We start from the raw sequence: 115,343 nt of genomic DNA, 5'->3' as shown, positions 1-115,343 counted from the left end.
TATTGAGCCAAACATCAGAACCCTGTTTCAGAGATTTGCTCAAAGAGAGCTCATAGCCCGTCAAAACTGCCATGTTTTTGTGATTATTACTTTCCTCAACCAAAGTATTAAAGGTTGAAATTGAAGAATAATCCATTGGGTAAGGTTTTCCTGCCCAGATGATTTGTACCGGATATTTTGGATTGTTTAATAATTTTCTGAACCTGTCTTTGTCATGCAAAAGTAAATCTGCTCTTTTATAACCTGCAAATCTTCGTGCCCAAACAATTGTAAAAATGTTTGGATCAAACAAATTTCCGGTTTGGTCGGCTACTATTTTAAATAATCTTTTCTTTAAAAGCTTTTTGCGATAATCAAAAATGGTATCATTATTTTCGTCTTTTGCGATATAGAGATTTTTATCGCCCCAATATTTGAATTCCTGAGCATTGGTGATTGATTTAATCTCACAAATTCCCGGATATTTACTCCACATTGCCCTGGAAACTACGCCATGAAGCTGAGATACTCCATTTGCAATTCTTGCCATTTTCAAGGCGCAAAGAGAATGATTAAACAATTCACCGTCAGAACCTTCCAGTTTTTTCGCCTCTTCCATGCTTAAACCTGAAAAATACGACATATCGTAGCATAATTTCAGATTGTGTTTTTCATTTCCGGCCTCTTCAGGAGTGTGGGTGGTAAAAACTAATTTCTCTTTTACTTTCTGAAGGTTTCCGTTGTATTTTTTCAGTAAATAAAATGCTGCAGGAAGTCCGTGTGCTTCATTCAGGTGATAAACATCTCTTTCTACATTAAGTTCGTCCAATAGTTTTGCACCACCTTTTCCCAGCAAAATATATTGAGCCAACTTTGTAGATTCGTTGGCATCATAGAGCTTGTGACAGATGGTTTTTGAGATATGATCATTCTCCGGAACATCCGTAGAAAGAAAAAACATCGGTGCCGTATGGAAAATTTCAGGATCTAAATACCAAACCTTTACCCAAACCGGTGCACTGTGTATTTCAATCTGAAATTTTATTCCAGTGTCTTCAAGAAAACTGTACATTTTCTTCGTCCAAGTGGGCTGCAGTGTTTGATCGTGGTTTCTGGCCTGGTCATAATAACCGAATTTCCAAAGAATTCCGATTCCGATAAGGTCCTGTTTAAGATTGTATGCACTTCTCATGTGTGAGCCTGCCAAAAAACCGAGTCCGCCAGAATATATTTTTAAAACCTGCTCAAGGGCAAATTCCATAGAAAAGTAGGCGACTTTTGTAGAATATTTTTCGTTGATGCTGTAAGGTATTTTAAAATTATTAAAATCCATAAAAATTCAATTATTGTGTTTAAAAGAATCAAAGGTATTGATTAAGAAAATAAACTTTACATTAATTAACTAATAATTATTTTTAAATATCTCTGTTGCATAGTTTTTTTAACTACCTTTAAATATAAATTTTTGATAATCAAAAACTTCCAGTTATGAAAAAACTTTTTTCTGATGAAGATTTAATCAAGAATCTGAGTTTATATTATCTAAATCGCCATCTGAAAAAGAAGCCGATGGAGAAATATCACCGTACAATCGACGCATCTCCGCTTCACGACAGAGAAAAATATAAGAAGAAAGCAGAAATTTTGCTGCTGAATTCTTTTATGCACCATTTCCCTGAAGTTACTTTCGAAAATCTTACCTGCGAAAGCCCGGACTTTATCGCAAAATTTAACAACAAAAAGATTGGAATAGAATTAACCGAAGTCATCAATCATCTTGAAATGAAGAAGGTTGAGAGTAATTTGAATAAAATATTCCGTCAGGCAGAAATATTACTAGAACAAGAAGACACCACGAAATATCGTGGTGTTTATTTTTTGTCTTTTCATGCTCATCTGAAATTTGATACTTCTGAGCAGCAGCAGGAAATTATCCTTAGTATTTTTAAAAGTATCAAAAAAAATAAAGCGGTTGGGTGTGTGAAAAGCATCAGGAAATCTTCTCACAGGAGAAACGTTTTTATTACTCATGAATATAATATGAATCTTTTTGATGAGTTGTGTTCTGAAAAAATTTTAGAAATAATTGATAAGAAAAATGAGAAATTTCCATACTATGACAGAACAGTTGACGAATGCTGGCTTGTGATTGTTTCTGATATGAATTCGTTGGCATCACGTTACACTTTTATTCAGGATAGAGAACATTTAAATGAAGTGAAAAGCCCGTTTCATAAAATTTTTCATCTTGAAAATCTCTGTGGCAATTTGACGAGTATTAAGTCGTAAGGTTATTTGATTTCATTAATAATTATTAAAATTTAACAAATTTGTTTTAAGTTATATAGGTTTTGATTGTGATGTTTCAAATAATTGTTTAATTTTGATATGCACCTAATGTATTTAGATATGAAAAAAAATATACTTCTGATTTTCTGTTTATTATCAACCTTATTTCATGCACAGGCAGACTGTTCTACTGCACTTTCTGTCTGTGGTAATTCTACGATTACTTACAGCCCTACTGGAGTTGGAAATGTGAGTGAAACTATTGGTGATTGTATCACTTCCGGAGAACATAATTCCATTTGGTATAAAATTACGATTGCAACAAGTGGAACATTGACATTTAATCTTGTTCCTACCGCTCCAGATGCAGATTATGACTGGGCGATTTTTGGTCCAAATGCAGTCTGTGGAAATTTAGGCTCACCGATTAGATGTAATGCGGCCACAACAATAGGGCCAGGCCCAGCAACCGGCTTGAATATGACCAGTACATTAACAAGTGCCGCGGGTGGATCTTTAACACCCTACTGTCGGTATCTGGATGTTATAGCAGGGGAAACTTATTATCTGTTTTTAGACAACTGGGTAGGTGCTTTGAGTACAACGGTAGCTCCTTTTTCACTCACTTGGGGTGGGACAGCTACTTTGACTACACCATTTACCAATCCTGTATTGCATCCTTATCCTTTTATTGCTCCGGGAACTCCTGCGGCAAATCCGTCAAACCCCAATGAAGTTTTAATTTGTAACAATCCTTCTATCTTTAATTTCAGTGTACTCTCTCCGGGGATTTTAAATAATAATCAAAATTTCATCGTTACTTATCATACAACTCAAAACGATGCCATATCAGGAGCCAATCCTATTACTACACCAATTTCGGTAAATATAACTTCACTTTATTACTACAGCATTCATTATCAGGATCCGGCTAATCCCAATAATCCGATGAATTTCTGTAGGGAGATCGGTATTTTTAAGTTTAAATTAGGATCATTTCCTGCCTACGATGGTAGTTTAGAAGCTTGTGCGCAAGATAATAATGCAAATGTAGCCACGTTTAATCTTAATTTGGCTGATGTCACAACACAGCCCGGTGTCATAAAATCATATTACTCAACACTGGCAGCTGCACAGGCAGGTACAAATCCTATTTCTCCGTCTACAGCATATGTTTCAGGACCGGGAGTTGTATATGTGAAAGTGGCTGATATTGCCGGCTGTTATTCAATTGTGAAAATTACTTTAAAGATAACCTCGCAGGTATATTCTACTGTTTTAAAAGATCAGGTAATTTGTATAGATGGCCTCGCTACTCTTGACGCCGGACCTGGTTTTGCTTCGTACGAGTGGAGTACTGGGGCAACTACACAAGTGGTTTCCGGTTTGTCTGTAGGGAATTACTGGGTGAAACTTCAAACAGGAAACTGTTTCGCAATGCAAAATGTAAAAGTTTTGCCTTACACTCAGCCTATCGTTTCAAGTATAGATATTTCCTTTGCAAAGGTTGTTGTTCATGTAAAAGGAGGAAAAGCGCCCTATAAATATTCTATGGATAATATAAATTGGCAGGATTCTAATATTTTTACCGGTGTGAAAAGAGGCGAACATATGGTTTATATAAAAGACTCTAACAACTGTCACGAAGTGAATGTTGAAATTACTGTTCCTAATATTGTTAATGCCATTACACCAAATGGTGACGGATCAAATGATTACGTAGATTATTCTGCATTGGCAAATAAGCATAATCTTGTATTTACCATTTACGACCGTTATGGAAATATGATGTTTAAAGCAGATCAATTTAAGAATTACAAGTGGGACGGAACAGCAGGAAATAAAAAGATCCTTACCGGGAATTACTGGTTCTCATTTACATGGAATGAGCCTAAGAGAAATAATGCTCCTATCAAATATTCAGGATGGATTTTGGTTAAAAATAGAAATTAATCATTCAGCGTCATACCTAACAGAAGCCATCTTGAAAGAGATGGCTTCTGCTAATTAAAAACTTTTGTATCTTTAAAATAATCGGAGAGATAAAGGATTTTGCCGCATTCCGAAAACTGAATAATAGTACAAATTTCATTTTTATAACTTCCTCGGCCTGACATATTGCCGAGAGAATTGGTTTGGTAAAAATATTTGTTGTTACCTAAATGGAAAATTTCAGAAACACTCCATTCAATTTTTTCATAACGTCTGAAGATCGCTCTGAACAGAGCTAAGATTCTATTTTTTCCTGAAATTTCTTTTGCTGGCGGAATCCAGATTACAGTTTCATCAGTAAACCATTTTTCAAGCTTTTCTATATTCAAGGAATTTAAATCCTGCATAAAATGGCTGATCTTACAATTCATAGGATGCAATTTACATTTATATACGTGAAAAACACTAAATTGGTTTTTATTATCCTATTACAACTGAAATTCATATTTGAATTGATTTAATCGGAAGTAAATTTTAAAAAAAATGAAAAATTTCACAATACATGAGCACGAAGGAGTTGTTTCTGATAAGTTTTGTAGGATAAGCATCAGGGATTTCCATTCTGCCTGCAAATACATTGCAGGATTGCCGTACAAAAGGAATTTCGATAAAAATAATATTCTCTGTATTTTTAATGATTTTGGAGGAACCTGCAGTACAAAACACGCATCGTTGAGAAAATTAGCTTTTGAAAATAATCAACAAGATGTAAAATTATTTCTCGGTATATTTAAGATGGATTCAGAATACACTCAGGAAATTCATAATACGCTCGAAAAATTTGGACTAAGGTATATTCCCGAAGCTCACAATTATTTGAAAATAGACGATGAATATTTTGATTTTACAAAACCAAATTCAAATTATGATCAGTTTAAAAATAAATTATTGATTGAAAAGGAAATAGAATTCAATGAAATCGCTGGTGAGAAAAAATCATTTCATATAGATTTTCTGAAAAAATGGTTAGCTATTGAAAATATTCCATACGCGTTGGACGAAATTTGGGATATCAGAGAACAATGTATCAGAGATCTGCAGAAAAATGATGAGGATGAAATTCAAAATTTCTCTTCCGTTTGTTTTGTAAACAGTCTTGAAGTACGGGATGATTATAAAGTATAGATCGAATTGATTTACGGTTAGTTTTTAAATTATTATCTTTGCACCCACAAAATTCAGAACAATAAATGTCTCACTTTCACAGAACTGCCGCATTCCACACCCTTGGCTGTAAATTAAATTTTGCAGAAACATCTACCATTGCTCGTCAATTGACAGACGCTGGTTACGATAAGGTAAGTTTTGATGAGAAAGCAGATGTGTATGTTATCAATACCTGTTCGGTTACGGAAAACGCTGATCGAGAATGCAAACTTCACGTAAAACGTGCAATGAAAGCCAATCCTGAAGGTTTGGTGGTGGTTGTCGGTTGTTATGCGCAGCTGAAGCCCGAAGAAATTTCACAGATAACAGGAGTAGATTTGGTACTTGGTGCTAAAGAAAAATTCAATATTCTGAGCTATCTGGATGATTTAGAAAAATCTGAAAGCGAAGGAGTGGTACATTCTTGTGAAATTGAAGAAACTGATTTTTTTATCGGAAGTTACTCGATAGGAGACAGAACCAGAGCTTTTCTAAAGGTTCAGGATGGTTGTGATTACAAATGTACTTACTGTACAATTCCATTAGCCAGAGGAATTTCACGCTCAGACACCATCGATAATGTTTTGAAAAATGCAAAGGAAATTGCAGCCCGAGACATCAAAGAAATTGTTTTAACCGGTGTCAACATTGGTGATTACGGAAAAGGTGAGTTTGGAAACAAAAGACATGAGCATACTTTTTTAGATTTGATTAAAGAGTTGGATGAGGTTGAAGGCATCGAAAGAATCCGTATTTCATCGATAGAGCCAAATCTTTTGAAAGACGAAAGCATCGAACTGGTTTCTAAAAGTAAAAGTTTTGTTCCGCATTTCCACATTCCGTTGCAATCGGGAAGCGATGAATTATTGAAAAAAATGAAACGTCGTTATCTCACTAAATTGTACAACAACAGGGTCAATAAAATTCGTGAGGTCATGCCTCATGCAGCGATTGGTGTTGATGTAATTGTTGGTTTTCCGGGGGAGACTGAAGAGTTATTTATGGAAACCTATAATTTCCTGAATGAACTTCCAATAAGTTATCTGCACGTTTTCACTTATTCTGAAAGAGAAAATACAGAGGCGGCCGAAATGGATGGTGCAGTTCCGATTCCTGAAAGGAAAAGACGCAACAAAATGCTCAGAATTCTTTCCGAAAAGAAGAAAATGTCTTTCTATCAGACTCAGCTTGGGCAAACGCTTCCTGTTCTTTGGGAGCATGAAAATAAAGACGGCAAAATGTTCGGCTTCACCGAAAATTATGTAAGGGTGCAAAAAGATTTTGATTCGTCATCTGTCAATCAGATTGAATTTTTAAATTTAGAAAAGATCCTTCCTGATGGCACGGTTTCTGTGCAGTCTTCTTACGAAAGTTTTTTAGCAAAAGCATAGTCTGTTTGCTTTATTTCAACTAAATTTATTCTTTAACGATTTTAAATCTACATTTTTATGAGAGATAAGTTTTTATCTTGGGGTTTGGTGTTGGTCATTGTGACATGGGTTGTGGCCGTACTTATCAAAGCTCATTACTGGATTCCAATATTTTTGACGGCAGTATATGCATTGGGGGTTTATAATACCTATCAAACGAAGCATGCTATTCTTCGAAATTTTCCTGTTTTGGGATATTTTAGATATTTTTTTGAAGATATTTCTCCAGAAATGCAACAGTATTTTATTGAAAGAGAAACCGACGGGAAACCTTTCCCAAGGAATCAGCGTTCAGCGGTGTACAGACGTTCAAAGAATCTGAGTGATACTGTGCCTTTCGGAACTCAATTGGAAGTCAACCATAGGAAATATGAAGGAATTAAACATTCCATTTATGCTAAATCTCCAAAAGAAGAGCTGCCAAGAGTTTTGGTTGGAGGTGAACAGTGTACACAGCCATATAATGCTTCATTATTTAATATTTCTGCGATGAGTTTTGGAGCTTTAAGTGACAGAGCACAGATTTCGTTAAACAGAGGCGCAAAGAAAGGAAATTTTTATCATAATACCGGTGAAGGTGGAATCTCTCCGCATCACATGGAAGGAGGAGATTTATGCTGGCAAATTGGTACTGGATATTTCGGATGCAGAGACGATGAAGGAAAATTTAATCCTGAATTATTTACAAAATATTCAACACTGGCGAATGTAAAAATGATTGAGATAAAATTGTCTCAAGGTGCAAAACCTGGCCACGGTGGAGTTTTACCAGGCGTGAAAAATACTCCGGAAATTGCAAAAATTCGTCATGTACAACCTGGGCTTACAATTGTTTCTCCTCCTTCACATTCGTCTTTTTCGGATGCAGCGGGTTTGCTGAAATTTGTACAGCATTTAAGAGAACTTTCTGGAGGGAAGCCGGTTGGTTTTAAGCTTTGTATCGGTGATACCAAAGAATTTGAAGATATATGCGTTCAGATGAATGTCTTAAAAATTTATCCCGATTTTATTACGGTTGATGGGGCAGAAGGAGGAACTGGAGCAGCACCGCCGGAATTTTCTGATGGAGTAGGGATGCCTTTGGAGCCTGCATTGATTTTTGTAAATAAAACACTTAAAAATTATAATGTAAGGAATAAACTGCGAGTGATTGCCAGCGGAAAAGTTCTGACGAGTTTGGATATTTTACGCGCAGTTGCAATGGGAGCTGATATGTGTAACAATGCGAGAGGATTTATGTTTTCTCTAGGCTGTATTCAAGCTTTGAGATGCAACAATAACAATTGTCCCACTGGAGTTGCTACACAGGATAAAATGCTGATCAAAGGTCTCGATGTGACAGATAAAGCAGAAAGGGTTTATCATTTTCATAAAAATACGTTACATACCTGTAATGAATTGATTGCAGCAGCTGGAAGAGATTCGTATGAAGAAGTAGATGCGTCAATGTTTATGCGGGGTGACGAATTCGAACATTTGTCAGACAATTACTTTCCTGATATTTTGGGAGGTGTAAGGAAATAAAAAAAAATGCTTCGCAAAACGAAGCATTTTTTTTATTTTTTTATTTATTTAATTAGTCTTGAGTAGACATATTTCTTGCTGAACTTTTGTAAACTTGGAGATTGAATATGAAAGTAGTATTTCTAAATGGAGAAGAATACTGAGTTCCAAAAGAAAAATGGGCATCTCTTGCGAAGGCAGCTCTAGAAGGTACAATAATAACCCCTTGCAGATTATAATTTTCAGAATCTGCCAAGTTAAACGCTTTGAACATTTTGATAGCCTCTTGAAAACCTTCCATTTCGTAATAGCTTCTCTGCTTTGCAGCAGTTGCAGATGCAGCATTCAGTGTAGAATTTTTCACATAGTAAAAAATAGGGTCTGAAATGGGACTGCCAGTTTCATCTAGAGGACTGTATCCTGAGAAGTTGGTATTAGTAAGGAAGCTAATATTACCATCACTGCTTCCAGCAAGATATGCTTTTGCTCTCATCATAATTCTCATGACATCTGTGTTACCAATAATAGTTCCAGGGTTAGGCTGTGCATTATTTCGGATAATATAGATAGCTCCAGAAGGAGTTGTCTGTGGATTAAGATTCTTTAATTTTACTTCATTATCATCTGCTGTATCGGTACTACTGAATGCTTTGATGTTTCCTTGCGAGTCGAGATAATTGTTATCTAAGAATTTCTGGATGGCCTCATTGTCATAAGAATTCTGTACATTGATATCTTCAGGCTCTACGTAAGTTTGTACCTCATCATCTTTTTTACAAGCGGAAAAACACAAAGATCCCGCAAGGATATATAAAAATATTTTTTTCATTTCAAAAACTTTAATTACTTTACAAATAATATAACGGCAAAAGTATAAAAAAATATGAGAATAGATAAATTTTTATGGAGTATTCGTTTTTACAAGACCAGAAGTATTGCTACCGACGAGATCAAAAAGAATAGAGTAGCGATAGGAGAGTCTGCAGTAAAGTCTTCTAAAGAGGTAAAAGAGGGTGATGTAATTAAGATCCGTAAAAATCAGATTGATTATAAAATAAAAGTCATACAAATCCCCAAAAGCAGAATTGGAGCAAAATTAGTTTCGCTCCACATTAAAGATGTTACCGACAAAGAGCAGTATGAATTGCTAAAACTGCGCAAAATGTCCCAAAGTTATTACCGCGACAGAGGCGAAGGACGACCTACAAAAAAAGACAGAAGAGAAATCGACGGCTATGTAGAGAATGATGTAGATTCAGATTTTACAGATTGGGATGACTTTTTTGGTGAGAACGATTCAGAAAAAGAAGACGAGAAGGAATCATAAATATAGCTTTTCAATAATTTCATTCATGATCTCCTCCGGTTCTTTAGCATCGGTGGAGATGATGAACTGGGCTTTACTATAAAATTGATTTCTTTCAAACAAATGTTTGGCAATAAACTCAGGGAGGTTTTCGTCTGAAATATTAGCAATCAAAGGTCTTTTTTCTTTTTGTTTTGAAATTCTTTCTATTAAAGTATTGATAGATGTTCTGAGAAATATACTTTTAGAATTATGGTTGATGATTTCCATATTATTGTAATATACAGGCGTTCCTCCTCCTAAGCTCAGGATGATATTTTCTTCTGTAGCTAAAAGCTCTTCTAAAATTTCTCTTTCTTGCTTTCGAAAGTAGATTTCTCCCTTTTTTTCAAAGATTTCGGGGATCGTTAATTTATTTCTCCTAGAAATTTCCCTGTCAAGGTCAATTAATTTAAAATTTATTTTTTCGCTTAAAATTTTGGAAATGTGAGATTTGCCACTTCCCATGTATCCGACTAGTGAAATTATCATGAATTTATTTTAAACAAATTTGCGAAAAAGTTTTGAGATAATGAAAAAAGTCCTATCTTTGCACCACTAAAAACAAGGGACATTACTTAACACTGAAACTTGATAATAAAGTGACCGACTCGGTAGCTCAGCTGGTAGAGCAATACACTTTTAATGTATGGGTCCTGGGTTCGAATCCCAGCCGGGTCACTAGCAAAAATATTATAATTTGTATAATTTTTTTGCCTGCGTGGTGAAATTGGTAGACACGCCATCTTGAGGGGGTGGTTTCCTAAGGATGTGCTGGTTCGAGTCCAGTCGCAGGCACTGCAAAAAAAAGTTTGGTAATTCTAAAATTTATTTTAAATTTATCAAATCTAAAAACAAGACCGACTCGGTAGCTCAGCTGGTAGAGCAATACACTTTTAATGTATGGGTCCTGGGTTCGAATCCCAGCCGGGTCACAAGTTTACTGAAAAGTAAATTTTTTTCATATTAATATTTTGTGATTTGGTGTTCAAAGGCTTCCTTCCGGAAGCCTTTGATTTTTTGTGGAATCGGTTAATCTAAATGTATATTATCGATTAATCTCACTCCGTCTACCATTACTACAATGAATGCTCTGTACGATTTATCTTTATAAAAGAAATCGGTTTCTTTCAGAGTGTTTTCATCCGCAATCATAAAATATTCCATCTGCATTCCAACCTGGTCGTCAAAAATATCTTTTACTCTTTCTTTAATTTCAGGAATAGATAAGGTTCTGAACCAGTCATTCACTTTTACGAGTGTCTCATAAATAACTTTGGAGTCTTCTCTTCTGCTTTCAGAAAGTCTTTGGTTTCTGGAGCTCAGCGCCAATCCGTTTTCTGCTCTGTAGATATCAACTCCGTGAACGTTGATGAGGAGTTTTTTCTTTTCGGTCATCTTTTTAATAATCGCCAATTGCTGAAAATCTTTTTCGCCGAAATAGGCATTATCTGGTTTTACCTGTCTGAAAAGTTCTTCAACTACAGTTCCCACGCCATCGAAATGTCCGGGACGTGATTTTCCTTCCATTTCATTTTCCAGACCGTCAAAATCATAACGCTGGCTTTCTGCTTTTTCAGGATAGATATCTTGTACTTCCGGAATGTAAACGGCGTCAACCAAACCGGATGTTTCGAGAATCTTGATGTCTCGGTCTGTATCTCGGGGGTATTTTTTTAGGTCTTCAGCATTGTTAAACTGTGTAGGATTTACAAATATCGAAGAAATAACCAAGTCATTTTCCGCTCTTGCAGCTTCATATAAAGAGAGGTGACCCTTATGCAGCGCACCCATAGTGGGAGCGAAACCTATTTTCTTACCCATTTCTCTTTGTCTTTCAATAAAATCCTGAAGCGTTTTTTTGTTTTTTATAACTTCCATAGTTTATTTTAATAGTAATTCAAAAATACTAAAATATCTTGTATTAATTTTCACGAATTACTAGTTCAACCGTAGTGATTATCGTAAAAAAATGTTAATTACACTAATGTTGGATGTTTTTTTGTAATTTTGCAACTTATAGCATTATTTAAAATTATATAAAAATTATATGCCCAATCAGAAAATACTGTACATTACCACAGAAATGTACCCTTATCAGGAAGATACCAATTTAGGAACAGTGGTAAACAAAATGGCACTTAAAATGCACCAAGAAGGCAATGATGTAAGAGTTTTTATGCCACGATTTGGACAAATAAGTGAAAGAAAATTTCAGCTTCACGAGGTGATTCGCCTTTCTGGGATGAACATTATTATCAACGATTTAGATCAACCCCTTATTATTAAAGTAGCTTCTCTTCCGGGAGAAAGGCTGCAGGTTTATTTTATTGATAATGAAGAATACTTCAAAAGAAAACAATATTATTTTGATGATGAAGGCGTAGCTTTTCCTGACAATGACGAACGTGCAATCTTCTTTGCAAGAGGCGTTATAGAAACGATTAAAAAGCTAAACTGGGTACCGGATGTTATTCATCTTAATGGATGGATGGCTTCTTTTATTCCTGTCTATTTAAAAACGTTCTACCAGTCTGATACTTATTTTAAGGATGCGAAAATTGTTCTTTCGTTATATAACGAAAAGGACGCCCCTCTGGATAAAGGTATTGCAGAAAAATTGCAGTTTGATAATATTTCAGGATTAGAAGCATTAAATACTCCCAGCTTCCAAAGTTTTGTAATTGAGAGTATGAAGTATGTGGATGAAGTCGTAAAAGGGGACGAGTTTTTGGAAGGAGATTTAGATATTGCCTTTAACGAAACAACAACTTCAAAGTCTGAGTACTTAGATGTAGATTCTATCAATAAACTATATTAAAAGAATATTTTGATGATTTATAATATGAAAAAAACCTTCACTATACTTCTGATGGTGATTTTTGGAGGGATGTTAGTTTACAATTGCGAACCTGAACCGGATTCTCTTGGTGAACAATTATTTCTAGACGGAGCAGCAAATGGTAATGAAGTGTCTTATGATCTTATTGCATACAATCTTGATAATAATGACAGTATCAGAAGTGATGCTTCAAAATTAATAGGAGGTGCTGGAGGTGCTGTTTTAGGTGCTTTTTCTGAAGGTCAGTTTGGAATGCAGAAAGCTGCTTATTTAACACAGGTAAGACTTCCTGTTTACGACCCTGATTTTGGAGCAAATGCTGTGGTTGACTCTGTAGTATTGGTTGTCAAACCTCTTTATGAATCGGCTTCTGATTCTTTGAAAACAACTACAGATGAAAATTATGTCTATCCGGATGGGGCAGTTGCTGCTAAAAAAGTAGTGAATACATATCCTGCTAAAAAATTTGGAAGAACGAAATTCAATGGAGGTAATTTAACAGTTACAGTAAATGAAGTTACTGACTTTTTGAATGGATATAATGATATAGCTTATTCTAATACCCCATATGCAATAGGACAGGTATTAGGCTCTAAAGTATTCAACGGATATGTGAATTCTGTTACCATTACTAAAGATTCAGATAACAGTTCATTATTTTCTTCAGGGGTAGGCTTTAGAATACCCTTGTCTGCAAGTTTCTTTAAAACGAAAATTATTGATAAAAAAGGCCAGCCTGAATTAAAGGATGTTTCAACCTTTATCAGATACTTCAGAGGTCTAAAAATTTCAGTTAATGAATCTAATGGATATTTGGTTGAGTTTTCACCATCAGCTGTTGAGTTAGTAATGTATTATAAATCAGTTGATACAGGTGCCACTACAAGTACTCAAAAGCAATATGCATTTTCAGTTGGAAGCGGAAATGTACATATAGGTAATTATACATACGACAGAAGTAACTCTGCATTATCACAGGCAGGAAATATTGGTAATATAAATACTGGTGATGAAAAGCTTTTCGCTCAGGGAATGGGAGGGAATTCTATTGGAATTAAATTTCCTACGAAAACAATTGATAGTTTGAAAAATTTATATCAAAAGAATAAAGCTGCGATTATCAGTGCTAAAATAAGAATGCACACTGACCGTACGGCTTGGGATAATAAATATCAAAAACCTCAAGATAAAGGGTTTACCATTTTGCAAAAAGATTTCAAAGATGGTAAAGAGACTACAAATTTCACGCAAGATTTACTTTTATTATCTGGCACTCCTAATTTTCTTTATATGAGAGTCTATGATTTAGAAAAAAATCCTGCTTATTATGATTTCACAGTTACACAGTCATTGAAAGATATTGTTGAGTCTGGAACAGATTATACTAAAAAATACTTCAAAATAGATCTAGCAAATTTCTTAGAATCTTCCCAAGGTGGTTTAGCAGGATATAACTATACTTCAAGAGCTTTTTCTACACAAAGAGCAGTTTTTGTAGGATCTGATCCTAATAATCCTGATAAAATTAAATTAAAAGTTACTTACAGTACAAAATAAAAAATAAAAACACTCAATAAATTATGTGCGGAATAGTTGGTTATACAGGTTTTCAGGATGCCTACGATATAGTTATTAATGGGCTTCGAAGACTGGAATATAGAGGTTATGATAGTGCTGGGATTGTTTTGGAAGGTGAGAATAATGCATTCAACGTTGAAAAAACAAAAGGTAAAGTTGATGATTTGGTTAATATTTCCAGCAAATTAAAAGGATTCGCAAAAGTAGGTATGGGACATACACGCTGGGCAACACATGGTGTGCCAAGTGACAGAAACTCTCACCCTCATTTATCAAACAGTGGTAAAATTGCAATCGTTCACAATGGTATCATCGAAAATTATGATACGATTAAAATAATGCTTACCGATAAAGGTTTCACTTTCAAATCTGAAACTGATACTGAAGTTTTGGTGAATCTTATCCAATATTTTATGGATTTGAATGCAGAGACAGATTTTCCTACCGCAGTAAGATATGCTTTAAACGAAGTCTATGGTGCATATGCTATTACAGTAATGCATGAAGATTATCCAGGAGTTCTGGTTGTTGGAAGATTAGGTTCTCCTTTAGCAATTGGAATTGGTGATAAAGAATACTTTATTGCGTCTGATGCATCTCCGTTTGTTGAATTTACCAAGGAAGCTATCTATTTAGAGGAAGGTCATATGGCGATTCTTTCTTTGGAAAAGGGTGTTGACATCAGAACGATAAATGATAATTCTAAAATAGTTCCTGAAATTCAAGAGTTAAAATTGAATTTAGAACAGATAGAAAAAGGTGGATATGAGCATTTTATGCTTAAAGAAATCTTCGAACAGCCAAAATCGATTCATGATACCATGAGAGGGAGACTGCTGGTGGATGAAGGAATCATAAAAATGGCCGGAATCTGGGATCATCTTGAAAGATTCAAGAATGCGAACAGAATTATTATTATCGCTTGTGGAACTTCATGGCATGCAGGACTGATTGGTGAATATTTAATTGAAGAATTTGCGAGAATTCCTGTAGAAGTTGAATATGCATCTGAATTCAGATACAGAAATCCAATTATTACCGATAAGGATGTTGTAATTGCTATTTCTCAGTCAGGAGAAACTGCTGATACAATGGCAGCATTAAAATTAGCAAAAGAAAAGGGAGCTTTCATTTACGGTATTTGTAATGTTGTTGACTCCTCTATTGCGAGAATTACTGATGCTGGATCATATACACATGCAGGCCCAGAAATTGGTGTTGCTTCTACGAAGGCATTTACTGCTCAGCTTACCATCCTTTCTCTTATCGCATTGAAGTTAGGGAATCATAACGGGAATTTAGGAACCGCAGAATTCATGAGCTTAATAACTGAATTAAATGCAATTCCAAAAAAAATAGAAGAAGTTTTAGAAGCTACTCATGAGCTTACACAAAAGATTGCAAAAGATTTTATCAGTACAACTAATTTCCTTTATTTAGGAAGAGGTTACAATTATCCTGCAGCTTTAGAAGGTGCTTTAAAACTAAAAGAAATTTCTTACATCCATGCTGAAGGATATCCGGCAGCAGAAATGAAACACGGGCCTATTGCATTAATTGATGAGAATATGCCTATCGTTATCATAGCTCCTAAGAAGGGTCATTATGATAAGATTGTAAGTAACGTACAGGAAATTAAGGCTAGAAAAGGAAAAGTGATAGCTGTTGTTAATAAAGGCGATACTCAGGTAAAAGCTATGGCAGATTACGTAATTGAGATTCCTGAGACATCAGAGTGTTTTTCACCTATAGTAGCGTCCGTTCCTTTGCAGTTACTAGCTTATTATATAGCAGTTTACCGAGGCGCTAACGTTGACCAGCCGAGAAACCTTGCGAAATCTGTAACTGTAGAGTAAAAATACTTGCAAATAAAATAAATTTAGATTTTTTTCGTTATTCTAAAAAAAATCTTAAAAGTTTCTTAAAAAAATTATATATTTACGGCTTAATTATAAAAATTAACATGAAAAGGATATTTCTTTTATTATTGTCTGCGTCGGTAGCATCGGTATCTTGTTCAGGTGGTGGATCTTCTTCTGTAGGGAAGCCAGGAACAAAAGGGGAATTGATACCTAGAGAAAAAACAAAATCATTTGTTGCAGAAAGACCGTATGGTATGGTTGCCATTCCAGGTGGATCTTTCGTTGCAGGTTTAGCTGATGTGGATTTCACAGACAGTCCTGAAAAAGCAGCTTTGAAAACTGTAACTGTTTCATCTTTCTTTATGGATGAAGCTGAAACTACAAATGCAGAGTACAGAGTGTTCATCAACTATGTTAGAGACTCTATTGCAAGAACTATGCTAGCTGAAGCTGCCGGAGAAGGTGGTGAAGGAGGTGGTAAAGGTACAGGCATCGGAGACTATGCTTACCTTGCAAAAAAAGAAGAGAATCTTACTGCGTATCAGGAATATCTTGAAGGTGCAGGAGGTAGAGATGGTTTTGATGATACAAAAAGATTAGACTGGAAAATTCCATTACATTGGAATACTTCTAAATATCCTGATGTTGAATATGCTGAAGTTTTAGAATCTATGTATTTACCGGCTTCTTCTAGAGTTGGTAGCGAAAGACTTCTAGATGTTAGTAAATTAAAATATAATTACAGATGGGGAGATATGGATGTTGCTCTTGCTGAAAACGAAAGAGGTGTTAACTACCTTAGAAGTGAAAGCATCGCCATCTATCCAGATACTACAGTTTGGGTTAAAGATTTCCATTTCACTTATAATGAACCTTTATTTGAGCAGTATTTCTGGCATAAAGCTTACAAAGATTATCCTGTAGTTGGGGTAACTTGGGATCAGGCAAGAGCTTACTGTAACTTCAGATCAAAATTGAAATCTGATTATAACGAAAGTTTAAAAAGAAAGAAACAAAGACCAATGATCTTCCGTCTTCCAACTGAACTAGAGTGGGAATATGCAGCAAGAGGAGGGAAGCAAAATGCTACTTATCCTTGGGGTGGTCCTTATTTGATGGATGACAGAGGTTGTTATCTTGCAAACTTCAAGCCAAAGAGAGGTAATTACATGGAAGATGAGAAGTTAGGTACTTATACTTATACAGCTCCTGTGAAAAAATTCAAGAAAAACAGTTTCGGATTGTTTGATATGGCAGGAAACGTTTCTGAATGGACCGAATCTGCTTACAACAACTCTTCATACGGTTTCTCTTCTACTTTAAATCCTTCTACAAAAGATAAAGAAGATGCTAAGAGATCTGTAAGAGGTGGTTCTTGGAAAGATGTTGGATATATGTTGATGACTGGTGCTAGAGATTTCGAATTGAAAGACTCTGCAAGAAGTTATATCGGATTCAGAACAGTACAGGATATTCCTGAAGCTGCTGTTAAAGCAAAAAGAGTTAACAGATAAGAATTTTTCAATCAATTATTTTCGGAAACAATTTTATTTAATATTAAAAAAAACTAACTTATATGTTTAAGACTAAAGATGCTTGGATGAATTTCTTCTATTCATTCGGTGCTGCAATTGTAATTCTTGGAGCTTGGCTTAAAATTACTCACATTTCATTTGGCCCAATTAATGGTAACATTGCACTTACAGTAGGGCTTGTTACAGAGGCAATTATCTTTATTATTTTCGCTTTTGACCCTCCAGCAGCTGAAGAGTCTTACCATTGGGAAAATGTTTATCCTGAGTTATTAGATAAGCATGCAAACCCAAACCCATTGCATTCTAATGTTTCTTCTAGAAATACTGTTGATCATTTTGCTGAATTAGAAAACTCTTTATCTGGTAAATTAGATAAGATGCTTCAGGATGCTAAATTAGATGTACAGTTATTCGACAGATTAAGAACAGGAATCGATAAGTTTTCAAGTTCAGTAGATCAGATCAACCAAACTGTTGATGTTTCTGCTTCTACTCATAAATATAACGACCAGTTAAATAAAGCTGCTCAACACATGGAAAGCATGAATGCTCTATATGCAATGCAGTTAGAAAGCGGTCAGAGACAATCTGATTTTGCAAAAAAATATGTTGAAGATATGCAAAAGTCAGCTGAGCATTCTGAGAAATTTAATCAAGAATTACAAGGTTTAACAACAAACTTAAATAGCTTAAACAGAGTTTACGGTGGTATGTTAACTGCAATGAAGTCATAATTCCGAACCATTAATTTAATAAAAAACTAAAGAAAAGAGAATGGCAAAAGGAAAACAGACTCCACGTCAGAAGATGATCAACCTAATGTATTTGGTGTTCATCGCAATGATGGCCCTAAACATTGATGTTGAAATCATCAGATCGTATTACGATTCTACAAGAGCATTAAATGAAACAAGACATTTAACTGAAGATAAAAATCAGGATATTTTTGAGGTTACCTTAGAGGCAAAAGCTCAGCAGGTTCCTGATACTTATGCTCAGCCTTGGGAACAGTACAAAGTTTTAAAAGGCAAAATCGATGGTTTAGTTGGTTCTGCTGAAGAAATCAAGGGGATTTTAAAGAAGAATTCTGAATTCTTTGATAAAGATCCTGAAACTGGAAAAGATATGGATGTCAGTGAGAATTTTTCTGCACTGAATAACAATGAAGCAACTACAGAATATTTCTTTAAGGAAGGTGACGAAAATAGTCCTTCTCCTAAAGCTTTAGAGCTTAAAAAGAAAATGGATGATGTAAGATCTTATATTGTAGCTACTTTTGGAAATAACCCTCAGTTATTGAAATTAGTTGACAGAGCAAACAGATCTATTGTTGCTGAATATCCTCAAGGAAAATCACCAAACGGGAAAACTTGGTTTCAGAATAAGTTTTATCATCAGCCGCTTATCGCTGCGATTTCAAACTTAGAAATTATTCAGAATGATGCAAGAAACGTACAGTCTGATGCATTAGCATTAATGCTTCAGGAAAAAGTAGATGCAAGCATTAAGTTTAACCAGTATGAAGCGATTGTTTCTGCACCTTCAGACATTCAGTCTGGCAAAAAAGCTGAAGCGGTTATTATGTTAGGAACTTATTCTAACAGTAATAAAATCAGCATCAGCGGTGTAAGCAGACAGGAGAATGGTAAAGGATATCTTCCATTAAATACAGGAGGTCTTGGTGAGAGAAAAATCGGTGGTGTAATTACTTTAACGGATGCGACAGGAAAAGCTCAGCAATTCCCTTTCACGCATACTTATAATGTGATTGCAGGTCCACAGCAAGTGAAACTTGAGCAAGGACTTATACTTTCTGCTGATAAGATGAATGTAATGTATAGAGGATTGGAAAACCCTGTTACAGGATCTATTTTGGGTGCGGATAATTCTAAACTATCACTTTCCGCTCCTGGAGCAGTAGTTAAAAATACAGGTAAAGGTAAATGGACTGTGACTCCTTCAGCAGGAAACACAATTAAGTTAACGCTTTCTGGTACAGATCCTAATGGTAGAACTGTTTCTGAGGTATTTGAATACAGAATTAAAGGTATTCCGAAACCACAAGGGCAGATTAGAGGTAAAGCAGTAAACTTTATGCCACTAACTTCAATTCCAAATCAGATTGTAGCTGCTACATTACCTGATTTTGATTTCCCTGTCTCATTTACTGTTAATAGTTTCATACTAAAACTACCGGGAAGAGCTGGAACGATGATTCAAGGTAACTCACTTTCTGCTGCAGAAGGATTACTTAGAAACTTGAGAGCTGGTGATGTTGTTCAGATTTATGATATTCAGGCAACAGCGACAGGTTTAGGAAATCAGAGATTGAAAGAAATTTCTCCTGTGACAATTAATGTTCAATAAGATAATTTGTAAAATCATATTATGAAAAAATATATTAGCAGTCTTTTAGTTTTAGCTTCTGGGTTTGCATTTTCCCAAACTATTCTAAATGCTTCTTCTCCAGAAGAGTTCAGACAAATGAGATCTGAAAATATGAGAAAAGTGGGAGATACTGTTATTAGTAATAAAGTAACACCACTTGAGTACGGATTTGTAGATGATAAAGACATCTTGAAAAGTATGATGGTATGGGAAATAATAGATATGAATGATAAGATCAATCAGCCATTCTATTATGATAATCCTAATGGATTACTTTCCAAAAATACAAGATCTCTATACCAGATTCTTTTAGATGCTGCAATGAATGGTCAGATTGAAGAAGTTTATGATGACGAAAACTTTACAACAAAATTATCTCCTGAAGGTATTCAGAAAAAATTGGAAAGTGTAAGGGTTGATGATGAAGCGATTGAGATTCTCAATTCAGGTAGACAGTTAACTGAAGAGGAAAAAGTGAGACTTACAGACCGTATCAGGACGACTACTGAAAAAGTAAAAGTCTTAAAGATTATGGGAATGTGGTTCATTGACAAAAGAGATGGTCAAATGAAATATAGACCTCTTGGTATAGCTGCGATGGGTCCGGATCCAACTTCTCAAGGAAGACTTGATGCTGAAGGTAAGCCGATGGAAGGTGCGAATGATCTTGTAGATCTATTCTGGGTCTATTATCCAAAAGCTAGAGATATCTTAGCAAACAATTATGTTTTCAACAGAAAGAACTCATCTGCAGAATTATCTTTTGATGATATTATCAATGCTAGAAGATTCTCTTCTGTAATCTATAAATCTTCAAACGGTTTAGGTGATGGCGTTATTAAAGACTACATCCCTAGAAATGCTGAAGAGCAGTTAGAAGAAAGCAATAAAATCAAAGAACAGATTCTTCAAATGGAGAATGATATGTGGAATTACTAAATTTCACTTGATATTTATAAAAAACCTGAGTACTTTTACTCAGGTTTTTTTATTATGAAAAATGTAGACTATATTATTGTTGGAGACGGATACGCGGCTCTTTTTTTCGCCCATCAGCTAACTAAAAATAAAAAGTCATTCGTTATTTTTTCTGAAGGAAGAAAAAGCGCTTCTCAAATATCTGCAGGAATTGTAAATCCTGTGGTACTGAAAAAGTTCACCACTTTTTGGCGGGCTCAGGAACAGTTAGATTTTCTTAAAATTTCGCTTGCAGAAATTGAAAAATATACAGGTGTAAACTATTTAATTGATGCCTCAATTCACCGAATTTTTCATGATGAAAATGAGCAGAGATTATGGTCAAAAAAGGCACAAACCGAAGAACTGTCTAATTTTTTGAATCAAAATTTCAAGAGCGTAGAAGGGGTGAGAAATGATTTTAACACGGGAATAGTAGATCAGTCAGCTAGATTGAATGTAAATGGATTTTTCGGTGATCTACTGACGTTTCACGAGAATAATGCTCAGCTTATCAAAGAGAAATTTTATTATGATGAGTTAAATATTGATGAATCTACTTATCAGAATATCAAATTTAGCAAGATTATTTTCTGCGAGGGAATGGCTGTTAAAAACAATCCATATTTTTCAGATATTCCGGTGATTCCAAATAAAGGACATCACATTAGAATACGTCTTTCTATGCCAATCCACGAAAATATCACCATCAAGAAAAAGCATTTTTTATTTCCACTAAATGATGATTTATATTTTTATGGTGGCACGTACGATAGAGATCAACTGCATGAGCATGTTGATGAATCTGCGGTTGAGCAGTTAAGAAATGGTTTATCTGAGTTTTATCCGAATGATTTTGATATAGAGGAAGTCCATTTTGGTTTCAGACCAACTGTGAAAGATCGCAGGCCCATTGTTGGAAGACATTTCGAGCATCATAATCTCTATGTATTTAACGGTCTTGGAGCAAGAGGAATTCTTAACGGTTGCTACTTCTCTAAGAGTCTGTATGATTTTATAGAAAGTAATGTAGATCTTCCTGAAGAAATTTGTTTAGACAGATTTTAAATCAAAAAAAAAAGACGCTTGGATAAGCGTCTTTTTTTTTTATTGTGAGGCCATTTTAGTATCAGCCTGATTTTTTTTACCGTGAAATAATACCATATCTACATCTTTTTGGAGAAAGGTAACTTCATTTTTGGTATTCGTGAAGAGATATTTGTTATCGTCTGTAGAAAATCCGGTTGATTCTTGATTTTTTTTGAGCTTATAAGTTTTACCGTTAAGGTGTACAGTGACAATTTCTTTGGTATTATTCATGATAATTTCCATTTCATCACCATGACGGTCAGCAATTGTCTCTTTTGTAATTTCGTCTTTAGAAACGGCTTCAGGAGTTACGATTGTGACGTCAGGATCTTTTGCTGAGTGTTTACATGCTGTAAACGTGAGGATTATAAAAAATCCTAAAATTAACTTTTTCATTTTTACTTGTGATTTTAAAAGATTTCATACTTGTTGTGATGGTTTGTCAAAATTACAATTATTTTTCTTTAAAATATGTTAAATTTTAATAATTTAAAGAATTTTGAACTTGTTTTACTATACTATTTTTCAATTAATTGTAAAAATATGGTTCTCTCATTCACTTTTGTAGTTAAATTTAAGGAGAGTTAAATTTTGTTAATACTGAATTATCTATAAAAATCTAGACATACATTTGCAACTTGAAATGAGAAACTATATTGTATATCTTTTGACTGCCCTTTTTCTGCTATTTGTAGTGGAGAGTAAGCTTAATGTCAAAACTTTGTACAATGACTTTTCCGGGCATATTTCTCATAATTATCCTGAAAAAACAAATCAGGCAAATCATTCAGTACATAAATTTTCTACACAGCAGGCATCAGACAGTGCCGACAATTTTTCTTTTGAATTAGCAGAAGAAGACTTTCAATTATCCGATACGGCACAGGCAATCGTATTTTTTGTAAGTGTTTTCGGACTGATTTACTCATTTGGATTATTATTTAAAAAAAGGGTTCAACCTTCTATTTCTCAATTTTCACAGCATTATTATTCTGTAAAAACCTTTATTCTGATTCGTTCAATCAGGATCTAAAATTTTATTTTCCGATTATTTTTCTGTTCTAAATCTAGTCCGGAAAAGATATGCGTTGTGTTCTCTGATTTCACAATGTACTATTTACCTAAATAATTTTTTCAAATTAAACTTTTAACGATTTATACCACTCTAAAATTATGATGAAAAGAGTTGTCTCAGGCGTTGTCTTAAGCGCTGTTCTTTTACTTGCGAACTGCAATGGGAAAAAAGAAGAAAAACAAGAAGATTCTGTGTATCCGGTGACGTCACCAGTAAAAATGGATACGATTATTAACAAAGATTTTGTCGCACAGATTCAGTCGGTGAAAAACATTGAAATTCGTGCACAGGAAAAAGGTTTCCTTGAAAAAATTTACGTTGATGAAGGTCAATATGTAAGAGCTGGGCAAACATTGTTCAGAATTATGCCACAGATTTATCAGGCAGAATTACTCAAAGCAAAGGCTGAAGTAGAACAGGCTTCTATCGAATTGAAAAATGCAAGTACTCTTGCCAACAATAATATTGTTTCTAAAAATGAAAGATCAATGGCTAAAGCTAAGTTAGATGCAGCTAATGCCGAAATGAAATTAGCGCAGATTCATCTTTCCTTTACAGATATTAAAGCTCCGTTTTCAGGAGTTATCGATAGAATTCCTTTGAAGTTGGGGAGTTTGGTGGATGAAGGTGATCTTTTGACAACACTTTCAGACAATACCAATATTTACAGTTATTTCAATGTTTCTGAACCGGAATATCTTAATTATCAGACCCATGTTGCAGATCGTGGCAGCCAAAATGTAAGTTTGATGATGGCAAATGGTGAAATGTTTAACCAGCAAGGTGAAATTCAAACCGTTGAAGGTCAGTTTGACAACGAAACAGGGAATATTGCTTTCAGAGCCAAATTTCCAAATCCTGAGAAGCTTTTGAGAAATGGTGAGACTGGAAAAGTGCGTATGACTTTACCTCTTAAAAATGCTTTAATCATTCCACAGAAAGCGACGTACGAAATTCAGGATCAGAAATATGTCTTCGTGATTGATCAAAATGGCGTTGCCAAATCTAAAAATATCAAAGTTTCCTATGAGCTTCCTGATATTTATGTAGTTTCTTCAGGTATTTCTCCTAATGAAAAAATCCTGTTGGAAGGTGTTCAGAAAGTGAAAGATGATCAGAAAGTAAAAGTGAAATTCCAAGATCCGAAGAAGGTTCTTCAGAATTTAAAATTAAAAGCAGAATAGAGGAATTATGTTTAAGAAATTCATTCGCAGACCTGTTCTGTCAATCGTCATCTCGCTGATTATTGTTTTTATGGGAGTTTTATCATTAATGAAACTTCCTATTACACAATTTCCCGCCATTTCTCCACCGAAAGTTAATATCACCGCCACATATCCAGGAGCGAATAATGAATTGCTCGTAAAAGCCGTAGTGATTCCTCTTGAAAGATCCTTAAATGGTGTCCCCGGAATGAAATACATGACTTCCGACGCCGGAAATGACGGTGAAACTTCCATTCAGGTAGTTTTTGATTTGGGAACTGATCCCAATGTTGCAGCGGTTAACGTTCAGAACCGTGTTTCATCTGCAGTCAATAAACTTCCGCCATTGGTCGTTCGTGAAGGAGTGAAAATTACCCGTGAAGAACCGAATATGTTGATGTACATTAACCTGTACAGTGACGATCCGAAAGCCGACCAGAAATTCCTTTTCAACTATGCAGATATTAACGTAATGTCTGAATTGAGAAGGGTAAGCGGGGTTGGTTTTGCCGATATTTTAGGAACTCGTGAATATGCAATGCGTATTTGGCTGAAACCTGACCGTTTGACAGCTTACAATATTTCAGCAGATGAAGTGATGGAAGCTCTAAACGAACAAAGTTTGGAAGCATCACCAGGAAAAACTGGGGAAAGTTCTGGTAAGCGTTCTCAGTCATTTGAGTATATCTTAAAATATCCAGGACGTTTTAATAATGAAAAAGATTACGGAAATATTATTCTCAAAGCTAAATCTGCTGGGGAATTTGTAAGGTTAAAAGATGTTGCCGATATCGAATTTGGTTCTTCAATGTACGATATTTACTCTACATTAAACGGAAAACCATCTGCCGCAATTACTGTAAAACAATCATACGGATCTAACGCAAGTGATGTTATCAAAAATGTAAAAACGTTGATGGCTGATCTTGAGAAAACCAATTTCCCGAAAGGAATGCATTATGATATCAGTTATGACGTTTCAAGATTCCTCGATGCATCAATTGAAAAGGTAGTTCATACTTTGTTTGAAGCCTTTATTTTGGTAGCGATTGTCGTGTTTTTATTCTTGGGAGATTGGCGTTCAACGTTGATTCCGGCGATTGCCGTTCCAGTTTCATTGGTAGGAACTTTTGCAGTGATGTCAGCTTTTGGAATTACATTAAATATGATTTCGCTTTTCGCTCTGGTAATGGCAATCGGTGTAGTCGTCGATGATGCAATTGTGGTGATTGAAGCCGTTCATGCCAAGATGGAAGAGAAAGGTCTTTCCGCATTAAAGGCGACTGAAGAAGCGATGCATGAAATTAGCGGAGCTATTATCGCAATTACTTTGGTGATGGCCGCTGTATTTATTCCGGTGGCATTTATGTCGGGTCCGGTTGGTGTTTTCTATCGTCAGTTTTCAATTACAATGGCATCGTCGATCATTCTTTCGGGAGTTGTCGCATTGACATTGACTCCGGCTTTATGTGCTTTAATCTTAAAAAACAACCACGGAAAAGCTAAGAAAAGAGGCCCAATTACGATTCTTCTGGATAAATTCAATAACGTATTTACCAAAGGTGCCGGGAAATATGAGAACTTACTGAAGAAAACAGTAACTAAAAAGTTCATCACGCTTCCTTTGTTATTGATTTTCTGTGCCTGTACTTACTTTTTAAGCAACTCACTGCCTTCAGGATTTATTCCGGGTGAAGATCAGGGGATGATTTATGCAATTATTCAGACACCGCCGGGTTCTACGTTAGAAAGAACCAATCAGATTGCCAAAGAACTCTTGAAAGAATCTGAAGATATCGACGGAGTGCAGTCTGTTTCTTCATTGGCCGGCTACGAAATCCTAACGGAAGGAACCGGTTCAAATTCTGGAACGTGCTTGATTAACCTTAAAAGTTGGGAAGATCGTTCAGAATCAGCCGCCGAAATCATCGAAAAGCTTGAAGAAAAAGCCAAAAATATTCCTGGAGCCAATATTGAATTCTTCCAGCCACCTTCTATTCCTGGTTATGGAGCCGCAGGGGGATTTGAATTGAGACTTTTGGATAAAGCAGGAAGCGGTGATTACCAGAAGATGGAGCAGGTAAGTACCGATTTTGTGAAAGAATTGAAAAAACGTCCTGAATTAGGTTCTGCATTTACATTCTATTCTGCAAGTTTCCCTCAATATATGTTGAAAATCGATAATGATCTGGCCGAACAAAAAGGCGTAAGCATTGAAAAAGCAATGGATAATTTATCGACATTAATAGGTTCGAATTACGAGACCAGTTTTATCCGTTTCGACAGACCTTACAAGGTGATTGTTCAGGCGGGTCCGCAATATCGTGCTTTGCCCAGTGATTTGTTGAAGCTCTATGTGAAGAACGATAAAGATCAAATGGTTCCGTATTCAGATTTCATGCATTTGGAAAAAGTATATGGTCTTTCTGAAATCACAAGACATAACATGTACAACTCTTCTGAGGTGAGCGGAACACCGGCTCCGGGTTACAGTTCCGGACAGGCAATTAAAGCCATTCAGGAAGTTGCCGATAAAACTTTACCAAGAGGTTTCGGAATTGACTGGGCAGGAATTTCAAAAGACGAAGTGGGTCGTGGGAACGAAGCAGTTTACATATTCCTGATCTGTTTAGGATTTGTTTATTTAATTCTTTCGGCGCAGTATGAAAGCTTTATTCTTCCTTTACCGGTAATTCTTTCATTACCGACTGGTATTTTCGGAGCATTTTTATGTTTAAAACTATTAGGATTGGAAAACAACATCTATGCACAGGTAGCCATGGTCATGTTAATCGGCCTTTTAGGTAAAAATGCCGTATTGATCATTGAATTTGCCGTTCAGAAAAAAGCAGAAGAAGGAATTCCTGTAGCGCAGGCGGCGATCGAGGGAGCAGCCATCCGTTTCAGACCGATTCTGATGACTTCATTTGCATTCATTGCAGGATTGATTCCTTTGGTCATGGCAACCGGACCGGGAGCTGTTGGAAACAGAACGATTGGTACCGCTGCAGCGGGAGGAATGCTCATCGGAACTGTTTTCGGACTGCTGATTATTCCGGGGTTATACTACATTTTCGGAACCATTGCCGACAAATCCCGACTCGCAAAATATGAAGAGGAAAATCCTTTAACTGAACAAACAGAACCTTACCAACACGATGATAAACATGAAGATTTATAATAAATATATAGCAGCCATTGCCTTATCGCTTGTTTTAGCAAGTTGTAAGGCGCCTATGGCGACCGTTATTCAGGACCAAGTAAAAAATACAATTCCTGAGAATTTTAATCAAAACGAAGAGCAGGATGCAAATACCAACAGCGGAACTACACCGTGGAGACAGTTTTTTACAGATCCCAATTTAGTAAGTTTAATCGAAACTTCCTTGAAAAATAATCAGGGATTGATGATTACGCTTCAGGAAATCGAGATTGCCAAAAGTGGAATAGTTGCCAAAAAAGGAAGATTAAGCCCATCGGTAAGAGCAGGTTTAGGAGCCGGAGTTGAAAAAGTAGGTCGATACACCAGTACGGGAGCCGGAGACGCATCCACTGAAATAGAACCTGGAAGAGAAATGCCGGATCCGCTTGGGAACTTCGAAGGAGGTTTGATGGCCAATTGGGAAATCGACATCTGGAAAAAACTCAGAACTGAAAAGGATGCTGCAGTTGCGCATTATCTTTCAACGGTGGAAGGGAAGAATTTTGTTCTGTCTAATCTGATCGAAGAAGTGGCAGATAATTATTACGAACTATTGGCGTTGGATAATCAGCTGGATATTATTCAACAGTATATTAAATTGCAGACGAGAGCTTTAGAAATTGCAAAAATACAGAAGCAGGCAGCAGCTGCCACCGAATTAGCGGTGAAAAAGTTTGAAGCTGAACTGGCAAAATCAAAAGCAACAGAATACACAATCCGTCAGCAGATTACTGAAAAAGAAAATCAGATCAATGCGCTTTGTGGCCGTTATCCTCAACCGATTGTGAGAACGAAGGAAAGTTTTATGTCGATTATTCCGCAGACAGTTTATACAGGAATTCCATCTCAGTTATTGGCAAACCGTCCGGATATTAAGCAGGCAGAACTGGAATTAAAAGCAGCTAAACTGGATGTTGAAGCTGCAAGAAAAGAGTTTTATCCATCTTTGGAAATCTCAGCAACGTTAGGATTGGAAGCATTTAAACCTTCTTATCTGGTTAAATTGCCCGAGTCAATCGCTACAAGTTTAGTTGGCGAATTGGCAGGACCGCTGATCAATAAAAGTGCGATCAAAGCCAATTTTCAGACAGCAGATGCAAAACAGATTCAGGCTTTGTACGAATATGATAAAACTATTCTGAATGCTTATTTAGATATTTCAAATCTAATGTCGAAAGTGAAAAACATCGATCGGTACTATCAGTTAAAATCTCAGGAAACTCAGGCTTTAGATCAGTCCATCGATATTGCGAATCAACTTTTCAAAAACTCGAGAGCAGATTATTTGGAAGTTTTATTAAACCAAAGAGACGCTTTAGATGCAAAAATGGAGTTGATTGAAGCTAAAGAAAAGCAGTTAAGCACCGTTGTCGACATTTACAAAAGTTTAGGCGGCGGCTGGAAATAAGATAGTTTTTTTTATTAATATATCATTATTTCAATCGTGGAGTCCGGTTCTGTTTTCAGAGCCGGACTTTTTTTAATAAAATTAAATTCCAAAATAAAACACGTCAAGTTTTGTCGCATTACACCTATAGCTTTGCAGTATAAAATATTAAGAGCTATGGAAATCCCGTTTTATTTAAGTTTCAGAGAATTCGAAAATCAATATTATAACAATCTAGAAAAGTGGTTTGAAAACGATCAAAACACCAATGAAACAGATTTTCTGCTTCATCTAAAAGAGATGTACAAGCCGTATCTGTGTTACAACTTTTCTGAGAACAGATTGCAGGCAGATGCAATGATTGAAGTGAAAAACTGCTTTTTTCCATATCATGAAAACTTCGGGATTTCATTCAATATGAATCACACTAACGCAAAAAGCTTCAAAACCGGCATCAACAATGTTTCTGAGCTGAAAACCATCAGTATGATGGAATATGCCCAACATATTTTAGACAGAATTCATTATTACTTTCAGAAGAATAAGATTTCAATGAAAGAAAATGAAACGATTTTGAATTACATCAATCATTATGAAATCATCACGGCAAAAGAGAAAACAGGCTATTGTCCGGATTATAATGTACATCAGAAAAAACTTCCGTTTTTAAAAGCATTTCTGCCTCATTTTGGAAGTACAGTCGATATGGCTTTGTACAGAAATTTCTACTTTTCGGTCGTGAGAATTGCAGATTTTATCGATTACAAACTGAAAGCGGTTGAAGCTTTTGAAAAAAGCATATACAGCGAGCTAAGATCTGAAGCGATGATTAAAATCCACATGAGAAATCAGACCTTCCTTACGGTTTGCAACTGATTTTTTTAGGAGCTCTATCCTGTTTTCCGCTGTATCTTTTTCTGCCATTGCTTTTTTGAAAAGCCAATTCAGAAAAAGGATGTCGCTGCAATCAGGGCTAGGTGAGAAGTCTTTCATTAAAACACCAAACATTCATACATCATTATATTGTCGAAATGCATTTTATCAGAATGTATTTCAAGCATAAAACCAGATCATTCATCTGGTTTTTGTTTTAATGGAATGATGATGTGTGTTTGGGTGAAGAATATCAGAACTCATACGTTATTTGTCATATTTTGGAAATTTTTCAATAAAATTTTGGATATTTAAAACAAAACAACGCTGAAAATCAACGTGTTTTCAGATAGTAAGGCTCTGAAGTGTTGATGGATATGTGTAACCAGGATCTACTTCAAGACGTGGAAAAAGCATAATGCGAAGTGTGGGAGTAAAGAAAAATTCTTATGATAATGCTGTAGCAGAGGGCTTTTTTAAAGTCTAAGAATAGAATTCACAGAATAGAGAATATATGAGTTTGTATTTTTTGTTAAATATTTCATAATATTTTTTTGTATATCTTTAATTTTTAGTTAGATATGATATATAAATTTGTTAAATTTACATTATAACATTTAAATAATGTAGTCTATGAAACAACATCTTTACAACATTACAGATCCTTTTTTCTTTAATTCATCCTAAAGATCAACAACAGGAAATAAACTTTAATCAATAAGAATTTTATAATGTGAAAAAAATCTACTTATTTTTTCTATCCATTTTACTATCAATGCAAAGTTTTGAGTTGCGTTATGATAGTAGTGCTCATTGTACAAGCAATACAATGTTATTTACAAGTGAGAAAACTCCCAATTTCAGACAATGGATATATTCTCCATCTGATTTTGCTGCTGTAGATCTGTCATGAAATATAGTGGCTGTTTATATGAAGGCCTCTAGTTGTTAACCAAATCACCAATTTAACGGTGAAAATGGCAGCAATGGGTTTGAAGATATGTTTAATACTTTAAATTTAAAATCATGGAAAAAATTACACAACAATCAAAGCTTAAGATATGGGGATTAAAAACTAAAGCCTCGTTTTTAATATTATTCGGTGCGATTTTGTATGTTGCTCAAGTGCAGGCACAGACTTTCTCTTATACAGGAACTGTACAATCGGTAACGCTTGCTGCCGGTTCATATCAGATAGAAATGTGGGGAGCTGATGGCGGAGATGCTCTTAAAGGAACAGGCGGTAAAGGTGGATATAGTACAGGAACTTTAGTGGTTGCTGCCTCTACAACTTATTATATTTATGTTGGAGGTAAAGGAAGCACGGTAACGAGCTCAACACCAGGGGGATGGAATGGTGGCGGTGGCTGTTTAGGCTCATTTAGTACCGGTTATAACGGAGGAACTGGCGGTGGTGGAACTGATATCAGAACTACTCAAAATACTACTTATGCGGACAGAATAATTGTTGCTGGCGGCGGTGGCGGCGGTACCGGTTATAGTACTTATACGGGAAATGGAGGAAATGGAGGCGGTGCGACAGGAAGTAATGGAGGAAGCAGTCGCGGAGTAACTTATGCAGGTGGTGGTGGAAGTCAAACCGCAGGAGGTACATCTGCAACTGGAGGGATACCTAGTTATTCTTCTGCTGGAGCATTAGGTACCGGTGGAAATTATACAGGAACTTTGGGCGGTACTGCTGGTGGCGGTGGATATTATGGTGGTGGTAGTGGTCACTGGGGAGGAGCCAGCGGCGGTGGTTCTTCCTACGTTGGCGGTGTAACGGGTGGTGTAACTATACAGTTTGGTCAAACCGGTTTTGTTTCCAATCCTGATACTACAGGTAACGGCAGAGTTACTATTTCTAATTCTCCGTTGTCAACATCTGAGACAAGTATCAAGAATGATATGAATATTTATCCCAACCCAACGACAGATTTCTTAAACATAACAAAAGTCTCAGATAAAGCAACATATAAAATTTATAGCGTTGCAGGGCAGTTAGTAAGTAGGGGAAATGTAAATGTTGGGATAATTAATGTTTCAGCATTAACAAAAGGTACTTATATGATTGTTATTGAAGATAAAGGAAAAGATTTGTTTAAATCTAAATTTATTAAGAATTAGCAAATAATTTAAATTTTGAAGATTCTGTTCTCCGAGATTTGTTAATGGAATGTATGTAATCGATACTCAAGATAGCACAGCTCGGGTCAGCAGAAATTCATCATGGAATAATTATTATTGGATGAATTTTCTTAAATGAATAAGCTCTCAGAAATGAGAGTTTATTTTTTTTAACACTTAAAATATTTTTAAACTAATTATGTTAGAAATACTTAAGATCTAGTTTAGTATACAGCCATTCAGTTTTACAAATCTAAAACTATTAATAGAGATGTTTAAAGTTCGATATGCGAGATTTAAATTTTCATACTAAACGTTACAGTATTTTAAGCCTTGAATACACCAAATTTTATTTTTAATTATGAAAATAAGGGTGTATTAAAAACAAAAAAAGCGTTGAAAATCAACGCTCTTGCAGAGAGGAAGGGATTCGAACCCTCGATACAGTTACCCGCATACTACCTTTCCAGGGTAGCTCCTTCAACCACTCGGACACCTCTCTATGTTTTGAAGACTGCAAAAATAGGCTATTTTATCGAATTAGCAAATTCTTAATCTGCTTATTCACTGATTTCTCCACAAATATTTCTTGAGAAATTATCGGAAAAACTTCCTATATAATTAGGATTATCAATCAAATGCATTGCTTTTGTAATTGCAGATTCAGCCGTCATATCTTTTCCGCTAATGGCTCCGATTCTTGAGAATATATTGCTATTTTCATATTTGCCAAAAGATATTCCTCCTGAAATACACTGACTTACCACCACGATTTCGGTTCCGTTACTCCTGATTTCCTGGAGGGTTTGCAATGTTTTTGCATTGCTGAAAATGGTTCCTGAACCGAAAACCTGCAAAATCAAAACTTTCATTTTCGGAATTTCTTTAAAATGATTCAGTTTCATTCCGGGGAAAATTCTCCAGAACAGAACATCTTCAGAAATATGTTCATCTACATGAAACTCAATTCTGTCATCGCATCGGAAAAGATTATCTTTTTCGATTTTTAAATGAACTCCAGATTGTCCTAGGATAGGGTAGTTCGGACTTGCGTAAGCATCAAAGTACTCCGCAGAATACTTTAAGGTACGGTTTCCTCTCAATAATTTATATTCAAAATAAATCGCAACTTCCTGAATCACGGCTTCATTTTGTTCGTAAAGACTTGCGTAATACAAACTCGTCAGAAGATTTTCTTTTGCGTCCGTTCTTAAATCTCCAATCGGAAGTTGTGAACCTGTAAGAATCACTGGCTTTGTTAAACCTTTTAGCATAAAACTCAATGCAGAAGCGGTGTATGACATGGTGTCTGTCCCGTGGAGAATCAAAAAGCCATCATACTTTTTATAGTTATTGAATATTAAATTTGCAATCATTCTCCATTCTTCAGGTCCCATATCTGAAGAGTCGAGCGGTTTTGCGAAAGGATGAACGAAAACTTCGCACTCCATCAGTTTCATTTCGGGCATTTTCTCAAAAATATTTCCGAAATCAAAGGCACGTAGGCTGCCGGTTTCGTAATCTTTTTCCATACCAATCGTTCCACCGGTATAAATCAGAAGGACTTTTCGCTTCATTTTAAATTTAAATTAAAAGTTTTGAGTTTCTTTTCAGGTTCAGAATTTCAAAATTACGTTAATTTGCAAAGATTAGAAAATAGATGGAAGATTTAGCAAAAACTTACGAGTACCTAAAGCAGTTTTTAACAGATGAACGATTGCAGAAAATTGAACATTTCGCTCCCGAAAGTTCAGATTTTGTACTTCCGGTTTTGGAGGATGTGTATCAGTTTAGAAACGCAGCGGCAATCGTAAGATCTGTAGAAGCTTGTGGTTTTCATAAAGTCGTGGCTTTGCAGGAAGAAAATAATTTCGAGCCCAACCTTAAAGTCACAAAAGGAGCCGATACTTGGGTGGACGTAGAAAAACTTCCCCGAAACATGGAATCTTTCCAGAAAATTAAAGATAAAGGCTATAAAATCGTCGTCGTTTCTTTAGAGAACAACGCAAAAATGCTCCCTGAATATGAAATTACAGAACCGATAGCTTTGGTGTTCGGAACTGAGATGGAAGGGGTTTCTCAGGAGATTTTGGATTTTGCAGACGAAACATTGGCAATTCCCATGTATGGTTTTACGAGAAGTTTTAACGTTTCTGTTGCAGCATCACTTTGTATGTATGAACTGAAGCAAAAACTGATGAAATCTGGTATTGATTATAAACTTAACGAAGAGAAATTATTGAGAATGAAGATTCGTTGGGCGGTAAATTCTGTGAAAAGTGGTAAGCAGATTTTAGAAAAATATCAAAAAGATAATAATTTGAATTTTATTTGATGAAAAATATACTTTCGCTGATTGTTTTGATATTCATTTTTTCTTGCGAAAGGAAAAGCCAACAGGCTGTTTCGAAAAATCATTCAACAGTCATAGCGATTGATTCTACAGCTGTAAACATCGACAGTTCTGATATTAAAACGTTCAATCCAGACGATACAAAGGATTTAGAATGGATTGTTTTTAATGACAAGTATAAAATTCCGCAACAGATTAAAGATTTTTTTCAAGCGGCAGAAAATGGCGAAATCAATATCGCAAATCCTGACGAAGAATTCAATATAACAGACGTTGTTGTCAAACCTAATGTGCCTTTTAGACAATTAAGATTGTTGGAAAAGAAAAATGAACTTTGGCGAATGGTTTACATTCAAGGAGGAATTGGGAGATCGTATCAATTTTACGAATTTAAAATCCAGGGAGACACTATTTCGGATGTTAAAAAAGGATATTCTTTTGAAAATATTGAAACTAATGACTCATTAGAATATTTCATTAAAAATGGAAAAGTAAAATTTGAGAAAATCAAACTTAAATATAACTGGATAGATTAAATCATCTTATTATAATTCCAAGCCGCAACAAAAACTCCTGCAGTTTCCGTTCTTAATCTCTGATTTCCCAACGAAACTGCCTTAATTCCTTTCTCTGCCAAAAACAAAATTTCTTTATCTGAAAAATCACCTTCAGGACCAATCAGAAAAGTGTAGTTTTCGAATTTTCGAATTTTATTTAATTGTATTCTTTCTAAATTTTCATTACAGTGCGCAACAAAAGTAGTTTCTGAATCTACATTTTTAAGAAAATCGGGCAGTTTAATCAAATCATTAATGACGGGAAAATGAAATCTTAAACTTTGCTTTGACGCTGCAATTGCCTGTTTTCTCAGTTTTTCAATATTCAGATTTTTACGCTCTGTTTTTTCGGTTTGAAGAATGGTTATTTCAGAAATCCCCATTTCGACAGCTTTTTCAACAAAAAACTCAATGCGATCAATGTTTTTTGTCGGAGCAATCGCAATATGAAGTTTTGGACTGAAATCTGGAGTTTCACTTTTGATTTCAGCAACGTCAATCCCTGCTTTTTTACCTTCTATCACTAATTTTCCAGAAGCGAGATTTCCTTTTCCATCAGTTACGTGAATTGCTTCACCATCTTTCATTCGAAGTACTTTTACGATGTGCTGCTGTTCTTCATCGTTGATGATTGCTTTTCCGTTATTAATTTCTCCAAAAAAAAGTTTCATAGTTTTTGAATAGGTATTATTATAAAGTTAATAATTTGTTGTTTCAATAATGTCGTAATCCTTCAGGAATTTCACTTTCAGAATTAAACATTTTAATAAAATTCCCGGTGTCTCCATCGTAGTGATATGTGAAAAGTTTTAAAATTTTATTTTCATCGCTGATAAATCTACTAACGGCATAATAGATTTTTTTTGATTCTTCATCCAAAAATATTCTGATTGCAAACAGTGATTGATCATTTAAAATATCAAAATTATGTTCATTTTTTAATCTATCTGCAATCTCCCAAACTGTTTTTTTGGGTCCAGGAATATTTTTGTCGTAATCCATTGTATCATTATTGAATTGACTTAATATTGATCCTTTTTCGTCATATTCCGTTTCTAAACCAACTTGTAACGAGCCCATTCTACTGATTGCAGGATAAATTCTTTTTTTGACTTAATTTTTAAATTTGGATGAAAATTATAAGTTATATAATAATTTCCGAAAGTTTTCACAATATCAGAAGTACCACCTTTATGATATGACATACTTATTATGGAATCATTTCTTTTAAAGTTTATGGAATTTGTGTTACCAAATGTTTCAATTTCACAACCTTCATAACATGATTTTTTAATTAGTTCATAACTCAGTTAAGTTAAAAGATTGAAGCTCCTTGCTCTGAGAGTAGAAACAATTGAATATAATGAGTGATATGACAGTTGATAAAAGTTTCATGCATAATTATTTAAAATGCGCTTAAATTGTCAGAATTAGTTTCGACAAATGTGATTTTTATTACTTGATTTCAGAAGATATAATGCAAATTTTTTAAAACGTAATTTCATTATCACTTAAAAACGCGACTCCGGTTTTTATCGTGGTATAAATGTCGCCTTCACAATCTCTGTAAGAACACATGTAAATCTCTTCGATCCACTTATTATTCATAAAAATTAAATTCAGATATTCGTTTTTCCTTAAATTATTTTTGATGGATAAATAATCTCCTTCTTTCGGTTCGTAAGTAAAACTGAATACATTTTCAGAATTGATTTTCTCTATAATTTCTTCCTTTACATTCTGAACATATCCAATTTCTGAACTTACCATTAAATAATCTTCGTCCTCAGATTTTTCTGTCACTTCATTTTTTCCGGTAATGGTTTCTAAAACCCAGTAATATTTTGAGTTCTTTTTAGAATGTGTTCCCAGTACTTTTTCTTCTAATAATACTTTCATCTGTAGATATTTTATTTAATTCGTTTTTTTAAGGGGTTTTGCAATCTTAAGTTGGGAAGAAGAATTTTCTGTTATAAATCGTATTTTGATATTGCGGTCGTTCTTAAATCAGTAAATTCTCCTCTTTCAAACTTTAGCTGGGCAACCATCGCAATCATTGCGGCATTGTCTGTTGTGTATTCAAATTTTGGAATATAAATATTCCATCCCAATTTTTTGTGATTGTCCTGCATGACTTGTCTTAATGCAGAATTAGCAGAAACTCCACCTGCAATCGCAACTTCTTTTATGTTTAAATCTTTCGCTGCTTTCTCTAATTTATTCATTAAAATTTCGATGATACACTTTTGTACCGAAGCACAGAGGTCATTCATATTGTCTTTAATAAAATCCGGATTTTTCTTCACTTCTTTCTGAATAAAATAAAGAACTGAAGTTTTGATTCCGCTGAAGGAATAATCGTAATTTTCTAATTTCGGCTTGTTGAATTTAAAAGTGTCAGGGTTTCCTTCTTTTGCCAGTCGGTCGATAATGGGCCCCGCAGGATACTCTAAGTCGAAAATTTTTCCGATTTTATCGAATGCCTCACCAGCTGCATCATCAATCGTTTTTCCGATAATTTCCATGTCGAAATAATTTTTCACCAAAACGATCATCGTATGTCCTCCGCTTACCGTGAGACACAAAAATGGAAATTTTGGCGGCACAGGATTTGCATCGTCGATGAAGTGCGCCAAAATATGCGCCTGAAGGTGGTTGACCTCTATCAAAGGGACCTCTAAACTCATAGCCAGAGACTTCGCAAAAGAGGTTCCTACAAGTAGAGAACCCAAAAGTCCTGGGCCGCGGGTAAAGCCTATGGCAGAGATTGCATTTTGTTGTATATTTGCTTTGGTAAAGGATTTTTCTACTACAGGAATAATATTCTGCTGATGAGCTCGTGACGCAAGCTCAGGAACCACACCTCCATATTCTTTATGGATTTCTTGGTTTGCGGCAATATTTGAAAGAATAGAATTTCCTTTGATAATGGCTGCTGAAGTATCGTCACAAGACGATTCGATACCTAAAATTATAGAGTCACTCATAATAATGGCAAAGTTAGAGAATAATAACGAAAATGAGCATAAAAAATCGGTAGCTGAAAACTTAGGTGATCAGGTACAAAAGACGGTTGATAATGTTCAGGAGACTGTGAAAGAGGCTTCTGAGCTCGCTTCTGATGCCATAAACCACCCAATAGATACCGCTCAGGAATTTGGTAAGCAGGCCGCAAAAGACGTGACAAGCTATTCTTGGTGGGCAAAACTTTTACTGATTCTTTTTTGGACTATTCTTGCCATTGTAGTAGGTATTTTAATTGCGATTAATCTTCCGGTAACTAAAAGATGGGCTGCCAATCAGGCTTTGCAAATTGTCAATAGAGATTTTAAAGCAAAAATGTCTACCGAAAGAGTAGAAGTTGATTTCTTCGGAGATGTGACGATCAAAGGTCTGAGAATCAAAGATTATAAAGATTTAGATTTCATAAAAGCGAGAGAATTTAAAGCCAATTCAGATTGGTTTTCCTTGGCTACCAATGTCGGTAAAAACAATTCATTAAGTTTTAATGGTTTAAGGCTGATTGATGCTGACATTAAAGTGATTACTTATAAAGGTGACAGTATTTCGAACTTCATCCGTTTTACAAAACTTTTTGACAGCGGAAAGAAAAAAGACCCGACAAAGCCACCATTTCAGCTAAATTCAAGATTAGAAATATTAGATTCAAAAGTTTCAATTGTGAATCAAAATTCACCGGGAGAGGCTGGCAAATGGCTCACCGCTACCAATGTGAATCTGATAGCTCCCAAACTACAGGTAAACGGAGTCAACATCAATGCTACCATCAATAATTTTACATTTACCACCAAAAGATGGGGGAAAGCACACTTTGTAGATACTTTTTCTACAGACTTTTCGATGACCGAAGATTTTCTTTTTCTTAAAGACTTAACATTAAATACAGATCATTCACTTCTTCAGGGAGATATTAAATTTAATTTAAATAAAGGTTCGTGGGCAGATTTTACCAATAAAGTAAAATGGGAAATGAATCTTAAACTAGGAAGTCAGCTGAGCGGCTATGATATTTCTTATTTTGTAACCAATTGGGATAATTTTATCCCGTTTAACATCAGTGGGAAAATGACCGGTCCGCTGAATAAATTTACATTAGATAATTTTCTGATCAGGAACCCTTCTGTAAATATTGCCACGCAGAAAATGAAAATTACCAACTTGCTGAAAGGTAATTTTTTGATTGAAACCAATCAACTTTCCGCAGATTTTACATACAAAGATCTGAAAGCCATGATGCCGAATTTCATTTCGAAGAAAATGAAAAACTTCGCAGATGATTTTGGCAAATTAAAATACAATGGAGACGTAAAAGTTACTCCCAAACAAGTTTATGTTTCTTCCGCGAATTTGATGACAGGAATCGGACAGGCGAAAATTTCCAACTTTTCTTTAACTGATTTCAGTACCACTATGCCTAAATATAAAGGGTATGCGGAAGTAAGAGATTTAAATACCTCGGTAATTACAAAAAGCAAAACGGTTGGTTTAATTTCAGGAAAATTCAACATTGACGGACGAAGTTTCGACGTTAATACAATGCGCATCACGACAAAATCTCAGATTTCAAGCATTGATATCATGAATAAGGAAATCAATAATCTATATCTAGATGGTTTGCTTGATCACAGAAAATACAATGGTTTGATTACCGTAAATGATGAGCAGGCGAAAGCGACTGTGAAAGGTCTTATTGATTTCAGTACCAAAAGAATTTCAGCCAATATTGATGCAAACGTTACGCATCTGAATATGAATTATTTCACCAATAAACCGGGAAGTCAAATCGTAAGCGGTCAGGTCAACGGAAAGATGTCGATGACGAATCTGAATGATTTAAATCTCGATGTTGAGGCTAATAATATCAGTTTCGCTACAGCAACTCAAAGATATCAGATTCCTAATGCTAAAGTGAAAACGTTTATTGAAGGAGGTAATCGTGTGATTGATGTTAATGCCCCGGGAGCTGTAGATGGTAAAATTTCAGGAAAATATAATCTTGCTGATTTGGCAGGAATGGTTGAAAATGGATTAGGTAAAATTTTAGTAGGCCCGCCACCAAGAAAACTGTATCGTGGCCAGAACTTTACTATTAACTTTGATGTTCAGCAAGGTTTGGTAAGCTATTTTATGCCTGATCTGAAACTTCCTCAGGGGGCAACGGTGGAAGGTGAGTATGATGGAAATTCAAATAATCTGATTTTAAATCTCGATGCCGCTTCTCTGAAATATGTGATGACCAAAAAAGAAGAAATCACTGATGCAGACATGGCGTTAGCAAATGCAAACCCCGAGTATAAAATCAATCCAAGAGAAACCATTACCCGAGACAGTGCGATGGTAGACAGTGTAATGGTAAGGATAAATACAGCGAATCTTGACCAGCAATTGTATGCAAAAATAAAAAGGGTAGAATACAACAAAAATATCCTCAAAGACATTCTGCTTACAGGGAAAAACGAAAATAACTCAACGCTCAGAATTGCGACCAGCTTCAAACACGGAAGCCCGGAAGATGAGCTGGATGATAACTTAAAAAATTACGCAATCAACTTTAACCAGTCAACAAATCCTGCCGGAGACTATATTTTCAGGTTTGAGCCTACTGAAGTTAATTTTAATAATGTAAAGTGGTCAATTGATACCAGTTCAGAACTAGACCATTATATCAGTTATCGTAAGAAAACACAGGATTTTGAGGTGAAGAATCTTAAAATTTATTCGGATAAAAGTTCGCTTTTAATTAATGAATCCATATTCAAATCGGCTAAAGATTTTTATGTGGATGCAGAAGTTCAGGATTTTGCGATTGAAAAAATCTTAGAAATGCAGGCTGGAGGTAATCCTATGGATATTAAAGGTTTAGCGAATGGTAATGTGAAGATCAAGATGGATAAAAATACCCTCCAGCCATTGATTGACTTGACGGTTGATGACATTATGATGAACGGGAATGATATGGGAGATCTTACCATTTCTGCGGTTAATGGATATTCGCTTAATGTTTATGATGTTGATGTAAAAGTGACTTCAGCTGGAGTAATCGGTAATAATAATCTTCACTTAACCGGAACGGTCAATAATAATACAGCCTCTCCCACAATCGATCTGACAGCGGAATTGCGTGAATTTGATCTTGCATTTACCCAGCAGTTTGTACAGACCATTTTTGGAAATTTAAGAGGGAAAGCGACAGGAGATTTAAAGATTAACGGGAATCTGAAAAATTTAGATTATAGTGGAGACATTGGGTTGAAAGAATTTGGTTTAAAGCTTTTATTTACAGGAGTAGATTATTCATTTGATGATACGGTAATACCGCTTTCTAAAGGTCTGGCGATTCTTAACAATATTGGAGTTCATGACGGAAGATCAAACTCAAAAGGAACAATTTCCGGGGCGATACAGTTTGAAACTTTATCATCGATGGGAGTCAACCTGGTAATGAGAGCAGATAATTTGCTGATGCTGAACACCACACAGAAAGAGTATGATCTTTTCTGGGGTAGAGTCTACGGACAAGGAGATTTGTACGTCGACGGTCCTGTTTCTGCTTTAAATTTATCAACTCCAAATATGAAAGCTTTAAATGGAAGTACCTTTACTTTCAATTCTAGTTCTACATCCAATGTTGAGGAATTTAAAATGTTGAGATTCCTGAAAGAAGGAAAAGATGGTCTGGTAACTCTGGAAGAAAAGAAAAAATCCGGGGCTAATATGAATATCGACTTCAGTCTTGACGTAGATAAGGGAACCACAGTAAATGTTTTGGTAGGTGATGACGTTGGTAATATTACGGTGAAAGGAGTTGCAGATGATCTGAGATTCCAGATGGGAAGACAAGGAGCTATTGCAATGAATGGATCTTATATGGTAGACAGCGGAACTTTTGTTTCTAAAGCCATTCTTAACCGAACTTTCCAAATTCAGAAAAACAGCAGTATACGTTGGGATGGTGATGCAATGAAACCTGCTTTAGATATATCTGCAAATTACGTCAGAATGGTTTCGAATGCCGGAGAATATTTAAATATGGGTCAGCTGCAGCCTATCAGTATTTTATTACAGGCAAATATCACCAACACCTTAAACGATCCAAAGATTGCGTTGAATGTTACTGCATTGGATGTGTCCAGCCAGGTAAAAGAAACTTTAGCGGCGAAAATCAACCAGACCGAAGGGGAGAATGTTCTTCAATTCGGATCTATTCTATTGCTGAATATGTTTAATGTAACCAATACCGGAGGTTTAGCTTTCGATGCCGTTGGAGTAGCAGAATCTTCAGGTTACAATATGCTTTTAAAACAACTGGGGTCGGTGCTAAATACGATGAGCAGCGAATTTCAGATTGACTTAAATTATGTTAAAGGGGACCAGTACTCCAATTCGGGAGACAGAGCAAATGCTGGTGTTAGTTTTGATCTTTCTCCGCGAGTAACGGTGAAAACAGGACTTGGTATTCCCCTCAACAAAACTGAAGCAACAGATGCTAATTACCTTTCAGGAGAAGGGTCAATAGAATATGATATTTCCAAAAAGAATGATGGTACACTGGTACTACGAGGTTACTCAAAACCTACCAACATCGGAATGGGTGTGGGTACTGTAGGCACCAACGGCTCTGCGAATCAGGCGTATGGTGGTGGTATCGTATGGAGTAAAAGCTTCAATTCTTTCTTTAAAAAGAAGAGAAAAGATAAAAAACAGACCACAGCCAATACTCAAATAAAAACAGATTCCATAAAATCAGGGGTTAAATAATCTGAATCCTTGAATGATTTTTATCATCCGTGTTAATTATTGTTAATGTTTGATATATTTTTTTTAGTTAATTTATTTTTCTTAATTTTGTAAAAAATTTATCGATTTTTTAGGAAAAATATAATTTCACTAATATGAACTATCAACTGGACGAAATAGACAAGAAAATTCTTGATTTCTTAGTAGAAAACACAAGAATGCCATTTACAGAAATTGCAAAACAGATGGATGTATCTGCGGGAACAATACACGTAAGGGTTAAGAAAATGGAAGATGCAGGTATTATTTTAGGATCATCTCTTAATTTAGATTATGGTAAGTTAGATTACCACTTTACAGCTTTTATCGGAATCCTTTTAACAAAATCAAACCGTACTCAAGAGGTATTGAAAGAGTTAGGAACTATTCCAAACGTAGTAGAAGCAAGCGTTATCTCTGGAAAATATAACATTTTCTGCAAGGTTAAAGCTAAAAATACTGAAGACGCTAAGAAAATCATTTATCAGATCGACGACATCCAAGATGTAATGAGAACTGAGAGTATGATTTCTATGGAAGAATTTTTGAGTGATAAAAACAGATTGATCAACGCAATCTCAATTTAATCAAATTTTAGACGATATAAATACCGAAGAACTTATGAATTTATTCATAAGTTCTTTATTTTTGCAGGATGGAAAAGGAATATAAAGAGTATAGTTATTTTGATGAAGATCCTAAAAAAGGCTTGGGGTTTATTTTAGCACTCGTTGCCTTGCTGCTGTTTACTTTTATGGGAATCGGTCTCGACTTTGATGAATATCTGCAGCACAAAACCCTCAATATTCCTACAGGTTATTTTTATTTCATCTTTTCGATAGATATCTTAATGATTGCAGGTATTGTACTGATGTATTTTTATCGAAAAATAGGGATTTTTCTTTTTCCTATTATGCTTGTTCTGCATTTTTTTATGCACAATTACTATCTGTCTACGTTCTTATATTCTGACGTTACCAATCTTTTCCTTTTTACAGGCTTTGGAATGTTGGCGATTATTCCAAAATGGAAGTTTTTCAGATAAAAAATATAATATCAACAGAAACTGGCTTTAGTTGGTTTTATTTGTCAGATCATTCAAATAGACTTTAGGTAAAATTTTTCTTGAGCTTTTAGTTATTCAATTTCACTAAAATTAACGCAAACTTATTTCTCAAGAGATTTCCTATTAAGTTTAACACACAAAAAAAGCATCCCATTGGGATGCTTTTACTTTTTTTTAAAATGAAATTTATTTGTCTACAATTCTCTTCACAGCTTCAATAACCGCAGCAGAATCGATTTTATATTTTTTCATTAATTCGGCAGGGGTAGCAGATTCTCCGAAAGTATCGTTTACCGCTACAAATTCCTGTCTTGTAGGTCTTTTTCTAGCTAACATTCCTGCAACAGATTCTCCTAAACCACCAAGATAGTTGTGCTCTTCCGCAGTCACAATTTTACCTGTTTTTTCAACTGATTTTAAGATGATTTCTTCGTCCAATGGTTTAATGGTGTGGATGTTAATCACTTCACAAGAAATTCCTTCTTTTTCAAGTTCTTCAGCTGCCAGCAAAGATTCCCAAACAAGGTGACCTGTTGCAACAATCGTTACATCGGTTCCTTCTTGTAAAAGAATACCTTTTCCGATTTCGAACGGCATATCTTCAGGAATAAAAACAGGAACTACCGGTCTTCCGAATCTTAAGTAAACAGGACCTTCAAATTCAGCGATTGCTAAGGTAGCCGCTTTTGTCTGGTTATAGTCACAAGTATTGATTACGGTCATTCCCGGAAGCATTTTCATCATGCCGATGTCTTCCAAAACCTGGTGTGTTGCACCATCTTCACCTAAAGTAAGACCTGCGTGTGAAGCACAGATTTTAACGTTTTTATTAGAATATGCAATAGACTGACGAATTTGGTCATACACTCTTGAAGTAGAGAAGTTGGCAAAAGTTCCAGTGAAAGGAATCTTTCCTGTGATGCTCAAACCTGCAGCTAATCCCATCATATTAGCCTCTGCAATACCCACCTGATAAAATCTTTCAGGAGCTTTTTCGATGAATTTTTCCATTTTCAAAGAACCGATAAGGTCTGCACAAAGCGCTACAACATTAGGGTTTTTATCAGCCAATTCAGCCAATCCGGCACCGAATCCTGAACGTGTATCTTTTTTTTCTGTATATGTATATTTCATTAGGAGTTTTAATTTTTTTATAGAATCATGTAACCTTGCGGTTTCATTTTGTTCTAAATTATTAAAGATTACTTATTACCAATTACTCAATTATTTATAACTAGTAATCTGCAGGAGCTTCTAAGTATAATTGTTTGAAAGCGGTGTCCAATTGCTCGTCATTCGGAGCTTTACCATGCCAAGCGTGAGTTCCCATCATGTAATCAACACCATTACCCATCTGTGTGTGCAGAATGATAGCCACTGGTTTTCCTTTTCCGGTTTCTGTTTTTGCTCTTTCAAGAATAGCAATTACGGCCTCAAGGTCGTTACCGTTTTTCTCTTCCAAAACGATCCATCCGAAAGCTTCTAATTTCGCATGAAGATTTCCTAGTGAAAGTACATTGTCTGTGCTTCCGTCAATCTGTTGTCCGTTATAATCGATTGTAGAGATGATATTATCTACTTTTTTAGCTGCAGCATACATCAAAGCTTCCCAAACCTGACCTTCCTGTAATTCTCCGTCACCATGAAGGGTGTACACCAAAGAGTTGTCAGCATCTAATTTTTTACCCTGAGCAACACCAAGCGCTACAGAAAGTCCCTGACCTAAAGATCCTGAAGCGATTCTGATTCCTTCTAAACCTTCATGAGTGGTTGGATGACCTTGTAATCTTGAATTTAGTTTTCTGAAAGTCTTCAATTCTGCTACCGGAAAGAAATCAAATCTTGCCAACGTAGAATAGAAAACCGGTGAAATATGTCCGTTTGAAAGATAGAAATGATCTTCGTTCTTACCTTCCATTGTAAATGGCAATTTGTAGTTAAGAACTTTACCGTAAAGTGCAGTGAAGTACTCTGTACAGCCTAAACTTCCACCAGGATGCCCTGAATTTACAGCATGAACCATTCTCAAAATGTCTCTTCTGATTTGTGTTGTAAGAGATTTAAGCTCTTCAATACTTTTACTCATATAGTAGGATTTATTATTAGAATTGATATATGCGAATTTACAATTTTTTGTCGGCTTATGGAAATTGAAAAATCCGGAGTAGGGTTCCGGATTTTTATAGATTTCAAGCGAACAATTGTGCCCCTAAATACTTTCAAAATTAAACCAGCTTCAGATAATTCTTATTCTTCACCAACCACAAACCGATAAACGTCAGCAATCCGTTTAAGATAATCAACTCGACACCAATTCTGTAATCGGTGTAAGTGGTCACTAAATAATTAATCAAATACGTAAGAACCGGTGCTAAAAGCGTCACCGCAAGGATGGAGTATTTTTTTGAAATTTTAAATTTGGTAAAAATTCCGAAAGCAAAAAGTCCTAAAAGTGGTCCGTAGGTGTAACCTGCGATTTCCATGATGAGGTAAACAATAGATTTGTCATTCATCGCTTTGAAAACCATAATCAAAATAAAGAAAACCACCGTGAACGTTAAATGGATTTTCATACGAAGGTGCTTCTTTTGTTTTTCTGTTCTGGTTTTATCCTCATTTAAATTTAATAGATCTACACAATACGAGCTCGTCACTGCCGTCAATGCACCATCTGCAGAAGGGAATAAAGCAGAAATCAATCCGATGATGAAAATCACAGAAATCGTCATCGGAAAATATCCGTTAAGCGATAAGGCCGGGAATAAATCATCTCCCATGATATTTTTTACATTTCCGGCAGCATCTTTAAAACCGAAAACATTAGAAACAACTTCTTTCCCGTCTACCATATTTATTACTTCAGAATATCCTGCGCCATTCTGCAAAGCAAAAAGATAAAGCAAACCACCTAAAAACAAGAAGGCAAGATTCACAAAAAGTAATGTTCCTGCGAAAGTCAGCATGTTTTTCTTAGAGTTTTTAAGATTATCAACAGAGATGTTTTTCTGCATCATTTCCTGGTCAAGGCCTGTCATCGCAATGGTAATGAAAATTCCTCCTAAAATGGTTTTCAGGAAAAATGTCTTGGAATTCGGATCGAAATTGATGAAATGTGTATAATTTTTCTGTTCTAGGATTGTGTACGCTTCCCCAAAAGATAGATTTAAATTTGATAAAATATAAACGATGCATGCAATCAAACTGATGATCATAAACGAAGTTTGTAACGTATCCGTGATCACAATAGTTTTCACTCCGCCTTCGAAAGTATATAAAAGAACCATTAATAAAAGTACCAGAGCCGTTACCCAAAATGGAACACCTAAACCTTCGAGTAAGAATATTTGTAAAACGTTGACAACCAAATATAATCTTGCGGTTGCACCGATTGCTCTTGAAACAATAAAAAATACTGAACCGATTTTATGAGCTTCAACATTGAATCTTCTGCCTAAGTAGGTGTAAATTGAGGTCAGATTCATCTTGTAATAGAGTGGAAGAAGTACCGCTGCCACAATAAAATACCCGATGAAAAAACCGATGACCATCATGTAATACTCAAAACCACCGAAAATGTATTCGCTTCCGGTCATTTTCCCCACAGTTCCGGGAACTGAGATGAATGTAACGCCGCTTAAGCTCGTGCCAATCATTCCGAAGGCAACGAGCCACCATTTGCTTTTTTTGTTACCGATGAAAAACGACTGATTGTCTGAATTCCGGCTTGTAAAATAAGAGATTACCAAAAGACCGACGAAGTATACAAAAACAAACAGCAAAAGAACAGTTCCTGGATTCATTCTTAAATATTAAATTTCAGCAAATATAGTTTTTTTTGTTTCTGATAAAAAAGAAAAACCTGCCAGAGAAATTTTCTGAAAGGTTTTATAAGTTTAAGTCTGTCTACAAATGATTAAAGTACGTCTCGCAAATCTTCATTTTTCTGGAATGTAGCCTTGGCAAATGGACACAGCGGAATGATTTTTTTGCTGTTTTCTCTTGCGAATTCAACTGCTTTGATCAGCATTTCTTTTCCAACGCCTTTTCCATTATATTCTTCTTCTACCTCAGTGTGGTCGATGATGAATCTGTCTTCACCTGCCCAGGTATAGGTCATTAATCCCGCTCTTCTTCCGTCTATTACTGCTTCAAAGCTTCCGTGTTTTTCGTCGTTGTTTTGTTTTACTTGTATCATATTATGAAAATTTGGTTTGAATTTCTATTTCGTTAAGTAATATTTTATGTGCCGGACAGGCATCTGCAATAGCATGAAGCCTTTTCAGTTGTTCATCGTTCAGGTGACTTCCTTCAAAATTAATATTTCTTTTAAAAATTGCCAATTTTGTAAGCGGAAAATTTTCCAATTCTACTTCTACATCAATTTTTTCTACGTCCCATTCTTTTCTGTCAATATACATTCGCAATGTTGCTGCAGTACAGCTTGCCAGAGAAGTTGCCAGAATTTCAAACGGATTAAAACCTCTATTCTGCCCACCTTTGTCAATGGGTTCATCGGTGATCAATTGATTTTCACCTGCAATTACTTCTGTGTAGTATTTTGTTTTGCCTAAACTAGCTTTTACGGTTACAGCCATTATTTTTGTTAGATGTTAGATGTTAGATGTTAGATGTTAGATGAAAATCCTACAGATTTCTCAGATTTAAATTCGTTAAATAAGAAAATCTTTGATTTTTAAAACTTTTGGATTTAAGCAATCTCATTTTTAAAATTCTCAATTTTTTCATTTAATTCTTTCAATAATTCAGGATTGATGATACCACTTTCCAAATCAAAGTTCTCATAAAACTTGGATAACGAAAAAGTTTCTTTCACATCAGCTGCAAATTGAGGGAAAAATGTTTTTGCAGTATTCATTACATTTCCTCCACCATATCCTCCGGGAGATGTGCTCATTAAAAGCATGGGTTTGTTTTGGAATACTTTGACATTGATTCTAGAAGCCCAATCGAAAATATTTTTGAACGCTGCGCTGTACGATCGGTTGTGCTCCGCAAGAGAACAGATGATCACATCACATTCTTTAATCTGATTCAGGAAATCGTGTGCCTGGTTCGGAAAGCCTTTTTTCTCAAGATCAACTGAGAAAACAGGCATTGAAAAATCATTCAGATCGATCAGGTTAATCTCGTGTTGCTGGAAACTTTTCAAAACAAATTTTACCAACTCTTTGTTGATGGATGTGGAAGAGGTACTTCCTGCAAATGCTAATATTTTCATTGGTATTTTTATATAAAACTAGTCAAAAAATAATTGAGGTGAATGTCAGAAATAAGCTTGTAGTAGATATTTACTGTGTTGAGATTTATTAATCAATCATTACATTTAATGATACATTCACTCTGGTTAAGGTTTGTGGATATTTGCTGTGATGGAAACAAGTGGCTGTTGATTTTGTATGTTATGCATTGTTTTTATTGAATTATTTTGAGTTAAATTTATTTTTACTTGAATTATTCATAAATTAATTTATATTTGTAATACAGACAAAAATCAAATATTTATGAAAAAAACTATCCTCATGTTGGGTGCTGTTACGCTGATATGCGTTACAGCATGCAAAAAAGAAGATGCTCCAAAAACAGTAACTGCTGTTGCATCAGAAGAAAAAATTGTAAAAGGATCTGGTGTTACCATTGACGGAGTACAAGTCCCGAAATTCAGCAACCCGGAAGTCCAGCAGTTTGCGACTGAATATGCCCATATGGTTTCTGAAATGACAGCAGCTTCAAAAGCAGGTGATGTAGCAAAAAGTCAAGAACTTACCGCAAAATCACAGGAATGGACTGCAAAGAATGCTTCATGGTCATCTAAAATGACTCCTGAAGATTCTAAACTTTGGACAGATTTCATTACAAAACTTTCTGAAGCTGAAAGAGAGAATTAATCTTTTAATTTTTCCTTCAAAAAACTAAGCCACTTGTACAAGAAGTGGCTTTACTTTTTGCATTATTTTCTGTTTAAAATAGCTTTTGGAAGTGGTACATACTCTTCTGTATCTCCCGGTACTAAAGGAAAGGCCTCATAGTTTTGATCATTCCAGTCTACTTTTGCTTGATCAATCAATTCTTTGTCTGAATTCACGAAATTCCAGAAAATGAAGCGTTCTTCATCGAAAGGTTCGCCTCCGAAAAGATAAACTGTCGCATTTTCGCTCATTTCAAACTCACAAAGTTTGGTATTTTTAGCAATCAACAATTGTTTTGAACCATAGCTGCTCTCCTCGATATTCACTGTTCCATCAAGTACATACATTGCAGCTTCTCCATAAAGATCTTGCCCAATGCTGATTTTCTGAGCCGTTTTAGTTTTAATTTCAATGAAAAATAATTTACTGTGCACGGGCACCGGAGATTTTTTATCAAAAGCTTCACCGGCAATTAATTTATAGTGAACCCCATTTTCTTCCCAAACCGGAAGTTCATCTGCTTCGATGTGGCTAAAAGTAGGCTCACTTTGTTCCAAATGTTTAGGTAGTCCCACCCAGATTTGAAAACCGTGAAGTCTCTTGTCGGTTTCTCTTAAATATTCAGGAGTTCTTTCTGAATGTACGACACCTTTTCCGGCAGTCATCCAGTTTACTGCACCTGGTTTTATTTCAAGTGCACTTCCTATGCTGTCTCTGTGGAAAATTGAACCTTCCAGCAAATAAGTTAGCGTTGAAAGTCCAATATGCGGATGTGGCGGAACATCTAAATTCTGATAATCTTTTAATTCTGCAGGTCCCATGTGATCAATAAATACGAATGGTCCGACTGCTCTTTTTTCACGGAAGGGAAGAAGTCGTCCCACCAAAAAATTTCCTATGTCTGCTGATTTTTCTTCTAAAATAAGTCCGATGTTTGACATGATAAATTTGGTTTTTTTGTTTTTGAATAAAGCTAATGTAATCAAATATTTCTAATACTGGTGACAGTTTACGTAAAATTAAATGTTATCGTAACCTTCAAATCTCTCGTCAACAATACGTTTCCACTCTGTATGTTTTTTGATAAATGCAAAAACGTAGGGGCAGAATGGAAGAAGTTTTTTGCCGCTTTCTTCAATGTAAATTAAGGTCTTTTCAACTACAGCTGCAGCAGCACCAGTTCCTGCCAATTCGGGTTCTGCCTCGGTATGAATTAGTGCGATTTGGTGACTCGTCTCTTTATAATCTATAAATGCGAAATGATTGTTGTATTCTATTTCAAATCTCTTTTTTTCTTCGTTTTTTACTAGTGAGATGTTTTCAAATTCTGGTTTCATGATTTTTATATTTAAAAGTTTGGTTTTTACGTCTAATTAATCTTCCAAATACCCAAATTTTCCGGTATTGAAATCTTCAAATGCTTGCATAATTTCTTCTCGGGTATTCATTACAAATGGTCCGTGTGGGAAGATAGGTTCATTGATTGGTTGGCCGCTTAAGATTAAAACAATTGAATCTTCGGTCGCTTCTACAGTAAAGTTTTCGCCTTCATTTTTAAACAAAACAAAATGATTGGTCGGTGCTTGTTCTTCATTATTTACAATGATATTTCCTTCTATAACTAAAGCGGCGGTATTATAATTCGAAGGAAAACTAAATGCTACTTTTCCACCAGATTTTAATTTTGCATTCATCAGATTGATGGGAGTAAATGTTGAGGCAGGCCCCGTATTTTCGTCGTACGATCCGGCGATAATTTCAATGAAACCGTTTTCTCCTAAATCTATTTTCTTCATTTCTGAATGAGCAATCGCCTGATATTTTGGTTTGCTCATTTTATCTTTTGCAGGCAGATTCACCCAAAGCTGAACCATCTGAAAAATTCCGCCTTGTTTTGACCATTGTTTTTCGTGATATTCTTTATGAAGAATTCCACTTGCAGCAGTCATCCACTGTACATCGCCTTCGCCAATGATTCCGCCGCCGCCAGCACTGTCATGATGTTCTACTTTTCCTTGATACGCAATGGTTACGGTTTCAAAACCTCTGTGCGGATGAACACCAACACCTTTTGGAGTTTCTGAAGGATTAAAATGAAATTTTGAATTGTAATCCAACATGATGAATGGATCCATTCTTTTCATATCAAGCTTTTGAACGCTCGGAATAAAATTATGCACCCTAAAGCCATCGCCTACAAAGTGTGCAGGCTTTGGTGGAATTACGATTTCTACTTTTTTAGTTGTCATAATATGTTTGTTTTAATTTTAAACAAATTTAGGACAGTAGAAAGAGATTACCATTGATGTGTGATAAGTTCGGATTTTTGAATGAGAAGGGTTGCAGGTTATTCTTCAGATGATTTCATATTTCTTCCGTCGGAAACGTGAAGTCTTCTGAAAACCAGGCTTGAAAGGATTGTTAGAATTCCGACACTAAGAAACGTATAGCGGAATGCATTGTGGGTTTCATGCTGAATCAGCTCAGGGCTGTTTTCGTAAATTTTTAAAACAATTAAACCAAATGCAATCCCGAAACCAATGGCCAATTGCTGATTTACTGAGATCAGCGAATTTCCGCTGCTGGTCTGGAAGTTTCGTAAATCTGCTATAGAAATGGTGTTCATCGAGGTGAACTGTATTGAATTGAAAAATCCCAAAATCGCAATTACCGGAACAAACCAGTAAATAGAATCATGAATATTAGGAATTGCTAAACAGCAGATTAAGGTTCCAATCACGAGCGTATTGACCATCAAGGTTTTTTTGTACCCGTATTTATTCAAAATTCGGATCACAGAAGATTTTCCGAACATCGCTGTTAAAGCCATCGGAGCAATAATCCATCCTGACACCACGGCCGATTGTCCGTAGGCAATCTGAATCATTAAAGGAAGCAACAAGGGAACGGAACTGATTCCTAATCGTGTGGCAAGATTTCCTACAATTCCTACACGGAACGTACGAACCTGAAATAGATTGAGAGGGAAAATAGGATTTTTTCCTTTTTTTGCATGTGTATAGTAATAGTACAGAAACAGAAACCCTAATATGAAAACGAGTAAAACCGGTGTAATATTCTGCATATCTCCGAATAATTCGAGAGAGATTGAAAGTAGTAGAGAGGCAGCAGCAAAAATCATAAAACCTTTCAAATCAAAATCAGTTTCCCGCGAATTGTAATTGGGCATGAATTTTAAACCTAAAACAATTCCTAAGACTCCAATCGGAATGTTAATGAGGAAAATCCAATGCCATGAAAGATAATCTACAATGTAACCGCCAACCAATGGACCTAAAACTGGGCCAATCAAAGCGGGAACAATGGCAAAATTCATGGCTTTCAGCAATTCGTTTCTGTTGAAAGTTTTGATTAAAGCTAATTTCCCGACCGGTGTCATCAAACTTCCCCCGACTCCCTGAATGACTCTTGAAATCACCAAATGCGTCAGATTTTGTGAAAGCGCACAAAACACCGACCCCAGACTGAAAAGCACCAAAGCAAAGATAAAAACCCTTCTCGTGCCGAACCGGTCTGCCAAAAAACCGCTCGCCGGCATGAAAACCGCTAATGTCAACACATAGCTGATAATGGCATTCTGCATATTGAGCGGAGATTCATTTAAATCTCTGGCAATAGAAGGCAGGGAAGTATTTAAAATCGTAGAATCCAGCATCTGCATAAAAATGGCAGTCGCTAAAATTAAAGGAAGAACTTTTTTTACGGTTTGGCGGGGAGATGTGGTTGTGGGCATGCAATTAAATTATCTTTAAACTTGAATTTTAAGCTTAAATTTTTAATTATTTAAAGTTACAATTTTCGAACCGATATTTTTAATTACACATAACAATATGATAAGTAGTCCTTGTGATTAATCGCAAGCATTTATTAATTCTATTGGATTTTCAAAATTCTGTAAAAATAATCTCTGCTTTTTGTCAAAATTTTCTTTGAATCCTCTGTCGCCAGGATTTCCATCAATACTAATACTGTTCATCCATCCGTCACCGGAAGAATTTTGAAGTCCAAAGATAGAGGAAGGTTGTTTTTTGTAATCTTCCCAAACTTTAGCCCATTTTTCAGAAGAAGTTTTTATCATGTTGTTTGTGCCGTAGTTTCTTTCTGAAATATCATTTGTTTCTTTTGTGATTGACTTCATTTTGTACATAAATTCGTTTTCGGAATCATTGAGTTTTAAAATCAATCCGGGTAATCCATGAAATTTGTACGGTCCATCCTGAACGGGAATTTCTGTCGTAAACCATGCAGTCCATTTTCTACCGCCAAACTCAGTACTAGCTTTTTGAATAGAATAGCCTAAATAAATATCCTTTTCCGAATATATTTTCCAAACAATTGTACATTGGTTTTTTACGATGAAAATTTTGTCATAAAGCTGTTTTTCGAATAGAGTTTCTTTGTTAATATAATTTTTTGAAACAACATCATTGAATTTTGACTGACCATATTTGTAGTCAAACGAAAGACTTCCCAATCCTTTTTTTCTTGAATTCTTTTAGGGCTATTGTTTTCGTTGAGTCATTTTTAAATTTTATATAAGATAAAAATTCTGATGTTTTGTTGTCATGAATCAGTAAAGCAAAATCTTCCTGCAGATATTCAGTCGCTTTTTTCTGTGGTTTCCATTTGAAATCATAAACTGACTTGTAAGATTGTGCTGAAACAAAAGCAAGCAAAAAGAAAAAAATAATACTGAGCTTAATTTTCATAGTAAGGTGATTTTTGATGAAATGAAGATAATAAAAAACCCCGAAAAAATATTTTCTCGGGGTTTTGATGGTAAGTTTTAAATTTATTTTCTAGGCTTTTCTACTCCTATCCACGCTTCGCCTTCTCTTTTTACCTGGCTCAATGTGAAAGTTTTAAAATCGTCTGTTTTGTATTCGATGTTGTCTACGTTCTGCTCAAACGGCATAATGTAGAAGAAGTCTTTATCTGTTTTATCAGCTTTTGTTCCCTTCTTTACCGTAGGCATATATTTTCTGTTGAATTTATATTTTGGCAAGTACTGTTTCAATGAAGCGTAGAATTTCTTGTCTTCCTTTTCGTTAGGAACAATATCGACAATATTAAATTCGTCTTTTTTCTTATCAACCCATAGATAATAGATTGTTTCTTCCATCGTTTTCTTGTTCAAAGAGGCGAATCCGAAGAATTCTTTCGGCACTAATTCTTTAATTTTTTCTGCATCTACTTTAGTAAAGTATTCTCCTTGTGAAGGGTCAACATAAGTTTCCAAATTGTATAACAATACCTGATTGTTTTGGAAATTTTTGTTTTTGAAATATTGATCTAGAGATAATTCTGCTGTTTTTCTTAATTCTTTTCCTCTGTCATCCAGCTTTTTTGTTGGATTCTGAGGATTTACTTTTTTTACAAAGTTATAAAGAACTACAGGTTTAATATCAGCAAGGTGAGGGAAGGTTTTTAACTGTTCAGCTTTTACCAACCAGTAATATTGCTGATAGTAATCATCTTTATCGACAGGTTTTACACTTTTATAGGTAAGAGCCAGCTTTTTAGAATTAAGATATTTTCCATATTTACCTTGTCCAAAAGCGAAGCTTACAGATAGTAAAGCAAATAAAATAGTAATGTTTCTTTTCATGTTACAGCAAAGATTTTTTTTAATTTTTCAAATATAATTATTTATTAGATAATAAGTTTAATACTTAGTTAAATTATCTAAATATTCTTGATTTTATTCAATAAAAAATCCTGTAAGAATACAGGATTAATAAATTTGCCGATTTTTAGTAAGAAGTTTCGTGCACTTTCACGGCTCTTCCACTAGGGTCGTTCATTTTCTTAAAAGCCTCGTCCCATTCTAAAGCGATGGGAGTGGAACATGCCACAGAAGGTACAGAAGGTACAGTAGCAGCTGCAGTTTCACTTGGGAAATGCTCTTCAAAAATAGTTCTGTAACGGTATTCTTCTTTGTTTTGAGGAGTATTTAATGGAAATCTGAATTTTGCATTCGTCATCATTTCGTCAGTCACATATTTTTCTGCAACTTCTTTCAACGTGTCAATCCAAGAATATCCAACGCCGTCAGAGAACTGTTCTTTTTGTCTCCAGGCGATTGACTCGGGTAAAATATCTTCAAAAGCTTTTCTTAACACCCATTTTTCAATTTTTCCTTCTTCTTTTTTGATCATTTTATCCTGAGGATTTACATTCATAGCAATATCCATAAATTCTTTGTCCAAAAACGGAACTCTTCCTTCAATTCCCCAACTCATTAATGCTTTGTTGGCTCGCAGACAATCGTAAAGATGAAGCTTTCCTAATTTTCTTACCGTTTCGTCATGAAATTCTTTTGCATTTGGAGCTTTATGGAAATACAGATATCCTCCGAACAATTCATCGGCACCTTCACCTGAAAGGACCATTTTGATTCCCATCGATTTGATTACTCTTGCCAAAAGATACATTGGTGTGGAGGCTCTGATGGTTGTCACATCATATGTTTCCAAATGATAAATAACATCTCGGATAGCGTCCAAACCTTCCTGAACAGTAAAATTAACTTCATGATGAACGGATCCGATATGTTCTGCCGCTTTTTTCGCTGCTTCCAAATCGGGAGAACCAACCAACCCTACCGCAAAGCTATGCAGTCTCGGGTACCATGCTTCCTGTGTGTCTCCACTTTCGATTCTCTGTCTCGCATACTTTGCTGTAACCGCTGAAATAATAGAAGAATCTAGGCCTCCGGATAGGAGAACACCATAAGGGACATCACTCATCAACTGTCTGTGAACCGCTGCTTCCAATCCTTTTCTGATTGCACTAATGTCTGTACTGTTGTCTTTTACCGAATTAAAACTTTCCCAGTCTCTCTTGTACCATTGTTGAAGTTCTGTTCCCTCAATATTGTAAACATAATGTCCCGGAAGAAAAGTTTCAATTTTTTTGCAGAATCCTTCCAAAGCCTTAAGCTCAGAGGCGATGTAGTAGTTTCCGTTTTTGTCCCAACCTTGATACAATGGGCAAATTCCCATATGATCACGGGCGATCAGATATATATTATTTTCGATATCGTAAAGAGCAAAAGCAAAGATTCCATTTAATTTTTCAATAAAATCTTTTCCGTATTTTTGATACAAAGCCAGAATAACTTCGCAGTCAGATTGGGTTTGAAATTCATAATCAGGAAATTCTTCTTTCAGCTCACGATGATTGTATATTTCTCCGTTTACAGCTAAAACGATTTTACCGTCTTTAGAAAATAGAGGTTGTTTTCCAGAAGATGGATCAACGATAGCAAGTCTTTCATGAGAAAATAAAACTTTTTCGTTTTGAAAAACACCGCTCCAGTCCGGACCTCTGTGACGAATTTTTTTAGACATTTCTAAGACCTGGGGTCTTAATATCTCGGTTTGTTGTTTGGCGTCAAACAAGCATACGATTCCACACATGTTATTTTTATTTGAAAGCAAAATTATAAATAATATATAAATTTTTTTAAAAAAAATTAATTAAAGTTTATATTTTTAATTAAATTAATTGAATTTAAATAATTTATTATTTTGCTGACAATTTTTATTACGTGTTGGTTGATATTTTTCACTACCATCTAAGGTCATGGATACTGACGACCAAAAAATGAAAAATATTGATTTCCGACAATTAATAATTCAAATATTTTTCATTACTTTGTGGCTCGAAATAATTTTTTTTCATCATTTGTGTTTTTACCTCCTTGCAATAATATTGCAAGGAGGTTTTGTTTTTACTCTGATCCGAGTAAAGCAGCCGAAATATTCCATGCGCTGAAACTCGTTCCTTCAGGTTCTCCCTGAGGAATTTTAACCTGGATGGTATGTTTTCCGGCTTTCAAATCTCCTACTTGAATATAGTTGGGGTTGGTAATTGTTCCGGGACACCAATTTGATCTGCTGAGATCTGAAGAAGAAAGTCCGTCTGGAAAATTTCCTGATGCAGGGTTGTACAATCTATAAGATCCGCAGTCGCTTCTCCAAGGAGTAAATGAGAAAGTTATTTTTCCGTCTATATAAATAGCATTGGTTTTCGGAATAAATTCGTCACCGTTTTCCCAGCCGCCATGACCTGTTGTAATGTATCGTAATTGAACATTTTTTAAATCTTTTTCCAAATCAAATTCTACAAAAAGCCCTTTATCATTATTAAACATTGTCGCATAATCCTGACCAGCCATTTCCATAATATTCGTTGTATTGAAGAGCGGAATTACTCTGTTATTTTTATAGACAATCTGATCGCTTTTGTGAATGGTGATATCTAAACTTACTTTGTGACCGCCTTTGTCGTAATTTCCGATGAAAGTTCCTACCAAGATTTCTTTTTCGGAAAGAGAAGGTTTCAGCTCGGTGATATCCTGACGAAACGGACTTAGCGTTTGCCAGGTTTTATCTTTTAATTCTAGATTATTAAACTTATTGATTCCGAAAGCGGTAAAAAATCTCATCAGTTCAACCGTCGGCTGATAATTTTCAGTTGAGTTGATTCCAAAATACTGTTTCCCATTTCCGTTTTCATAAACCGGAAGTGTTTTTACTCCTTTTTCCAATCCGTCAAAAAAAGATTGCGATTTATCTTGGGGAATAAAAAATACAGTTCCTGTTCTGTCGTAAGCATCACCGTTGGATTGTTGTTTTAACTCTACAAAAACGTTTTCACCTTCAGTAAGCTGTGGAAATTTAATTTTCTTTAATATAATTGTTCCGTTGGCGAATCTTTTAATATTTTCATCAGATTTTGATTGGTCTGAGAAGTTGATGATTTCATTTTCAAAAACCTTTAAAGTTGTGAACCTGCTTTTCCAAAGTAAATCTCTGTAGCTTAAAAGATCTGTCGTAGTGATAGGTTTGTTGATTATATTTTCAATTCCTGATTTTTTAATTTTCTTCAGTGAAGTTGCGGTCGTAGCAGAGTTTCCATTTCTTTCGATTTCTAAAACTAAACCCAAATTTTGCCCTAAACTTGAAGGCCCTCCTTTTAGTTTTAGGTCATTGGTGTACCAGACTTCAATGTTGTTTGAATTGATTTTGGTGACCGCGTGTTTACAGGTATACCCCAAAATTTTCTTGGTTTTATCTGTGAATTCAAAATTTTGTTTTGCGATGGATTGTGAATCCGAAGTAGAAATAATATCTCCGAGCTTTAAAAACCCGTAAGATACAATCGTGTTGGAAGGTTTTTCAATTTTGCTGATTTCAAAAGGATATTCATTTTTCTGCTCTTTTGTTTTAGAACTTAAAATGTAGTTTTCGCTCTCGTTTACCCAAACTATGGTAGGGTTTTGGTTAGGTTGAATTTTCCCATTGGAAGAACTCATATATTGAATTTCGTAAGTCTGAGCAAAATTTAAAACAGATAAAAATACGAAGAAACAAAGGATTAAAGGTTTATTCATGATGTTTTGATGGTTTGTACAAAGGTAAAGTTTTGATTTATTTCTATAAAAAAAACTACTCCAAAAAATAGAGTAGTTTATATCGTATGATTAAAATAATTTTAAGCTAATCTTTCGATCAGAGCCATATAGAATCCGTCGTAGCCCTGACTAGGCATTATTTTCTCGTCTTTGATTAATTTATAATCAGGATTGTTTTTCAAAAATTCAGCAACCTGTTCGTTGTTTTCTGATGGAAGAACAGAACAAGTAGCGTACACCATTTTTCCACCTTTTTTAAGGATTTTAGAATAATCCTGGATGATCTGCTGCTGTTCTTTTTTGATTCTGTCGATGAACGCCTGATCGATTTTCCACTTGCTGTCTGGGTTTCTTTTCAAAACTCCCAAACCTGAACATGGTGCGTCAATCAAAAGTCTGTCTGCTGTTTCGTGAAGACGTTTGATCACTTTGTTATCAGAAATCATACGGGTTTCAATATTGTGAGCTCCGGCTCTTTTAGCACGACGTTTCAGTTCAGCTAATTTCCATTCGTAAATATCTAAAGCGATAATCTGACCTTTATTGCCCATCAATGCGGCTAAGTGAAGAGTTTTTCCACCTGCTCCGGCACAAACATCAACGACTCTCTGACCTTCTTTTACGTCAAGAAAATATCCTATTTTTTGAGATGTTGCATCCTGTACTTCAAATAATCCGTCTTTAAATGCACTTGTAAGAAAAACATTCTTTTTTTCTTCTAACTGCACGGCATCAGGATAATTTTTCACAGTATATGCCACTACATTTTCAACAGCAAGATCTGAAATCAACTCTTTGGCCGAAGTTTTCAATGAGTTTGCTCTCAAAACTGTTGGAGCCTGTTCGTTCAGAGCTTTCATTTCTTTTTCCCAAACCGGACCCAATTCTTTTTCTAATGTTTCTGCCAACCATTCAGGAATGGAATGCTCAATAGATTTTGTAGGAACAGTTCCTTTTTTAAGTTTGGTTGTAATATCGGCGATTTTGATGCCTTCAAATTCTTCAAATCTTTTATAATTGGTTTTGCTCCACAGGCAGTAAGCAACAATCATTTTATAAATATTGTTGGGTTTTGCGCTTTCGCCCATATAATATTCAAGGCGTCTTTTCCAACGGATGATGTTGTAGAAAATCTCCGAAACAACTGCTCTGTCTTGGCTTCCCCACTTTCTGTGAGCCTTTAAAAGTCTTTCGATTACTTTATCGGCATATTTATTTTTCTCAAAAAAAGTTTCTTGTAAAGCATCGTGAATTCCGATGGCCAAGTTTCTGTGTATTAATTCCATTGTTGCAGTATGCTGTTTGAACTTGCAAAAATACGAATTTTAAATTTGGGATATGTAAGTTTGATATTTTAAATTATTGACCCACTTAAGAAACTATTTTGCAGTAACTCAATTAGTGTTTTTACTACAAATGAGGATGAGTAAGAACTTTAATAAAATTATATTTTTTTTCAATCAAATTCGTTTTATTTGTATCTGGTTGGAAGTTATTCGATATGAAACATATATTAAGCTTTTTATTATTAGTAGCCAGCTTTTTAGTCTTAGGGCAAACCAAGGAAGAGTTGATTCAAAAAATGATTGATTATAATGTCTTTGAGTCGGATTGTGTGGGAATCGTCTGCTCTCCTAGTGAGCAATTTAACCGCTTTGAAAAGTTGAAATCATTAATCTCTGAAAAAGAACTTTTTGAGCTTGCTAAACACAAAGAGCCGGTTATCAGAGCTTACGCTGCTACAGAGTTGGTGAAGAATCATAAAGAAGTAATCCAATTGTTTAGTTTTGAAATTAACAAAAATGAAAATGTGGAAACTCAGGATGGGTGCCTTGGTGGCTATGATGATTTATCATGGATTATTTACAATGCTTACAAATGGAAAGTAGCTTTAAAATCGATTACTAAAGCAGATACCATTGATGATGTCCGTAATGAAAAAATATCCGATGCTTTAGCAAAAGATAGAACTTTTCAAAAATTAGACAGTATTGTTCTGCATTCTGACAAAGATTTGTACTATATGTTTTACCACATTATTCTTAAAAATATAAAGATTGATGAGTATTTACTTCCAAGAATGAAAGAATTAGCTTTGAAACATAATAATTCTTTCGCATTCGATTGTATTGCAGATAAATATCCTGATGAAGTTAAACATTATTTTGAAAAAGATTTTCTTAGGGCTGATTTTAACAGCCCAAATAAAGTGATGTATCTGGATAGGTTTGTAGAATACTTATTAGAATCAAAAAATGAAAATTATAAAAATCTGGTGGTTAAAAAACTGAAAAAGCACAATTATTGGAGGAAGTATTTCAATACCATTGAACAGAAATTGGAGAAGTATCAAGTAGTATTGTGATCAATGAGTTTTCTTTCTTCCATCATCCATCATCCGACATTTAAAACTATCTTTGCAAAAAAATTAAAAAATGAGTGATGTAGTAATCTGCCCAAAATGTAGTTCGGAGTTTACGTATGAGCAGGATGATCTGATGGTTTGTTCACAATGTTTTTACGAATGGAATCCTAAAGAAACTGCTGCTGAAAATGACCATGCAGGAAAAATTTTAGATGCCAACGGAAATGAACTGCAAGACGGAGATTCTGTAGTGGTTGTAAAGGATTTACCCGTAAAAGGTGCTCCGAAACCTGTAAAAGCAGGAACTAAAGTTAAAAACATTCGATTAAGACCAGACAGCGATCATAATATCGATTGCAAAATTGATGGTTTTGGTTCGATGGCTTTGAAGTCTGAATTTGTAAAAAAAGCTTAAAAATATTTCCTTTTATAATATAGAATGCGTTCCGTTTGGGACGCATTTTTTGCATAAAAAAAGGAAAAGATTGGACAGTGTAAACTTCCAAGACTTCATTGCAGGAGAAAAATGCTAATTTCAGTCTATTGGGTGGAAGAGAATTGAACCAAAAGTTTCCTTATGTTGTTGCTGATTCAAATTTAATAATATTGCTGGAAATCAGTTGAATAAATGTTTTAAATTTATCCACAAACTAACATTAAGGATGATAAAAAACTGTTAATTATTAAGAGAAAGATATTTTTTGACTTCCTTCCATCTTTTCAGTGGTGTGAATGATGAGTTCTTTGTTTTTTGAAATCAATTTGTTCCAGTAATGATTTCCTGCAAATCTGCTTTCAAGAACTTCTGCTTGAAAACCTGTTTCCGAAATTTGTATCTGTTGCGGATAATACGCAAAATTAGAAATTCCAAAATCGTTCATTTCGGATTCTGTAAAAATATTGACCTCACCGAAAAGTTTAGCCACATAACTGTTGTATGGGGTTTTGTAAGTTTCTTCAGGACGGTCATTCTGTATCAGCCTTCCATTTTCAAGAATTACAATCTGATCAAGCCACGGAATAACGTCCTGCAATTCGTGTGTAGAAATAATCAGAGAAATGTTTTTTTCTTTTACATATCTGAAAAGTTTTTCCCGAAGTTCGATTTTTCTAGCATAATCGAGATGACTGAAAGGTTCGTCCAGTAATAATAATTTAGGTAAAACGGAAAGTGCTCTTGCGATCGCCACTCTTTGTTGTTGTCCGCCACTTAAATTTTTAGGAAGAACGTTAGCATATTCTACCAATCCCACAACCTCCAAAAGTTCGCTGACTGTTTCTTTTTTCTTAGCTAAATTGATATTTGAAAGAAATTTTCCCACATTATCAGCTACGGTGGCATAAGGCATCAGGTCAAAATTCTGTGCTACAAATTTCATTTCAGCCTCTCCGGGAACGAGATTTCCCTTTGGCCCCATCAGTTTATTGCCTCTAAACATGATTTCGCCTTGATCCCAATCTAAAAGTCCATAAATGAGACTTAAAAGAGTGGATTTTCCGCAACCACTTTCACCTGCCAGCGCAATTACTTTCCCTTCATCCAATCTGAGATTGAAGTTTTGGAACAAAGTCTTTTCCTTTGTGTGTGAAAAATATAAATTGTTTATCTCTAATAGCATAAGGCAAAAATACGGTTTTTAGAAAACACTGGCATATTTTTAGTAATTTTACAAAGACTTAAAATTTATTCAAAATGCAAAGAAAATTATTTGCCCTGGCTCTTCCTGCGCTTTTTGCAGCTGCTGTAGCTGTATCATGTCAAAAAGAAAAACCTGTTGCAAGTGACGGTAATGACGTGACCACTACCAAAGATGGAAACCAATATGTGCTTGATACCTTGAACAGCAGAGTAGAATGGAAGGGCTATAAAGTTTTTAAATCTGAAAACACGAGTCATTTCGGAACAATTACTTTTGAAAGTGGGGATGTTACTATAAAAGAAGGGAAACTAGAAAGTGGAAAATTTGTAGCAGATATGAATTCTTTGACGTCTGTTGATTTAAAAGATGATGTTGAGCAATTAAATAAATTAAATGGTCACTTGAAGAGCGGAGATTTCTTCGAAACAGAAAAATTTCCTACATCTTCTTATGAGATTACAAAAGTTACTCCATCTGCAGAAGGTGATTACAATACGATTTTGGATGGGAATTTAACGATAAAAGGTATTTCAAAAGCGGTTCAGTTTAAAGCAAATGTGTCTGTCAACGAAGGTGTAGTGAGTATTGCAACAGAACCGAAAGATATTATGAGAGAAGAATTTGGTGTGAAGTTCCAAAGTCCTGCTGAGAATGGTGTGATTAAAGATGAGATAAGCCTTCAGATTAATGTGAAAGCTTTAGAAAAGAAATAATTAAAAAATGAATTCTTACGAAGTCGGTTATAATATTGGATATTATGCAGCTCAAATTCTCATCATAAGTTTTTTAGCGCTCATTGTATACTTGATCATTCGTTTATTAAGAAGAATAAAAAAGTGATTTTAATAATAAAATGTAAATCTGTCTGAAAAGGCAGATTTTTTTATGATAATTTCAAAACTTTTTTAATTGGAAAACCTTATTTTTGCAGATACATTTTTGAAAGGGATAAAACAATGACAGAAAAGATAGAAGAATTACTAATCGAAGTAAACGGCTTCAGTGCAACATCCAAAGATGAAATTGAGAATTTCAGAATTAAATATAATGGTAAGAAAGGAGTTTTAAATGATTTTTATGAATCGTTAAAAACCATTCCGAATGACCAGAAAAAAGATTTTGGACAGAAGATCAATTCTTTGAAACAAGCAGTAGCTGCAAAATTGGAAGATTTCAAAGCATCTTCTGAATCTTCTATAATTCTCGAAAAAGAAGACCTTACAAGACCTGCTTTTCCTTTAGAATTGGGTTCCAGACATCCGATCAATATTGTAAAAAACAGAATTATTGATATTTTTAAATCGATAGGTTTTGCTGTTGCAGACGGACCGGAAATTGAGGACGACTGGCATAATTTCACCGCATTAAATTTACCGGAATATCACCCGGCGAGAGACATGCAGGATACTTTCTTCATTGAGCAGAATCCTGATATCTTGCTGAGAACGCATACTTCTTCGGTACAAATCCGGTATATGGAAGAAAACCAGCCGCCGATAAGGATCTTATCTCCTGGAAGAGTGTTTAGAAACGAAGCAGTTTCTTCGCGTTCACACTGTATTTTCCATCAGATTGAAGGATTGTATATTGATGAAAAAGTGAGTTTTGCAGATTTGAAGCAAACGATTCAATTTTTTACAACCGAACTTTTCGGTAAATCAAAAATCAGAATGAGACCTTCGTACTTTCCTTTTACAGAGCCTAGTGCGGAAATTGATGTATATTGGGGACTGAACTCTGAGACCGATTACAGAATTACAAAAGGAACAGGCTGGTTAGAAATTATGGGTTGTGGAATGGTAGATCCTGCCGTTTTGAAAAATGTTAATATAGATTCTGAAAAATATTCGGGTTATGCTTTCGGAATGGGAATTGAAAGAATTACCATGTTGCTTTATCAAATGAGCGACATCAGAATGTTCTTCGAAAATGATATCAGAACACTAGAGCAGTTCAAATCATTATAATGGATTTAAACTTAAAATAAATTCAAATCCTGTAAATTAAGTTTACAGGATTTTCTGTAATATAACTGTAAATCTTGGTTTGTAGCAGATAAAAAAAAACTGAGCCTCCGAATTTTCGGAGGCTTTTGATTTTGAGATAAAGCTTTATTGCAGACTAACTTTTTATACTTTTCTTTTTTGTCCAGCCTTTTACCCTGTTATAATCTAAGAAGTAAGTCAGTTTTAAAGAAAAGTTATTTACCATCGCCTCATCGAAAAGAGTATTGTAATTATTTTTGACATTGAGTCTGGAAATATCTAGGTAATTCGATGTCGCATTTCTATAGAGTACAGTCATCTGACTTCCCGGAGCAAACCACCATGAAAATCTTAAGTCGACATTCCAAGCATTATAAGTTCCATTTAAATTTTTCGAAAAATCATAAGTTTCGGCTAAGGTTCCATCCTGATTAAGTGTGTAAAACTGTTTGTAAGTAACATCTGAAAAATAATGACGGAATGTGAAAGTAAGCGCCATTTTTTCATTAAAAGTATATTTGGAAGTCAAAGCATTTTCGTACGTATTTCTCTGTCTTCTACCGATGTAAATTTCACTGTCGCTTTTTCCAGCAAATCCTGTTTCGTTATTGCTGAAACTTGGATTAAAGCTCCAATTGACATTAAAACGGTCTGAAAACCTGTAACGCAATCCGAAATTGGTAAAAACCTGATTTCTGCCTTTTTCATCAAATGCATAATAATCTATAGTGAAATTATATTGCAGCTTTTTTCTGCTGTCACTTTCAAACCAAACCCAAGAATCAAAATATCCGGGAATTTTGAGATGTCTGCCGAAAGTTCTCGGTTCGTAAATATCGTTCTGTCCGAAAGGTGTAAATTCGATACCACCGCCAAATACTCTGAACTGCTTGTCTGTGAAGCTGTTATTGTTATTGAATACAAAATTAGAGTTTAAGAAAGGCTCCAGTCTGTGAAAATAGTTCAGATTAAAATTTAAATAAATATTGTTGAATTTTTCAGTGGGTTGTAAAATTCTGTAGCCGTACCACGCATTATAATTGGCAAAATTTGTTCTGGTTGAAAATCCCACGTCATTGATGTCCCAATCTTTTGTGGTAACATTTCCGTTGAGTGAAAAACGGTTTTTTCCGGCTATTTTTTCAACGCCTACTTCACCGCGCGTTCCGAATTTTGTATTATCATCCATTACCCAGCTTCCTTTTACGCTTCCAAAAGTTTTGTACGTATTCTTTTTATTGATAAGGTCCCAAAGAAGGCCTGTAGAATTGGCATCACGAAAATTTCCGTTTCTGGTGACGTTGGTATTGACTAAAGAAACGGATGAATTTACACTGAATCTCTGATCAAAAACCAGAATATTATAGTTACTCCAGGGTTCTACCACTTCTTTTCTGATTGCTCCGGTTTCAGAATTTAAAATGGAGGCTTCCATTTTTTGAGTGATCCCATTGAAAAAACCTATTCCCAAACCTTTATTTGTTCTTCCGGAAATTTTAAAAGCATTAAACAGCTTTACCTTTGAAGGATATTCCAAAACTTCTTCATGTTCGCTGATTATGGGATATTTTGAAGGCTCTCCACCGACCCTTCTCGAGTAAAACATCCCACCTTTGTTAAATAATTCTGTTCCTTCTGTGAAAAAAGTTCTTTGTTCAGAAAATTGCTGCTCAAAAGGAGTAAGATTCAAAATAGAATTATCAAAATTAGCCTGTCCAAAATCTGGAATTAAGGTCATGTCGAATGTAAAAGCATCGTTGATTCCGTACTTTACATCCATTCCACCATTAAAATTTGCCGTTGTTTTTCCTTCAAAGTTATTTACATAGGTTGAAAAATAAGGAGTAAAAGATAGTCGGGTAGGAGGATTGATGTCTTCTATCCCAAGCAAAACACCGTCGAACAGCGTGTAAGAGTTTTTGGCGTTGTCAACAAAATTCCAATCATACGAAGCTTTTATTCTTTGGATTCTCCGGAACATATTCAATCCCCACTCCTGTACATTGCTTTTCGGAAATCTTAGTTCAGAATAAGGAATTTTCATTTCTACCGACCAGCCAGTATCATTTATTTTTGCACCGCTGTACCAGATAGAATTCCAACTGTCGTCTTCTCCGTCTGAAGTTATTTTGGCATCAAACTGTACACCTGCTGCGGTTACTACAAATTCTAGACTTTGCTGTTTGTCATTATAACCATTCAGAGTAACACCGAAAAAATCGTCATTACTGATTCCGTCTCGCTCTGTTAACTCTTTAGCAATTTTCGTAGGTTCTGGATCATACATTTGGGCGCCAAAATAAATTCCTGTGTCATCATATAAAATTCTAACCTCAGTCCTGATGGAATCTGCTTGTGGCTTCCCGTTATTGGGGTTTCGTTCGATGAATTGAGTTGAGACAGGAATGTTTTGCCATTCAACATCATCTAAAATTCCGTCTATTTTGGGCGTAGAGGATGTTTTACGAATAGTGATCTGTTTTCTTTCAATATGATTGACTTCTTTTTTCTGTGAATAAGCAGTACAGGAGAAGAGTAATGTTAATATAATGAGCGCTTTGTATTTCATGGTGAGTTTTCTTAAAAATATAACAACTCAGAATTTAAAAATATTACATGAAATAAAAAATGCCTGTAAAAAGTTACAGGCATTATGTACATTGATCGTCTATTTGGTAAATTTTAAAGGATACTTTACGTTTTTGTAATTGTCGATGCTTGCTTTGAGTGATCCCACTGCTAATTCGGCTTTTAGAAGTAAGGGTATGTGATTCGCGTCGTTAGAAACCCACATTGTTACTCCTTCTTTTTCTTTGAAAACCCTACCGCTTTTTACTGATGGAATAATTTTTAAGGCATTAATCGTTCCGAATTTAGTCTTTAAATTTTCAGTTCCCACAACCTTAAGCTGAAACGGAAACATCTCATCATCAATCCATACATTCATGTTAAAAACAGTTCCTGTTTTGAGTTCGGCAGGTGTTTTACTTCTTAAAAAATAAAAGCAGGACAGCATATCCTGAACTGCCTTAACAGATTTTATTGTTTTAGAACCATTTGCAGGTGTTTTTTTATCCGTTAAAATTAGGGTGTTGTTATCATGATTAAAAACCGTCTGCAAATGCTGTGAGTAGCTTCCCTCTTTTACATTCCTTACATAAAAGCTGGGCAGCTCCGTCTGCATATTGATGTAGCTTTCGTACAAATCTTCCACTTTAAAAAAAGCTTTCACAGCTCCACTTGTAGAACCTGTACCTTTTACATATAAGTGAGGAATACCTTTGTAGTTTACTTTCTTTGCTGTAAGATTCGCTGATCCTGCAGTTAAAAAACCATAGTGAATTCTAAGTGTTAAAGATTCTCCATCATTGATATTTGTAATCTGACTTTGACCAAAAAAGAAAACAAATATTGCCGTTATATAAAGTAATTTCTTCATAATTTAAATTTTACAAAAACACTGCCAAATAAAAAGGAGGTTTTATACGTACGAGATTTGATAAATCTCAGTTTTTTATTTAATCTCAATTAAATATGCTTCGCATTAAAATTAGTAAATTTGCAGTTACATACAATTAAATTATCATCATATTATGATTACTACAGATATATTAATTATCGGAGCTGGACCAACCGGACTTTTTGCTGTATTTGAAGCAGGTTTGTTAAAAATGAAATGCCATATCATTGATGCACTTCCTCAACCTGGAGGGCAGTTGGCTGAGTTGTATCCTAAGAAACCGATTTTTGATATCCCTGGTTACCCTTCTGTAAATGCGGGTGAGTTGGTAGATAATTTAATGGAGCAAATCAAGCAGTTTCAACCTGGTTTTACTTTGGGAGAAACCGCAGTTTCTTATAAAAAAGTTGATGAAGAATGGTTTGAAGTTGTTACCAATAAAGGAACTGTTCACAGATGTAAAGCCATTGCAATCGCAGGTGGTTTAGGAACTTTCGAGCCTAGAAAACCTACCATGGACAATGTTGCTGACTATGAAGAGAAAGGTCTTGAATATTTCGTAAAAGAACCTGAGCATTTCAGAAACAAAAAAGTAGTAATCGCCGGAGGTGGAGATTCTGCATTAGATTGGAGCGTTTTCTTATCAAACGTTGCAAGTGAGGTAACATTGATTCACAGAAGAAATGAATTCCGCGGAGCTTTAGATTCTGTAGAAAAAGTTCAGGATTTAAAAAATCAGGGTAAAATTAAATTAATTACTCCTGCAGAAGTTACGGCAATCAAAGGTGACGGAAAGGTAGAAGCTATCACTGTTGTAAGAGACGGTGAGGAAGCATTTGATATTGAAACAGATTATTTCATTCCATTATTTGGGTTAACACCAAAATTGGGCGAAATTTCACAATGGGGATTAAATATCGAGAAGAATGCTATCGTAGTCAATAATGCTTTAGATTATCAGACCAACATCGAAGGAATTTACGCAATCGGTGATATCAACACGTATCCGGGGAAATTGAAATTGATTCTTTGTGGTTTCCATGAGGCGACTTTGATGTGTCAAAGCGTTTACAACAGATTAAATCCGGGTAAAAAATTCGTCCTAAAATATACAACGGTAAGTGGAGTAGATGGTTTCGATGGTAGCCGTAAAGAAGCTGAAAAAGCAGTTGTAAAGAAAATAGATTAATTTGGTTTTTAGGTTTCAGTTACCAGTGTTTTAGTGCATACTTTTCTAAAAACCATCAACCATCAAATTTTAACTATCAACGATTATCAAAATGAGCGATATAAATATAAGAATCACAGACAGGGAAGGTTTAATCCACGATATCGTAGCTCCTACAGACATGTCTATGAATTTGATGGAGATCATCCGTTCGTATGAATTGGCTGAAGAAGGAACCATCGGGGTTTGCGGCGGAATGGCGATGTGTGCCTCATGTCAGGTTTACGTCATCAAAGATCCGGGACTTGAGCCTATGGGTGATGAAGAAGATGCAATGCTGGGTGAAGCATTCCATGTAGAACCCAACAGCAGATTAGGATGCCAGCTGCATATGGCGATGGATATGGAAGGCCTTGAAGTGGCGATTGCACCATATCCTTAGAGATCATTAGATAAAAAATATAAACTCCCGAAAATTTTCTCGGGAGTTTTTTGTTTTTTCAAGTCGATATTAATAAAATTCTTTAGCATCAGGAAAGATCTTATGTTCAATAACACTTTGGGTGATTTTGCCAAGTAAGATGAACAACTGAATACTCTCCATTATCCATTTCAAATAATACATGATCGTTATCTTGCCTGCAAGCGACAGTTTTTGTTTGTTTCCCTTTAAAATATGATCATTATGTAATTCAATGTGTAATTGTTGAGATAAATCCTGAGCGGTAAAATACCATGGTTCAGGTAGCATAGATGGTTGTTCTATTTTTAGATAAGTTATGATTAAATGCCTTCATTAGAAATCCACTTCCCGACCGTCGGAGCCTGATAATTTCTCATCTTTCCCAAAAGTTCATCGATATCATCACTTACCAAAAGCATTTCTTGGTTGATCTGTTTTAAAAAACCTTTGTCAACCATCGTTTTAACGAATCTAATTAAATCATCATAAAATCCGTCAATATTCAGAATTGCAATTGGTTTTTTGTGAAGCCCGAGTTGTGCCCAGGTAATCATTTCGAAAAACTCTTCCAGAGTTCCGTAACCGCCGGGAAGTACAATAACACCGTCACAGAGGTCATTCATTTTGGTTTTTCTCTCATGCATACTTTCTACCAAAATCAATTCGGTAAGTTGAGTATGCGCAATTTCTTTTGACTGTAAAAAATGAGGAAGAACACCGACTGCTTTTCCGCTTTCAGATAAAACGCCGTCTGCGACCGCACCCATCAATCCGACATTAGCGCCGCCGTAAATAAGTTGTATATTTTGTTTTGCTAAAGTCTGTCCGAGCAAAGTTGCCTGATCTTTAAATTTTTCATCCGAACCGAAACTCGATCCGCAGAATACGGTGATACTTTTCATGAAATTTAATTTTTAAAAAAATATCCAAAATCAAAAGACTTTGGATATTAAATGTAGTATTTATTTTACATTTTGCTCATTTCCCAAGAACCTATTGTCGGAAACGAAAGATATAGTTGCATATTATAAAAACTAAGTCCTCCCTTCATTTTCCATATGCCTGAAAAAGTATCTTTCTGATCTGAAACACCCGAATAATAAATAGGTTTGTGCTTTTTCTTGGCAACTTCGATTCTTTTGTTATGATTCAAAACAACAGTTTTAATAGGCATTTTCTTAATAAAATCGATGGTCTTTCCACTGATTGTACCTTCTACTGTTCCTATACCTTTTGTTCCGAAATATTCATCTTTGTCTTCAATTGTTCCAGAAAAATTTTCACCATCAAACTCTTTTATTTCTAAGAGAAACTCAACTTCTTTGTTGTTGAATTTCATATCTTTTTTCAGTTTGTATTTGTATTTTCCTTTCCAGATTCCAAGCATGAGTTCAGTTTATTTATGAGGAATATTTGCTAAAATATCCTTCGTAAAACTCCAGAATTTCTGTGTTGAAGAAATGTTTGCTTTTTCATCCGGAGAATGTGCTCCTCTGATGGTTGGCCCGTAGCTTACCATTTCCATCTCAGGATAATTGGCACCGATAATTCCGCACTCTAAGCCTGCGTGACAAGCAACTACGTGAGGTTTTTCTGCAAATTTTTCAGTATAGATTTTTTCCATCATCTGAACGATTTCAGATCCCGGTTTTGGTTTCCATCCAGGATAAGAACCGCTGAATTCTACGTTCATTCCTGCCAATTCCGATACTGATTTTAATTGTTCAGCGACAGAATCTTTAGAAGAATCTACTGATGATCTAGAAAGGTTTAATATTTTCAGACCACCTTCTTTTAGTTCTACTCTTGCTACGTTGTTTGATGATTCTACCAAATCCTGAACGTCAGGGCTCATTCTGTAAACACCGTTGTGAAGAGATTTTAAGACCAAAACAATTTTCTTTGAATCTTCCTGAGAAAGCGCTTTGTCAGAACTTGTAGAATTTTCAATATTGATCTGAAGTCCGGCTTCGATGGAAGCAAACTCTTCTAAAATTTCTTTTTTAATTCCTTCGGTTACATTTTCAATAAACTCTCCTGAATTTCTCACTGAAATCAAAGCCACAGCTTCTCTCGGGATGGCATTTCTCAAACTTCCGCCGTCGATAGAAATCAACTGTATATTTTCGTTTGCTAAACCTTTGTATAAGATTCTTCCCAAAATAATATTGGCATTTCCGAACCCTTTATGAATATCCATTCCTGAGTGACCGCCTTGCAGACCTTTTACTTCAATTCTTACGATTTGTCCGCTGGAAGCTTCTGTAGAATAATTTTGGTTTATGGTAACATCAATTCCACCTGCACAACCGATGTCGATCTCATCGTCTTCTTCTGTATCTAAATTTAGAAGAATCTGTCCGGTCAATTGTCCGGGTGTTAAGCCTAGAGCTCCGGTCATTCCTGTTTCTTCATCAATCGTAAATAAAGCTTCCAAATCAGGATGTGGAATGTCTGTGCTTTCAAGAACCGACATGATGGTTGCTACACCTAAACCGTTGTCTGCCCCTAACGTCGTTCCTTTTGCTTTTACCCATTCACCGTCAACTTCCATCTGAATTCCCTGCGTTTCAAAATCGAAATTCACATCATTGTTTTTCTGGCAAACCATATCCAGATGCGATTGCATCACGATTGATTTACGGTTTTCCATTCCTGATGTGGCTGGTTTTTTAATGATGACATTTCCTACTTCATCAACTGTAGTTTCTAAACCTAAATTTTCACCGAATTCTTTGATAAAAGCGATTACTTTTTCTTCTTTCTTTGACGGTCTCGGAACAGCATTCAATTTGGAAAAATTCTTCCAGATAATCTGCGGTTCTATGTTTGATAGTTCCATAAAATTTATTTTGACCAAAATTACGAAATCGCTATGATTTAGAAACGAAAATACCAACTAAAACTAGGAGATTGCATATGACAAATAAAAATAGATAAATAGATCTGAAATAAAAATGCTCCCGAAATTCAGGAGCAGTATTTTTACTAGAAGCTAGAAGCTAGAAGCTGTTTAGCATCCGCATTCTCCATAGATTGGCATTGTCGTGATGCTTCCGTCCGGTTTTTCAATAGTTAATGTACCTTCAAACAATAAAACTTCTTCGTGTTTTATCTTTTTACCTTTGACGGAGATTTTATAGTTCTCATTTTCAATTTCTTTGGTCAGTTCTTCATCCACTTCCATATCGCTTGAGGAAATCAAATTCATAGCGATTCTTTTTCCGTCGAGTTTCATATAAGCTGTTTTTCCTGCATCGTCGGCATAAATATATTTTTCGTTTTCGAAATCTGCTTTATTTCTTGCAAAATAGCAAGAGCATTCTTTGATTTCTTTAGGAAAAGGAAATACATCAACCAAAATGCTGGCAGGTTGAGAGTCTGTCTTTGCAGAATCCTGAATGATATGTACAGAATCTTTATCTGTTGGATTAGTAACGGTTTCTTTTTCCTTTTTACAGGCAATAAGCATAAAAGCTGAAAATAAAATGATTAGGTATTTCATCTGTTAAAGTTTTTTCCGGGGTCTAAATTATTTAGGATGTTTTTGAACAATCATGACTTCAAAATGTAAGCCAGTTGCCAAAATGAAACCGCCAAAAGCTGTATTATCCTCTAGCTCTTTCAAGCAATACCATCATCAATAAAGATAGAACCACTAAACTTTCGTCTTCGTCGTCAATATCAACCATTCTATCAAGCTGAAATCTTCTTCCGAACATCGACGGCATTTTTTTTAGCTTAAAATATTCTTTTCCGTCCATGTCTTTTACGGTATACGATGGATTCAGGAAATATCCGGTAAACATTCCGATAATTGGGATTTCACCAACCATTCCGTCGAAAAATTTAACCCAAGCATTATCTTCTGTAATGGTGAATTTTTGCTGATCTGCTTCGTCTAAAACGTTGTAGGAAGACTTCCAGATAGAACGCATTCCTTTTCTTGCCAATCTACCAAAGTTTTTTCCTATCGTATCTTTAATGGAATAAGACGCATTAAAATCGATCCATTGGTTTGCCTGAATCCTGAAAAGTTCTTTGGTTTTGCTTTCGTCATTGAAAACAATAACATCTTCCTTCAGTTTAAACATTTTCTGACGAACGTATGCGACAGAGTTTCCATTTTTGTCTGTAATGTTAAAATCGCTGGCAAGAGTGGTGATTTTGAATTTAAAATCCAGAGGATAGTTAAGATTGTTAAGAATCATTTTAGTTATTTTTCTGTTTAATATTTTGATGATCAAAGATAATGGTTTATGGAGAATTTTCAGTTTAAAAATACAGGATTTTATAATTTAAAATATATTCAGATCTGAGTTGGAAAATATTTTGCTGGTCGTTCAAAGGTGGGAAAATTAAACTATAATTCTTATTTTTGTCTTATGGAATATCCTAGTAAAGTATTGGCAAAAGCAGTAGAGGAAATCTCGGGACTTCCCGGCATTGGAAGGAAAACGGCTTTGCGTTTAGCGCTTCATTTACTTAAGCAGCCCAATTCCAGAGCGACAAGTTTAGGAACGTCAATCATCAATTTGGTGAATGAAATTAAATACTGCAAAGAATGCCACAACTTTTCCGATTTTGATATTTGTGAAATCTGCAGCAATGAAAAACGCAGCGACGAACTGATTTGTATCGTTGAAGATGTACGAGATGTTATCGCCATAGAAAATACGGGAAAATACAGAGGCAAATACCTGATTCTTGGCGGAAAAATATCTCCCATGGAAGGTGTAGGACCTCATCAGCTGAATATTCCCAGTATTGAAAAGAAATTGCAGCAAGGTAATGCCAAAGAGTTTATTTTTGCTTTAAGTGCTACAATGGAAGGTGATACAACCGCTTATTATATTTACAAAAAATTCAAAAATTCTGGCATTCAATTTTCAAGTATTGCTAGAGGGATTTCTGTAGGTGATGAATTGGAATATGCCGATGAAATTTCTTTGGGAAGATCGATCACCAATCGACTTCCGTATAACGAAAAAGATTAAAATGACTACAAAGCTTTCAATCATTATCGTTAATTATAATGTGACTCAACTTCTGAGGAACTGCCTTTGTTCTATTGAAAAATATGGGGAAAGTGTAGATTATGAAATCATTGTTATTGATAACAAATCTACTGACAGTTCGTGGGGTGATCTTATTCCTGAATTTCCAAAAGTCAAATTTATTGCTTCGGAAGAAAACGAAGGCTTTGCAGTTGCCAATAACAAAGCAATCGAAACTGCTGAAGGAGAATATCTTTTGATTTTGAATCCGGATACAGAATTAGAAGCTTTTTATTTAAATAAAATTCTAGATTTTGCTGATTCTAAAAGTAATTTCGGATGTCTTGGCGTAAGAATGCATGATGCCAACGGAAATTTTCTACCGGAAAGCAAACGTTCAGTGCCTGATATGTTTAATTCTTTTGAAAAACTCTTCACCAATTTTAAAAAGAAAAATTCAAAATCATATTACAGAAATGATATTGACGAATTTGAAATTACAGAAGTAGAAGTCATCACAGGAGCATTTTTTCTTGTTAAAAAAGAAGTTTATAAAAAAGTGGGCGGACTTGATGAAAAGTATTTCATGTATGGTGAAGACATCGATTTGTGCTATACTTTACTTAAAAATGGTTGTCAAAATTACTATTACGGAGAAGCGTCAATCTTACATCACAAAGGCGAAAGCACGATAAAAGATGAGGTTTATCTCGAAAGATTTTACGGAGCGATGCAGATTTTTATTGATAAATATTATCGTGATACAAAACCGTTGCAATACTCATTTCTAAAAGCCGGATTAAAGTTAAGACATAAGATAGAGCTCATTAAACTCAAATAAAAAAGCAACTCAATTTGAGTTGCTTTTGTTTTATCTTAAATAAAGTATTTCTTATTTAGTCGCCGGAGTACTTACCGGAGCTGTCGTTTTAGAAGCTGGAGCTGTTTGATTAGCTGGAGCTTCTGTTTGGGTAGGAGCTGTAGGAATAACCGGAGCTGCTTGTTTAGGTTTCCCTGTAACAACTACGCTGATTAAGATAAGAACGATAATTACCGCTCCTAAAGTCCATGTAGACTTCTCCATAAAGTCGTTGGTTCTTTGTACTCCGAACTGTGCAGAAGATGCACCTCCGAATGTACTTGAAAGACCGCCACCTTTAGGGTTTTGCGCCATAACAACGATTACCAATAAAATGCTGGCAATCATAATAAGAACCATCAATAGTGTAAATATAGTATCCATTAATTCTAATATCTTTTTGAATGGGCAAATTTAATGTTTTTTTACAGAACCGCAAAATAAAGATTTCACTAAAAACAAAAAGCGGCAACAATTGTTGCCGCTTTTTAATGATATCTGTAATCTTATTTGAAATCAGTGTCTTTAGCCTGATTCACTTCGTAAGATTTTACATTCATGGTCATGTCCATACCCATTTGATTAACAGTAATCGTATAAGGCATTTTCACACCAGAAACATCTTTATAATTAGAATATACAGTAGGAACAGTCATTTCCTGACCCTGCTGTTTTACAGTTTCAGTTTCTCCTGTTTTAAGACCGGTTTTTACGCTGTAGTAATATGCTTTGTCGGCATTTTTAATAGCATATGAATCTTCTCCACCAATTTTTTCAATTCCTGCCAATTTGTAATCTGCAGACTTAGCAAAACCTAATTCTTCGAAAAGCTCAGTATTCTTAAGGTTATCAGCGATTTCTTCTTTAGTCATGGCAACTTTTTGCCCTTGTTGCTCAGAGAATCCTGTTTTACCGTCAAAAACTTGTTTCTGAAGGGTCATTGCTCCCATCGAAACGATATTAAGTTCTTTTCCACCTTGAGCTTTTACAGTTTTAAAATCAATAGTTTGACCTTGCATAGACATTGAAGCTGTCATTGTGTAAGAAGAAACTTTAGCAATATTTGCCTTTCCACCGATAGCAGTAATATATTTATCGACAACTGACGCTACTGTTACGTTGGCGTCAACTTTTTGAGCAACTGGTTTTGCAACAGGATTAGCGTTGGCATCAAAATATTTTACAGGATATCCTAATTTTTCCAATCCTTCAGAAATATCAGACGCTTTACCAGCGATGAAAATTCTGCTTTGGTTTGGTAAAACATTCGCTTTTACAGCATTTGAAACATCAGCTGCCGTTACTTTATCTATTGACTTCAGATAGTTGGTATAGAAATCAGCAGGAAGATTGTTTACCTTTTGGTTTACGGCAAATCTGGCAATCGTTGCAGGTTGCTCAAGAGCCATGATGAAACTTCCTTTCAATTTAGCTTTGGCATTAGCCAATTCTTCAGGTTTTACCGTAGAGATTCCATTTAATTCATTCATGAATTCTTTTACAGCCTTATCGGTAACTTCATTTCTTACGCTTGCTTCAGCTGAAAACTCAGGAGAATATTTGCTTGCCGTCATGCTAGAATATGCACCATAAGTAAAACCGTTTTTCTCACGAAGGTTCATGAAAAGTCTGGCTTCACCACCACCTCCAAGGATGTAGTTAGCAATGGTTGCAGGGAAGTAATTTGGATCACTCATCTTCAATGAGTTAAGGTTTCCTACAGAAACTACAGACTGCACGGCAGAAGGTACATCTACTATGTTGATTTCAGTTTTAGCAACATTCGCAGCTGGTTCAAGAGCAGCGAATTTAGTATCCGCTTTTTTCCAGTTGTTGAATGCTTTTTCCACCAATGGCTTGATCTGATCTAATTTTACATCACCTACAATTACCAAATAAGCATTATCTGGAGCGTAGTATTTTTTGTAAACATTTTGCACATCGGCTAATGTGATTTTTTTGACAGATTCTTCTGTTTCAAATTCACCTCTGGATGTATTTTTTCCATAAGCCAATGCATTAGAAACTCTTGATGCAATAGACGAAGCGTTTTTCTCTTCAGATTTTAATCCTTCAATTGTTCTTTGTTTAGCTGTTTCAATTTCTTCTGCAGAGAATTTAGGATTAATGATGGCATCAGACATTAAAGTCAATACCTGCGGAAAGTATTTTGAAAGAGAATTGGCAGAAGCTCCGGCAGAAGAGAAATTTAAACTTGCTCCCAAATAATCAATCTTTTTGTTGAATTCGTCTTTGCTTAAAGTAGTTGTTCCGTTATCCAGCTGGCTTGCCATGATTTCGCTCACCCCTGCGATATTCCCCTCGTAATAAGGTTGTCTGTCCATCGAAAGGCTCATGTTTACTCTTGGTAATTTGTTGTTTTCAACGACCATTACCGTTAAACCGTTCTTTAACTGGAAAGTTTTTGGTTGTGCAATGTTGATGGCAGGCGTAGGACCTGGTTTTGGCATTGCATTAAGATCAATTTTTTGTGCAGAAAGCATTCCTGTGAATAAAAATGCTACTGCTATATATGTTAATTGCTTTTTCATTTGTAAAAATTTAATTTTAATAATTCTTTTAAAACGTAAGGTCTAAAAGAGATTATTTTTTTTCAGGTACGTAATTGATGATTACTCTTTGGTTTGAATTAAGATACTTCTTAGCAGCATTTTGCAAATCTTGCTTCGTAATAGATTTGTAGATGTCTATTTCTTTGTTGATTAAATTGGTATCTCCCATCAAAACGTGGCTTGTCGCCAATGAAGAAGCAATCCCCTGAATGCTTGAATTGGTATTCACAAACTGATTCTCATATTGGTTTTGAAGTTTTTGATAATCTTCGTCAGAAATTAAAGTAGTCTGTACTTTTTTAATTTCAGCATCGATGTCATTCTGTAAAACCTGCTTCGTTGTAGCTCCCATTGGGATTGCAAAGAATGCAAAAACGCTGTAGTCTTCCATACCTTGGTTGAAAGCCGCTACCTGAAGTGCTTTTTTATCCTGATCTACCAATTTTTTGTATAAAACTGAAGATTTACCGTTACTTAAATAAGAAGAAAGCATATCTAAAACGTAAGCATCTCTCTCTTTGTTGCTAGGTGTTCTGTATGCAAAGATATAAGCTGGAAGCTGAATGTTTGCATCAGTAGCAGTTACTTCTTTCTCTTTTGTTATCGGCTCGTCTTTAGGGAAGTTTTTAGGAGTTACAGTTCCTTTAGGAATACTTCCGTAGTATTCAAGAATCCATTTTTTAGTTTGCTCAGGTTTGATGTCTCCGGCAACCACCAAAGTAGCGTTGTTTGGAACATAATATTTTTTATAGAAAGCTTTGAACTCTTCTAGTTTTGCACCATTCAAATCGTCAATAGAACCAATTACAGAACCGTGGTATGGGTGATTGGTGAAAAGATTTTGTTGAATCGTGTTAAAAAGGTTTCCGTAAGGCGAGTTATCCATTCTTAATCTCTTCTCTTCTTTTACAACCTCTCTCTGAGTGTCAACACCAATTTGGTTAATTTCAGCATGACGTAATCTTTCTGCTTCCATCCAAAGACCTAATTGTTCATTGTTTGAAGGGAAAGTTTCATAGTAATACGTTCTGTCCATGCTTGTGTTGGCATTGTTCTGCCCTCCGTTTGAAGAGACTATTTTAAACCATTCTCCTCTTTTGATATTTGGCGTACCTTCAAATAAAAGGTGCTCAAAAAAGTGAGCAAAACCAGTTCTTCCTTTAACCTCATCTTTTGCACCTACATGGTACATTACCGCTGTAGTAACTACAGGAGCAGAATTATCTTGGTGAAGAATTACGTGCATACCATTTGGTAAATCATACTCTTCGAATTTGATTTGTTGTGCATTCAGCATTACTCCAAAAAAAGCAGCAGCTGCAACACTAAGAAGTCGTTTTTTCATAAATAGAAATTGTTTTGTCAATGAGTGTCAAAAATACATGAATTGTTACAAATTTTTAATAAAATTTTGTAGTTTTAAAAGATGGAATCTGAATTTGATTTTTACTACAACATTCTTCCATTTTAAGAATTAATTTCAAAGAGCAATATACACGTCATGAAAAGTTTTTTAGAACAAAATGTATCGCTGGGTTCATTGATTACATTGTTTAGCCAAGCTCCAGTGGCAATGTGCTTGTTGATTGGCGATGACCTCATTATACAGAATGCCAATCCGCAGATTTTAGAATTGTGGGGACGTGATTCTTCTGTAATAGGTAAACCTCTGTTTGAAGCCTTACCTGAAGTGAGATCTCAGGGGTTTATGGAGATCTTTGATAACGTGTATGGAAGAGGTGAAATTTTCAAAGGAGATAAACTTCCGGTTTTTTTAGAGAAATCGGGGATATTAGAAGAGCATTTTTTCAATTTTATATATTCCCCGGTGTATAATGATGAAAAGAAAATCATAGGGGTAAGTGTTGTCGCAACGGAAGTTACCAATCAAGTAATTTCCGAAAGAAAATTAATGGAAAGCGAATACAGGTTTGAAGATTTAATAAAAAATTCAGATTACTCCACAGCAATTTATCGTACAGATGAATTATATATAGAGTTGGCGAATGATTTAATGCTTAAAACCTGGGGGAAAGATGCCTCTGTGATTGGGCTTAAACTGGAAGATGCCTTGCCGGAACTGGAAGGTCAGCCCTTCATTGCTATTCTTAAAGATATTTTTAAAACAGGGAAAACTTATACAGCTACAGAAGATCAAGTAGATTTAGTGGTTGACGGAAAACTACAGAGTTATTATTTTAATTTTTCTTATAAACCTCTTAAAAATGCTAATGGTGAGGTGTATGCGATACACAATATGGCAGTTGATGTTACCGATTTGGTCATTGCCCGTCAAGAAATACAAAAAAGAGAAGAAAGATTCAGAGACTTGGCAGATTCAATGCCACAGTTTGTATGGACTTGTGATAAAGATGGAGAAGTGACCTACATGAATGATAATTGGTATAAGTACACGGGTTTCGATAGAAATGAAAAACCTTCCGAAGGATTCAAAAGAGTGCTTACTCCAGAAGTTCATGCAAAGGTTGAAGCTGTTTGGGCAGAAAGTGTGAAAAACGCTACACCTTTTGAAATGGAATATCAATTTATAGATCTCAAGAATCACGGAGAATATCGTTGGTTTCTGGGACGGGCAATTCCTACCTATGATGAAAATGGCGATGTATCACAATGGATTGGTACATTTACCGATATCGATGATTTCAAGCAGTTGCAGACCCAAAAAGATAATTTCCTAGGAATTGCAAGCCACGAATTAAAGACTCCTTTGACGAGTTTAAAAATCTATACACAGTTTATCGAAAAAAATCTCATAAAAAAGGATGATCTGAAAAATGCTGAGGTTGCCAGAAAAATGGATGGTCAAATTGATCTGCTCACCGTTTTAATCAGTGATCTGCTTGATGTAACCAAAATACAGAACGGTAAAATACAGCTGAATGAGTCTGAATTTGATTTTGATCAACTGACCGAAGAAATTGTAGCGGAACAACAAATGACTTCAAGGCACAAAATAATTCTCCACCCATCTTATATCGGAAATGTGTATGCAGACCGACATCGGATTTCTCAGGTGATGAGTAATCTGATCAGTAATGCAGTTAAATATTCTCCTGATGCCGACCAAGTGATTGTAGCAACCGAATTGAAGGATAATATGGTTACGTTCAGTGTAAAAGATTTTGGAATTGGAATTCCTTCAGACAAACACAATAAAGTTTTTGAACAGTATTACAGAGTAAGTGGCTCTAAAGATTATACTTTCCCCGGGCTTGGGCTTGGGCTCTATATTTCTTCTGAGATCATCAAAAGATCTGAGGGGCGCATCTACGTATCTTCCACAGAAGAAAAGGGGTCTGATTTTTGCTTCGAAATTCCCAAAAGAAAAAAAATACAACAAAATGCCTAACGCAACAAAAGTTTTAGTAGTAGATGATAGTCCTGCAATCGTAGATTCGATAGAGATGATGCTTGATTTTGAAGGATTTGAGATTGAAAAATTTTATAAAGGCTCAGATATGCTGAAGACATTACATGCAGATTCTAAACCTAATGTGATTTTAATGGATATGTGGCTTTCCGGAGAAGACGGGAGGGATATTTGCAAAGAAATCAAAGCAGATGAAAATTTAAAAGATATTCCTGTATTGATTATGTCAGCAAGTCGAGGCCTGGAACAGTCAGCTTTGGATGCGGGAGCAGATGCATTTATTGCAAAACCCTTTGACTTAGGAGATATGGTAGATAGATTGAAAACGTACGCCAAATAAATTTAAAATATAATGAATCAGCGGAATTTTATTTTGCTGATTTTTTTTGCCATAAATTTCGATAATCTATTGTGAAAATTTAAGCTGCTAGGATAATATAAAGTAAGTTGTGCTTAAAAAGTTTTAGAAATTAAAAAGAAAAACAAAAACCATTTTTAAAATTTAGCATTATAATTCGTGATTTCGTGGCGACAAACATCTAGAACTTAAAATATGCCAAGTTCAATATTCATCATTTGAATTCTCCTTATAATACACTAATTTTGTGTTCCCAAATTTTTTTTGCTGTATGGATTATCTGAAAGGACTCAACGAATCACAATATGAAGCTGTTACCACGTTACAAGGACCTCTAATGGTGCTTGCAGGAGCAGGTTCCGGTAAAACGCGTGTACTAACAATGCGTATTGCTCATTTGATTACTAACGGTGTAGATCCTTTCAATATTTTGGCATTGACCTTTACCAATAAAGCGGCAAAAGAAATGAAAGAACGTATTGCCAAAGTGGTGGGACAAAGCAATGCGAGAAGCTTATGGATGGGAACATTTCACTCAGTTTTTGCAAGAATTTTGAGAAGTGAAGCGCATTATTTAGGTTATCCATCAAACTTTACAATTTACGATCAGCAGGATGCTTTGAACGTCATTAGGAAAGTATTGAAAGACATGAATATCGATGCCGACCTATACAAACCTAAAAAAGTTCAGGCGAGAATATCAAATTATAAAAATAATCTGATCACCGTAAAGGCATACTACAACAATCCTGAATTAATGGAAGCTGACGAAAAGGCCAATATGAAATTCATAGGAAAAATTTACGAAAAATATGTAGAAGCCTGTTATAAAAACGGCTCAATGGATTTTGATGATTTATTGCTAAAAACCAATGAATTGTTAACAAGGTTTCCTGAAGTTTTAGCAAAATACCAAGACAGATTTAGATATATTTTGGTGGATGAGTACCAGGATACGAACCACTCTCAGTATTTAATAGTAAAAGCCTTAGCTTCAAAATTTGAGAATATTTGCGTGGTGGGAGACGATGCACAGTCGATTTACTCTTTCCGTGGTGCAAATATTTACAATATTTTAAATTTCAAAAAAGATTATCCGGATGCAGTGACGGTTTCTTTGGAACAGAATTACCGCTCGACACAAAATATAGTGAATGCTGCAAATGTGGTGATCGCTAAAAACCTGCAGCAGTTTAAGAAAAACGTTTTCAGTGAAAATGAAGTAGGCGAAAAAATCAAGGTGTACCGTTCGCTTTCTGATGCAGATGAAGCCAATTTCGTAGCCGGAAATATTTGGGAACTGAGCAACAGAGAGCAGAAAAAGTTCAGTGATTTTGCGATTTTGTACCGTACCAACTCTCAGACAAGAGCCTTTGAAGACTCTTTGAGAAGAAAGAATATTCCTTATAAAGTATATGGAGGTTTGTCTTTTTACCAAAGAAAAGAAGTTAAAGATCTGATCGGATATCTTCGTCTTTTGGTGAACGAAAATGATTCTGAAGCTTTAATGAGAATCATCAATTATCCGACAAGAGGAATTGGTGAAACCACTCAAAATAAATTAATCGTTTTTGCAGATTCGCAAAATCTTCCGGTGTCTAAAGTTTTAGACAATTTGGGAATATATGCGCCGCAATTGAAATTCAACAACGGTGTTTTAACCAAACTGAGCGATTTCTGGTCAATGATCAAAGCGTTTCAGGTTTTGCTGAAAACGGAAACAGCCTATAGTGTTGCAATGGAAGTGGCTAAGCGAAGCGGTTTGATTAAATTTTTAAAAGATGACCAGACTCCTGAAGGAATTTCGCGTGTTGAAAACGTGCAGGAATTAATGAACTCGATGCAGGGTTTCATCGAAGAGCAGCAACAGATTGAAGATGGTGACCCAAGTCTACCGAACTTCCTTGAAAACATTGCACTTTCTGCAGATACTCAAAGAAAAGATGATAATGAAGACATGGTTTCCCTGATGACCATTCACCTTTCAAAAGGTCTTGAATTTCCGGTTATTCACTTGGTTGGCTTAGAAGAAAATCTTTTCCCAAGTTTTATGAGTTCGGCAACCCGAGAAGATTTGGAGGAAGAAAGACGTTTGTTTTATGTTGCTTTAACTCGAGCTGAAAAACAGGCATTTTTCTCATACGCAGTGTCACGTTTCCAATGGGGGAAAATTACCGATGCTGAACCATCCAGGTTTTTGAGTGAAGTGGATGAAGAATATATTGAATTTTTAAATCCTGCCATAGAAAAGAGATTTATCAACAACGCAGGGATTACTTCCAATATTTTTGATGAACATCCTTCCGAAATGAAGAGCTTCAAAAAAATCGAAAAGAAAACAATCTCGAAAACGGAAAGTGATAAACCGATTGCCGAACCGAGAAAGCTAAAACCTGTGGCCACTGCAAAAATAATCAATCCAAGCGGAGCTTCTTCGCAGGATATTGAAGTCGGTGACAAAGTGAGACACGACCGTTTCGGAATTGGTGAAGTGAAATTTTTGGATGGAACTGATCCTCAGAATATCAAAGCAAAAGTGGTTTTCCTTCATGAAGGTGAGAAAAATTTGATTTTGAAATATGCGAAGCTGACGAAGATTTAATCAAAACCCATGAAACATAAGATGATTATTTTGTTGATTCTATTTTTGCTTATCAATTGCAAAAAGAAAGAATTTGAACAATTTGATTTTACTTATGGAAATACTTTTGAGACAAGTTTTTCGATAAAATTTAATACAGATATTGATTCAGTTTTTATACGTGAACATTGGTCACCGAACGACACGAAGGCTGCTTTGAGTAAAACAAATTATGTATCCAAACTTAGTAAGTTTCAAAAAAAGAAATTAGACAGCTTTATTGAAAACGTCAACTTTAAGATGTACGATACATTATATTTTGAAAATTATCAAGATGGAGAACATTACAGCTTTTACATAAATAATGATGATTTAAACAAAACAATTTGGGTTCACAGTAGTCATGCTCCTAAGAGTTTAAGTGATTTTTCAGAATGGATTTATAAAACTAAAAAATCATTAAAGCTTACTGAAACTTCTAAAATATTTGAGTTTAAAAGTAAAGCTCAGGAATTAGAACCTCCAAAAGTTTCATAGATAAATCACATTATTTTCAAGATTATTCAAATCGAAAAATAACAAGCCATTCTGCCTAACTCATGTTTCAATTCCTTAAAAAAAGTTAATCTATAAAACTTCTATTAGTAATTCACGCGAATGAGCTATATTTAAAACCTATTTTAGCTTTACAAATTGATTTACACAACACTTTTAAATATCGCTGTTTTTCAGGGAATGATCTTAGGCTTAGTTATCTTGAAATCTGCTCTTTTCAACAGTAAATCCAATAGATATTTAGCATTTTTACTGTTCGTACTCTCAATTGTGTTGCTGAATTATGTTTTTGAAATTCAGGGTGTATTTCAAACATATCCATTATTACGTTTTTTAGACAATATCGACTGGATATTCCTTTTACCTGCTTTCATATTTCTGTTTATTATCAACCGCATTGATGATAATGTGAAAAGCCGACAAAAAACGTATTTGTGCTACATACCATTTGTCTACAACAGTATTCTAAATACAATAATTTGTCTTGATGTTGTTGCGGGGATTTATAAAATTCCGGATTCTTACATGTCAATTATTAATATTCTGCAGATAATTCAGCTTGCCATGGCTGTCTTTTTTATCATGTTTCTGCCTTTTTACTCTTATTCCATGATTCAGTATTTAAAAGATTTCCGGGAGAAAAAATGGATCACCATATTATTGACAATCCTGTATTTATTGTTAACTGTCTGGTTGACAACTTACCTCACTGGGCTGTTTTTTCAATCTGATATTTCTTCTACGATGAGTGTTTTGGCTTTGGCTGCAACGTTTATCATTCATTGGACAGCTTATATTGGAATTTATAAATATAAACTGGCGAAAAATAAAGAAGCTATTTATAATTTTTTAAACAACGATTTAGCAATGTCGACAGTTCATTTGGGAATTACGGAAGATAGCTTAGCAGAAGAGGTTATCACCACAGGGGATTATCGGGAATCAATTACTGCAGATAATATTTATTTTCAGAAACTGGAAATTCTTTGTAGAGAGCAGTATATTTATACGGACAGTACACTCAACAGAGAGAAAGTAGCCGAGAAACTGGGAATAAGCGCAGGCTATGTTTCACAAATTATAAATGTGGTGACGGGAGATAATTTTGCTCATTACATCAATCGGTATCGGGTGGAATCTGTGAAAGAAATGATTTCAAATCCTGAATTTGAAAACTACAATCTGTTGACGATGGGATTAGAGGCTGGGTTTACCTCTAAAACAACTTTCTATAATTCTTTTAAAAAAGTAACTGGTCAAACACCAAATGAATATAAAAACAATGTTAAATAAGTGCCATTTTATACAGTTTTAAGCTTTTGAAACCTGTTTTAATTTTGATTAAATGAGTTTTGCACTCAGATATTTAAAATTACTTTTTTATGAAAAACAAACTTTTAGCACTCATTATTTTATGCACTTTTTATTCTCTTAATGCTCAGGAAACTGATGCAGATCCTTACCAGAAAAACAATGAAATTAAAGTGAATCTTTTCACGCCACTAACCGGAGCAGTTGAGGTAGGATATGAACGATTTCTTAACAAAAACACCTCAGTAGGTATCTCCGGATTTTTTGTTTTTGACAATAGAAAAGAGGAGGATATGAATTATTATATTTCCCCATATTACAGATATTATTTTGGTAAAAAATATGATTCTGGTTTTTTTGCAGAAGGTTTTGGAATGTTCACATCCATAGACGGAAAAAAAATCTATTCTGCAGATCATTTGACATTTACTGAGAATACAGATGTTAATGATGTAGCATTAGGTGCGGGTTTGGGTTGGAAGTTAGTCACCAAAAAAGGTTTTGTTTGCGAAGCTAATGCAGGTTATGGAAGACTTATTTTTAATGCAGACAAAACAGATCATGATCAGGTGCTGAGACTGGGATTGAGTATTGGCTATCGTTTTTAGGATAGATTATTTTAGCAAAATAGTTTCAGTTCGCTCTGAAAAAATTATTAGACTAAATCTGATGTTCAAATCCTTATGACTGTTGGGATTTGTCTCTGTTTTTGTATTTTATTTTTTCCTCGAAAAGCAGAATCCTTAGGAAATTTAATTGTGTATATTTAAAAATCAAAATATTCAAAATGAAAAAACTCCTCCAACTATTCTTGATCGCCATTATATCCGTTCAAATTTACGCACAGGAATATCAAACTATTTCCAACGTTCATTATTATGATGACAAAACAGATAGATCCGACGCTTACATCAACGAAAGATGTGTTTTGGATATTTATGTCCCGAAAAATGTAAAGAATTTTTCAACCATCATCTGGTTTCATGGTGGCGGAATTACGGGAGGGGAAAAACACATTCCGGAAGAACTCAAAAATAAGGGAGTTGCCATTATTGCTGTCAATTACAGGCTTTCACCCAGGGTAAAAGCTCCGAAATATATAGAAGATGCTGCTGCTGCAACCGCGTGGGTTTTTAATAATATTAAAAAATACGGCGGAAGTGAAGATTTAATTTTCATTACCGGTCATTCTGCGGGCGGATATCTTGCTTCGATGGTAGGTTTGGATAAATCTTATTTAAATAAATATAAAATTGATGCAAACAGGCTTGCCGGAATTATACCGTTCAGCGGACAGATGATCAGCCACTTTACCACCAGAAAAGAAAAAGGAATTGAAGAACTTGATGCCAGAATCGATGAAATGGCTCCTCTTCATTTTATCCGTGCTGATGCATCACCTTTGCTTTTAATTACTGGTGACAGAGAAAAAGAACTTCTTGGCAGATATGAAGAAAACGCTTACATGTGGAGAATGATGAAACTGAAAGGCCATAAAGAAACGGTTTTATATGAGTTAGACGGTTTTGATCACGGCGGAATGGCTCATCCTGCTTTTCCTTTGCTTTTGAATGAGATTAAAAGAGTTGAGAAACTTAAGAAAAATTGATATTTTAAAATTAAATAAAGCTTTAAAAAAGAAGAGACGCAAAATCAAATTGCGTCTCTTTTTTTAATATTAATTTACAAATTATCTCTCTACCAATTCCTTCACAGTCTCACCATAAAAATCGGTGTGCGAAGTCTTCACCTGTAACAGCTGATACCATTTTCTGAATGCTCCCACGAAAACCACAAGCATCAGAACCATCGCAACAACCGCCAAAGTCGCCAGTAAATATTGCTGTTTTGGAATATAAATATCCATCACCTGAATGTAGCCTGCCCAAAATGTAATAATCGCCATAAAAACTCCCGGAATTGCCGAACAGAGCGCATATTTTCCTCGATTGAGACGAATAAGCATTGTCGTACAGACGATTAATCCACAAGCGGCGAGCAATTGATTACTGATTCCGAAGAGTGGCCAGATGCTGCTTACATTTCCGGTAAAAACAAGATAACCCCAGGCAAAAGTGAACAGTAAACTGCTGATGATAATTCCCGGTGTCCAATTCTTATCATTAAATTTAGGAATCACAGAACCCAACATTTCCTGTAGAAAGAATCTTCCTACTCTTGTTCCCGCGTCGATTGCGGTCAAAATAAATACCGCTTCAAACATAATCGCAAAGTTGTACCAATATGCCATCAGCTGATCCATGTATGGGATTTTGTTGAAAATATGAGCCATTCCGACTGCCAAAGAAACGGCACCTCCGGTTCTTCCGTGCAAATCAATCCCGATTCTTTCTGAGAAATAATCAATATCAACACCGTGTAAGTTTGGATGTGTTGCTAAGAATGCATCGTAAGTATCTTTTGGGGTGTTGATGGCAAAATAATCTCCAGGCATTAGTGTACATGCTGCAATTAAAGCCATTAAAGCCACAAATCCTTCAACCAACATTGCTCCATATCCCACGAATAGAATTTCTTTTTCTCTGTTCAGCATTTTTGGAGTTGTTCCAGTCGCAATTACAGCATGAAATCCAGAAATTGCTCCACAAGCAATAACAATAAAAATAAATGGTAAAACAGGACCGCCAATAACGGGGCCACCACCGTTTATAAATTCTGTAAGAGCGGGCATTTGAATGGTTGGGTGAATTACAATCACTCCAATAGCCAACATGATAATCGTTCCGATTTTTAAATAGGTTGAAAGATAATCTCTAGGAACCAAAAGCAACCAAACAGGAAGCACAGAAGCTAAAAATCCGTATAAAGGAATGGCTATTGAAATGGTTTTGATGTCCCATGTAAACATATTATTCATCGTCTCATTCTGCATTAAACTGTGTCCGCCGATAATTCCTGCAATCAACAGAATGCCACCGAGAATACTTGCAAAAGTGACCGAGTTTTTTCTGTAACGCATAATCAGTCCCATAATGATGGCGATCGGCATGGTGATAACAACGGTAAATAATGACCATGAAGCTTCGTGCATCGCATTGATACAGGCTAATGATAATCCTGCAAGTGTTAGAATTAATATGAATAAAATCGCAAAGCCGGCAACAGTTCCTGTGGTCTTCCCAATTTCTTTGGATGCTATAGTCGCTAAACTCTGTCCTTTGTGCCGAACCGATGCGAAAAGAACCACCATATCGTGAACTCCACCTCCCAGAACACAGCCAATTAAAATCCAGATGGCACCGGGAAGATAACCGAATTGTGCTGCCAAAACGGGTCCTACTAATGGTCCTGCCGCTGCGATAGCTGCAAAGTGATGTCCGAAAAGCACATTTTTGTTGGTTGCGACATAATCTTTTCCGTCTGCAAATTCTACGGCTGGCGTTGTGTTTTTATCATTCAAACGGAGCACTTTGTTCGCTAAGAAAATTCCGTAAAAACGGTAAGCAATTGCAAAGATGAGCAGTGATGTGAACACTAAAGTCAGTGCATTAATTCCATTTAGAAATTCCATATCCTTTTAGTTTAATATAAATAAATAATTAGGGTTTTTGCTATTTTATTATTAATAATGTAAGCATTCGGCCAAGGTACTTATTTTATATACAAAACGGATCAAAATGTATATCAATTTAGCAAAATTATCGTATTTTCAAGGATTGTTTTTCTTTAATTATATGATTTGTAACATTTTAAACTATTGCTTCTTTTTGAAAAAATATATTGTCTATCAATAGATTTTCTATCTGAAATTTCACTTGTTTTGTGATTCTATAAAACTTACCATTTTATCATTAAGATCGTTTTGATAGGCTTTATCTGTATCTTTAAAACCGTGGTTTCCTTTTTTTACGATAATAAATTCATGTGGCGTGTTTGTTCTTTTTAGCATTTTATTTAACCGTTTTGAATGTCTGACCGGTGCTATTTTATCTTTGTCGCCATGAAGTATTAAAGTAGGAACAGTATTTTGAGTATAAGATAGTGGTGAAATGGTTTTACAAAATTCAATCACTTTTTTTCTTTCAGTATTAACGTCATAACCTGTCATTCCTTTTGCAATTTTTGTTCTAATATCGATGATCTTTTTTGAGATTAAACCAACGATGAAAAGTAAAGGCTTTGGTGCTCTGGTATGAAGAAGTCGGTTCATATCGGTAGGCCCGAAATTATCAACCACATAATTTACTTTTCCTGAGTACTTTGAAAGCTCCTGGTCTCCAACAAATTCATTATCGGGTGTGTAAGCAGAAAGCAGCGAAAGATGAGCTCCTGCAGAAACGCCCCAATAACCGATGTTTTCTGCATCAAAACCATATTGATCTGCATTTTTTCTTACCCATCTTACCGCATCCTTAGAATCTTCAATAGGACCCGGGAAATGAACGTCATCACTTACCAAACGGTAATTAACACTCAATACAGCAAAGTTTTTTTCTGTCAGTTTTAAAATCGTCTGTTCGACATAATTTTCAGGGGCTATTACCTTATCTCCAAGTGCCCATGCACCACCATGCAGGAAAATAACAACCGGCAATTTTTCCCTTCCTGAATTTTTAGGTCTGTATATATCCAATTTGAGGTCTTTGCCCTGACTATCTTTTTTGTAGGTAATGTCTTCAGACACGGCAGTTTTCTGCTGCAGTAGAGTGCTTTTTGCTGTTTGCGCAAATAAGGATGCTGAAAAAAAGAAAATAAAAAACAGGTTTAGAAAAAACCTGCTGATATGTATATTGTTCTTGGGTGAATTCATAAACTAAATTGTTGAGTGTGTTATTTTACTAACTCCTCAAAAAGTTTACCAAAAGTCTTTTCCAGGTCTTTAGATTTTCCCGGATGCGGTCTCGAAGTCTGTACCACAGCGCTTCTCACGGCAGTCAGCCAACGAAATCTGTCTGGTATTTCCATTTGGGCAATAGGTCCTCCGTCTTTTGCGCCGTTAGCAATTTTTTGAAAACTTTCGAGATTCTGAATGATGTCGTCGTAATCTAATTTGCTTTTAATCAGTTTAAATTTATCCGGACAGAGGTAAAATTCTACCCTTATGAATTTCTCACGTTTTGAAAACATAATCAGCCCAATGTTGAAAAACTCTTCTCTCTCAACTTTAGGAACAAGGCGTATAACGGCGTATTCGTATATTTTATCCTCTTGCATTTTTAGCTTCGTTTACAAAGATTTGTGAATTTTCTAATCGGGTCTTCAAAAAGTTGAAATATACTTCACGAATTTCATCAGGACTTTCTTCGACATCGTTCCAATGCAACCAATCTTCAGGAATAAGATTGACGATTTCTCTGAAAATCTCATCATTTAAAACTTCATGCGCATACTTTTCAGCTTCGTCCAATTTTGTTGCTTGAGGAAGAAGAACGTGATCTTTAATGTATTTGAATGGCGTTTTCGCCGCAGTATCAAAATTCTGCCAAGAATGATGGAAGTAAAATGATGCACCGTTATCAATCACCCACAATTCTTTATGCCACATCAAAAGATTGGTGTTTTTAAAAGTACGGTCGATGTTGGTGATAAACGCATCGAGCCAGACAATTTTTGAAGCTAAAAAGGGATCAACTTTTATACTAGAATCGAATGCGATAGACTCTGAAAGATAATGAAGACCTAAATTTAGACCTTCAGAAAATTTAAGCAGATCCTGAATTTCTTCATCAGCTTCTGTTCTTCCAAAATCTACATCGAGATTTGCAAAAACCAATTCTGGAATTTTCAGATCTAATGCTTCCGTGATTTTTCCGCCTAAAAGTTCTGAAATCAACATTTTGGTTCCATGACCTGCACCACGGAATTTTAAAACATACTTAAAATCATCATCGGCTTCTGCCAAAGCAGGAAGTGAGCCACCTTCACGAAGCGGAAGGATATAGCGTTGTACAGTAACTGTTCTTAAATTTGACATGATGCAAAATTAGAGCTATTTTTTGATAATTTTTTTAGTGTATTCTTTTTCTGCGGTTTTATATTTCAAAAAGTAAACTCCGTTTATCGCATGATATAAAGGAATGGTGTAGCCATTTTCAGTTTTTTTCAAATCATGCTTGAGAGCACGTCCCGAAATATCTGTTAAAGAAATAATTGATAATTTTTGATCTGTAATAATATTTACAAAATTATGAACCGGATTAGGATAAATTTGAACCGGATTACCATTAAATTCATTTATCCCCAGATTGCTGATCGTAACAGATTTTGTTTTAGTGGAATTAATTCCGCATGCATTGGTTGTAAGGCTTACCTGATAATTTCCAGGCGCAGAATAAGTATGAGTTGGATTTTCTAAAGCTGAAATGTTTCCGTCTCCAAAATTCCATGCAAAAATGGTCGCATTTTGCGTTTGGTTTGTGAATTGAACGGTAGATGTTCCTATTGTTTGATATCCAAATCTGCTGGCTACATCATTTGCTTCGATTAACCATGTATTAAGATGATCATAGACTGTATTTTTTACAATGCTTTTGATAACCTGCGATTCTGTGGTAGTTAAATTTCCGTTGAAAGTTGCCAATTCTGGATTTTTTTTAAATAAAATAGTATAAAATGTGTAAGCCGCTGCCATAGAACCCAAATAACTGGGATGTGAACCATCGCTTGAATACAAATCCATTAAAGGGTATTGTTGTCTTATCGTTCTCCATACTTTGCCAACCGGAGAAATGAGACCTTCGTTTATTTGTGCCATGTCTGTGTATCGGCTTGCAATTAAATCATCCATGCCTTCGTAAGTACAAACCAAAGTATTTCCATTGGCACAGTTTGTAGCATCGCCAGTTCTGTAGCCCCAAGTCATAAAAAAAATAGGATTTCCGCAGGCATTTGAGCTTTTGGTAAGATCAGCAAGTTGTTTTGCGTAAGGATGCATTTCTGTTTGTATGTACGTGGTAGGAAAAGAAGGTATCTGGCTTTGTTCCTGAAGAACAACGTAATCCCAATTTCCTTGATTAATTACTGAAGTTACCGCTTGGTTTTGTGCATGTTGCTTTAGTGTTGCACCACCTATTGTATGACTTTGGTAATTTAGTACATCTCCTGTAGAAGCTGCGATGAAGTTTATTAATTCGGGTAAATTATTGGTGTAAGTATAACTGTTTCCTACAAAAAAAACATTCTTTGTAATCTGCCCAATTGCGAAGGAAAATGAGAGTGAAAGTAAAAAGAGTAATGATTTTTTCATATATTTAAGTTAAAATAAATATTACACAAATGTAATTATTATTTGAAGAGGCGAAAAATTAATATTTATGGCATTAATAAAACAGATTAACATACTTCTTAAAAATCCTGAAACCAAAAATTTCCTTGCCGATGCATTCTATCCTGAAACCGATGAGAAATTACCCTTAGTTGTCTTCGTTCATGGCTATAAAGGTTATAAAGATTGGGGAGCATGGAATTTGATGGCTGAAAAATTTGCAAAAGCTGGTTTTTTCTTTGTTAAATTTAATTTTTCACACAATGGTACTACTTTGGTGAATCCTACCGGTTTTGATGATTTGGAGGCTTTTGGAAATAATAATTATTCTAAAGAAATTTCAGATTTGAGTTTCGTAATCGATTATTTTGCTAAAGATCCAAAAGTGGATGACCATAAGATAGTTCTAATAGGTCATAGTCGTGGAGGAGGAATTTCAATCATTAAGACCTGCGAAGACATCAGAATTAACGGATTAATCACTTTGGCAAGTGTCGATAATCTCGAACGTTTTCCGAAAGAAGAGGCATTTGAAAACTGGAAAAATAAAGGAGTTTATTACGTAGAAAATGGTAGGACGAAACAGCAAATGCCACATTATTATCAATTTTATAAAGATTTTACCAATGATCCACACCGATTTGATGTAGAACGTTCGATGGAAATGGCAAAAGCGCATGTTTTGATTGTTCATGGTACCTCTGATGAAGGTGTCGACGTAAAAAATGCAGAGCATCTTCATATTTTAAATCCGAATACTGAACTGTTTTTGGTTGAAAATGGAAATCACGTTTTTGGAGCCAAAGAACCTTGGGAAGAAGATAATCTACCTCAAGATTTACATATAGTCGTCGAAAAATGCATTGAATTTATCAATAAGAAAATAGTGAATGAATAAATTTTAAGTAAAAAGACAGCTTTTCGAAAGCTGTCTTTTTACAGTTTATCTACGGAGAAGTATCGGTTTTTATTGCATTTTTCTTTACCGATTTTATTAAACTTCTGAAATTTTTCATCGTCATCATTTCAGTAGTCGGGGTGAAAATGGTAACCTTCTGATCCTTGTCTATACCCACTTCTGAATATGCTTTAAAAGAATACATTTTCTTCAGTGTTTTAATATCGTAAACATCCATCATCGCAAAGGTTTCATTGCTTTTGTACTGGCTTTGTACTCCAATGGTGTTGTCTAATGCGTTTCTGACCTTAAATGTGTAAACATTCACCAGATAATTATAGTCTGAGCTGTTTTTCAATACTTCCAAATCCTCTGGTTGAGGGTCAGAGGGAATGTAGTTTTGAATAATATTTTCAGATTTTGCCGTTTTCATATCGGATGCATTACCTCCGCTCATTTCGTTAAATAATTGCAAAACTTCCTTATTCATCAACTCTCTGTGATGCGAATTGACATCTGTATTGATATTATTGATCAGCCACTTTTTATTTTTTGAAAATACCAGTGATTTGCTGTAAATACCATAATCTTTCCTTACAGGATAATAGCATGACTGGAGTGCAATAAGAACAATTAATAAAATAATACTTCTCTTCATCTAATATTATTTTATTAATTTATTTTACCAAGATTTGCCATGCTTTCTCAATTCTACTTTCCAATAGGAACTTCTGAGCTTCCAAATGTACATTTTCATCATCATGACATTGATCTGAAGGTAAGACTTCTACATTCGCAAGCATTCCCAAATCGTTCCCTGTAAAGACTTTACTGAATTTGATTGAATCTGGAAGCGAGTCAAAGCCAATTCCTTTAGTGATTAAAGGTTTTGGAACTTCAAAAAGATTATTCTCGTTGTTTCTCGAGTACCAATTGCCACCTAAACGCGCCACCATATCTAATTTTGCCTGATCTAAATTTCCTTCTGCATTAAGATATTCTTCTCTGATATGAATTTTTTTCACCTCACAGATTACTAGATTTCCTGCTCCACCCTGATCTCCCAATGATTTTATTTCTAAAACCTGACATTCAAAATTTACTGGACATTCTGCAATCAATTTCGGTTTCACCAAATCGGCATCTTTCATCGTCAGACCAGATTTAATGAACTCATTGACACCGTCGCCATATTCCGTGGAAGCCAAAGAAATCTGCTGTACAATGGGAAAGTTCACAGTTCCTATTACGACTTCAGGAACTTCTAAAACATTTTCTAAAGTATGTTTTGTGGTATTGTCGCGAACTCTTCTCGAAGGTGAAAAAATCAAAATCGGAGGAACAGTACTGAACATATTAAAAAAACTGAACGGCGATAAATTGATGTTTCCGTGTTTATCAACCGTAGAAGCCAATGCAATCGGTCTTGGTGAAACGGCGGTCTGCATAATCGTTTGCAGTTGTACTGAGGATATTTCTGAAGGGATGAGTGTTTTCATTTAAAAGATTGATTTTTGACACATAAGTCACATTAGATTTAACATCAATTGTTTGAAAATATTTTAGAACACATAAGAATAAAAATCAATAGATTTTTATTTATGCAAGTTTTTCAAAATCTTTACTGACAAAGGTTTCTGTTCCGTCATTGTATAAATTATAGACATTAAAATTAACCAATATTGACTTTGGAACTTTTAAAAGATTCATGTAATTCATAGTTTGTGCTTTGTGAATTTTATGAAGTTCTTCTACCGATTTTATTTCTAAAATAATTAAATCCTCAATCAAAAAATCACATTTTACTTTGCAATTAATATTTAGTTCTTTATATATCAAAGGAATTTCTAATTCGCTTTTATATTTTAGTCCCAATAAATCGAATTCTCTCTGTAGGCATTTGTGATATACATCTTCATAAAGACCGGGACCAACAATTTTATGAACTTCAATACATGCACCTACAATTTTATAAGTAAGCTCATCAATGTATTTCTTCGTTATTTCCATGCTTGTCATTGATGCGTTTTTGAAAATCGGTAGATTTTCAATCTCATGTGTTCTAAATTTGCACAAAAAAATAATTTTTCTTTGTGACTTATGTGTTAAATGTTTTGTGGTTAAAGAATTATTTAGTAGGAATGATTTTTCCGGAAACCTCCCCGAAACCTACTCTTACACCATCTTTTTCAGCCCAGGCTTTCATCGTTACCGTATCATTGTCATCAATGAATTTTCTTTCCTGTCCGTTGCTTAATGTTATCGGGTTTTGACCTCTCCAAGTTAATTCAAGCATAGAACCGAAAGATTTTGGATCACTTCCTGAGATGGTTCCGCTTGCGTATAGATCACCCACTTCAATATTACAACCGTTCACTGTGTGATGAGCTAATTGCTGCGTCATGTTCCAGTACATGTGTTTGTAGTTACTTTCAGAAATTAGGTTTTCTTCGCCATTTTCTGGCTGAATGTACACTTCAAGATTAATGTCGTAATTTTTATCTCCTTCAAATTTTAAATAATCTAAAACTTCAGGATCCTGAGTAGGAGAAGCAGTTCGGAATGGTTCCAATGCTTCCAGAGTTACTACCCATGGAGAAACTGATGAACCGAAATTTTTAGCCAAAAACGGTCCTAGCGGAACGTATTCCCAAGACTGGATATCTCTTGCTGACCAATCGTTGAACACTACCATTCCGAAAATTGCATTTTCTGCATCTTTTGTAGAAACGCTTTCTCCCATTTCGGTATTTTGATTGATGATGAAAGCCATTTCCAATTCAAAATCCAGCTGTTTGCAAGGACCAAAAACAGGTTTGTCTGCGTCTGCCGGTTTCATTTGGCCTTTTGGGCGGTTAATATCTGTTCCGGAAACAACGATGGATGAAGCTCTTCCGTGGTATCCAACCGGTAGATGTTTCCAGTTGGGAAGTAATGCATTTGCCGGATCACGGAACATTTTTCCAACATTGGTTGCATGCTCGATGCTGCTATAAAAATCTGTGTAATTTGGAATATGTAATGGCATGATCATTTTTACCTGATCTAGATCGTAGAATGCATCTTCAATGGTCTTTTCGTCTTTTGATAAAGTAGAACCTTCCTGTAATAATTCCTGAATTCTTAAACGAACCGCGTTGGTCACGGGTTTTCCTAATTCAATGAATTCATTCAGCGTATATGCTTCGAAAACGTTGTCATCTAAGCCTGCGATTTCTTCAAAATACGAAAGATCGTATAAGAGCGCAAGATCAACAACCTGGTCGCCAATTCTTGTACAACAAGCGATGAATTCTTTATTAAATACGGCAACTCCGAAAGGAATATTGTGTATTGAAAAGTCTGAATTTAAATTATATTCTACAAATGATTTCATAATGTGATAGTTTGATTGAGATTAAAAAGTAAAGTCTTTCAAGTGTTAGCGAAAATTTTTAATGCATAAAGTTTTTTTTTACCTGAAAAAGAAACAAAAGTTTTTCATGAAATTGAAGGTTTACAAAATATATTCTATGTTTTGCAAACTTGTTTACCTCTTTTTCTTCATCATTTACTCGTGACTTTTGCCTTTAAAAAAGGTTGTAAAATTTTTTATAAGTTTGGTTTAAAGCCCAAAAGATGACCATTACTTTGTTTTTTTAGAGTAAGATTCTTCATCGATCCATCGGTCTCTTGAGTTGATGTCTATCAGATAAATAATATCTTTTTGCTTGGTCAAAAGAAGCGTTTTTGAAACCGGAATCGGAATCTTTTTATTTTCAAGTTTGTCGGCACGCAGCGAAATGATATTCTTTTTTCTAATGATATCTCCCGAAAAAACATTGGATGTACTTTGTCCTGTAGATTTATCATCAAACATTTCAACATAGGTTGCTTCTTTACCTTTGAGGATGATGAAACTTCTTTCGGTATGATCTTCAAAATCTTTTATCAGAACAAATTTTTTGTCTTCAATGCTTACATTTTCAAGATGCTGATTGATACCTTTCCTTTCCTCTAGACGATCGAGAATTTCATTGATAGCTCCATAGTTTTGTGCTTTTAAAGCAAAACCTGTAAAAAACAATGTTAAGATGAAAAATTTTCTCATAAGCTTGTGTTTATAAAAAAGTTTTGTCAAGATCTGCATCCTGACAAAACCCTATATTTAGTTTAAAAAATTAAAGATTACCTCTTTTTTCCTGCTCTCTTTCTAGAGCTTCAAAAAGTGCTTTGAAGTTACCTGCACCAAAACTTTGTGCTCCGTGTCTTTCGATGATTTCAAAGAAAAGAGTAGGGCGGTCTTCTACGGGTTTTGTGAAGATTTGTAATAAATAGCCTTCTTCATCATGATCAATCAAGATTCCTAGATCCTGAAGTTTTTTAAGATCTTCGTCGATATGGCCAACTCTTTCCGGAACTAGCTCGTAATAAGCTTCCGGTGGAGCAGAAAGGAATTCAACACCACGTTTTTTAAGCTCAGTAACTGTGTGAATAATGTCTTTTGTCGCTACTGCAATATGCTGTACACCTTCTCCTTCATAGAAATCAAGATACTCTTCAACCTGAGATTTCTTCTTGCCTTCTGCAGGCTCGTTAATAGGAAATTTAGCAAAACCGTTTCCGTTCGACATTACTTTAGACATCAATGCAGAATATTCTGTGTTAATCTGCTTGTCATCAAATGAAAGAATGTTGACAAATCCCATTACTTTTTCGTACCATTCAACGGTTGGGATCATTCTGTCCCAGCCTACGTTTCCTACACAGTGGTCAACATACAGCAATCCTGCCTCTTCCGGTTTGTAATCGCTTTCCCATTTTTGGAAACCAGGCATGAAAGGTCCTGCATAGTTTTTTCTTTCGATAAACATGTGAACCGTTTCTCCGTACGTATAAATTCCGGACATTTTTACTTCACCATGCTCATCAGTCAGAGTTACAGGCTCCATATAAGGTTTACCACCTCTCTTAGTAGTTTCTTCGAAAGCTGAATAAGCATCGTCTACCCAAAGTGCCAAAACTTTTACTCCATCGCCGTGTTTTTTTACATGTTCGCTTACTGGCGAGTCAGATTTAAGACCGGTCGTTAAAATTAATCTAATTTTTCCTTGTTGAAGAACATAAGATGCGCGATCTCTCACACCTGTTTCCGGACCTGCATAAGCAACCGACTGAAAACCGAACGCTGTCTTATAATAATGAGCTGCCTGCTTTGCATTTCCCACATAAAACTCGATATAATCTGTACCATTGATCGGCAAAAAGTTCTCTGCCTGAGCAATTTTTTCGGCAAATGTTAGTGTTGACATATTTTCTATTTTTTTACTTTTATTGACGATGCAAATTACAAAATTCTGCGATAATGTTAAAATCGAAACAAACGGCTGTTAGTTAAAGTTTTAATAAAATATTTAATATTATTTCTAAACTAAAAAGCTATACAATTACGTATAGCTTTTGTTACATATGGAATTGAATTTAAATCAGTTATTTCACTTGCCTGATGATCGCCTTTTTAGGTAAGTAATGATCAGTTTTTTCTCTGTTAATAATTTCTTTCTTTGTCATTTCAAAGTCAGTTAACATGATTGTAGTTTTTGCCGTTTTGTCATGACTATAGATTTTCTTATCTAACAACTTTAAAATATCCGCAAATTCGTCATTCATAAATGGTTCTATAAAACAAAGGCTACTGTCAGAACCTTTATGTTTGAATGAGATATATTTTCTCTTTCCAGCAAAAAACTGATTTTCGTTTAGCTTTTTCTGTTTGATAAAATCATCCAATTTCCTGCCAGTTAAGGAATTCAATTTTTCGATTTCATCGTTGCTCAATTTATATTTGAAATAATTTTGACCATCCCAACTGTCTGAGTATACAACTAAATTTCCTTGTTTATCTATTATGGAGTGGGTTGAAATTTCAACAATTCCGGTATCAGTAATTTCGTAATCTACAATTTTAAAATCTTTAATTTTTAAGTTTTGAGCATTAAGCAAGCTCGTAATCAAAACTAAGCAGATAGCAATTATTCTATTCATTTTCACCTAATTTTTAAATCTGTCATAAGCCGCTCTCTCCAACATTTCTCTGTCATCAGGATGCGCAATACTGATCAGTTCCTGAGCTCGCTGACGTAGATTTTTCCCATAAAGATATGCAGTTCCGTATTCCGTTACCACCCAGTGGATGTGACCTCTTGTTGTGACAACGCCCGCACCCTGTTTCAGAAAAGGAACAATTCTGGAAACGCCTCTTTTTGTTCTTGATGTGATGGCGATAATTGGTTTTCCGTCTTCGCTCAAAGCGGCTCCACGCATGAAATCCATTTGTCCGCCGATACCGCTATACTGCATGGTTCCGATGGAATCTGCGCAGACCTGTCCGGTCAGATCAATCTCGATAGCAGAATTGATCGCAACCATCTTTTTATTTCTCATGATGTTGATAGGGAAGTTAACGGTGCTCACGTCATCAAAAGAGAAAACCGTGTTGTCATCCACATAATCGTATAATTTTCTTGTCCCGAAACAGAAACTCGTGATGGTTTTGTTATCGTTGTACCCTTTGTATTTATTGTTGATGACATCATTTTGAATTAAATCGATCACGCCGTCACTCAGCATTTCAGTGTGAACGCCTAAGTCTTTATGATTTCCCAGACATTTTAAAACCGCATCAGGAATTGTTCCGATACCCATTTGTAGAGTTGATCTGTCGTCAATCAATTCTGCTACATTTTTTCCGACCAGCATTTCATCAGGACCTACCTTGGCACCATAATCTACAGTTGGAAGCTCTTCCTCATTCCAGACTAATTTGTGAATTTTGCTGATATGAAGCATTCCGTCGCCATGAGTTCTCGGCATTAAAGGATTGACAACGGCTACAATAATTTTAGCAGTATCAACAGCGGCTCTCGCAACATCAACTGAAGTTCCCAAAGTACAGAAACCATGTTTGTCAGGAGGCGAAACTGTAATTAAAGCAACATCAAGCGGCAAAATATTTTTTCTGAATAAAATAGGAATTTCACTTAAAAAAACCGGAACAAAATCTCCACGGTCAGAGTTAACAGCATCACGCACCGGCGTTGAAACAAAAAGTGAATTCACGAAAAATTTATCCTTGTATTCAGGTTTGGCAATTTCCACATTTCCCTGCTGGGTAATAGAAACCATCTCTACATTATCCAGACGGTGAGACTGTCTTGCTAGCTCGTCAATCAGGTGATTCGGAGTACATGCGCTCCCATGAAAAAACACACGGTTTCCGCTTTTAATCGTATAAATAGCTTCTTCTGCACTGATGTAATTATACATATTGAAATTTTTTACTTTAATATCTTAAAGATAGATCTTATTATTTAGATTCAGTCTAAATATTTAGCTGAATTAGTGGAGATATTTGTCATGTTTTATTCAATCTGTGAAAAAGAAAAGGATTGAATACTCACATTCAATCCTCAATATCTTTCATAAAATTTAAAGCTAAAAGCCAATCGCAAAAAGCAAAGCTACTCCTGCGATCTGTCCTCTAAACTATGATCCTCACTTTCCAGCCAAGAAGTTTTATAAGACGGATCTTCCACTTTCATTGCTTCTTCCGTAATTTTCAAAGGACGGAATGGGTCAACCATAACTGCATATTCCTCAGTGAATTTTTTACCGATGCTTCTTTCCATCGCTCCAGGATGAGGTCCGTGAACAATTCCACCTGGGTGAAGCGTGAAATCCATTAAATCAATATGGTTTCTGCTCATAAAATCGCCTTCGGTGTAGAATAAAACTTCATCAGAATCAATATTTGAGTGATTGTAAGGAGCTGGAATGGCCAACGGATGATAGTCGTACATTCTCGCACAGAACGAACAAACCACAAAATTGTGCGCCTCAAAAGTCTGATGAATGGGTGGCGGTTGGTGAATTCTTCCTGTTATTGGTTCGAAGTTTTTGATATTGAATTTATAAGGATAAAAATAACCGTCCCAGCCTACAACATCGAATGGATGCGTTGCGTAGATGAAATCAGTGATCTGATTTTCTTTTTTTACTTTAATTAAAAATTCTCCTTTTTCATCTTTTGGTTCAACAAAAGTGGGTGCGATTATATCTCTTTCGCAGAATGGAGAATGCTCCAGAAGCTGCCCAAATTCGTTTCTGTAACGCTTCGGTGTATAAATCGGAGAATGACTTTCCACCACAAAAAATACGGTGTCATCAGAATTTAGTTCCGCCTGATAAATTGTTCCTCTCGGAATAATCAGATAATCGCCAACAGAAAATTCAAGATTTCCGACAAATGTTTTTAAAGTTCCGCTTCCTTCGTGTATAAAAAGAAGTTCATCACATTCGGCATTTTTGTAGAAATAATCCATCGATTTTCTCGGTTTTGCCAATCCCATTTTCAGGTCATTGTTGACCAAAAGAAACTTTCGGCTGTCCAAAAAGTCATCTTCAGGCGTCACATTCATCCCTTTAAACATTCTCGGCGTCACGTTTTTATCAACCGCAATCTTTGGCGTTACGTCTTTTGCTTCGCCAATTGATCTGATCTGTGTTGGGCGGTGAACATGATACAACAAAGAGGAAATGCCGTGAAATCCTTCTGTACCAAACAGTTGCTCATAATAGAACTTGTCTTCCGGTGATTTAAAAATCGTATGTCTTTTTGGGGGAATATTTCCCGAATGATGATATCTCATTGTACTTATATGTTGACTCTCAAATTTAATATTTTTTAATGAATTGTTTAAAAACATTTTTCACAGCAAATTTTTTAACCACAAAAGTCACAAAAGTTGATTGCTTGAAATTAAGTTTTAATAAATGCTGCTGATAAGATCAAATAAGCGTTGAAAAAAAATATTTCACATCAAGCTTTTTTGAACTTATGTTTTCAAAGCTGTAAAACTTAAATACAACGAAAGCTTTTGTTGCTTTTGTGGTAAAAATTAAATTAGTTTTGCTGTTCTAAAATTAATTGTTAGCTTTGTCTAACAATTTTAATTTCATGAAGCGAATATTATTTTCTGCCGTACTTTTTTCAGGGTTTTGTTTCTCTCAGGAAGCAGATAGTTTAGATTTAAATAAAAAATCTGACTCAATAAAAATTCCTGTAAAAAAAGAAAGGATAGGTGATATTGACGATGTGGTGATTACCGGAACGATCAAACCTGTAAGCAAATCAAAGAGTCCTGTGAATGTAGAAATTTACAGTCAGAAGTTTTTCCAGAAGAATCCTACGCCAAGTGTTTTTGAAGCGATTGCGATGGTCAACGGAGTTCAGCCACAGTTAAACTGTTCGGTTTGCAATACCGGAGATATCCATATCAACGGTTTGGAAGGTCCGTATACGATGATTTTAATTGACGGAATGCCCATCGTCAGCTCGCTTTCCACTGTTTACGGTTTAAGTGGAATTCCCAACAGTCTGATAGAAAGAATTGAAGTGGTGAAAGGTCCGGCCTCGTCGCTGTACGGTTCTGAAGCGATGGGTGGCGTAATTAATATTATTACAAAAAATGCCCTGACTGCTCCAAAACTAAGCGTGAATCTGATGACAACAACGTGGGCGGAAAATAATGTCGATCTTTCAACCAAATTTAATGTCGGCAAAAATGTGGCTTCTTTATTAAGTTTGAATTATTTCAGTTTTAATGAAAAAATAGATCAGAATAAGGATAATTTTACTGATGCTGCACTCCAGAACCGAGTCTCAGTTTTTAATAAATGGAATTTTAAAAGAAAGGAAAACCGGATGGCAAGTTTTGCCCTGCGTTACCTGTACGAAGACCGTTTCGGCGGTGAAATGCAGTGGGACAAATCGCATCGTGGCGGTGACGAAGTATATGGAGAAAGTATTTACACGAATAGGGTAGAAGCGTTCGGGATGTATCAGTTACCGTTGAAAGAGCAGATTTTCACCCAGTTTTCTTACAACTATCACGACCAGAATTCATTTTACGGAAATACGCCTTATGAAGCTTTACAGAAAGTCGCCTTTGCACAAACCTATTGGGACAAAAAGCTGGGCAATCATGATTTTATTTTGGGCTTGACCTTCAAAAAGACATTTTATGATGACAATACTCCCGGAACATTGGGTTCTGATGAAGTTACCAATCAGCCGATGAAGTCACCGATTTTTGGAGCGTTTATTCAGGATCAGTGGGAGATTAATGAAAAAAATACAGTTTTGTTGGGTTACCGTTTTGATTACGATAAGATTCACCATTCTGTACATTCTCCGCGTTTTGCATGGAAATTTTCGCCGAATCCGTATCATACTTTCAGATTTAATTTCGGAACGGGTTTCAGGGTAGTGAATTTATTTACTGAAGATCATGCGGCATTAACGGGTTCGCGTGAGGTGGTGATTCAGTCCAATTTAAAACCTGAAAAATCGATCAACGGAAATTTAAATTACGTCTGGAAAATTCCTGTCGGAGACCGTTTGGTCAATGTGGATGCCTCTGCTTTTTACACGTATTTCAGCAATAAAATTGTTGGAGATTTTGATTCGGATCCTCAGAAAATTATTTATGATAATTTAAACGGTTACGGAATTTCCCGGGGTGCTTCGATGAATATTGATTTCAGTTTCAGTTTTCCCTTAAGCGTAAATTTAGGAGTTACGTATCTTGATGTGTATCAGAAGTTTGATGATGAAAGAGAAAAATCCCGCCAGCTTCACGCTCCGAAGTGGAGTGGAACCTATAATTTGACCTATAAATTTCCTAATAATCTCGCGGTAGATTTTACCGGACAGTTTTACGGACCGATGCGATTGCCTGTTTTACCCAATGATTACCGACCTGAATATTCACCGCTATATTCTTTGGCGAATATTCAGGTTTCAAAGAGTTTTGATTCTGGTTTTGAAGTGTATTGCGGTGTTAAAAATTTATTCAATTTTACTCCGAAGGATCCGTTGATGAGACCTTTTGATCCGTTTGATAATAATGTAAATGACCCGATCAATAATCCGAATCATTATACATTTGATACAACGTATGGTTATGCTCCGATGCAGAGAATCAGAGGTTTTTTGGGTGTGAAATATAATTTGAAATGAAAAGTTTAGTGTTTTTTTTAATGTTATTTTTAGTGCCATGTTTTTGTCTTTCGCAGATGAAAACAGGCACTTTTTTAGAAATTGAAAACTTAGGTACACAAAATAAAAAGCCAATCATTATTCATTTGTATACCGACTGGTGCTCAGTTTGTAAAATCGAATCTTTTCAACTTAAAAAAGATAAAGATTTGATAAAAATGATGAATGAAAATTTTCATTTTATCAATTTTGAAGCTGAAAAGACAAAAGAAAAAATCAATTTTCAGGGTAAAGAATTTAATTATTTGCCTAATGGAAATTCAGGAATTCATGAGTTGGCTTTGGCTTTATTTAAAAATAAAAATCAGCCCGTTTATCCGTTGTGGATTATTTTAGATGAAAATCAGGAGCTGGTTTATTATCATGAAGGTCTATTTGAACCAGAGAAAATGAAGGAGGAACTAATAAAGACTCTTTTGAATTAATAAATTTATTCAAGATTGTAGATTTTAATTTCAGTATAATTAAAATATGTATCGTAAAAATTAGGAGGAATAGTTTTTTTAATCTTTTTATAATACTCATTATGAGTTATGTAAATGTTTACTGTACTACCTTCATTTAGTTTGCTGTAAAAATTGGGTGAATATTGTAATGAGTCAACAGGTGAGAATTCAAATTTTGGATATTCTTTTAGATGGAGAACAATCTTTGTGCTCTTTCCCTTATTCTTATAATCTTTAAAAGTTCCTTCTAATTTAATGTATCCAAAATCTCTAATACTTACGATATTATCCTGCTCCTGCTTTTTATAACAATTTCGTGTAAAGAGGAAAAAAAGTAACCCTGAACAAATTATTAACAAAGGAATTATATAAAACCTATAGTTGATGATTTTTTTGTTTGATTGTGTGTATTTATTTTTGCAATAATTAATTACTTCATCGTAATTTGGTTCTTCATCTTTATAAAAAGTAATCTTTTTATCAGGAAATTGAACCTCCAATTTAAGAGTGTGTACAACAGAATCTTTAGTTTCTTTTCTGTAATATTCTTCTGAAAAGTATATTTTGTTATTAGGAACTAATATTTTCTTTCCAAAAAAATTTATTAGCTCTGTTTTATCGTTCAAAATGATCATTTTAAAAATATTTGACAATGAGAAATAAATCATCATTGAATAAATAGTAAAAATGATACAGCCGAATGACAAATCAAGAAAACCTTTTTTAACTAAAATGAAAGGCAATCCAAAAATTGAAATAAATGCTAAGTTAAATTCATTGTCAAAAAACTTTCTTTTATATATAAACTTTGCTTCAGGCATTTTGTTTCTCAATTACTTTAACAAAACGGCAACAATCGCCAAAATCGCTGGCAGAGCCTGAACAAAAAATATTTTCCTTGTCGCAGAAATGGCACCGTAGATTCCTGCAATCGCTACACAGCTCAAGAAAAACAAAGCAATATTGGTTTGCCATTTTTCATCTTCAATGAAAAAAGACCAAATCAATCCGGCGGCAAGAAAACCATTATACAATCCCTGATTGGCTGCCAAACCTTTTGTCGGCTTGAACATTTCAGGTGGCAAAGCTGCTTTGAAAACTTCTTTACCTTTGGTTTCCCACGCAAACATTTCCATCCACAGGATATAAAGATGTTCTAAAGCTACAACGGCAATGAGAATTTTAGCAACAATTTCCATGATTCGATTTTTATCATTGTAAAACTAAAAAAATAAAGTTAAGTTTGAGTATTCAATTTCAAAAATGGAAACTTTTAAAGCGCATTTAGATAAATTTATTACTGTAAGTGAAGAAGAATTTGCTTCGATATCTTCTTTCTTTAAAGTTTTGGAAGTGAAGAAGAAGGAGAATTTAATGTCAGAAGGTGATCTTAGTCAATTTAAATATTTTGTTTTGAAAGGTTGCCTGAGAAAGTTCTTCATCAATGAAAAAGGGGTGGAGCAAACAACCGAATTTGCCATAGAAAACTGGTGGCTGGCAGACAACTTTGCATTCGAACAGCGGGAAAAATCTAAATTTAATATTCAGGCAGTTGAAAAAGCGACGGTGATGATGATTGATTTTCATTCACAGGAGCTTTTGCTTGAAAAACATCCGGTGATGGAACGTTACTTCAGAATGATTTATCAACGTGCTTATTCTGCAACAGAAAAACGGATCCGATATCTTTATGAAATGAGCAAAGAAGAATATTACATCCATTTCAGTACGCTTTATCCTTGGTTTATCCAGAGAATTCCACAATATTTATTGGCTTCATTTTTAGGTTTCACTCCGGAATATTTAAGTGAAATCAGGGCAAAATTACGTTCTTAAACCAGTTTAAGATTTTTGCTGTTTCTATGTCGCAACTTTGTCATGTAATAAAAAGCCAATTGCATGACAGACCAAAAAGTTTTATTTCCACAATTATTTTTAAGATTCGCAATCGCAGTGACGATGCTATCAGCGGTCGCAGACCGATTTGGTTTTTGGGGAGAAAATTCCGCGTGGGGACACTGGGAGAATTTTGAAAAATACACAAAGCAGTTAACTTTTTTTCTTCCAGAAATTCTAAGCACATTTTCAGCTTATGTCGCTACTTTTTTAGAGGTTATTTTTCCATTAATGCTGATTTTCGGTTTCAAAACCAGGATTGCAGCATACGGAACGGGATTTTTATTGCTGATTTTTGCCTTATCGATGACTATTGCATTAGGAGTAAAGGCTCCTCTGGATTATTCGGTTTGGGTGGGAAGTACAGCGGCTTTTTTACTGGCAACACAAGAAGAATATTTTTTTTCAATAGATACATTAACTAAAAAATCATAATAGTATGAGCGCAAGATTCAACATGGCAACGGCGCACGCTGCCGCTTACAAAGCAGGAATAGGAATGGAGGCTGCCCTTCAAAACAGTTTTTTAACTCCGATTCAGAAAGAATTAATTAAAATCAGAGCTTCTCAGATTAATGCATGTGCATTCTGTCTGGATATGCATACCAAAGATGCCTTGAAATACGGTGAAACCCCACAGAGAATTTTTCTTTTGAATGCATGGAGAGATGCAAAAGAATTGTTCACAGAAGAAGAACAGGTTATTTTGATGGTTGCGGAAGAAATTACCTTAATCAGTCAAAAAGGACTTTCTGAAGAAACCTACCAAAAAGCGAAAGCACTTTTTAATGAAACGCAGATTGCAGATATTATTATGGCTGCCGTTTCTATTAATATGTGGAACAGAATTGCCATCAGTACCCATTTACCGATAGGAAAGTAATTTAAATTTGCCTTAAACAAAAGTAGCTTCCATATCTGAGAAGCTATTTTTGTTTAAATAATTATTGTTGACAATTCAGTTGAAGCACGTTGGCATTCAAAGGTTGTTCTATCTTTCTTTCTAATTTTTTATCATTTACGGTTAAGTAGATTTCCATAGAACCTGTTCCGACATGAAGGGAAAGTAGATGTCCGCCGTATGCGTTGAATTTTTCATCCGTGGCAACTCCATGAATGTGTATTGAAGGATCTTTTTCATTCCATGCAATAGATCCGGTGAGACTTCCCATTTCTACTTTTTTAAACGTTTTGGGATTAAATTTTTTAGTTTGAAAATCGTAAAATCCAAAAGTTACTTCTCTTGCAAAGCCAATTCCCGTAAAGCTCGCTGAAGGAATATTCTGTGTCTTCGCAAGATTCTCAATCTGAGCCAGGACATCATCATTTTCACGAAGCACCATCAGGAAACCTGTAGGAGTTTTTGTGTATCTGCAAATTTCTTTTTCCTGTGCTGAAAAATTACAAATCAGAAATATTGTGAATAGAAAAGTTGGAAATAGTTTCATGTGTTGATATTTAATTAATGCAATGAAATATTTAAACCAATTTGAATTAAAAGATATGAAGTTATTTTTTTAACGCACTCAAAATCGCCTCACCTACGCCTTTTGCAGATTGTGGATTTTGTCCTGTGATCACTCTTTGGTCTGTCACTACATGATTTTGCCAAAGTCCTGATTTCTCAAATTTCGCACCTCTTTCCTTCAATTTTTCTTCTAAAAGGAAAGGAACTACTTTAGTTAATTTCACCTCAGATTCTTCTTCATTGGTAAAGGCATTGATTTTTTTTCCGTCAACTAAATATTTACCGCTGTATAATTTAATATTCACCAAACCAGCAGGTCCGTGGCAGACTCCGGCTACAATACCTCCGTTTTCATAGATTGTAGCAGCAATTTTTGCTAATTCTGTATTATCTGCAAAATCCCACATTGCGCCGTGACCTCCTGCATAAAATATTGTAGAATAATCATTTGGATTTACTTGGGAAGGTTTTAAAGAATGATCAATTTTGGTTTTGTATTCTTTGTTTTCCCAGAATTCTTTGTTGACAGGATCTTTCAAATCGAATCCGTCGACAGGAGGAGTTCCACCTTTTGGACTTACAAAATCAATTTCAAAACCGGATTTGTGAAGGACTTCCCATGGATGCGAGACCTCACCGAGATAGTATCCTGTGTTTTCTCCTGTATCACCTTTTTTGTCGTGGCTTGTTATCACGAAAAGAATTTTCTTCTTCAGATTCTTTGATTTTTTGGTTTGAGAATTAACAAATCCTATCGTAAAAACGGCAAGAATTAATACTGCTAATTTTTTCATGTTTAAATAATTTCCGTTAAATAAATCTGGGGTTTTTCCTGCAGTTTTTCATCAGCCAAATCTCCAAAAGCTTTTATGTAAGGTTGATCGTTATGCTGTTTCAAACCTTCTTTACTTTTCCAGATTTCATAGAAAATGAAATGATTTTTATTTTCAATTCCCTGGTGAAGTGTGTACAGTTCGTTAGCCTCTTCTTTTAAAGTTTCTGCTACCATATTCTGAAGAACTTCCAAAACTTCGGTTCTGTGTTCTTCTTTTGCTTTGATAATTGCTGTGAGATAGATTTTCATTAGACTAATTGTTGTTTTAATTCTTTCTCAAAAACAGTGGTAACGTGTTCTCTGTATAATTTCATGTCGCAATCAATATTTGCATTTTTTTCTACATCATGAAAGTGAAAACTTTCCATTTTTTCTAAAGAAACGAAGGCATTCATTCTGTGAAAACCAAATAACGGTCCGTTGTCAACACTTGTTTCACTGAAAAACTCTCCGGGAAGTGTGAAAGCTGTTTCTGGGGCATTCCAACTTGTGGTGACCATATATTTTCTTCCACCCAGCATTCCGCCAGTTCCGTAATTAATCTGCGGGTTATCTGCTTTTCTGCCGTCGCTCATGTAAATTCCTTTGGCGTGGCCGGCTGTAAAAACTTCATCAATATATTTTTTAAAACCATTCGGCAATTGAAACCACCAGATTGGGGTATGATAGATAATAAAATCTGCCCAAATGAATTTGTCAACCTCTGCATTTTTATCGTACCCTTCGCTGATATTCGAAACTTTCACTTCTACGTTTTCAAATTTTTTTAAGGCTTCCAAAGTGTTTTCTGCAATTGTCTGATTGTATTTTCCTCCGGAATGACCGAAATTTTGTCCACCATTAATAATCAATACTTTTTTCATTTTTTTAAATGTTTAAATTTTATAATGCAAAGTTATAATGGGATTTTGTATTATAAAAATTATATAAATTATAGTTCGGTATCATAATGATGATAAATAAAAGCTACTTCGCATTATGCGAAGTAGCTTTTATTTACCTGTCGAAATTTTAAATTATTTAACTTCCTTCGAAGCTCTGATGATCACTTCGGCAACCTCTTGCGGATGAGAAATAAATACGGCATGACTTCCCTTAATCTCTGTGATTTTAGCGTTTCCTTTTGTATACATTTTACGTTGAATACTTGGAAGAATTGCCTCATCCTGTGTAGCTACTATTCCGTATGAAGGTTTTGTTTTCCATGGTGCTTTGGTTACTTTTGCGGCTAATGCTGCTACTGCAAATCGACCTTGTGAAGCGTACATGAAATCTGCCTGTTCCTTCGGTATATCGGCAGCAAATCCTTCATGAAATTTTTTCTTGTCATAATATAATATTCCTTTATCATCAGCGGGTAGAATCCCATTTTTAGGAGATCCTGGTTCTGTCATCGCCCAATCCAATGCAGATTCACCTGCGTCTAACTGAAATGCCGCGAGATATACCAACGCTGCAACTTTAGGATGGTCGCCGGCTTCTGTAATAACACTTCCACCATAAGAATGCCCTACAAGAATTGCTGGACCGTCTTGTCTATCCAGAGCTGCTTTGGTAGCATCCACGTCATCTTGCAATGAGCTTAATGGGTTTTGTACCACGGTCACATGATAACCTTTTTTGCTCAAAATGTCGTAAACTCCTCGATAACCTGATCCGTCTACAAAAGCGCCATGTACTAAAACTACATTTTTAATCGTTTTTGTACTTTGAGCAGATAATGTAGAAAATCCGCTTAGTAACATGAAAGAAATTGTGAAAAGGATAAGTGATCCTAGCGATTTGAAAGTTGATGTTTTTTTCATTGTTTTAATAATTTAAGTTGATTAATATTTTAATATTTTTTTTTTTTGCTCTTATCAGAATTGTGGTTTATTTCATGTTACCATTCTTATCTGACATTTGCTATTTTAGAATTATTTACAGGACAAAGGTATAGGAGTTGGTGGCCTGAAAAAATAGGTAAAAGTAGATATTTATTGTACTTTTTTCTTTTGATGGTCTTTTTTTTAAATGCGGTACATTACTTTTCTCTTTTAGTTTTCACTAAATAATCTCTTCTTAAATACGTATCGTAAAAAATATAATATCACTAAAATAATTATTATGTAATTTTGTATCAGAATTTTGATATTCATATATGGTTAATTTAGAATGGTACCGCACTTTCAAAGCGATTTATAAAACCGGGACTTTAACCGGAGCGGCAGATTCTCTGTTTATTTCGCAACCCGGAGTGAGCCTTCATTTAGGCTCGTTGGAAGCGTATGTTGGGTATAAGTTATTTGACAGAACAGGACGGAAAATGATCCCGACTGAGAGGGGGAAAATTTTGTTCAATGCAGTTTCTGAAGCTTTGTCTAAACTGGAAGATGTAGAAAAAAACTTTCAGAAATCGACTGAAAAGACCACTCCGACGATCAGTGTTGGAATGTGTTTTGAAACTTTTCAAACCACTTTGGAGCAATATGTGTCAACCTTAGATTTCAATTTAATTATTGATTTCGGTGAATATCCTGAAATGATCGATCAGCTCGATAAAGGAATTTTAGATTTAATTATTACTCCCAAAAAAGGAACTTCTCCTAACATTTTACACGAAGCGTTTTCTTCTGAACAAATTGTTTTAGTGGGCGGAAAAAATGTTGATACAAATAGTTTTAAAGACGTTTTAAAAACCAAAAATTTTAAGGAAATCGAAGATTGGCTGAAACAGGAAAAATGGTACGGAACCACCGGAGATATGGAACATCTTTTTCAGTTTTGGCTGTTGAATTTCGGGCATAAACCAAATTTCAGACCCAATTATATTGTTCCAAACCTCAATTCCATTATCCGTTGTCTGAAAGGCGGTACAGGTTTGGCTGTAGTTCCTGATTTTCTATGTAAAAATGAAATTGAAAACGGTGATGTAAAACTGATTTGGGAAGGTGAAGAAAAATTAGAAAATACTTTGTACTTTGGGTGTAGAAAACAGACAATGTATCAGAATGAAATTGATCATATTAAAAGTCTTTTCAGGCAGATTATGGGAAAAGTTAATTAGAATTACAATAAATATATTTTAAAAAAAAGCAGTTATGCAACAAAAAACATACGCAGGACAACCTGTAATTACATTAAATAACGGAGTTGAAATACCATCTTTAGGTTTTGGAGTCTGGCAAATGGAAGATATGCAGGAATGTGAAAAGGCTGTAATAAAAGCCATCGAAGTAGGTTACAGGATGATTGATACAGCGGCGATTTACCAAAATGAAACGGCTGTTGGTAATGCTATAAAGAATAGTGGAGTGGCCAGAGAAGATTTGTTTGTTACTTCAAAATTATGGGTCCAGGATACATCTTATGAGAGGGCAAAATCTGCATTTGAAAGAACGCTCGATAGACTGCAATTAGATTATCTGGATATGTATCTTATCCACTGGCCATATTCTGATTTTGTCGGAGCTTGGAAAGCGATGGAGGAGCTGTACCACGAAGGAAAAATAAAAGCGATTGGTGTTTGTAATTTCACAGTTGAAAAATTAGAGGAATTAAAAGCAAATTCTACAGTTCTTCCAGTGATCAATCAGATTGAATTGCACCCGATTTTCCAGCAGAAAGAACTTCAGGTTTACAATAGAGAAAATAATATCGTAACCCAACCCTGGAGCCCACTTGGGAATGGAAATGCAGAACTTTTAGAAAATGAAAGTTTAGAAAAGATTGCTCAAAAATATAGTAAAACAGTTGCTCAGGTCATTCTAAGATGGCATCTGCAGGAAGGTTTCTGTGTAATTCCTAAGTCGGTGACGCCTTCAAGAATTGAAGAGAATTTCAATGTTTTTGATTTTGAATTATCTGAAGATGAAATGAATGTTATCCGTTCTTTAGACACCGGGAAAAGATTGTTCTTTGACCCGAAAGATCCGTCTTGGGAAGAAAAAATGTTGAATGCTGTGGCGGATATTTAAAATTGAAATGTTCTAAGTTAAAAAAAAGCTGTATTCATGATGAGTACAGCTTTTTCTATATGTTATGATGATTTTATTTCGTCAAATCCAATCCACCAAAATTACCAGAACTCATCATCATATAAACGCCCTGAGTTTTATCTAATAAATCCCAATACGCATGAAGTTCTTCTGCATTAGTAAAGACTTTAAGATTTTCATTTTTAAATTTTTCTTTGATTAAATCAGGAGAAATAGGATCCATTCTTTTGATTTTTAAAGCATCTTCAGAATAGAAAACAATCGCTTCATCCAGGCCATCCATTGCATTATCATATTGTTCTAAAAAAACAGGATTCAAACTTGAATAGGTGTGTAATTCAAGAAAACCGTATTTTTTTTCATTTTTAAATTGCTCACAGAATGCTTTCACAACTGCTTTTACCTTGCTTGGTGCATGTGCGAAGTCTTTATAGAGAATTCCCTTGTCTTGCCTTTCAACTTTCTCAAGACGTTTAGAAGCGCCTTTAAAACTCATGATGGCATCATAAAAATCTTCATCCATGATCCCTAAAGTATGACAGATATGCCTCGCTCCTTCAAGATTTAACAAATTATGTGCTCCAAAAACAGAAAGAGGAATATCTCCCATTTCAGTTTTTAAATGAACTTTTCCACCAACGATTTCGTAGTCAGGCGTTTTGTAAGGTATTTTTCTGAAATAATTTTCAGCATTTTCAACCACTTTTACTACTTCATGATCTTCTTCATTATATACCAAAACTCCTCCCGGAGTAATACTTGCAACGAATTTTCTGAACTGCTCAATGTAATCATCAAATGTTTTGAAAACATTGATATGATCCCATGCAATTCCGCTCATTAAAGCG

General features: G+C 35.2%; 110 protein-coding genes and 4 tRNA genes (2 of these 114 cut by a window edge). 52 read left to right on the top strand and 62 right to left on the bottom strand.

Going from position 1 to position 115,343, the window contains the following annotated elements:
• Nucleotides 1–1,312, bottom strand: the 5' portion of a protein-coding gene (gene glgP, locus AR685_RS11555) for an alpha-glucan family phosphorylase (protein WP_059124653.1). Its footprint begins 353 nt before the window's first position; only the first 1,312 of its 1,665 coding nucleotides appear in the window; its start codon is at nt 1,310–1,312; its stop codon lies off the left edge, out of view.
• Between the two features lie 155 nt (nt 1,313–1,467).
• On the opposite strand from glgP, the gene AR685_RS11550 reads away from it, so the two are divergent.
• Together AR685_RS11550 and AR685_RS11545 are read left to right on the top strand one after the other, a co-directional pair.
• On the top strand, nt 1,468–2,268 hold the full coding sequence (locus AR685_RS11550; protein WP_059124652.1) for a hypothetical protein: 801 nt from the start codon (nt 1,468–1,470) through the stop codon (nt 2,266–2,268).
• A 120-nt stretch (nt 2,269–2,388) separates the two neighbouring features.
• Nucleotides 2,389–4,221: a T9SS type B sorting domain-containing protein gene (locus AR685_RS11545; protein ID WP_059124670.1), complete on the top strand. Its 1,833-nt coding sequence runs from the start codon at nt 2,389–2,391 to the stop codon at nt 4,219–4,221.
• A 50-nt stretch (nt 4,222–4,271) separates the two neighbouring features.
• Here the strand turns inward: AR685_RS11545 and AR685_RS11540 are convergent, their stop codons facing one another.
• Complete coding sequence (locus tag AR685_RS11540; RefSeq protein ID WP_082002148.1) at nt 4,272–4,631, bottom strand: nuclear transport factor 2 family protein; 360 nt, start codon at nt 4,629–4,631, stop codon at nt 4,272–4,274.
• A gap of 112 nt (nt 4,632–4,743) precedes the next feature.
• Between AR685_RS11540 and AR685_RS11535 the strand changes: the two genes are divergently transcribed.
• The 3 genes from AR685_RS11535 (at nt 4,744) to AR685_RS11525 (ending at nt 8,360) form a co-directional block, all read left to right on the top strand.
• Nucleotides 4,744–5,385 (top strand): hypothetical protein, encoded by a 642-nt coding sequence (locus AR685_RS11535; RefSeq protein ID WP_185113246.1) that lies wholly within the window; start codon nt 4,744–4,746, stop codon nt 5,383–5,385.
• A 65-nt stretch (nt 5,386–5,450) separates the two neighbouring features.
• Nucleotides 5,451–6,797 (top strand): tRNA (N(6)-L-threonylcarbamoyladenosine(37)-C(2))-methylthiotransferase MtaB, encoded by a 1,347-nt coding sequence (gene mtaB / locus AR685_RS11530; protein ID WP_059124651.1) that lies wholly within the window; start codon nt 5,451–5,453, stop codon nt 6,795–6,797.
• A 57-nt stretch (nt 6,798–6,854) separates the two neighbouring features.
• Nucleotides 6,855–8,360: an FMN-binding glutamate synthase family protein gene (locus tag AR685_RS11525; protein ID WP_059124650.1), complete on the top strand. Its 1,506-nt coding sequence runs from the start codon at nt 6,855–6,857 to the stop codon at nt 8,358–8,360.
• Between the two features lie 52 nt (nt 8,361–8,412).
• On the opposite strand, the gene AR685_RS11520 is transcribed toward AR685_RS11525, so the two are convergent.
• Nucleotides 8,413–9,168, bottom strand: a complete 756-nt coding sequence (locus tag AR685_RS11520; RefSeq protein ID WP_059124649.1) for a hypothetical protein — start codon at nt 9,166–9,168, stop codon at nt 8,413–8,415.
• Nucleotides 9,169–9,222: 54 nt separating this feature from the next.
• On the opposite strand from AR685_RS11520, the gene AR685_RS11515 reads away from it, so the two are divergent.
• Nucleotides 9,223–9,666, top strand: a complete 444-nt coding sequence (locus AR685_RS11515; RefSeq protein WP_047446707.1) for an RNA-binding S4 domain-containing protein — start codon at nt 9,223–9,225, stop codon at nt 9,664–9,666.
• Here the strand turns inward: AR685_RS11515 and AR685_RS11510 are convergent.
• On the bottom strand, nt 9,661–10,176 hold the full coding sequence (locus AR685_RS11510) for a shikimate kinase (RefSeq protein ID WP_059124648.1): 516 nt from the start codon (nt 10,174–10,176) through the stop codon (nt 9,661–9,663). The two genes, AR685_RS11515 and AR685_RS11510, sit on opposite strands and share 6 nt — an antisense overlap.
• 116 nt (nt 10,177–10,292) lie before the next feature.
• Between AR685_RS11510 and AR685_RS11505 the strand changes: the two genes are divergently transcribed.
• The 3 genes from AR685_RS11505 (at nt 10,293) to AR685_RS11495 (ending at nt 10,619) form a co-directional block, all read left to right on the top strand.
• Nucleotides 10,293–10,365, top strand: a tRNA-Lys gene (locus AR685_RS11505).
• 34 nt (nt 10,366–10,399) lie between these two features.
• Nucleotides 10,400–10,482, top strand: a tRNA-Leu gene (locus AR685_RS11500).
• 64 nt (nt 10,483–10,546) lie between these two features.
• Nucleotides 10,547–10,619 (top strand) — tRNA-Lys (locus tag AR685_RS11495).
• Nucleotides 10,620–10,716: 97 nt separating this feature from the next.
• Here AR685_RS11495 and panC read toward each other — a convergent pair.
• Nucleotides 10,717–11,565 (bottom strand): pantoate--beta-alanine ligase, encoded by an 849-nt coding sequence (panC, locus tag AR685_RS11490; protein ID WP_059124647.1) that lies wholly within the window; start codon nt 11,563–11,565, stop codon nt 10,717–10,719.
• 169 nt (nt 11,566–11,734) lie between these two features.
• On the opposite strand from panC, the gene AR685_RS11485 reads away from it, so the two are divergent.
• The 8 genes from AR685_RS11485 (at nt 11,735) to AR685_RS11450 (ending at nt 21,914) form a co-directional block, all read left to right on the top strand.
• Complete coding sequence (locus AR685_RS11485) at nt 11,735–12,505, top strand: glycogen/starch synthase (protein WP_047446702.1); 771 nt, start codon at nt 11,735–11,737, stop codon at nt 12,503–12,505.
• Between the two features lie 24 nt (nt 12,506–12,529).
• Nucleotides 12,530–14,083 carry a DUF4270 family protein gene (locus AR685_RS11480; RefSeq protein ID WP_059124646.1) on the top strand — a complete coding sequence of 518 codons (1,554 nt, stop codon included), beginning with the start codon at nt 12,530–12,532 and terminating at the stop codon, nt 14,081–14,083.
• Nucleotides 14,084–14,106: 23 nt separating this feature from the next.
• Nucleotides 14,107–15,960 carry a glutamine--fructose-6-phosphate transaminase (isomerizing) gene (glmS, locus tag AR685_RS11475; protein ID WP_047446698.1) on the top strand — a complete coding sequence of 618 codons (1,854 nt, stop codon included), beginning with the start codon at nt 14,107–14,109 and terminating at the stop codon, nt 15,958–15,960.
• A gap of 107 nt (nt 15,961–16,067) precedes the next feature.
• Nucleotides 16,068–17,480 (top strand): gliding motility lipoprotein GldK, encoded by a 1,413-nt coding sequence (gene gldK / locus AR685_RS11470; protein WP_047446696.1) that lies wholly within the window; start codon nt 16,068–16,070, stop codon nt 17,478–17,480.
• A gap of 62 nt (nt 17,481–17,542) precedes the next feature.
• Nucleotides 17,543–18,235, top strand: coding sequence for a gliding motility protein GldL (gene gldL / locus AR685_RS11465; RefSeq protein WP_047446694.1), 693 nt, complete (start codon nt 17,543–17,545; stop codon nt 18,233–18,235).
• A gap of 40 nt (nt 18,236–18,275) precedes the next feature.
• Nucleotides 18,276–19,868: a GldM family protein gene (locus tag AR685_RS11460; RefSeq protein WP_059124645.1), complete on the top strand. Its 1,593-nt coding sequence runs from the start codon at nt 18,276–18,278 to the stop codon at nt 19,866–19,868.
• A gap of 21 nt (nt 19,869–19,889) precedes the next feature.
• Nucleotides 19,890–20,828 carry a gliding motility protein GldN gene (gene gldN / locus AR685_RS11455; RefSeq protein WP_059124644.1) on the top strand — a complete coding sequence of 313 codons (939 nt, stop codon included), beginning with the start codon at nt 19,890–19,892 and terminating at the stop codon, nt 20,826–20,828.
• A 54-nt stretch (nt 20,829–20,882) separates the two neighbouring features.
• Nucleotides 20,883–21,914: an NAD(P)/FAD-dependent oxidoreductase gene (locus AR685_RS11450; protein ID WP_047446688.1), complete on the top strand. Its 1,032-nt coding sequence runs from the start codon at nt 20,883–20,885 to the stop codon at nt 21,912–21,914.
• A 39-nt stretch (nt 21,915–21,953) separates the two neighbouring features.
• Here the strand turns inward: AR685_RS11450 and AR685_RS11445 are convergent, their stop codons facing one another.
• A complete protein-coding gene (locus AR685_RS11445) occupies nt 21,954–22,331 on the bottom strand; it encodes a hypothetical protein (protein ID WP_047446686.1) in 378 nt (125 codons plus the stop codon).
• A 247-nt stretch (nt 22,332–22,578) separates the two neighbouring features.
• On the opposite strand from AR685_RS11445, the gene AR685_RS11440 reads away from it, so the two are divergent.
• From AR685_RS11440 to AR685_RS11415, 6 genes are all read left to right on the top strand, one after another.
• The gene (locus AR685_RS11440) at nt 22,579–22,968 is read left to right on the top strand and encodes a hypothetical protein (protein WP_047446684.1); all 390 of its coding nucleotides are present in this window, start codon (nt 22,579–22,581) and stop codon (nt 22,966–22,968) included.
• Nucleotides 22,969–23,111: 143 nt separating this feature from the next.
• Nucleotides 23,112–24,194: an efflux RND transporter periplasmic adaptor subunit gene (locus AR685_RS11435; RefSeq protein ID WP_059124669.1), complete on the top strand. Its 1,083-nt coding sequence runs from the start codon at nt 23,112–23,114 to the stop codon at nt 24,192–24,194.
• A gap of 7 nt (nt 24,195–24,201) precedes the next feature.
• Nucleotides 24,202–27,396 (top strand): efflux RND transporter permease subunit, encoded by a 3,195-nt coding sequence (locus AR685_RS11430; protein WP_047446682.1) that lies wholly within the window; start codon nt 24,202–24,204, stop codon nt 27,394–27,396.
• On the top strand, nt 27,383–28,825 hold the full coding sequence (locus tag AR685_RS11425; RefSeq protein ID WP_059124668.1) for a TolC family protein: 1,443 nt from the start codon (nt 27,383–27,385) through the stop codon (nt 28,823–28,825). The genes AR685_RS11430 and AR685_RS11425 overlap by 14 nt, the downstream gene beginning before the upstream one ends.
• A gap of 156 nt (nt 28,826–28,981) precedes the next feature.
• A complete protein-coding gene (locus tag AR685_RS11420; protein WP_059124643.1) occupies nt 28,982–29,680 on the top strand; it encodes a hypothetical protein in 699 nt (232 codons plus the stop codon).
• 1,023 nt (nt 29,681–30,703) lie between these two features.
• Nucleotides 30,704–31,804 (top strand): glycine-rich protein, encoded by a 1,101-nt coding sequence (locus AR685_RS11415; protein ID WP_059124642.1) that lies wholly within the window; start codon nt 30,704–30,706, stop codon nt 31,802–31,804.
• 415 nt (nt 31,805–32,219) lie between these two features.
• Here the strand turns inward: AR685_RS11415 and AR685_RS11410 are convergent.
• Both AR685_RS11410 and AR685_RS11405 read right to left on the bottom strand, forming a co-directional pair.
• Nucleotides 32,220–32,306: transfer RNA gene (locus tag AR685_RS11410), tRNA-Ser, on the bottom strand.
• A gap of 58 nt (nt 32,307–32,364) precedes the next feature.
• Nucleotides 32,365–33,381, bottom strand: a complete 1,017-nt coding sequence (locus AR685_RS11405; protein ID WP_047446675.1) for an asparaginase — start codon at nt 33,379–33,381, stop codon at nt 32,365–32,367.
• Nucleotides 33,382–33,464: 83 nt separating this feature from the next.
• Between AR685_RS11405 and AR685_RS11400 the strand changes: the two genes are divergently transcribed.
• Both AR685_RS11400 and AR685_RS11395 read left to right on the top strand, forming a co-directional pair.
• Entirely contained in the window at nt 33,465–34,139 is a 675-nt protein-coding gene (locus AR685_RS11400; protein ID WP_047446673.1) for a TrmH family RNA methyltransferase, read from the top strand.
• Complete coding sequence (locus tag AR685_RS11395; RefSeq protein ID WP_059124641.1) at nt 34,139–34,693, top strand: hypothetical protein; 555 nt, start codon at nt 34,139–34,141, stop codon at nt 34,691–34,693. Before AR685_RS11400 ends, AR685_RS11395 begins: the two co-directional genes overlap by 1 nt.
• On the opposite strand, the gene AR685_RS11390 is transcribed toward AR685_RS11395, so the two are convergent.
• From AR685_RS11390 to tsaD, 4 genes are all read right to left on the bottom strand, one after another.
• Complete coding sequence (locus AR685_RS11390; RefSeq protein WP_059124640.1) at nt 34,690–35,385, bottom strand: RsmE family RNA methyltransferase; 696 nt, start codon at nt 35,383–35,385, stop codon at nt 34,690–34,692. The two genes, AR685_RS11395 and AR685_RS11390, sit on opposite strands and share 4 nt — an antisense overlap.
• 43 nt (nt 35,386–35,428) lie before the next feature.
• On the bottom strand, nt 35,429–35,794 hold the full coding sequence (locus AR685_RS11385) for a hypothetical protein (RefSeq protein ID WP_059124639.1): 366 nt from the start codon (nt 35,792–35,794) through the stop codon (nt 35,429–35,431).
• Nucleotides 35,795–36,202: 408 nt separating this feature from the next.
• Nucleotides 36,203–36,613, bottom strand: a complete 411-nt coding sequence (locus AR685_RS11380; protein ID WP_059124638.1) for a hypothetical protein — start codon at nt 36,611–36,613, stop codon at nt 36,203–36,205.
• A 71-nt stretch (nt 36,614–36,684) separates the two neighbouring features.
• Nucleotides 36,685–37,701: a tRNA (adenosine(37)-N6)-threonylcarbamoyltransferase complex transferase subunit TsaD gene (gene tsaD, locus AR685_RS11375; RefSeq protein WP_059124637.1), complete on the bottom strand. Its 1,017-nt coding sequence runs from the start codon at nt 37,699–37,701 to the stop codon at nt 36,685–36,687.
• A gap of 4 nt (nt 37,702–37,705) precedes the next feature.
• On the opposite strand from tsaD, the gene AR685_RS11370 reads away from it, so the two are divergent.
• The 3 genes from AR685_RS11370 to AR685_RS11360 all read left to right on the top strand — a co-directional run bounded on the left by AR685_RS11370 (nt 37,706) and on the right by AR685_RS11360 (nt 43,556).
• Complete coding sequence (locus AR685_RS11370) at nt 37,706–42,493, top strand: translocation/assembly module TamB domain-containing protein (RefSeq protein ID WP_059124636.1); 4,788 nt, start codon at nt 37,706–37,708, stop codon at nt 42,491–42,493.
• 134 nt (nt 42,494–42,627) lie between these two features.
• Nucleotides 42,628–43,098: an Lrp/AsnC family transcriptional regulator gene (locus AR685_RS11365; RefSeq protein ID WP_047446659.1), complete on the top strand. Its 471-nt coding sequence runs from the start codon at nt 42,628–42,630 to the stop codon at nt 43,096–43,098.
• 68 nt (nt 43,099–43,166) lie between these two features.
• Complete coding sequence (locus AR685_RS11360) at nt 43,167–43,556, top strand: hypothetical protein (protein ID WP_047446657.1); 390 nt, start codon at nt 43,167–43,169, stop codon at nt 43,554–43,556.
• 207 nt (nt 43,557–43,763) lie between these two features.
• Here the strand turns inward: AR685_RS11360 and AR685_RS11355 are convergent, their stop codons facing one another.
• From AR685_RS11355 to AR685_RS11330, 6 genes are all read right to left on the bottom strand, one after another.
• Entirely contained in the window at nt 43,764–44,711 is a 948-nt protein-coding gene (locus AR685_RS11355; protein ID WP_059124635.1) for a transketolase family protein, read from the bottom strand.
• A gap of 100 nt (nt 44,712–44,811) precedes the next feature.
• Complete coding sequence (locus AR685_RS11350; protein WP_047446653.1) at nt 44,812–45,663, bottom strand: transketolase; 852 nt, start codon at nt 45,661–45,663, stop codon at nt 44,812–44,814.
• Nucleotides 45,664–45,802: 139 nt separating this feature from the next.
• Entirely contained in the window at nt 45,803–47,377 is a 1,575-nt protein-coding gene (locus AR685_RS11345; RefSeq protein ID WP_047446650.1) for a sodium:solute symporter, read from the bottom strand.
• Between the two features lie 113 nt (nt 47,378–47,490).
• Nucleotides 47,491–47,772: a GNAT family N-acetyltransferase gene (locus AR685_RS11340; protein ID WP_185113245.1), complete on the bottom strand. Its 282-nt coding sequence runs from the start codon at nt 47,770–47,772 to the stop codon at nt 47,491–47,493.
• Nucleotide 47,773: 1 nt separating this feature from the next.
• Complete coding sequence (locus AR685_RS11335; RefSeq protein WP_059124634.1) at nt 47,774–48,172, bottom strand: OsmC family protein; 399 nt, start codon at nt 48,170–48,172, stop codon at nt 47,774–47,776.
• Nucleotides 48,173–48,285: 113 nt separating this feature from the next.
• Complete coding sequence (locus AR685_RS11330; RefSeq protein ID WP_059124633.1) at nt 48,286–48,816, bottom strand: NADPH-dependent FMN reductase; 531 nt, start codon at nt 48,814–48,816, stop codon at nt 48,286–48,288.
• Nucleotides 48,817–49,099: 283 nt separating this feature from the next.
• Here AR685_RS11330 and AR685_RS11325 point away from each other — a divergent pair, with 283 nt between their 5' ends.
• A complete protein-coding gene (locus tag AR685_RS11325; protein WP_047446644.1) occupies nt 49,100–49,483 on the top strand; it encodes a hypothetical protein in 384 nt (127 codons plus the stop codon).
• A 62-nt stretch (nt 49,484–49,545) separates the two neighbouring features.
• Here the strand turns inward: AR685_RS11325 and AR685_RS11320 are convergent, their stop codons facing one another.
• The 10 genes from AR685_RS11320 to AR685_RS11275 form a co-directional block, all read right to left on the bottom strand.
• Nucleotides 49,546–50,445: a pirin family protein gene (locus tag AR685_RS11320; RefSeq protein WP_059124666.1), complete on the bottom strand. Its 900-nt coding sequence runs from the start codon at nt 50,443–50,445 to the stop codon at nt 49,546–49,548.
• A 78-nt stretch (nt 50,446–50,523) separates the two neighbouring features.
• On the bottom strand, nt 50,524–50,841 hold the full coding sequence (locus AR685_RS11315; protein WP_059124632.1) for a GNAT family N-acetyltransferase: 318 nt from the start codon (nt 50,839–50,841) through the stop codon (nt 50,524–50,526).
• Nucleotides 50,842–50,877: 36 nt separating this feature from the next.
• Nucleotides 50,878–51,753, bottom strand: coding sequence for a pirin family protein (locus AR685_RS11310; protein WP_059124631.1), 876 nt, complete (start codon nt 51,751–51,753; stop codon nt 50,878–50,880).
• A gap of 98 nt (nt 51,754–51,851) precedes the next feature.
• A complete protein-coding gene (locus tag AR685_RS11305; protein ID WP_059124630.1) occupies nt 51,852–53,258 on the bottom strand; it encodes an MFS transporter in 1,407 nt (468 codons plus the stop codon).
• Nucleotides 53,259–53,375: 117 nt separating this feature from the next.
• Nucleotides 53,376–53,999, bottom strand: a complete 624-nt coding sequence (locus AR685_RS11300; RefSeq protein ID WP_059124629.1) for a GLPGLI family protein — start codon at nt 53,997–53,999, stop codon at nt 53,376–53,378.
• Nucleotides 53,980–54,234, bottom strand: a complete 255-nt coding sequence (locus AR685_RS11295; protein WP_059124628.1) for a hypothetical protein — start codon at nt 54,232–54,234, stop codon at nt 53,980–53,982. Before AR685_RS11295 ends, AR685_RS11300 begins: the two co-directional genes overlap by 20 nt.
• Before the next feature lie 83 nt (nt 54,235–54,317).
• Nucleotides 54,318–55,133 carry a hypothetical protein gene (locus AR685_RS11290; protein WP_047446632.1) on the bottom strand — a complete coding sequence of 272 codons (816 nt, stop codon included), beginning with the start codon at nt 55,131–55,133 and terminating at the stop codon, nt 54,318–54,320.
• Nucleotides 55,134–55,278: 145 nt separating this feature from the next.
• Nucleotides 55,279–56,946, bottom strand: coding sequence for an asparagine synthase B (gene asnB, locus AR685_RS11285; RefSeq protein ID WP_059124627.1), 1,668 nt, complete (start codon nt 56,944–56,946; stop codon nt 55,279–55,281).
• 314 nt (nt 56,947–57,260) lie between these two features.
• A complete protein-coding gene (locus AR685_RS11280) occupies nt 57,261–58,925 on the bottom strand; it encodes a GLPGLI family protein (RefSeq protein WP_059124626.1) in 1,665 nt (554 codons plus the stop codon).
• Between the two features lie 101 nt (nt 58,926–59,026).
• Entirely contained in the window at nt 59,027–60,232 is a 1,206-nt protein-coding gene (locus tag AR685_RS11275; RefSeq protein WP_047446627.1) for an RsmB/NOP family class I SAM-dependent RNA methyltransferase, read from the bottom strand.
• A gap of 215 nt (nt 60,233–60,447) precedes the next feature.
• On the opposite strand from AR685_RS11275, the gene AR685_RS11270 reads away from it, so the two are divergent.
• The gene (locus AR685_RS11270) at nt 60,448–61,311 is read left to right on the top strand and encodes a hypothetical protein (RefSeq protein ID WP_047446625.1); all 864 of its coding nucleotides are present in this window, start codon (nt 60,448–60,450) and stop codon (nt 61,309–61,311) included.
• Between the two features lie 70 nt (nt 61,312–61,381).
• Nucleotides 61,382–61,726: a zinc ribbon domain-containing protein YjdM gene (locus AR685_RS11265; protein WP_047446622.1), complete on the top strand. Its 345-nt coding sequence runs from the start codon at nt 61,382–61,384 to the stop codon at nt 61,724–61,726.
• Between the two features lie 268 nt (nt 61,727–61,994).
• Here AR685_RS11265 and AR685_RS11260 read toward each other — a convergent pair whose 3' ends face one another.
• Entirely contained in the window at nt 61,995–62,930 is a 936-nt protein-coding gene (locus tag AR685_RS11260) for a sulfate/molybdate ABC transporter ATP-binding protein (RefSeq protein WP_047446620.1), read from the bottom strand.
• Between the two features lie 74 nt (nt 62,931–63,004).
• Between AR685_RS11260 and AR685_RS11255 the strand changes: the two genes are divergently transcribed.
• Together AR685_RS11255 and pheS are read left to right on the top strand one after the other, a co-directional pair.
• Complete coding sequence (locus AR685_RS11255) at nt 63,005–63,664, top strand: YceI family protein (RefSeq protein ID WP_059124624.1); 660 nt, start codon at nt 63,005–63,007, stop codon at nt 63,662–63,664.
• A gap of 243 nt (nt 63,665–63,907) precedes the next feature.
• Nucleotides 63,908–64,918 carry a phenylalanine--tRNA ligase subunit alpha gene (gene pheS, locus AR685_RS11250; protein WP_047446616.1) on the top strand — a complete coding sequence of 337 codons (1,011 nt, stop codon included), beginning with the start codon at nt 63,908–63,910 and terminating at the stop codon, nt 64,916–64,918.
• Between the two features lie 154 nt (nt 64,919–65,072).
• On the opposite strand, the gene AR685_RS11245 is transcribed toward pheS, so the two are convergent.
• Nucleotides 65,073–67,505 carry a DUF5916 domain-containing protein gene (locus tag AR685_RS11245; RefSeq protein ID WP_059124623.1) on the bottom strand — a complete coding sequence of 811 codons (2,433 nt, stop codon included), beginning with the start codon at nt 67,503–67,505 and terminating at the stop codon, nt 65,073–65,075.
• A gap of 99 nt (nt 67,506–67,604) precedes the next feature.
• A complete protein-coding gene (locus AR685_RS11240) occupies nt 67,605–68,375 on the bottom strand; it encodes a DUF3108 domain-containing protein (protein ID WP_059124622.1) in 771 nt (256 codons plus the stop codon).
• Between the two features lie 154 nt (nt 68,376–68,529).
• On the opposite strand from AR685_RS11240, the gene AR685_RS11235 reads away from it, so the two are divergent.
• On the top strand, nt 68,530–69,585 hold the full coding sequence (locus AR685_RS11235; RefSeq protein WP_047446609.1) for an NAD(P)/FAD-dependent oxidoreductase: 1,056 nt from the start codon (nt 68,530–68,532) through the stop codon (nt 69,583–69,585).
• Between the two features lie 91 nt (nt 69,586–69,676).
• Nucleotides 69,677–70,006, top strand: a complete 330-nt coding sequence (locus AR685_RS11230; protein WP_047446608.1) for a 2Fe-2S iron-sulfur cluster-binding protein — start codon at nt 69,677–69,679, stop codon at nt 70,004–70,006.
• Nucleotides 70,007–70,075: 69 nt separating this feature from the next.
• Here AR685_RS11230 and AR685_RS11225 read toward each other — a convergent pair whose 3' ends face one another.
• The 6 genes from AR685_RS11225 to AR685_RS11200 all read right to left on the bottom strand — a co-directional run bounded on the left by AR685_RS11225 (nt 70,076) and on the right by AR685_RS11200 (nt 74,238).
• Nucleotides 70,076–70,315, bottom strand: coding sequence for a hypothetical protein (locus AR685_RS11225; RefSeq protein ID WP_059124621.1), 240 nt, complete (start codon nt 70,313–70,315; stop codon nt 70,076–70,078).
• Between the two features lie 32 nt (nt 70,316–70,347).
• A complete protein-coding gene (locus AR685_RS11220; protein ID WP_059124620.1) occupies nt 70,348–70,929 on the bottom strand; it encodes a TIGR00730 family Rossman fold protein in 582 nt (193 codons plus the stop codon).
• A gap of 65 nt (nt 70,930–70,994) precedes the next feature.
• Nucleotides 70,995–71,414 (bottom strand): hypothetical protein, encoded by a 420-nt coding sequence (locus AR685_RS11215; protein WP_059124619.1) that lies wholly within the window; start codon nt 71,412–71,414, stop codon nt 70,995–70,997.
• 9 nt (nt 71,415–71,423) lie between these two features.
• On the bottom strand, nt 71,424–72,869 hold the full coding sequence (locus AR685_RS11210) for an aminoacyl-histidine dipeptidase (RefSeq protein WP_059124618.1): 1,446 nt from the start codon (nt 72,867–72,869) through the stop codon (nt 71,424–71,426).
• Between the two features lie 171 nt (nt 72,870–73,040).
• Nucleotides 73,041–73,532, bottom strand: a complete 492-nt coding sequence (locus AR685_RS11205; protein ID WP_059124617.1) for a hypothetical protein — start codon at nt 73,530–73,532, stop codon at nt 73,041–73,043.
• A gap of 103 nt (nt 73,533–73,635) precedes the next feature.
• A complete protein-coding gene (locus tag AR685_RS11200; protein WP_047446594.1) occupies nt 73,636–74,238 on the bottom strand; it encodes a hypothetical protein in 603 nt (200 codons plus the stop codon).
• Nucleotides 74,239–74,412: 174 nt separating this feature from the next.
• On the opposite strand from AR685_RS11200, the gene recR reads away from it, so the two are divergent.
• Nucleotides 74,413–75,024 carry a recombination mediator RecR gene (gene recR / locus AR685_RS11195; RefSeq protein ID WP_059124616.1) on the top strand — a complete coding sequence of 204 codons (612 nt, stop codon included), beginning with the start codon at nt 74,413–74,415 and terminating at the stop codon, nt 75,022–75,024.
• 1 nt (nt 75,025) lies between these two features.
• On the top strand, nt 75,026–75,865 hold the full coding sequence (locus tag AR685_RS11190) for a glycosyltransferase family 2 protein (protein WP_059124615.1): 840 nt from the start codon (nt 75,026–75,028) through the stop codon (nt 75,863–75,865).
• A 51-nt stretch (nt 75,866–75,916) separates the two neighbouring features.
• On the opposite strand, the gene secG is transcribed toward AR685_RS11190, so the two are convergent.
• The 3 genes from secG to AR685_RS11175 all read right to left on the bottom strand — a co-directional run bounded on the left by secG (nt 75,917) and on the right by AR685_RS11175 (nt 79,801).
• On the bottom strand, nt 75,917–76,267 hold the full coding sequence (gene secG, locus AR685_RS11185) for a preprotein translocase subunit SecG (protein WP_059124614.1): 351 nt from the start codon (nt 76,265–76,267) through the stop codon (nt 75,917–75,919).
• A 122-nt stretch (nt 76,268–76,389) separates the two neighbouring features.
• The gene (locus AR685_RS11180) at nt 76,390–78,435 is read right to left on the bottom strand and encodes a M16 family metallopeptidase (protein WP_047446588.1); all 2,046 of its coding nucleotides are present in this window, start codon (nt 78,433–78,435) and stop codon (nt 76,390–76,392) included.
• A 52-nt stretch (nt 78,436–78,487) separates the two neighbouring features.
• Nucleotides 78,488–79,801 carry a M16 family metallopeptidase gene (locus AR685_RS11175; protein WP_047446586.1) on the bottom strand — a complete coding sequence of 438 codons (1,314 nt, stop codon included), beginning with the start codon at nt 79,799–79,801 and terminating at the stop codon, nt 78,488–78,490.
• A 156-nt stretch (nt 79,802–79,957) separates the two neighbouring features.
• On the opposite strand from AR685_RS11175, the gene AR685_RS11170 reads away from it, so the two are divergent.
• From AR685_RS11170 to AR685_RS11140, 7 genes are all read left to right on the top strand, one after another.
• On the top strand, nt 79,958–81,826 hold the full coding sequence (locus tag AR685_RS11170) for a PAS domain-containing protein (RefSeq protein ID WP_047446583.1): 1,869 nt from the start codon (nt 79,958–79,960) through the stop codon (nt 81,824–81,826).
• Complete coding sequence (locus AR685_RS11165) at nt 81,819–82,187, top strand: response regulator transcription factor (RefSeq protein ID WP_047446581.1); 369 nt, start codon at nt 81,819–81,821, stop codon at nt 82,185–82,187. The genes AR685_RS11170 and AR685_RS11165 overlap by 8 nt, the downstream gene beginning before the upstream one ends.
• 289 nt (nt 82,188–82,476) lie before the next feature.
• Nucleotides 82,477–84,807: an ATP-dependent helicase gene (locus tag AR685_RS11160; RefSeq protein WP_047446579.1), complete on the top strand. Its 2,331-nt coding sequence runs from the start codon at nt 82,477–82,479 to the stop codon at nt 84,805–84,807.
• A gap of 9 nt (nt 84,808–84,816) precedes the next feature.
• Nucleotides 84,817–85,323 (top strand): hypothetical protein, encoded by a 507-nt coding sequence (locus tag AR685_RS11155; protein WP_059124613.1) that lies wholly within the window; start codon nt 84,817–84,819, stop codon nt 85,321–85,323.
• 156 nt (nt 85,324–85,479) lie between these two features.
• Nucleotides 85,480–86,634: a helix-turn-helix domain-containing protein gene (locus AR685_RS11150; RefSeq protein WP_059124612.1), complete on the top strand. Its 1,155-nt coding sequence runs from the start codon at nt 85,480–85,482 to the stop codon at nt 86,632–86,634.
• An 89-nt stretch (nt 86,635–86,723) separates the two neighbouring features.
• Nucleotides 86,724–87,260: a DUF3575 domain-containing protein gene (locus AR685_RS11145; protein WP_059124611.1), complete on the top strand. Its 537-nt coding sequence runs from the start codon at nt 86,724–86,726 to the stop codon at nt 87,258–87,260.
• Nucleotides 87,261–87,439: 179 nt separating this feature from the next.
• Nucleotides 87,440–88,261 (top strand): alpha/beta hydrolase, encoded by an 822-nt coding sequence (locus AR685_RS11140; RefSeq protein WP_047446571.1) that lies wholly within the window; start codon nt 87,440–87,442, stop codon nt 88,259–88,261.
• Nucleotides 88,262–88,342: 81 nt separating this feature from the next.
• Here the strand turns inward: AR685_RS11140 and AR685_RS11135 are convergent, their stop codons facing one another.
• The 5 genes from AR685_RS11135 to AR685_RS11115 form a co-directional block, all read right to left on the bottom strand.
• Nucleotides 88,343–90,184 (bottom strand): carbon starvation protein A, encoded by a 1,842-nt coding sequence (locus tag AR685_RS11135; RefSeq protein WP_185096014.1) that lies wholly within the window; start codon nt 90,182–90,184, stop codon nt 88,343–88,345.
• A 240-nt stretch (nt 90,185–90,424) separates the two neighbouring features.
• Nucleotides 90,425–91,423, bottom strand: a complete 999-nt coding sequence (locus AR685_RS11130; RefSeq protein ID WP_059124610.1) for an alpha/beta hydrolase — start codon at nt 91,421–91,423, stop codon at nt 90,425–90,427.
• A gap of 20 nt (nt 91,424–91,443) precedes the next feature.
• Nucleotides 91,444–91,827, bottom strand: coding sequence for a DUF3037 domain-containing protein (locus tag AR685_RS11125; RefSeq protein ID WP_047446567.1), 384 nt, complete (start codon nt 91,825–91,827; stop codon nt 91,444–91,446).
• Nucleotides 91,814–92,587 (bottom strand): HipA family kinase, encoded by a 774-nt coding sequence (locus AR685_RS11120; protein WP_047446565.1) that lies wholly within the window; start codon nt 92,585–92,587, stop codon nt 91,814–91,816. Before AR685_RS11120 ends, AR685_RS11125 begins: the two co-directional genes overlap by 14 nt.
• A gap of 15 nt (nt 92,588–92,602) precedes the next feature.
• The gene (locus tag AR685_RS11115) at nt 92,603–93,859 is read right to left on the bottom strand and encodes a DUF4886 domain-containing protein (RefSeq protein ID WP_059124609.1); all 1,257 of its coding nucleotides are present in this window, start codon (nt 93,857–93,859) and stop codon (nt 92,603–92,605) included.
• A gap of 67 nt (nt 93,860–93,926) precedes the next feature.
• Here AR685_RS11115 and AR685_RS11110 point away from each other — a divergent pair, with 67 nt between their 5' ends.
• Entirely contained in the window at nt 93,927–94,775 is an 849-nt protein-coding gene (locus AR685_RS11110) for an alpha/beta hydrolase family protein (protein WP_059124608.1), read from the top strand.
• A gap of 49 nt (nt 94,776–94,824) precedes the next feature.
• Here the strand turns inward: AR685_RS11110 and AR685_RS11105 are convergent, their stop codons facing one another.
• From AR685_RS11105 to AR685_RS11065, 9 genes are all read right to left on the bottom strand, one after another.
• The gene (locus AR685_RS11105) at nt 94,825–95,433 is read right to left on the bottom strand and encodes a hypothetical protein (RefSeq protein WP_059124607.1); all 609 of its coding nucleotides are present in this window, start codon (nt 95,431–95,433) and stop codon (nt 94,825–94,827) included.
• Between the two features lie 19 nt (nt 95,434–95,452).
• A complete protein-coding gene (locus tag AR685_RS11100; protein ID WP_059124606.1) occupies nt 95,453–96,274 on the bottom strand; it encodes a flavin reductase family protein in 822 nt (273 codons plus the stop codon).
• 100 nt (nt 96,275–96,374) lie between these two features.
• Complete coding sequence (locus tag AR685_RS11095) at nt 96,375–96,794, bottom strand: GxxExxY protein (protein WP_228376433.1); 420 nt, start codon at nt 96,792–96,794, stop codon at nt 96,375–96,377.
• A gap of 109 nt (nt 96,795–96,903) precedes the next feature.
• Complete coding sequence (gene fahA / locus AR685_RS11090) at nt 96,904–98,151, bottom strand: fumarylacetoacetase (protein WP_059124604.1); 1,248 nt, start codon at nt 98,149–98,151, stop codon at nt 96,904–96,906.
• Nucleotides 98,152–98,400: 249 nt separating this feature from the next.
• Nucleotides 98,401–98,865 (bottom strand): hypothetical protein, encoded by a 465-nt coding sequence (locus tag AR685_RS11085; RefSeq protein ID WP_047446819.1) that lies wholly within the window; start codon nt 98,863–98,865, stop codon nt 98,401–98,403.
• A gap of 70 nt (nt 98,866–98,935) precedes the next feature.
• Nucleotides 98,936–100,066, bottom strand: coding sequence for a 4-hydroxyphenylpyruvate dioxygenase (hppD, locus tag AR685_RS11080; RefSeq protein WP_047446551.1), 1,131 nt, complete (start codon nt 100,064–100,066; stop codon nt 98,936–98,938).
• 178 nt (nt 100,067–100,244) lie between these two features.
• Nucleotides 100,245–100,799, bottom strand: a complete 555-nt coding sequence (locus tag AR685_RS11075) for a hypothetical protein (protein WP_059124603.1) — start codon at nt 100,797–100,799, stop codon at nt 100,245–100,247.
• A 6-nt stretch (nt 100,800–100,805) separates the two neighbouring features.
• Entirely contained in the window at nt 100,806–102,080 is a 1,275-nt protein-coding gene (locus tag AR685_RS11070) for an acetyl-CoA hydrolase/transferase family protein (RefSeq protein ID WP_047446547.1), read from the bottom strand.
• A gap of 194 nt (nt 102,081–102,274) precedes the next feature.
• Nucleotides 102,275–103,462, bottom strand: coding sequence for a homogentisate 1,2-dioxygenase (locus AR685_RS11065; RefSeq protein ID WP_059124665.1), 1,188 nt, complete (start codon nt 103,460–103,462; stop codon nt 102,275–102,277).
• Between the two features lie 308 nt (nt 103,463–103,770).
• Here AR685_RS11065 and AR685_RS11060 point away from each other — a divergent pair, with 308 nt between their 5' ends.
• Both AR685_RS11060 and AR685_RS11055 read left to right on the top strand, forming a co-directional pair.
• Nucleotides 103,771–105,834, top strand: coding sequence for a TonB-dependent receptor plug domain-containing protein (locus AR685_RS11060; RefSeq protein WP_059124602.1), 2,064 nt, complete (start codon nt 103,771–103,773; stop codon nt 105,832–105,834).
• A 56-nt stretch (nt 105,835–105,890) separates the two neighbouring features.
• Nucleotides 105,891–106,298 carry a thioredoxin family protein gene (locus AR685_RS11055; protein ID WP_228376432.1) on the top strand — a complete coding sequence of 136 codons (408 nt, stop codon included), beginning with the start codon at nt 105,891–105,893 and terminating at the stop codon, nt 106,296–106,298.
• Nucleotides 106,299–106,303: 5 nt separating this feature from the next.
• Here the strand turns inward: AR685_RS11055 and AR685_RS11050 are convergent, their stop codons facing one another.
• Both AR685_RS11050 and AR685_RS11045 read right to left on the bottom strand, forming a co-directional pair.
• Nucleotides 106,304–106,945, bottom strand: coding sequence for a hypothetical protein (locus AR685_RS11050; protein WP_131777617.1), 642 nt, complete (start codon nt 106,943–106,945; stop codon nt 106,304–106,306).
• A gap of 207 nt (nt 106,946–107,152) precedes the next feature.
• Nucleotides 107,153–107,518 carry a DUF1304 domain-containing protein gene (locus AR685_RS11045; RefSeq protein ID WP_047446537.1) on the bottom strand — a complete coding sequence of 122 codons (366 nt, stop codon included), beginning with the start codon at nt 107,516–107,518 and terminating at the stop codon, nt 107,153–107,155.
• 64 nt (nt 107,519–107,582) lie between these two features.
• Between AR685_RS11045 and AR685_RS11040 the strand changes: the two genes are divergently transcribed.
• The 3 genes from AR685_RS11040 (at nt 107,583) to AR685_RS11030 (ending at nt 109,098) form a co-directional block, all read left to right on the top strand.
• Nucleotides 107,583–108,155, top strand: coding sequence for a Crp/Fnr family transcriptional regulator (locus AR685_RS11040; RefSeq protein WP_059124601.1), 573 nt, complete (start codon nt 107,583–107,585; stop codon nt 108,153–108,155).
• Nucleotides 108,156–108,218: 63 nt separating this feature from the next.
• Entirely contained in the window at nt 108,219–108,650 is a 432-nt protein-coding gene (locus AR685_RS11035) for a DoxX family protein (protein ID WP_059124600.1), read from the top strand.
• 4 nt (nt 108,651–108,654) lie between these two features.
• On the top strand, nt 108,655–109,098 hold the full coding sequence (locus tag AR685_RS11030) for a carboxymuconolactone decarboxylase family protein (RefSeq protein ID WP_059124599.1): 444 nt from the start codon (nt 108,655–108,657) through the stop codon (nt 109,096–109,098).
• 61 nt (nt 109,099–109,159) lie between these two features.
• On the opposite strand, the gene AR685_RS11025 is transcribed toward AR685_RS11030, so the two are convergent.
• The 5 genes from AR685_RS11025 to AR685_RS11005 form a co-directional block, all read right to left on the bottom strand.
• The gene (locus AR685_RS11025) at nt 109,160–109,663 is read right to left on the bottom strand and encodes a PPC domain-containing DNA-binding protein (RefSeq protein ID WP_047446529.1); all 504 of its coding nucleotides are present in this window, start codon (nt 109,661–109,663) and stop codon (nt 109,160–109,162) included.
• A 61-nt stretch (nt 109,664–109,724) separates the two neighbouring features.
• A complete protein-coding gene (locus AR685_RS11020; protein WP_082002147.1) occupies nt 109,725–110,477 on the bottom strand; it encodes a type 1 glutamine amidotransferase domain-containing protein in 753 nt (250 codons plus the stop codon).
• 2 nt (nt 110,478–110,479) lie between these two features.
• On the bottom strand, nt 110,480–110,767 hold the full coding sequence (locus tag AR685_RS11015) for a putative quinol monooxygenase (protein WP_047446527.1): 288 nt from the start codon (nt 110,765–110,767) through the stop codon (nt 110,480–110,482).
• Nucleotides 110,767–111,381: an NAD(P)H-dependent oxidoreductase gene (locus AR685_RS11010; protein WP_059124598.1), complete on the bottom strand. Its 615-nt coding sequence runs from the start codon at nt 111,379–111,381 to the stop codon at nt 110,767–110,769. The genes AR685_RS11015 and AR685_RS11010 overlap by 1 nt, the downstream gene beginning before the upstream one ends.
• 153 nt (nt 111,382–111,534) lie before the next feature.
• Nucleotides 111,535–112,323: an alpha/beta hydrolase gene (locus AR685_RS11005; RefSeq protein ID WP_059124597.1), complete on the bottom strand. Its 789-nt coding sequence runs from the start codon at nt 112,321–112,323 to the stop codon at nt 111,535–111,537.
• A 335-nt stretch (nt 112,324–112,658) separates the two neighbouring features.
• On the opposite strand from AR685_RS11005, the gene AR685_RS11000 reads away from it, so the two are divergent.
• Nucleotides 112,659–113,564: a LysR family transcriptional regulator gene (locus AR685_RS11000; RefSeq protein WP_059124596.1), complete on the top strand. Its 906-nt coding sequence runs from the start codon at nt 112,659–112,661 to the stop codon at nt 113,562–113,564.
• A gap of 34 nt (nt 113,565–113,598) precedes the next feature.
• On the top strand, nt 113,599–114,474 hold the full coding sequence (locus AR685_RS10995; protein ID WP_059124595.1) for an aldo/keto reductase: 876 nt from the start codon (nt 113,599–113,601) through the stop codon (nt 114,472–114,474).
• A 73-nt stretch (nt 114,475–114,547) separates the two neighbouring features.
• Here the strand turns inward: AR685_RS10995 and AR685_RS10990 are convergent, their stop codons facing one another.
• Nucleotides 114,548–115,343, bottom strand: partial view of a UDP-N-acetylmuramate--L-alanine ligase gene (locus AR685_RS10990; protein ID WP_059124594.1) — the 3' portion only. The gene runs 542 nt beyond the window's last position; 796 of the gene's 1,338 nt are visible here — the last part of the coding sequence; the start codon falls outside the window, past its right edge — the gene reads right to left on this strand; it ends in the stop codon at nt 114,548–114,550.

Source organism: Chryseobacterium sp. JAH (assembly GCF_001507335.1).
Taxonomy (GTDB): Bacteria; Bacteroidota; Bacteroidia; order Flavobacteriales; family Weeksellaceae; genus Chryseobacterium.
Note: the sequence above shows the minus strand (reverse complement) of the source record. Positions and strands in the feature narration are given on the sequence as shown.

Bases quoted from the DNA above. Each gene is read 5' to 3' on its own strand.
- AR685_RS11550 (WP_059124652.1), top strand. From the start codon at position 1,468: ATGAAAAAACTTTTTTCTGATGAAGATTTAATCAAGAATCTGAGTTTA.
- AR685_RS11545 (WP_059124670.1), top strand. From the start codon at position 2,389: ATGAAAAAAAATATACTTCTGATTTTCTGTTTATTATCAACCTTATTT.
- AR685_RS11540 (WP_082002148.1), bottom strand. From the start codon at position 4,631: ATGAATTGTAAGATCAGCCATTTTATGCAGGATTTAAATTCCTTGAAT.
- AR685_RS11535 (WP_185113246.1), top strand. From the start codon at position 4,744: ATGAAAAATTTCACAATACATGAGCACGAAGGAGTTGTTTCTGATAAG.
- mtaB (WP_059124651.1), top strand. From the start codon at position 5,451: ATGTCTCACTTTCACAGAACTGCCGCATTCCACACCCTTGGCTGTAAA.
- AR685_RS11525 (WP_059124650.1), top strand. From the start codon at position 6,855: ATGAGAGATAAGTTTTTATCTTGGGGTTTGGTGTTGGTCATTGTGACA.
- AR685_RS11520 (WP_059124649.1), bottom strand. From the start codon at position 9,168: ATGAAAAAAATATTTTTATATATCCTTGCGGGATCTTTGTGTTTTTCC.
- AR685_RS11515 (WP_047446707.1), top strand. From the start codon at position 9,223: ATGAGAATAGATAAATTTTTATGGAGTATTCGTTTTTACAAGACCAGA.
- AR685_RS11510 (WP_059124648.1), bottom strand. From the start codon at position 10,176: ATGATAATTTCACTAGTCGGATACATGGGAAGTGGCAAATCTCACATT.
- panC (WP_059124647.1), bottom strand. From the start codon at position 11,565: ATGGAAGTTATAAAAAACAAAAAAACGCTTCAGGATTTTATTGAAAGA.
- AR685_RS11485 (WP_047446702.1), top strand. From the start codon at position 11,735: ATGCCCAATCAGAAAATACTGTACATTACCACAGAAATGTACCCTTAT.
- AR685_RS11480 (WP_059124646.1), top strand. From the start codon at position 12,530: ATGAAAAAAACCTTCACTATACTTCTGATGGTGATTTTTGGAGGGATG.
- glmS (WP_047446698.1), top strand. From the start codon at position 14,107: ATGTGCGGAATAGTTGGTTATACAGGTTTTCAGGATGCCTACGATATA.
- gldK (WP_047446696.1), top strand. From the start codon at position 16,068: ATGAAAAGGATATTTCTTTTATTATTGTCTGCGTCGGTAGCATCGGTA.
- gldL (WP_047446694.1), top strand. From the start codon at position 17,543: ATGTTTAAGACTAAAGATGCTTGGATGAATTTCTTCTATTCATTCGGT.
- AR685_RS11460 (WP_059124645.1), top strand. From the start codon at position 18,276: ATGGCAAAAGGAAAACAGACTCCACGTCAGAAGATGATCAACCTAATG.
- gldN (WP_059124644.1), top strand. From the start codon at position 19,890: ATGAAAAAATATATTAGCAGTCTTTTAGTTTTAGCTTCTGGGTTTGCA.
- AR685_RS11450 (WP_047446688.1), top strand. From the start codon at position 20,883: ATGAAAAATGTAGACTATATTATTGTTGGAGACGGATACGCGGCTCTT.
- AR685_RS11445 (WP_047446686.1), bottom strand. From the start codon at position 22,331: ATGAAAAAGTTAATTTTAGGATTTTTTATAATCCTCACGTTTACAGCA.
- AR685_RS11440 (WP_047446684.1), top strand. From the start codon at position 22,579: ATGAGAAACTATATTGTATATCTTTTGACTGCCCTTTTTCTGCTATTT.
- AR685_RS11435 (WP_059124669.1), top strand. From the start codon at position 23,112: ATGAAAAGAGTTGTCTCAGGCGTTGTCTTAAGCGCTGTTCTTTTACTT.
- AR685_RS11430 (WP_047446682.1), top strand. From the start codon at position 24,202: ATGTTTAAGAAATTCATTCGCAGACCTGTTCTGTCAATCGTCATCTCG.
- AR685_RS11425 (WP_059124668.1), top strand. From the start codon at position 27,383: ATGAAGATTTATAATAAATATATAGCAGCCATTGCCTTATCGCTTGTT.
- AR685_RS11420 (WP_059124643.1), top strand. From the start codon at position 28,982: ATGGAAATCCCGTTTTATTTAAGTTTCAGAGAATTCGAAAATCAATAT.
- AR685_RS11415 (WP_059124642.1), top strand. From the start codon at position 30,704: ATGGAAAAAATTACACAACAATCAAAGCTTAAGATATGGGGATTAAAA.
- AR685_RS11405 (WP_047446675.1), bottom strand. From the start codon at position 33,381: ATGAAGCGAAAAGTCCTTCTGATTTATACCGGTGGAACGATTGGTATG.
- AR685_RS11400 (WP_047446673.1), top strand. From the start codon at position 33,465: ATGGAAGATTTAGCAAAAACTTACGAGTACCTAAAGCAGTTTTTAACA.
- AR685_RS11395 (WP_059124641.1), top strand. From the start codon at position 34,139: ATGAAAAATATACTTTCGCTGATTGTTTTGATATTCATTTTTTCTTGC.
- AR685_RS11390 (WP_059124640.1), bottom strand. From the start codon at position 35,385: ATGAAACTTTTTTTTGGAGAAATTAATAACGGAAAAGCAATCATCAAC.
- AR685_RS11385 (WP_059124639.1), bottom strand. From the start codon at position 35,794: ATGGGCTCGTTACAAGTTGGTTTAGAAACGGAATATGACGAAAAAGGA.
- AR685_RS11380 (WP_059124638.1), bottom strand. From the start codon at position 36,613: ATGAAAGTATTATTAGAAGAAAAAGTACTGGGAACACATTCTAAAAAG.
- tsaD (WP_059124637.1), bottom strand. From the start codon at position 37,701: ATGAGTGACTCTATAATTTTAGGTATCGAATCGTCTTGTGACGATACT.
- AR685_RS11370 (WP_059124636.1), top strand. From the start codon at position 37,706: ATGGCAAAGTTAGAGAATAATAACGAAAATGAGCATAAAAAATCGGTA.
- AR685_RS11365 (WP_047446659.1), top strand. From the start codon at position 42,628: ATGAACTATCAACTGGACGAAATAGACAAGAAAATTCTTGATTTCTTA.
- AR685_RS11360 (WP_047446657.1), top strand. From the start codon at position 43,167: ATGGAAAAGGAATATAAAGAGTATAGTTATTTTGATGAAGATCCTAAA.
- AR685_RS11355 (WP_059124635.1), bottom strand. From the start codon at position 44,711: ATGAAATATACATATACAGAAAAAAAAGATACACGTTCAGGATTCGGT.
- AR685_RS11350 (WP_047446653.1), bottom strand. From the start codon at position 45,663: ATGAGTAAAAGTATTGAAGAGCTTAAATCTCTTACAACACAAATCAGA.
- AR685_RS11345 (WP_047446650.1), bottom strand. From the start codon at position 47,377: ATGAATCCAGGAACTGTTCTTTTGCTGTTTGTTTTTGTATACTTCGTC.
- AR685_RS11340 (WP_185113245.1), bottom strand. From the start codon at position 47,772: ATGATACAAGTAAAACAAAACAACGACGAAAAACACGGAAGCTTTGAA.
- AR685_RS11335 (WP_059124634.1), bottom strand. From the start codon at position 48,172: ATGGCTGTAACCGTAAAAGCTAGTTTAGGCAAAACAAAATACTACACA.
- AR685_RS11330 (WP_059124633.1), bottom strand. From the start codon at position 48,816: ATGAAAATATTAGCATTTGCAGGAAGTACCTCTTCCACATCCATCAAC.
- AR685_RS11325 (WP_047446644.1), top strand. From the start codon at position 49,100: ATGAAAAAAACTATCCTCATGTTGGGTGCTGTTACGCTGATATGCGTT.
- AR685_RS11320 (WP_059124666.1), bottom strand. From the start codon at position 50,445: ATGTCAAACATCGGACTTATTTTAGAAGAAAAATCAGCAGACATAGGA.
- AR685_RS11315 (WP_059124632.1), bottom strand. From the start codon at position 50,841: ATGAAACCAGAATTTGAAAACATCTCACTAGTAAAAAACGAAGAAAAA.
- AR685_RS11310 (WP_059124631.1), bottom strand. From the start codon at position 51,753: ATGACAACTAAAAAAGTAGAAATCGTAATTCCACCAAAGCCTGCACAC.
- AR685_RS11305 (WP_059124630.1), bottom strand. From the start codon at position 53,258: ATGCCCACAACCACATCTCCCCGCCAAACCGTAAAAAAAGTTCTTCCT.
- AR685_RS11295 (WP_059124628.1), bottom strand. From the start codon at position 54,234: ATGAAAATTAAGCTCAGTATTATTTTTTTCTTTTTGCTTGCTTTTGTT.
- AR685_RS11290 (WP_047446632.1), bottom strand. From the start codon at position 55,133: ATGAAAAGAAACATTACTATTTTATTTGCTTTACTATCTGTAAGCTTC.
- asnB (WP_059124627.1), bottom strand. From the start codon at position 56,946: ATGTGTGGAATCGTATGCTTGTTTGACGCCAAACAACAAACCGAGATA.
- AR685_RS11280 (WP_059124626.1), bottom strand. From the start codon at position 58,925: ATGAATAAACCTTTAATCCTTTGTTTCTTCGTATTTTTATCTGTTTTA.
- AR685_RS11275 (WP_047446627.1), bottom strand. From the start codon at position 60,232: ATGGAATTAATACACAGAAACTTGGCCATCGGAATTCACGATGCTTTA.
- AR685_RS11270 (WP_047446625.1), top strand. From the start codon at position 60,448: ATGAAACATATATTAAGCTTTTTATTATTAGTAGCCAGCTTTTTAGTC.
- AR685_RS11265 (WP_047446622.1), top strand. From the start codon at position 61,382: ATGAGTGATGTAGTAATCTGCCCAAAATGTAGTTCGGAGTTTACGTAT.
- AR685_RS11260 (WP_047446620.1), bottom strand. From the start codon at position 62,930: ATGCTATTAGAGATAAACAATTTATATTTTTCACACACAAAGGAAAAG.
- AR685_RS11255 (WP_059124624.1), top strand. From the start codon at position 63,005: ATGCAAAGAAAATTATTTGCCCTGGCTCTTCCTGCGCTTTTTGCAGCT.
- pheS (WP_047446616.1), top strand. From the start codon at position 63,908: ATGACAGAAAAGATAGAAGAATTACTAATCGAAGTAAACGGCTTCAGT.
- AR685_RS11245 (WP_059124623.1), bottom strand. From the start codon at position 67,505: ATGAAATACAAAGCGCTCATTATATTAACATTACTCTTCTCCTGTACT.
- AR685_RS11240 (WP_059124622.1), bottom strand. From the start codon at position 68,375: ATGAAGAAATTACTTTATATAACGGCAATATTTGTTTTCTTTTTTGGT.
- AR685_RS11235 (WP_047446609.1), top strand. From the start codon at position 68,530: ATGATTACTACAGATATATTAATTATCGGAGCTGGACCAACCGGACTT.
- AR685_RS11230 (WP_047446608.1), top strand. From the start codon at position 69,677: ATGAGCGATATAAATATAAGAATCACAGACAGGGAAGGTTTAATCCAC.
- AR685_RS11225 (WP_059124621.1), bottom strand. From the start codon at position 70,315: ATGCTACCTGAACCATGGTATTTTACCGCTCAGGATTTATCTCAACAA.
- AR685_RS11220 (WP_059124620.1), bottom strand. From the start codon at position 70,929: ATGAAAAGTATCACCGTATTCTGCGGATCGAGTTTCGGTTCGGATGAA.
- AR685_RS11215 (WP_059124619.1), bottom strand. From the start codon at position 71,414: ATGCTTGGAATCTGGAAAGGAAAATACAAATACAAACTGAAAAAAGAT.
- AR685_RS11210 (WP_059124618.1), bottom strand. From the start codon at position 72,869: ATGGAACTATCAAACATAGAACCGCAGATTATCTGGAAGAATTTTTCC.
- AR685_RS11205 (WP_059124617.1), bottom strand. From the start codon at position 73,532: ATGAAATACCTAATCATTTTATTTTCAGCTTTTATGCTTATTGCCTGT.
- AR685_RS11200 (WP_047446594.1), bottom strand. From the start codon at position 74,238: ATGATTCTTAACAATCTTAACTATCCTCTGGATTTTAAATTCAAAATC.
- recR (WP_059124616.1), top strand. From the start codon at position 74,413: ATGGAATATCCTAGTAAAGTATTGGCAAAAGCAGTAGAGGAAATCTCG.
- AR685_RS11190 (WP_059124615.1), top strand. From the start codon at position 75,026: ATGACTACAAAGCTTTCAATCATTATCGTTAATTATAATGTGACTCAA.
- secG (WP_059124614.1), bottom strand. From the start codon at position 76,267: ATGGATACTATATTTACACTATTGATGGTTCTTATTATGATTGCCAGC.
- AR685_RS11180 (WP_047446588.1), bottom strand. From the start codon at position 78,435: ATGAAAAAGCAATTAACATATATAGCAGTAGCATTTTTATTCACAGGA.
- AR685_RS11175 (WP_047446586.1), bottom strand. From the start codon at position 79,801: ATGAAAAAACGACTTCTTAGTGTTGCAGCTGCTGCTTTTTTTGGAGTA.
- AR685_RS11170 (WP_047446583.1), top strand. From the start codon at position 79,958: ATGAAAAGTTTTTTAGAACAAAATGTATCGCTGGGTTCATTGATTACA.
- AR685_RS11165 (WP_047446581.1), top strand. From the start codon at position 81,819: ATGCCTAACGCAACAAAAGTTTTAGTAGTAGATGATAGTCCTGCAATC.
- AR685_RS11160 (WP_047446579.1), top strand. From the start codon at position 82,477: ATGGATTATCTGAAAGGACTCAACGAATCACAATATGAAGCTGTTACC.
- AR685_RS11155 (WP_059124613.1), top strand. From the start codon at position 84,817: ATGAAACATAAGATGATTATTTTGTTGATTCTATTTTTGCTTATCAAT.
- AR685_RS11145 (WP_059124611.1), top strand. From the start codon at position 86,724: ATGAAAAACAAACTTTTAGCACTCATTATTTTATGCACTTTTTATTCT.
- AR685_RS11140 (WP_047446571.1), top strand. From the start codon at position 87,440: ATGAAAAAACTCCTCCAACTATTCTTGATCGCCATTATATCCGTTCAA.
- AR685_RS11135 (WP_185096014.1), bottom strand. From the start codon at position 90,184: ATGGAATTTCTAAATGGAATTAATGCACTGACTTTAGTGTTCACATCA.
- AR685_RS11130 (WP_059124610.1), bottom strand. From the start codon at position 91,423: ATGAATTCACCCAAGAACAATATACATATCAGCAGGTTTTTTCTAAAC.
- AR685_RS11125 (WP_047446567.1), bottom strand. From the start codon at position 91,827: ATGCAAGAGGATAAAATATACGAATACGCCGTTATACGCCTTGTTCCT.
- AR685_RS11120 (WP_047446565.1), bottom strand. From the start codon at position 92,587: ATGTCAAATTTAAGAACAGTTACTGTACAACGCTATATCCTTCCGCTT.
- AR685_RS11115 (WP_059124609.1), bottom strand. From the start codon at position 93,859: ATGAAAAAATCATTACTCTTTTTACTTTCACTCTCATTTTCCTTCGCA.
- AR685_RS11110 (WP_059124608.1), top strand. From the start codon at position 93,927: ATGGCATTAATAAAACAGATTAACATACTTCTTAAAAATCCTGAAACC.
- AR685_RS11105 (WP_059124607.1), bottom strand. From the start codon at position 95,433: ATGAAGAGAAGTATTATTTTATTAATTGTTCTTATTGCACTCCAGTCA.
- AR685_RS11100 (WP_059124606.1), bottom strand. From the start codon at position 96,274: ATGAAAACACTCATCCCTTCAGAAATATCCTCAGTACAACTGCAAACG.
- AR685_RS11095 (WP_228376433.1), bottom strand. From the start codon at position 96,794: ATGACAAGCATGGAAATAACGAAGAAATACATTGATGAGCTTACTTAT.
- fahA (WP_059124604.1), bottom strand. From the start codon at position 98,151: ATGAAATCATTTGTAGAATATAATTTAAATTCAGACTTTTCAATACAC.
- AR685_RS11085 (WP_047446819.1), bottom strand. From the start codon at position 98,865: ATGAGAAAATTTTTCATCTTAACATTGTTTTTTACAGGTTTTGCTTTA.
- hppD (WP_047446551.1), bottom strand. From the start codon at position 100,066: ATGTCAACACTAACATTTGCCGAAAAAATTGCTCAGGCAGAGAACTTT.
- AR685_RS11075 (WP_059124603.1), bottom strand. From the start codon at position 100,799: ATGAATAGAATAATTGCTATCTGCTTAGTTTTGATTACGAGCTTGCTT.
- AR685_RS11070 (WP_047446547.1), bottom strand. From the start codon at position 102,080: ATGTATAATTACATCAGTGCAGAAGAAGCTATTTATACGATTAAAAGC.
- AR685_RS11065 (WP_059124665.1), bottom strand. From the start codon at position 103,462: ATGAGATATCATCATTCGGGAAATATTCCCCCAAAAAGACATACGATT.
- AR685_RS11060 (WP_059124602.1), top strand. From the start codon at position 103,771: ATGAAGCGAATATTATTTTCTGCCGTACTTTTTTCAGGGTTTTGTTTC.
- AR685_RS11055 (WP_228376432.1), top strand. From the start codon at position 105,891: ATGAAAACAGGCACTTTTTTAGAAATTGAAAACTTAGGTACACAAAAT.
- AR685_RS11045 (WP_047446537.1), bottom strand. From the start codon at position 107,518: ATGGAAATTGTTGCTAAAATTCTCATTGCCGTTGTAGCTTTAGAACAT.
- AR685_RS11040 (WP_059124601.1), top strand. From the start codon at position 107,583: ATGGAAACTTTTAAAGCGCATTTAGATAAATTTATTACTGTAAGTGAA.
- AR685_RS11035 (WP_059124600.1), top strand. From the start codon at position 108,219: ATGACAGACCAAAAAGTTTTATTTCCACAATTATTTTTAAGATTCGCA.
- AR685_RS11030 (WP_059124599.1), top strand. From the start codon at position 108,655: ATGAGCGCAAGATTCAACATGGCAACGGCGCACGCTGCCGCTTACAAA.
- AR685_RS11025 (WP_047446529.1), bottom strand. From the start codon at position 109,663: ATGAAACTATTTCCAACTTTTCTATTCACAATATTTCTGATTTGTAAT.
- AR685_RS11020 (WP_082002147.1), bottom strand. From the start codon at position 110,477: ATGAAAAAATTAGCAGTATTAATTCTTGCCGTTTTTACGATAGGATTT.
- AR685_RS11015 (WP_047446527.1), bottom strand. From the start codon at position 110,767: ATGAAAATCTATCTCACAGCAATTATCAAAGCAAAAGAAGAACACAGA.
- AR685_RS11010 (WP_059124598.1), bottom strand. From the start codon at position 111,381: ATGAAAAAAGTATTGATTATTAATGGTGGACAAAATTTCGGTCATTCC.
- AR685_RS11005 (WP_059124597.1), bottom strand. From the start codon at position 112,323: ATGAAAAAAACATCAACTTTCAAATCGCTAGGATCACTTATCCTTTTC.
- AR685_RS11000 (WP_059124596.1), top strand. From the start codon at position 112,659: ATGGTTAATTTAGAATGGTACCGCACTTTCAAAGCGATTTATAAAACC.
- AR685_RS10995 (WP_059124595.1), top strand. From the start codon at position 113,599: ATGCAACAAAAAACATACGCAGGACAACCTGTAATTACATTAAATAAC.